The sequence below is a fragment of the Paenibacillus sp. KN14-4R genome (assembly GCF_052180255.1).
Lineage (GTDB): Bacteria > Bacillota > Bacilli > Paenibacillales > NBRC-103111 > Paenibacillus_AM.
The window spans coordinates 3,641,806-3,757,148 of record NZ_CP197466.1; the positions used below are offsets into that span (position 1 = coordinate 3,641,806).

Sequence of the window (115,343 nt, forward strand, 5' to 3'; positions counted from 1 at the left end):
CCATTGTTATTTTAGGAAAAGGAATCCCCATAATCTTCACAACTTGTTTCATTGCATAATGCTCCACCTTCAATTGAGATACCCCTAGATTACCACGAATAGATCGGCGGAACTACTATCTCTGCTGCGAATTCAGAATCGTCTCGATCTCCATCATCGTGTCTGTGGTGGAATCTTCAAGCTTTCCGTTATCCTCCGTGACAAGCCCGCCGCCAAGTCCCTCACTTATCATTCGATCCACATCCATAAAATATTTATCTCTGCCTTCGTGCCGTGAATCTGCGGATTGGGTATGTTCTTGTTTATCACTCATTAGATGGTTCCACCTTCCTATGCTGCCTGTAATCGGTTTGTTTATAAACGTTCCCCATTCCTCTTTCGTTCATACAACAGCTCATACTAACGCATACTACATACTGCAATTATGGATCCGTCTGATTCAACAGAAAGGAGCTGCCACATGCATACGGTATGGAAAGGTGCTATTTCTTTCGGTCTTGTTCACGTGCCTGTACGGATGTTCTCCGCTACAGAGGATAAAGATATCTCCATGCGTTATTTGCACAAAGTATGCAATACGCCGCTTACGTACGTTCGAAAGTGTCCGACCTGTGAGAAAGAAGTGGAATGGGCTGAAATTACGAAGGGTTATGAGTATGAACCTGGTCAATTCGTTTTATTCGAAAAAGATGAATTAACAAACCTCGCAGGTGAAGCATCCAAAGAAATCAAAATTTTGGATTTCGTCCAGTTGACGGATATTGATCCCATTTATTTTCAAAAAACATATTACTTATCTCCTGCCGAAACGGGAGCAAACGCCTACAATCTGCTGCTTGAATCGATGAAACAAACCGGTAAGATCGGTATTGCCAAAATCTCAATCCGTTCCAAAGGTTCACTCGCTGCGCTGCGCGTTATCGATAATTGTATCGCTATGGAAACTATTTTCTACCCAGATGAAATCCGATCCATCTCGCAAGTTCCAAATTTACCTGAACAAATCACGGTTAATGACAAAGAATTGACGATGGCCAAGATGCTAATCGAGCAGCTTACAACACCATTTGAACCTGAAAAGTATCAAGATGATTACCGCGCTGCCATGGTTGAAGCCATTGAACGTAAAGTGGCAGGTCAAGAAATTCAAGCTGCACCCACTGCACCGCAAACGAATGTTGTGGACCTCATGTCTGCTCTACAAGCAAGCATTGCTGCAATGAAGCCACCTACCGCGATGACACCTGCAGATACGGGCGGCGTAGAAGCACCTACGCGCAAACGTAAGCCTGCTAAAAAAACAACAGCAAAGAAAAAAGAAACGGTTTCCTAGATGAAATTGCCGACGAAACCAATGCCACCAATGCCCCCCATTCTCGTCTCCGAACTTCCGCAGACGGATGAATGGGGGTTTCAACTGAACGACAAAAAAGCATCAAAGGCAAAAGCCAGATGCAAGATTTCAACTTATTTATGCTCCCTTTGTAGTTCATTTCTTAGTGGTCTCTTAGGGCATGTTCAATTCGCTTATCCGGCACGAACCAGATCACGGCAACGAGCACGTAAAAGAAGCCGGATATCCAAGGACTTACATACGCTGTCAAGACCGCGAGCATGTATAGCAAAGGAGATAATTTCCCTTTCCAGTCTTTGCCCATCGCTACGACAATTGAGGAATCCCCGGAATGCTGGTTAATAATAGCACGTTGAAGCAGCCAGTACGAGAACGCCGCTAGCATTAGAATAATACCGTACAGCGCCGTTGGAGTGGCAGCAAAATGGCTTTCCCCCATCCAAGCTGTCGTGAACGGCACAAGGGATAACCAGAAGAGAAGCAGCAAGTTGAGCCACATCAACCCCCCGTTCATCGTTCGAATCATGTGCAGCAGATGATGATGATTATTCCAGTAGATGCCAATATATACGAAACTGAAGATGTAGCTAAGAATTTTCGGGCCAAGTTCGATTAGAGCATACCAATCATGGCCTTCCGGCACTTTAAATTCCAACACCATGATCGTAATGATAATCGCCAACACGCCATCGCTGAATGCTTCCATCCGATTCGCTTTCAGAGTGTTTCACCCTTTTCTCGCTTCGCGCTCTTTTCATCTATTCGACTCCTGTAACTTCGCATAAAACCCTTCATCCTGTCAAGGATAAAGAATTATTATCCTTTTACCAATAACCAAATGAGAATTTCGACGTCTGGAAGGAAAAGCCCAAGGTTTGCCCAACCATGAATGAAAGCAGGGCAGCCAAGACGAGAGAAAATATGAGTATCCATAAATGCTGAGAATGACTGGTTGGACACCGCCTCAATAATAGCCCCTAGCTGTTCAAGATGTCCCCTTTCGTTTTTTATCCCCAAAGAATAAATTTCATATCTCAATAAAAGTTCCTCGTGGCTTACAGCGTCTTCCGGACATAACCCTAACGATGTTGTTCGGGTTGATGATACGTGCTCTTGATTTTTTTGACCGACCGTACTAAAATCAAACCATTAGTACTAAAATTAAATCGGGAGGATAAAAAACCAAAATGAACAGCCAAAAAAAGTTGTCATTCATCGAAGAAGCAAGGCGAAACCAAATCATGACGTGCGCAATCGAGATTATTTCCTTGAGAGGTTATGCACAAGCCTCTTTGGCACAAATCGCCAAAGAGGCTGGGATCAGCAAAGGGGTGATTTCCTACCATTTCTCTAGCAAGGACGATCTGATCGAACAGATTGTGTCCGACTTATACGAATCCGGCTCTACATTCATGACACCTTATCTTGCGGCGCAGACGACAGCATTGGGTTGGATTAACACATATATCGAGAAGAATGTGTTGTTCATGAAATCGCATCGGAAGCATGTTATTGCCGTAACGGAGATTATATTTCATGCAAGGGACGAGGAGGGAAAGCCTCGCCATTTCAGGAGCATCGATACTGATGCGACAATCAATGTGCTTGTGAAGATGTTGCACCGGGGCACTATGGAAGGGGATTTCCGGGAATTTACCGATTTCTCCGCTCGTGTCTTGGCGGCCACGATCCGATCGGCCATTGATGGACTCAGCTTTCAGTTAGCAGTGAGCCTTGATCTTGACCTGGACGCTTATGCTAAAGAGCTCGTTACTATATTTCAAATGGCTGCACGCAAGGTTTGAACCGCTTTATCCATTACCATTAAGTAAAGGAGTTGGTGAGGTTGAATAAAACATTTGTGGTCGGTATCATCTTGATCCTGATTGGGATCTCGTGGGGTCTGCTATTGGACGGGATCGGAATGCGCGAGTGGTTATTGTTGCTGTCAGGAATCGTCCTAGGGATTATTGCGGGTCTCGTTCAACGCTGGGCAGTCGCCAGACAAAGACTCGGGCTCATCACACCGGGCAAGAAGAGACTATGGATTATCGGCGTCATCGTTGTGCTTGTCATTGTAAAAGTTGCCATAAACGTCTTCATCCCCTCTTATCTTGCGACGAGTAATAGCGGAATCTACCTGTCCATCGTCTACGCCATCGGGGGCCTCCTCCTCGGTCATGCATTGTATCTCAGATTCAAACCCATGCCTCAGCAAGCAAAGCTAGGGGCTAATCGAACGTGATTCGCATTTCCTTAGCGCGTAGCCTACTCACATATCAACCCCATACGCCGCAAGGAATTCCGCAAAAAACTTGCCTTTACTTATGATAAAGTTCACCGTATCACTGTTCATTCAATTGTAAAAAAGAAAAATTATGGGGACACTTAAAGTAAAAATATATAGTGAGGCTGGTCATGGATCTTAAACCGATTATTCCATTTGAACCAATCAGCTCAAATATCTCTCCTGTTGGAGACAAATGGATTGCCCAAATTAAATGGGATGGCGTAAGAATGTTACATTATTTTGATGGAAATAATACTCGTTTGTTTAATCGTAAAATGCATGAGAGAACACTTCAGTATCCCGAATTACTGGATACTGAAGCATTTTGTAAGGCGCAATCCGTTATTTTGGATGGGGAAATAATCGCATTCGACACTAACAAACCTTCATTTTATGAAATTATGAAACGTGATAGTTTAAAACAAACTCAGAAAATAAAATTGTCTATTAACAAAATCCCAGTTACATATATGATCTTTGATATTTTATTATATAACGGAAATTGGGTAATAAATAAAAGCCTAGAGCACCGTCAAAAACTACTCGAGAACATCATTGTTCCGAGAAATAATGTTCAGATTGTAAAGAATTTTAGTGATGGACAAATACTGTTTAACCTTATGGAAACACACCAAATGGAAGGTGTGATTTATAAAGACCTTACCAGTACCTACAGCACAAATGCAAAAGATGGACGATGGAGAAAACAAAAAATCATGATTGATCTTTTTGCTGTAGTGGGTGGGGTAACTTTTAGAGGCCAAGTTGTAAATTCATTATTGCTTGGTTTATTCGATGAGGAACGATTTATATATATTGGTCATGCGGGAACTGGTAAATTAAAACAAAAGGATTGGATAGGAATTACTAACTTAGCAAAAGAATTAGTTATAGACAAAATTCCTTTTGTTAATGAACCTGAACGTCATAAGGATGCAGTGTGGATAAAGCCCGAACTTTTGGTGAAAGTAGAATTCTTAGAATTCACTCCAAGGGGAACCATGAGACATCCGAGTATTCAAGCCATAGTAAATGTTGATAAATCCGAATGTACAGTTAATCAGCTTAAATAATGAATACAAATGTGTGTGTACATACGAATAATCGGAGGCAGGACCAATGGCTGTAGAAACAGGCACATTCGAAGTGGAAGGACATACGTTAACGCTCTCCAATCCTAATAAGTTGCTGTGGCCTGAGGCAGGCATTACCAAGCTTATTTACATGCAAAAACTCCTGGAACTTGCCCCCTATTTACTTCCCTACTGCCGCGATCGCTACTTAACGACCATCCGATTTCCACATGGAATTGCGGGTAAAAGCTTTTACCAGAAAAATGCCCCCGAACCCCTTCCTGATTTTGTCGAAACAGCAAGCCTACATGACATTAAATATGTCAATATGAACGCAATCCCAACACTATTGTGGCTTGGCAATTTGGCTTGTCTAGAGTTTCATCCTTCCTTCCATCATATTGGAACGCAAGCACCTGCCGAATGGATTATCGATCTAGATCCTTCGCTAGAAGACGAGCCGCGTATCATGGAAGCTGCCTCCTACGTAGGCCGCATCCTTCAATCCTTGAATATTGCCTCTGTTCCCAAGACTTCGGGCGCAACAGGGGTACAAATCTACATTCCGATTAAGCCGGGCTATACGTTCAATCAATTACGAACAATTGGTCATTTTATTGCCAAATATGCAGCAGAGCAATACCCCAATCTTTTTACCATAGAACGGTTGAAAAAACATCGCGAGAAGCGCATTTATGTCGATTATCTACAACATTGGATTGGTAAGACATTATCTGCTCCTTATACGCCGCGGGCAAAAAAATATGCGACAGTCTCGACGCCCCTTACTTGGAAGGAAGTTGACCAGAACTGTCAAATACGGGATTTCAATCTACTCACAATCGGCGAACGTGTACGCACGCATGGAGACTTGATTCAACAAGTACCCCCGCAAGATTTGGACACCATATTAACCCATTTGGTACGGTAGAAACATAAGCGACGCGCTTAAAGTAGCGGGGAAATCGTTCGCGCGATATTTTCTTTGCATTTTTCCCATTTGGAACGTTGCTTGAAGACTTCCAGCGACAGCTCATAACTATCTGCCATATCCTGTACAAAATCAACTTCCAAACGGGCAATCGTCTCACTATCATACATGACTGCATTCAGTTCAAAATTGCTGAACAAGCTGCGCATGTCCAGATTCGCCGTTCCGACCATACCTATCATATCGTCGATAATCATCACCTTGGCATGCATGAAACCTTTTTGATACTGATAAACGTGAATTCCTGCCTCCAACATATCCTCTATATAAGAAAGTGATGCATATTGCACAAGTTTGCTATCCGAAACCTCTGGAATGATAATTTTGACATCTATGCCGGCTTGCGCAGCTGCTTTCAACGCAACAGTTAAGGCTAGATCTGGTATAAAGTAGGGAGTTTCGATGTAAATCCGCTTTTCCGCAGCAAATATACCGCCATAATAGGATTGGTAAATGCTTTTACCTGCTCGATCTGGACCCGATGCGATCATTTGTACAACCGATCCTGAGTCATACTCTTCATTTTCCATATAATCAACAGCTTCAAGCTTCTTTCCACTTGCAAATAACCAATCTTCAAGAAAAACAGACTGCATATACCTCACCCCGGCACCTTTAACCATTAGATGCGTATCCCGCCAAAATCCCAGCCTCGGATCACTTCCCAAATACTCATCGCCAATGTTAATCCCACCAGTAAATCCAACCTTTCCATCAATAACGACCGTTTTACGATGGTTCCGATAGTTGAGGCGCTTATCAAAAAAAGAGACGATAACCGGCAAGAAGGAATAAACTTCGATTCCATTTTCTTTTAGCTGTTTTATATAGGAAGATGAGAGCTCATACGACCCCAGTCCGTCATACAATACGCGTACCTTGACACCTTCTTTGGCTTTATTAATCAAGGCATGCAAAAAACGCTGACCGGATTGATCATCTTTAATAATGTAAAATTGAAAATGAATGTGCTGCTTCGCTTTTGCAATTTCTGTCAGCAGCGCTTCATACGTTTCTTCAGCATTCGTGAGCACGCGAACCTGATTGCCTTTTGATGCTACGACAACAGGCATAGAAGCCGCATATTGCAGATACTTCGGATAGTCCCTTAAGCATTCCGCAAGTACTTGTACCGATTCTTCTACCGGCTGATTCTGCTCCCCAAGCCCCATCGCGCGGATTTTATGCGATATCCGACTTATTTTTTTACGATGATGATAATCTTTAGCTAAAAAATAATACATAAAGGCACCCAATGGTGGGAAAACAAACAGGATCACCATCCAAGCAACCACTTTGGACGGATGACGATATTGTCCAAGCAGGATGGTTGCCAGTTGTATAATAAAAAGCGAAAGAAAAATAACACACCAAAGCATCTCTATACACCTCCAAAAGCTTAGGTGATATAGTTTGCACTAGTTGCTCGGATGCTATGAAATATGCTACAACAAAAAGATACATAGAAATCAATTGACCATATGAATAGATAGGAGCTTTCGAGATGAGCGACCAAAATACGAAACAAATTATTTTATTCGACTTGGACGATACACTTGTCCATTGCAACCGATACTTTAATGTCGTCCTGGAGCAATTTGCAGACGAAATGTTAACTTATTTTAACGGACATGGATTAACGTCTGAGGAAATTTTAGAAAGACAAATCGAAATTGACTTGGCAGGCACAGCAAAACATGGATTTTTACCGGAAAAATTTCCCGACTCATTGACTGAGACTTACCACCATTATTGTGAACAATTTGGTTGCGAGCCGGATCAGCAAGAAATCGATTTCTTAGTTAAACTGGGGTTCAGCGCCTACTCATTTCCAATTGAGCCTTACCCTGATATGCATAAGACACTTCAGACTCTGCATGAAGCCGGTCACACTCTTTGTTTGTACACCGGCGGTGATGCTTCCATCCAAATGCGTAAAGTGGACGATACGAACATTCGCAAATACTTTGAAGATCGTATCTTCATTACCTTACACAAAAATACGGAATTCCTCCGTTATATTCTGGAGACGCAAGGCTTTGATCGCTCACACACATGGATGATCGGCAACTCCGTCCGTACGGACGTTATGCCTGCTCTAGATAATGGTATCCACGCCATTCAAATGATCCCTGAGATTGAATGGGCATACAATATCGTAGAAAATACAAGCACACCTAAAGGAGCCTTTTTCAAAGTCGATGCCTTAAAAGATATCCCTATTAAGATAAATGAATACTTACAAGCTAACGCACTGGTATAGGGTTAATATTCAGCATCTTCGTGATCTGATTATATTCCAGTGAGTATCGTTGACCATGGACAAGTCCAAATCTCCTCGCCCACTCTACATTCATGATAAATACTCCACTATCATCTAAAGCTGGTGAAATTCCAATCTTAAGGCACGGGCTGACAGTCCCCTTCTGGCTCTGCAGGACGACGTTCCCGCCGTCAGGTAAGCCAAGCTCTCCAGCAGCGTTGTATCCGAATAGAATTGGCCTCACTTTTCCCCTATACCTCAGAATGCGTTCTCGAAACAAGAACACTCCTTTACTTGAAGGAGTTCTTTTTATTTTTATCATTTTCTGGGTTTCATCATAATCAAGTGCGTATCGATAGCCGGATTTTAGCTTGAGTTGTTTTGAAACAATAGGAGAAATGCCTAATGAATGGTAAAAATATTCTCCTGTCGATTGTTCAACCTCCACCTGGAGGATCCGATTCAGATTACCATGCTGCAGCGTTATACTACTCCGATCAGGAATCGCACTAAGCGCTCCTTTTGCGGGATTTCCCAACGTCAATGACATTGTATCTTCTGTCCACTGTGGGAAAACAAAAAGATCTACTGCCCCTTTTACCAATTTACATCAACTCCGTCTTTTTGTGCTAGATTGGGATTCCTCCTGTCACTTCATAGAATATGAGATCTGTTCAAGCAGTGATTGTGCTTTAGGGGAGAAGGGAGAAAATTGGTCAAATCCATGCTATGATAGATCACGTTGTAAATTTATTTTGAGAGAAGGCGAACTCTTGGCTAAACTATATTTCAGATATGGCACCATGAATAGCGGCAAATCTATCGAAGTACTTCGAACTGCACATAATTATGAGGAACAAGGAAAAAAAGTACTCCTGTTCACTCCTTCTGTTGATGATCGCAGCGGAGTTGGGACAGTTGCTTCACGAATTGGTATGCAAAAGCAAGCCATTGTTGTCGATGATCTTATAGATATTCGGGCCATTGTACAAGAAGAAAAGCCCAATTGCATTATTGTGGATGAAGCTCAATTTTTGACAAAGGAACAAGTCAATCAATTCGTACTCATCGTTGATGAGTTAAATATACCGGTTATCGCTTATGGTTTGCGTGCCGATTTCTTAGGTGAACTTTTCGAGGGCAGTTATCAATTACTTGCGCTTGCAGATAAAATCGAAGAAATAAAAACCGTTTGCTGGTATTGTGACAGCAAAGCCACGATGAACATGCGTACGGAAGGTGGCAAACCTATTTTCCACGGAAATCAAATTCAGATCGGTGGGAATGAAGCTTACTTACCTGTCTGCCGTAAGTGCTATACATTCAGAAAAAAAGAACAAATCTCCATCTAAAACCGTTGGAAAACTCCGTAAAACCGAGAACGATGTCATGGAACGATGGTCTATAGAATACACTTTGAAGCAGGGGTTGTTTTTCTGGAGGGAAAGGAGCTTAAATGAAGTTCATTCTGGGTAAGAAAGAATTTACCCTAATGTTCATCCCAAGCGCCAACCGCCGCGTCGTTAAGTTCAAATTGCCGCAAAGTATGCTCATCATTGTCCCAACAGTCATTGTTCTCGCTTTAATCGGATTTTTCCTTACACTCTATTTGATGGACAATTCGTTTGCCCACACCAAGGAAACCCTCAATGAATCTCATCTGCAAGAAGCGCGCCTATTAAACGACCAAATTGCTACGAAATCAAGTGAACTTGAAAAGCTGCAAATTGATTTGGTCACCCTCTCCCAGCAAGCCAATCAATTCAAAAGCAAGCTGGAGGAAATTAAGAAGCTCAAGCATGTAATCACACTCATGTCTGATCCTTCTATATCCAATTCAACTATCTCCAGAACCCCCTCGGAACTTAGCCCTGCATCTGCTTATAAAGAGAATGTAGGCGGTTCAGATGAACCGTTTGACGGTGAAGAACTGGTCAAGCTAGCTTCCGTCACCAAGAATGACTTATCCGGGCTAGTCAGCGACATCAATGAATTGCTGACCACATTAACGGATTCCGAGCAAAAGTTGGTCAAGGCACAGCATATCCGTAATGTTACACCCACGATATGGCCGATTGATGCACGCCGGATCACTTCAAGTTTCGGTATTCGTCTAGACCCCTTCACAGAAAAGCCATCGATGCACACAGGGCTCGATATTGATGGTAAGCTAAACGACAACGTATACGCAGCCGCTGAAGGTACTGTCATTGATGTTGGCAAGCACCCGGACTTCGGTAATTACATCCTTATCGACCATTCTCTTGGCATTCAGACACAGTACATGCACTTGAACAAAGCACTTGTAAAATTAGGTGATAAAGTCACGAAAGGTAAGCTTATCGGACTTGTCGGATCAACGGGCCGTTCTACAGGTACTCATCTGCATTACGAAGTCATACGCAATGGAAAAAAAATCGATCCTACCCCATATCTCGTTTCATCGAGAAAGGAGGAATAAGGAATGCTGAGGAAAAAAAACCATTATTCGGTGGGCTCACCTGATACGATTATTGGTGAGAATATGATTTTTGAGGGAAAGATGATATCTGAAATGGCCATTCGCATCGAAGGGAACATTCAAGGTGAAATTGACTGTACGAATGATGTAACCATCGGTGAAAAAGGAGTCGTCCATGCTAACATTCAAGCACGTGCCATCATTATTGCGGGTAAGGTCAAAGGAGATATCATCGCCAAAGAAAAACTCATAATTATGAACGCAGGGGAACTAACAGGTAACGCCAACGTCCGATCGATCATCATCGAGGATGGTGGACTCTTCCATGGTTCTTGTATGATGCAGCCAGTTTCACATGAAGAACGCACCCATCCAAAGCTCATCAGTTCAAAAGGGAAAAACAGTCATACCAATACAGAAAGCAAAGCAGCTGGAGCAAATTAACCAAGCGTTCATGAATGACATAATAAAAAACCTGTGAGCCCAATGGTCACAGGTTTTTTTATTGATTCTATACTTATTTGCCAGCTTTGACTTCTTCCAGAATGGATAGATCAATGAATTTGCTCAAATCCAGTTGTTCTACCTTTAGTTCCTTAATATAGCCCGCTTCAATGGACACTTTCGCCATTTCCTCTAAAGCTGGACGTGAAACGTCAGTCGTCAAGTTCAAATGGGCTAAAGCTGCTTTAATCAGCTTGTTGTCCATCCCTTTACCACTAAGTTTTTTCAATTGATTGTTAATAAGCTCATATGATTTCTCTTCGTTCGTTTTAATAAACTGAATCGCTTCGTTATTCGCTTTTACAGCTCCCTTGGCTAAGTCACGGTGCTCTGCAAGGAACTTATCCGAAGCTACAAGGATCGTTAAGGGATAATTGCCGTTATTGGGTGGAATCTTATCCCAGCCTACCAATACCTTACCTACACCCTGCTCCTCAATTTGTGTACCCCAAGGCTCTGGAATGAGTGTTGCATCAACTTCTTTTTGACGTAAAGCAACGAGTGTCTCAGCAGGTGCACGCGCAATAATCTGAACACCCGATATGTCTGTCGTGACTTTAAGTCCTTCTTGTTTCAAGAGTAGACGAAGGGAAATCTCATTCGTGCTTCCTTTTGTCGGAATGGCAACTACTTTACCAACCAAATCTTTCACCGTGTTGATCCCAGATTCTTTCCCTACTGCGAGAACTGCACCACCATTGTTAGAACCGGAGATCACCTTGAAGTTTTTACTTTTTACATATTGATTCGTAGATGGACCTGGTCCTACAAATCCAAGATCAATTGCTCCTGTTGCAAGGGCCGTGGAGAACTCAGATCCGTTATCAAAAGACGTGACCTCGATTTTCACGTTATCTCCAAAATTCTTTTGAAAATAGCCGTTTTCTAAAGCCACATAACCCGCAGCGTGGGTCACATTTTTAAAAATACCAAGCTTTACAGTCACGGGTTCTTTGCTTACAGCAGTCTTTGGAGTTGCCTTGGCAGGCTCTGAAGCCGTTTCTTTCCCACATCCACTGATCAGCGCAGTAAGTACGAACAAGATGGCAAACAGCATGGATATTTTTTTCATAGTAATCTCCCCTTTTTCTTTATTTATTAGACACGGATGAAAGTCCGTAACGTACGAGCAGCTTATCTTCCAAGCGTTTGAAGCAAAAATGATCGGAAATCGTACCGATAACCGCAATAATGATAACAATGCATAACATTAAGGCTGTATCTCCAAGTCCCTTACCATCTTGCAGTAATTGACCCAGACCAACGCCCTTTGCTATCAGTTCACCCGCCACAAGTGCCCGCCACGCAAATGCCCATGCCACACGAACACCATTCATTAAATGCGGAAATGCCGCCGGTACATAAATTTGATAGAACATCTTGAACCCATTGCCTGTACCCATCGTCTGTGCTGCCTTTATATAAAGAGGTGGGATATTCTTTATCCCTGTACGCGCGGAGAGTGCCATTGTCCAAGTCGCACCAAGCGCTGTAATGAAAATAACCGAAACATCATTAAACCCGAACCAGATCATCGCAAAAGGGAGCCAAGCAATACTCGGAACCGTCTGCAAGGCTACAACAAGAAAGCCAAGCGTATCATCTAAGAAGCGATACCTCGCAAACAAAAACCCAAGCAACGTTCCTACCGAGATTGAGATGGCAAAAGCAATGATCAACCGCCGTACAGAGGCTATAGTTGCCTCCAACATTTGTCCTTCTGTAAATCCAAGATAGAACGCCTCAAAGGTCTGAAATAACGATGGGAACTTCCAACTTTCCCATCCGATCAACCTATATGCCGCCTCCCACGCTATCAGAAGTACGATCAGAAATATCCCCCGTCTTAATGCTATATTCATCGCCTGTTTCCTCCCTAACGACTTTTTCCAGTTCGTCTCGTAACGTCTCCAGAATCGCATTCTCCACATGATGGAGGACAGTATCCTTCTGACTCCGCGGTCTTGCCGCCTGCACTGCAAATTCCTTCTTGATCTTCCCAGGTCTTGTTGACATGACCACAACACGATCCGATAATATCACGGCTTCGCGAATGTTATGTGTAATGAACAATATTGTCTTCTGTGTTTGCAGCCAAATTTGTTCTAACTCTTTATGCAAAATAATTCTTGTCTGCTCATCCAATGACGCAAACGGCTCATCCATGAGCAAAATATCCGGATCCATGGCAAGCGCTCTGGCAATTGCCGCCCGCTGCTTCATCCCACCTGAAAGTTCATGCGGATACCGATCCGCAAACTTACTTAAGTGAACGGTGCGCATATGCTCAAGTGCGATCTCGTTACGTTCCTTCTTCGCAATGCCTTTTTGTTTCAAACCGAATGCGACGTTATCTTGAACAGTTAGCCAAGGAAAGAGAGCATGCTCTTGAAATACGACAACTCGATCTGAACCTGGTCCCGTTACTCGACTCCCACCCACTTCAATTAGACCGTCCTCGTGGGGTTCCAGACCTGCAACCAGATTTAAGATCGTCGATTTCCCGCATCCAGATGGACCCAGCAGCGATACGAACTCTCCCTTTGCAATATCAAGCGATACATTGTCTATCGCCGTAAACGGACGGCCATCGCGTTGTATGAATGTCTTATTCACGTTACGTATCCGGATCATCTTGATCTCCCCTTTATATCCATCAAAATTTACCATTTGATTATACCAACTTATTTTATCGGAATTATGGTATTTGTCAACAAAAAAATCATCGCCTCAGCGATGATTAGCATTTTTCTACGATATAATTGTTATTTGCTCTATAATACAATCTGCGTACAAGTCGTGTCCCTTTGCTGTCGGATGTACACCGTCATCTACACCTGCATTATCTAAATTTCGTAGCACACCTTCAGGGCCTGTCAGTGTACCTCCTGCTGCTAAGTATTCTGCCCACTTCCTCGCAATGTCTGCCAATGGTACATTTAATTCTACAGCCGTCTCTCGTATGATCTCACTGTATTCATCAAGCCATGCTTGCGCTCCCAACGGATGCTGATACCAGGCCTCTGGATGTCGATTATAATAATATTGAGTGGCGTCCCCCGTAATAATCGGAGAGATCGTACATAGAATCGGTGTGCAATCAATCTCACATAATTGACTTACCATCTGTCTTAGATTGTGCCTAAACGTAATCTTGTCCACGAGATGAGTATTCAGAGCGGTTGCATAATGATCATTCATCCCGAACTCAATAATCGTAAGATCTGGCTCTCTAACAATAACATCTGTCTGTATCCGTGCAAGGCCTTGCGTTGTGTTATTGCCCGGTACCCCTGCATTATAGGTCCCACAACCGAATCGCTGTCCCAGCTTGTACAAATACGTGTCTTCCACTGGTAAATAAACACCTGAAGTAATGCTGTCACCAAACCCAAGAATAAGCATTTGCTTCACCCCTCCATTTGATATAGCCGCGATTTGTAAGGCACACCGTCCCAGACAAGAGTGGATGGGACTTTACGACTTTTTACAGCAGGCTCTTCTAATAAAAGAAAGAAATTCTTTGTAGGCAAATTACCGAGATCATGTTTTACTGTGAGCAAATCCAAATACGGGCGCATATGATCCAAATTGTCGGATAGGTTGTCGCCTCCTTGGTGAAACGCGTAAAGCACACTTGCAACAGGTACCCGTGTTATTCGGTACTGATTGGCTACCCGCAAGAAAAAATCCCAATCCCAGTAATGGAATACCTCTTCGTCAAATTCACCAATGGTTTGATGAATGTCTTTACGATACAAGCACCCCGACGGAACAAACGTTGAAAACTTGCGCATTGCCACTAAATCATCATCATACGCAAACAATTGCCGTGATACGGGCACGCGTCCATTGTCACCCTGTACATAATGAACAATCTCAACATCTGAATAAGCCAGATCATAACCTTCCATAAGGGCATCCCGCATCCGCTGAACATGACCATCTGTCAGCAAATCATCATCATCACATAACATGATATATTCACCTTGCGCGCGCCGCACTCCTATGTTTCTCGCATGCACATGCTGTACATTCTGTTCCATGTCCACAATCTGAATATCCAACTCTGGGTATAAACTTCTGACCTGTTCAACAGAACCCCCACCATCATTAACAATAATCACTTCGAGCGGTGTGTAGCGTTGTCTGACTATTGATTCCACAAGCTCACCTAACACACGATGACGATTAAACGTCGGTATGACGATACTGATCAAAGGAGATTCCATCAACCTATCCACTTCCTTCATCCACCGTTTTAACTTATGGGATTCTCTATAGGAAGTACGATTTCAACTGTTGTCCCTTTATTTAGTTTACTACGAATTTCCAATTTTCCGCCATGGTATTCAATAATTTTGGCACAGACCATGAGCCCCAGCCCAGTACCCGTTTCTTTTGTAGTAAAAAAAGGTTCTCCGACCCGCCGCATCTCTTCTGGGGCGATGCCCACACCTTGATCAATAATGAAAATCCGCAAGGATCCTTTACTCATTTTCATGATGATTGTTAATAAGCCCCCACTTGGCATTGATTCCATTGCATTCTTAATCACATTCATAAAAACTTGCTTTAGCTGATTCGGCTCACAAAAGTTTTTTGAGACTCTTTTATCTAAGATGGTCTTTAACTCAATTCCCTTCTCCCTCATATCCTCACGAAATAAATCTAATGTACGTTCCATAATTTCTGGCACATGACTTTCAACCATTTGAGTATGTATAGGTTTTGCAAAAAACAAAAAATCACTTACTATATCATTGATTCTTTTCACTTCTGTCGAGATTAAATCCAAGTATTGTGTCTGATCTGGTTTCTTCTGCATGAGCTGCACAAATCCGGATATAACCGCAATTGGATTGCGAATCTCATGTGCTACACCTGCAGCAAGTTGGGATACGATAGTTAGTCTTTCTGAACTTTGTGCAAAAAACATCAATTCCATCAGGCGCTTAATTAATTGAATCAGCAGTACACATATAAATACAAAAAGCCCGAAAGTCGTTAGTGGCGGTAACATGTCCATCCACTTCCATACATTTTGTAAAATATCTAATGTTCCTGTTACACAAACAACAAGACCGCCAATCAGCAAAGATTTTGCTCCTTGTGTCCCCTGCTTCGCCTCCAAAAAAATGCGATGCAACAAGAGCATCATAGTCAGTATAATGATAATCTGATAAATAAATAATGCTTGGGGAATGGTGGTCAACCGACACACAATAAGTATCAACGAAAACCCTGCAAATACCAGATGTGCTTGCCATAAAAATCGAATAAATCGAATCGATCTAGTGATAAAAATTTGCTCAACTAACATCGTGACACCAGCGATTCCTAAGTACAGCGAAATTAATTCCAAGTACGTCCATAGTAACGGCGCATCATACAAGAGATTCGCTATCGTAGTCCGACAAAGAGAGTAGATCCCGAAAAATAAGGAGAAAAAGGTAAACGAGAAAAACAACTTTTGCTTGCGAAAATGAACATAGGCATACAAGAAAACAACAGCTGAAAGAATATAGAAAGAACCAAGTGCCAACTTATCTACATCCTGACGAAATGTATAAAGTAGAAAATCCGCCCTTGAGCCCACCATAGCTGTACCAATAATTCCGATATTATCAGAAGCTGAAAACACCCGAATATATAAATCCTCGCCCATTACCTCGGTTGGTAGTGTAACGATCCGTAGAGGTGTTCCTGGGTATTCCAATCGTTTTTTCGGATCCATTGTTCCATACGAATACAACTTCCCTTTTGACGTATACAGCTCATAATGCTCGTATATTTGAATCGATAGACTGGCATCCCGCCATGCGGCATCTGGTAGTTTTGTCCTAAGCCACAATTCATTTTGGCTATTGCGATCTTCTGGGTTTTTTGGTTCAACAATTGGGTTCCAATTATCATTGGGTACCTTTGTACTGGTGAACCATGCCGGCTTACCATTTCCTTCCTTTATCGCTTCCTCCCATCGATAGGCCCAGTCCTGAAGAGGGACAGGTTCTGTATCTGTATAGGTAAATGGTGCGATGTTTAAACCGATATCCAATGCGAGTAAGGAAAGAAATAAAATAATAAATGAAATTTTTGTAAAAATCTTCATATTACCCTCGCTTCGACATAAAGTTGCAACATCATACATTTTCCACACCCATCAGGCAATACCCTTCTCATAATACTTTCAAGTATCGGAAATATTAATTAAAGTTGTTCAGAAATAGGTGCTAGGGAGGATTTAGGTATGTCAAATTCTAAGCAAATGGACCCAATGTCTCATGAAAAAGTATCAACGGATGGCATATATGCAGATGAGGATGGTCATGAAGTTGCACTAAAAAGAGGGGACGAATTTCCTGCTGATCTCGTTCTGGGAGAAACAACTTGGGAACTGAAGGGCTTCTCCATGCAAGAAGGCGAGATTGATCACACGGGCAAAGATAACACATCACTCCGGAAGCACGTGGATCGCGGCGATAAGTAGTAAGGTTGAACAAAACCGAGTTCATCATGAACTCGGTTTTGTTTTGCTAACTTATGATATAGTGTTACTTGAAACGAAACATCCATGTTAGGAGAATAAAACATGAAACAAGATAAACGCATCGTTATCGTGAGCGGCGGGCAGCTAGGTCCTTGGGTGCTCCGACAAATCCATTCTGACGATATTCTCGTAGGTGCAGATCGCGGTGCATGGTTCCTCATCCAAAATGGGCTTCAACCTGATCTCTCACTTGGTGACTTCGATTCCGTCACTGTAGATGAACTAGAACAAATACGCCAGAACAGTAAACAATTCATGGATTGCGATCCCATTGATAAAGATTACACCGATACCGAGCTTGCACTCCGATGGGCACTGGAACAACAGCCGCAATCGATTGCTATGCTTGGCACCCTCGGCTCAAGGCTCGATCATTCATTAGCCAATATCCACCTCTTATACCCAGCCCTTGCTAGCGGCATTTCTTGTGTAATGATCGATGCTCATAATGAGATTAGGCTTATTAGAGAGCAGACACTTATCACCAAAGGACCTTATACTCACATTTCGCTCTTACCCTTATCCATGGAGGTTACCGGCATTACGTTAACTGGATTTCAGTACCCCTTAAACAATGCGACACTTCAGATCGGACAAAGCTTAGGAATTTCTAATGTGCTGTTAGAACAAACCGGCATTATTGATATCAAATCAGGGCATCTGCTCGTTATTCAAAGTAAAGACTAGGCTAAAGTCCTTCCAATTATACAAAAAATAAGCTGATCCAGTCATTTCACTAGATCAGCTTCTTACCTATCCATCTATATTTTCTTGACCATGATATATCTTGCTTACTGAGCTTGGGCATAACGACCTTCCTTTGCAAGCGATTGAATCATGGTTCCCAAGTAATATTCATATCCTGGTATAATTCCCAAACGGTTATTTGTCATGTGTATATGTGAGAACGCAATGGATGAAATCGTCTTAATAAACATTTTCCGATCAACGAATGTTTCTCCAAGATGCGGGTCCAGCAGATTCCCTTGTCTAGCTAGCTCTTCTAGGCTGCTCCGTGCATCATATAATTGTCCTACCCATTTTTGATAAAAAGATGATTTAGAAGGCTCCTCAGCAAGTGTAATCAACGTATGAATTCTGGACTCCAGCGTTTCTTTATGTTGAAGCGCTAAATTTTTTCGCTTTTCAAGTTCATCTTTGGATTCAATAAATTCACCCCAGAAGAGAGCATATTGTCCAAAATATTCACTTATGCGTTCAGGCTCCACTGCCATACAAAGGGCGGTAATGACCATTAAATCAAAAGCCATAATAATACGTTTTTCAAAATTGCCTACAGTCTCACGCAGCACATGTACGGTCATTTCACTCGACTGATGGAATAACTTTTCACTAATATCCATCGCAAGCTTACCACCATAACGCATGTATTCCGGCTCATAAGGCAATGTGATAATTTCTGTTTGCTCATTCCAAGGCGCTTTCTTCGGGTCTTTGGGTGGAAACATTTCTCTCATGAATTGATTCGCAACTTTACGAATCGTTGTCTCCACCTCTGGGCTCGCGTTTAGAAAACGCATGCGCGTATGCGGACCTCCTTCCCAATAACGAATATAGAACCACTCGTTACAATGACCTTGATCCTTCAATTCCTCAATAGCTGGAAATAACGCTTGATTAAGTAATGCTTCTTGTTGATCATGTTGGTGGCAAAAAATGTGCAGTGTTAACCATTCTCTCGTTTTGCCATTTATCATTATTCAAAGCCCCCTCACATCTTCTTATCCTGTTCTTTTTCCCTTATCTACATCGTAATTCATCTGACTCCCCTTTTCACCGAAAACAAGGCTTTTAATCACGACATTTTATTGCGGTGACCGTAAGGCAAAAACATCCATTACCGCAATAAACCGCAAAGTCAGTACCACATCACCGCAACTCATCTAACATAGCTAATCTTAAAAAATGGTATAAAAAAAACCTAGCAGAATAAATCAACTAGGTTCTTCCTTAAGCCAGTATTAAAGTGCAAATTCTTTTTCGTGAATTAATCCCAGACGTCTTCCTTCCATAATCGCCTCGGATCTGGATCTCACGCCTAACTTTTCAAAAATACGGGTCAAATTATACTCTACTGTACGCTGACTGGAATATAAGTTTGCTGCAATCTCCTTATTACTCTTGCCACGTGCCACTTCTTGCAAAATTGCTTGTTCTTTCTCGTTAATTGATACTTCCTCAAGCTTGGGACCTTCCGCCCGCGTCAATCTGACTTCATTTCTTCTCAGCTGCTTCAACAGGACAGATGGAATTATCGCATCCCCACGTAATGCACAACGAATACCCATAACAAGCTGCTCACGGGACGCCGCTTTGGAGATAAAGCCCGAAACTCCAGATTCCACAAGAATATTGAAATGCGAAGAAATATCAAAACCTGTATAAATAAGTACGATTGTATCTGAATCGATCGCCATCACACGCTTAGTCAACTCAAGCCCGCTAATAACAGGCATATTCAAATCAAAAAGCATAATATCAAATTTCTGTTCTTTTATAATTTCAAGGGCTTCCATCCCAGAGAACACGACTGAAACTTTAAGATCTTGTTCTTTTTCGATCATATTCTTCGTACCTTCACCTACAGATGGATGATCATCTACCAATAAAATATTAATCATGAAAAGCCCCCCTATCCAATATTACTTTCGATTGACGATAAATTACTTTGATAAGGTAAACTCACTCGAACTTCAAACCCCTCACCAAAAGAGGAATGGAACGATGTTGTTCCCTCCAACCCAGCAATTCGTTCACGAACGCCAGATAGTCCCATGTGTTTAAAAGAAGATTGAAGTTGACTTAGATCCATCCCTATTCCATTATCTCGATAAATATAAGTAATTGTCTCATCATCATGATGTAATTGAAGTTCTACTTTCGTCGCTCTAGCATGCTTCATCGTATTTCTTAATAATTCTTGAGTAATACGGTATAAAATCAGCACATATTCATCGTCTAACTCTAAATTAAAATCTTTGTGATCAAAATCAACCACATAGTTGGCATTAAGCTGGGCATAACTACATAAATTATCTACCGCTTCAACAACCCCTATTTCTTTCAAGAAAGGGGGTCTTAATTCATTACAAGTTTCTCGAATCTGATGAATTACATCTAGCAATCCTTCTTTAATTTCAACCATTCGTTCACGCATTTCTGGTGGTGTCTCCGACTCATCAAGCAGCGCCTCGAACTTACGATACCACAGCAATTGATCCTGCAGAGCAGAGTCATGTAAATCCGAAGCAAGTCGTCTTCGTTCCTGCTCCGATAAACGGAACAAGAGTCGTACGATCCAAGAAGGCGCTTTGTTATTGTTGTCGGTTTCAATATTAGAAATAATACCTTCAATTAACTCTAAATTCTCATAAACAATGCTGACATAATTCGATACCGTCTTCATCCATAACATTTCATCAACGTTATAGCCCATCCGGTTTTCCTTGCCATCCATCCACATCATGTAATTCGAATCTTGTCTTCTACCGATGATGCAGCATATTCCAGTACTTACTCGAATCACTTCACCAACTTCATTATGATGCGGTTCTTTTATTAATTCTTCCATGATTTGTTGACTAGGTGCACTGCCTACAACTCGGCGCAAAGTAAGCGTTTTGTCTTGCCTATTTTGCTCAAAAATAGCTACAGACTTTGTTGGCATGACATGCAGTACTTCTTTAATCAGTCTTTCTTCTAAATCTGAGGCTCGCATAATTTTAGAAATCTGCTGCGAGAATTGATTCAAACTAGCTTGAAAATTACGTTTTTCTTTAAACAGGAAACCAGTTAATTTAAAATCTAATGATTCTTTAAAATACAGCAGCATGATAATGCCCAAGTAGACGAGAATAAATGATTGTACCCATTGTAGTGGAACATTGTTGTTTTGCGTTTGTACAAACTTAACCCCAATGACGATTAACATCGCTGGAATCACAGCCAAGAAGCTGTAATATCTTAGCCGCCCGATAATAAAATCAATATCAAGCAAGCGATTCGAGACAATTAAATATACATATACAACTGGCAAAAATAGCAGACACATAGCTGCTAGATTGGCTGGAATCACTTCAATTCCAAATATCATCATCGGTAGTGCATATAAAACAATGAAAGGGAAAAACGAAACAGCATTACCGACAACTAAATACTTAAATAGCGGTCGATAAATCGTTCCGTGATATTTCACATATCGTGATATCAATATGTAAATTGCAATGATATTACCGATAGAAAAGGATACTAATGGCACTCGACTAAGAATAACAGCGGAAAGTCCAATATCAATAGCCGTATAATTTACTAGCAATGTTATTCCAAATATGAAACCGTTGATGCTATACAAAATAACTAACCAGCGCGATTTCAACATCTGAATCCCATATTCCTTAAAGTAACTATATAAAAAATGCAGGAAAAATATAGGAGATTGACTCAGGCAAATTCCGATGATCATTTGTGCATATATTATCCTTCTTGTTGCTGCTCCAGCTGACAAATAGGCTAACGCAATCGAAAGGAAAAATAATATTAGCATCTTTGATGCATGATCATTTTGTTTTTTGTAATATAAAATGATAGAAAAAAGAAACAATATAATAAATAAAGTTGCAGGTAAGATCGTTTGATCAATTGTAATCGGAGAACGTGTTCCCTCAGGAACAGCAAACATAATATGTTCCCCATTACGAATGACTTCAAAACTATTAACCTGCTCTAGCGAATTATACTTCAGAGGATAATGAAGTGATGGTTTCTGCCCATTGACTTGATTTAAAACATCTCCTAATTGAACACCGTTTTTACTACCCCAAGCCAACGGGTCAACCGTGCTAACTGTCCATTGACCGCTTTGGTTCTGATTCACATCTACCCCGATATATAATGATTGCAACTGTGAATGTACCAATTGAACAGCAATATATAAGGTAACAAGTAATACAAGTATCATTGAAAAATTGTATTTTCTAAGTTGTATCATTAAGCTCTCCCAATTATGTAATTAAGTGAAGCTTACCAATTCCAATAAGCTTTCATTGGCTCCACTTTCTGATTGTCTTTGTTTCCAATAACTTCGATAATAGCTCGATGTTGACTAGCAGACACACCAACCAAACAAGCTTGTCCATTCACAACTAATTTTGCTACATCTTGGTTGCCTACTAAATAATTCATAATATTCTTCAACATGTTCGAGCCACCTACTCTTTCAAATGTTTAATGATTTATCTTACAAAATCAATATATCACAGAAAAATAGGTCTCGCCTCGCTAACCATACTGCTAGAAACCGCAAACATTTTTGCGTGACCGCAACGAAATCCCGCAAAATATGATACAAAAGTTGCGGAATCTACAATAAGTATGGGTACAATCTCCCTCTCCATTCGTCATGAATCGGTAATTTGTCGATTAATGCTTGCACTTCAAACTGCTGCAAACGAACTAGGACTTCCGCATAATCAAGTGCACCAGATGTATGGATAAGGTCAATAATTTCTATTTTATATGTAAACATATCTTCTTTTTCACGCTTGTGATCATAGTACTCACGAATCACTTGAGCAAGTTCATGCTCATATTCCAGAACGTACAGGATTGGTAATGTCTTTTTGCGGTGCAGCAGATCATTACGTACATCCCACCGGATTATACCCTTCATATCATTACGCATTTGCGCTACGGTTCCAAGTCCCAAACCAATTTCTGCAACGCGTTCATGATGCTCTGGCGTGGCTAGAGCTGTGCCGACTAGACATGCGCAAGCTGCTAATGCACCCGATTTACCCCGGATCATCTCTAAGCATTCTTCTTCGCTTGATACCTGATCTTGCAGATCCATCTGTTGACCATTAACCGCCTTCATAATTCCTTGATTCAAATAGTTCACAGCACGTTCCCGTGCATCAAGAGGAAATGAACTATTTTGTAAAACAGCCATACTTAGTGATTGCAATCCGATCGCGACATTCAAGGCAATTGCTGGAGGAACATGAGCCCAAGGTACACTATCATTATCGCGATCCTGTACATCATCATACATATCCAGAGCAAGTATCATAAGTTCTACTGCTGCTGTGGCCTGTTCAATTTCAGGCGAAGTTCCACCAAACATCGTATAATGAAGTCGTGTCAATTCACCAAAAACAGTAGTCTCAGTGACCTTATACGATATAAATTGAAGTGCTAATCGCCTCAGTTCAGGTTCTGTAAAATAACGTTCTACTGCCGCATGCATCGTTTTTTCTAAAGAATGAATAAGATTCATATTCCACTTCCTTATTCAAGAATATGATTAATTTTACCATAAATAGATTACAGAAGCTTCTGACTATTAAAAAACAAAAAATGCAGTTGCCTTCCGAGGAAGGTAACTGCATTTCATGCGTGCGATGCGTAATTTAGTTATAAATTACAGCTTTACAACGTTCTCAGCTTGTGGTCCGCGGTTGCCTTGAACAACGTTGAACTCAACGCGTTGGCCTTCGTCCAAAGATTTGAAGCCGTCGCCTACGATTGCGGAGAAATGTACGAATACATCGTTTCCACCTTCAACTTCGATAAAACCAAAACCTTTTTCTGCGTTAAACCATTTTACTGTGCCTGTTTGCATTGTAAAACCTCCAATAATTGTTTTTAACATGTTAATCCTATTTACTGAGTAAATAAAGTATCACATATTCCAAAAGGTACCGTTTTGTCCAAAAGATAACCCTTTAGAATAGGCGATTTTCCAATCACTCAGGATGGTTTCATGATACCATGTAATTTTATAAAAAGCAATAGTAGGCAGGGGCTGATTTCGGGTTCGAAAAAGGAGGGTCGGAATATTCTATATATTCATAACTTGTCTTAATCAACCATTTTAAATGTACAATTCTCCATTCCGAACTACCCTTTCATGAGATCGTCAATCCTGCGCTATCAAAGGGATTGAGCAATTTATGATTCAAAATATTGCTGTAAAATATTTCACCAAAACTACAAAAATATTTGGTTTTATTTTCTAAATATAAAATTCAGAATTTTTAAAAAATATAAGCAAGAGAACCCAATTACGGTTATCTTTCCCCTATGCAAAATATCCTTTTTAAAACGGTTTCAAAGCAAGTGAACTTTACTCTTTTTTTGGAAAAAAATAAGAAGAGCAGACTGCTACTCCGCCTACGTTATAGCATGATTATTTATCTGGATATATATAACTGACTTCCCATTATTCAACCAAATGTCGCGCAATTGAGCTCCTATATCCTATGTCGCAATAGCGGATAAGGAACCGCAATCTAACGAACATACTCAGTAGATAAAACCATCCGAAATTCGAAGTCGTAAATACTAATATATTATTCGCTCTAATGTTATTGTTGCCAGCCATCCTAACATTATCCTGTGTTGAAAACACTTACATGAACCCACAAAAAAAGAACCCTCGTGAGTTCGCACTCACAAAGGCTCTATTCCGCTTTTTAAGCTTATTTAAAATGATCTACTTCGCTACAGTTTGAAGCGCTACTTCGATCATCTCATTGAATGTTGTCTGTCTTTCTTCTGATGTCGTTTCCTCACCTGTAATGATGTGATCACTAACCGTAAGAATGGTTAAAGCATTCACGCCAAAACGTGCTGCGATTGTGTAAAGGGCAGCAGCTTCCATCTCAACGGCAAACACGCCATGATTTGCGAGCTTTGTTACGATTTCTTTGTCATCATTATAGAAAACATCAGAAGATAATACGTTACCTACACGAATGTTCAAGCCTTTTGCAATACCTTGATCATATGCTTTGCGCATTAATTCAAAATTCGCAATCGGCGAGAAATCGTAGCCAGGGAATGCGTTGCGGTTCATAGATGAATTCGTACATGCAGCTTGTGCAATGAGAACATCACGTACACGAATATCTTTTTGAATCGCACCGCAAGTACCAACGCGAATCAAGTTCTTCACACCATAGCTATTGATTAGCTCATGAATGTAAATGGAAGCTGACGGCATACCCATGCCTGTTCCTTGTACGGAAACACGTTGACCTTGATAAGTCCCAGTGAAACCTAACATACCACGTACATTGTTATAGCAAGTTACGTCTTCCAAAAAAGTCTCCGCAATGTATTTCGCGCGAAGGGGATCACCTGGTAATAGAACGGATTCTGCGATATCTCCTGGTTTTGCTCCAATATGTATGCTCATTGTGCTACCTCCATTAGTGGGATTGTTATTAGATGTTGGTGTTATTCAGTAAATAGGCTATCCTGATCTTTAGGAACATTGTTTCCATGAATGAAATACTCCATTCGGCTAATATGACCAAGTGCTTCAGCGTCTGGTTTCCATACCCAATCTATAATTTCAGACTGAGAACGGTGTGCACGAAATGCAAGTAACTTGTTATATCGACCTGGCGTAATATCAATCGCCGTTACTTGGCTTGGATCAATCCCGTATTTCTCAGGATGCTTCATACTGTCACCGTACGAAATATAATATAAATGCATCGGTTTGTCGAGCTTTCCTCTACGAACAATACGTTCAAACCCCGCTTTACAGAACTTGCCGATTGCGCAGTGATCTGGATGCCCACCGAGCACTTCATGGAATGTTAAGACGACGTCCGGTCTAATCTCCTCGATAATCGCGGCAATTCGAACCTCCATGACATAAGGATCCTCGAATTCGACCGTTTTATCCAACACTTCCAGAAATTGAAGTCTGCTTATGCCTAATACACTGCAGGCTTCTTTCAGCTCAAGTTCTCTTGCGCTAGCGATTGTCTCTCGATTCAATACCGGCGGGTTACCGACCCTTCGACCCATTTCGCCGCGTGTTGCACAAACGAGTGAAATTTCTGCCCCTTCTTTTGCATACTTAGCAAGGGTTCCTCCACAGATGAAAGACTCATCATCCGGATGCGCCAGTACGAGTAAGATTTTACGTACCGTCATAGGTACTCACTCCTTTAGTAAAATGAAACGGTCTTAAGCTCAGTTCAAGCACAGTTGTAATCCGACCTTGATCATCATGCCCTGCAAGAAGCAATCTCTCTTCTGATTCGCTCACATAATGGGTCAAACCTTCCATGCGAATCCAGCCGTTATATGGAATTCGAATCGCAACCCGATAAGGGCCTTCACCTGCAATCATGCATTGTTCCACTTCCACGGATATGTTACGAAGAAATCCACCTGGAATCGCCTCCGCATGAACGTACACCTGCTGCCCAATAAAAGCTCTCAGTGCTTGACTCACAGTTGATTTGTGTATCGATTTCATGGGTTCATTCCTTTCTCGTTACTACTGGAAAATTCATTATTTATTATAGCATATGCAAAAACGAGATACCTATGGTACCTCGTTGTAAAAACTTCGATTAGAATACAAGCGCTAAGTCGCGGACTTTTTCTAAACCATCTTGCACTAAAGCTTCTGCTTTGTCTGGGTATTGGTTGTGACCTTGGATAATCACCTTTTGCAAATCTTGTATGCCAAACAAGGAGAATGAACGTGTCACTAAATTCACACACATTTCGTTTTGCGCATTGGAGTAATCTCCACCACTAGCGTTAAGAAGAGCTACTTTCTTGTCTTTTACAAGACCTACTGGGCCTTCAGCTGTGTAACCGAATGTGATTCCAGCTTGGTTCAAGTAGTCGATATAAGTGTGAAGAGGAGCTGGCATTGTAGCGTTCCAAAGTGGGAATGCAATCATCACTTTATCTGCAGCAAGGAATTGGTTCAAGTATTTGTTCACAATTTCAGTTGCTTGCTGCTCATCCGCTGTTAACTCATAGCCAGCACGAACTTTGTACATGCCGTTAATCATATCGTTACCGTAGTACGGAAGGTTTTCTGCGAATAAATCCAATTCTGTAATGTTATCGTTCGGGTGAGATTCGCGGTATTTCGTTACGAATGCATCATACATTTTTACAGAAACAGATTGCTCAATTGCACGAGGGTTAGCTTTAATTAATAATACGTTTGACATGTTGGTTAACACTCCAATATTTAAATTTTAGTTTACAAACTTAATAGTATATAAAGTATATTATATAATCTTCTACTCTTTGTCAATATAATTTACTAATTTTAAATTAGTACCTTTAAAAATATGGAAATTTATTAATTAATATCTTAAATTAAAGATATAAGGGTGTCAAGTATGTGTGTCGCATACATTGATTATTTTCCTTTATGTGTTAATTGCACTATACTTATGTCACAATGATTCCTGGCGGGAGGCTGGAGAAAAAATATGGTGAACAACCTATTTCGAGACATCATTAAAAAAAGAAATGATAAGGAAATTTACCACATCATTCGCAACCACACCCTCATTTCTAAGCTAGAGCTGCTGGAGCTTGCTAACCTGACAGGAAGCACGTTGACACGAACACTCGAAGATTTATGTATGCAGCAGCTTATTACAGAAGCTGGATTCGGTGAATCCACAGGTGGACGAAAGCCAATCCTGTATGCGATTAACCCTACTTTTGCCTACATTTTTGGTCTGGAAATATCTCGGACTTCCTCCATGCTCGTTTTGTATGATTTTGCTATGAATAAAATAGATGATGTGCACTGGAAAATGTCACATGAGACTACATCAGACGTTTTCTTAAAAGATGTCGTTCTAACCGTAAGAACGATGCTGGAAAAGCACCAAATTACGACTTCACAGGTGCTTGGACTAGGTATTGGTGCTGTTGGGCCGCTCGATCCAATAACCGGAACGATTCTATCACCTTTACACTTCCCTGCGACGGGTTGGAGCGATATTCATATTCGTGATGACTTGGAGCGTGAACTCAATCTCCTCGTGTTGTTAGACATCGGTGTAAACACTGCGATTATAGGAGAATATTGGTCAGAGGGCATTAAGAAGTATCCACTGATGCTCTATATTCATGCTGGGATTGGCGTGCGCTCTTCGATGTTATATCAAGGACACATTATGCCTGGAAATGCTGCCATGGAGCAATCAATTGGGCAGATGATCATTCAATCTGATGGTATTCGGCTAAGTGATACAGGGAACTATGGCAGCTTGGAATCGTATGTAACAATCCCTGCTTTATTAAATCGTGCTCAAACACTCTTAAGGCAAGGGCGAGCAAGCAGCTTGAAGATGATCCAGAAGGATATAGAGCAACTAACATTCTCGGATCTAAAAGAAGCACTGCAAGATCAAGATCCACTTGCAATTGAACTATTTACGCAATCCGCCTGTTACTTCGGAATTGGGCTTGCGAACATGATTAACCTGCTGCATCCCGATAAAATATTATTGGGCGGACCTTTAGTCAGCAGCGCCCCACTCTTCTACGAAGTCAGCACGCGGGTTGCATTGGAAAAGACATGTGGGTATCCCGATTATGAACCGGAATTTACTTTAGGTAATTTAGGGGAAGAAGCGATCACCTACGGTGCCGCGGTTATGGTGATGAATAAATTGACGGGAACTGGATAGTAAATAGATCTTAATAGGCAAGCCCAACGGAGGTTTTATGATGTCTCTTTTGTGGGAGTGCATGCAGTAAAAAGTGAGCGACGTCAGCGCGAGATATTTTCTGGCCTCCGATAGGTACGCCTTGTATCGTTGCACGGTATTTACCCGTAAGCGGTGTATCAATTAAATGTAGTGGACGTGCAATTGTCCAGTTTACATTGTTGGATTTGATAACTTCAACAGCTCGGCGATGATCAGCTAATACGTTACGCAAAAATATTTTGGAAGCCATTCCCACGATTCCCGGTATTTCATTGTAAATACCTGCCGCAGCTACATATAAAACGCGGTTCACTCCACTGCTGTTCATCCCCTCAACAATGTGACCTGCCATCTCTGTTAATACCGAAGTTCTACCCATTCCACGTGACCCCAGGCATGAAACAACGGCATCGTGATTTGCAATCGCCTCAGTTACAGCCTCTGGATCACAAGCATCTCCAACAATCACACGTAAATTAGGATCGGTCATATTGAAATTCGACAGCGTTCTTACAAATGCGGTCACTTGATGTCCTGATTCCAGCGCTTGCTGGACAAAATGTTGTCCCGTTCCTCCACTTGCACCAAACACAATGATGTTCATTGTATCCCTCCCCTTAGGCTTAGTTGGTTAAAACTTCTCTTGTACACAGTATTCTTTTACCATAAAGGAAATTACTTCCAAGGTCAATTTCGTTCGAGAATCGCATGGGTCAGTCTGCCTTGAAGTGCTAATCGAAGGATGCGATCTGTCAATGTTCCATAAGGATGGAAAATATTCTGCTTCTGTATCTTGTGTGTAAATAAGGCGTTCACATCGTAGATAGCTTGTGAGGCAAATTGGATATTCCTTAACAAAGACTCGATTTGCTTGATGATCACCCGCTGTTCGTCGAGTGGTGGGATTGGGATCGACAAGTTGGCGAGCGACATTTTCCGAATAGAGGGCACTGCACTTGCTTGGGAGAGTTCATAAAAATCAATTGTCATTGACCAATAATACACAAAACGATGATGGACGTAGGTTGGATTGCATGAAAAAGCCATGAGGTTATTATCGATACATGCAGGAGTACGGAGGAGTGCACGTCGGTTAAGCTTAATCGCTTCACCTATTTTGGCAAACAGAACAGCATGAGCAGGGACTAGGGGTACGCGCAGTTCGGCTCGGGCTTCCTCTGTGAGGGTATCTTTGGCAGTTGGTAAGAAGCCATCCCCACCCGCTTCACTAAGGCTTCCCACCTTATAGAAGGAAATACTACCTGTTGTATCTCCTTGAAAAGAACGTGGAAACGCGGAACCGTGGTGAAATGCACCCACATCTCCCCAAGATGCCAATCTCCAATGATCGGGAATGTGATGATTAGTATGCATATCGATGCTGCTCAAATACTGTGAAATAGTGCTCATTCGGAGAGCCGCTTGTTGCAGTTTATTTACCGCTTCTTCTGTCGTATTGATGAGTTGTGGGATGGGGTCTTGCGTTGGGGTTGATACGTTGTCTGTAAGTAGACCCAGATCTAAGCGGTTTCCTAAAGAACGAATGTCATCACGAGTGATGACCTGCCATCGCGCATCGATAATCTTTGAACGATCTGATGATGTATAAGCAGTAATAAATGGTTCGAAATGTGCTGCTGTCAGTGGTGTACGCTTCCCAAATCGCGGCATGTCCGATCTTAAATCGTAGAACCATACTTCCTTCGTATTCCCTGTGGTTTCAAGTCCTTGATTGAAAAAGAGGACATTCGTCTTCACACCCTGCGCATAGAAAATACCAGTAGGCAACCGCAGGATGGTATGAAGATTGCACTTATCCATCAGTTCTTCACGGATTCTTGTCCCTTCTCCATCTTGAAATAATACATGATCCGGTACCACTACCGCCGCACGAGCTGTCTTATTCAACTTCAGACTGTTCACGATTAATTGAAGGAATTGAAATGGTTTATTAGACGTTACATAACTTGAGTCAGTGCGAGGCATTTTTCCTCCCTTTTTCGTGCCAAAAGGGGGGTTGGTTAGAATGACATCATATTGTTGCTGGGACTTATTCTCGACTCGTGTAAGCGAATCACCTTGGGTAATGGGACCCTCAATTCCATGCAGCAGCGCATTCATCAGTGCCAGACGATGCGTTTCCTGCACAAGTTCACACCCTGAAAAAGCTTGATCCCGTTGAAACTCGATTTGCTGCTCACTTAAATCTTGGTAGCTGTCCGTCTGGCTTCTTACATAATTACTTGCCGCTACCATGAATCCAAAAGTACCTGCTGCAGGGTCATTGCAGGTTTCTCCCGGTCTTGGACTCACGAGCTTTACGATCACATCTATTAAAAGCCGTGGGGTAAAATATTGCCCTGCCCCGGACTTCTTTTCCCCTGCATTCTTCTCCAACAAGCCTTCGTACAGGTTTCCTAAACCTTCCTCATTCGCGCTATACCAATCAATGGCATCGATTGCACGGATCATTTGCTCCAAGTTGTTCGGACGATCGATACGAGTTGCTGCATGAGCATAAATTTGGCGTACATACTTACTAGCTACGGTAGATCCGAGATCGATAAGCAGGTTACGATAATGCTGCATCAACTCCGCTCCCTGAAGTGCAACAAGTGTATCCCATCGATAGGACTGCGGGATAAGAGCCTCTTTCCCTCTTTCCTTCAATAGCTTGAGAAATAATAAATAAGTAAGCTCCGTCACGTACTCATGATAGACAATCCCGTCATCTCGGAGCACATCGCATAGTCTCCATAACTTTCCCACGAACTCTTGCGTCTGCATCGGGTTAGGATCGTTCCTCTCGGCTAAGGATTATTGTTGCTCGTTACCTAGATAAATAGGGTCGATTGCTGTCTCTGTCACTAGTTGATCCGTGCATGTCAGAAGATAAGCCTTGGCTGCTTGTCTTGAACTTACGACTTGATGAATGTGATCATTCCGGTAATGTACAGCTACACCGTCATCCATGGCGATTCCGTTGCCAATTTTATTTTCCAAAAGCAATTGGTGATATCCGGGTCTTCGATCAGACTCCCCATCATAGTGAGGGCAACTGCTGCCTGATAGCAGACCTAAGCATCTTAAGCTCGTCAGCTCACCGGGTATAGAGTCCGTTACACCTTCTTCATACCAGCAAATGGAACCTGCACTAAGTCCTGCTAATATGACCCCGTTGTCCCAAGCATTTCGAATGATCTGATCCAGACCCCACTCTCTCCATAACACAAGCATATTCCTCGTATTCCCGCCACCAACATATAGAATATCCTGCTCTAGTATGTACGCTTCTAGATTTCTTGGATGTTTCTTAAACAAAGCAAGATGGGAAGGGACACAAGAATGCTGTTGAAAAGCTTGATAGAATCGCTCTATATAGCCTTCTGAATCTCCACTGGCAGTTGGGATAAAGCATACTTTCGGTTGAGTCGATTTCGCTTGTTTCAAAATATATTGATCCAGCAGAGGATTCTCGGGTTCCATTGAAAACCCTCCGCCACCCATGGCAATGATTTGTCTCAGTGGTATCAACTCCTTACCCTTCAATTTGAAAGATCGAATCAATAATAATCGGTAGATTCGCTCTGACAGACGCCGCTCCGAATACAGAGCGAGCATGCATACCCTTTTCCCCGAATACTTCAATCATCAACTCCGAGCAGCCGTCTAACACTTTGGCATGTTCTTCAAACAATGGGTCTGCATTCACAAATCCTTGAATCTTAACAACTTGTTTCACCTTATCTAGCGTTCCTAATGCTTCTTTTACAACAGCAAGAACTTCAATCCCTGCTAATCTTGCAAAATGATACCCTTGCTGCGTCGTGAATTCTTGACCAAGCTTGCCCTTTGGTTTTCCTTGCGGTCCTTTTCCCGAAACATACAAGAATCCATTTGCGATTACAAAGTTGGCATATTGGGCGGCCGGGCTGCTTGCTTCTGGAAGTTCAATTCCGAGTGTCACTAGTCTTTGATCAATAGATTGTGTCATATGGAGGACCTCCAACTATATTTTATTTAAATTATCTCGTCATTTCACCTTCGCAATCACACGTGCTACTGATGAATCTGCTCTTATGTGAAGGGGTAGCGCTATGATTTCAAACGACTCTGCATGCAGAAGTTGATCCAAATTCGTTAAGTTTTCAATGATTAGAACCCGATTGTGAAACAAGCATTTATGTACTTCAAAAGGGTACTTGTCGGGTGAAGGCATATCCATGCCCACCATCTTAACCTGCTTCCTAACTAACAATTCTGCAAATTCTACTGTCAAAACAGGATGCTCTGTAAAGTATGTATCTTGTCCAAAATATTGACTGTGGCCTGTATACAAAATCACGATTTGATGTGGTTTGATAAGTAAACGGGTATTCCGTTCTGGATTAGATGTGAGAGTTCAATTAACATGGGATGGTTCTCCTTTATTATTATCTAACCCTGTACATAAATCATAATCTCATCTGCTCGAATGATAATCTGATCTCCTACTTTCGCTTCTCCTTTGCCAAGGATAAATCCTCTTCGATTCTTGATCACTTCATAAAATAATTCAACACGATCACCTGGATAGGCGTTTCCTAAAACCTCAATTCCGTTCAATGAAGATAGAAACCCCAAGTTCCCTTCACTGCTCGTTGTCGTAAACGCACCTAACTGTGCCAGTGCTTCTACAATCATAGCGCTTGGCATACATGGATTTGCGTCTGTTATATACCACTCGTTGCGTGTTACATTCTTAAAACCTTTCGCCCACTTTCCCTGATCGATTTCGATCATTTGATCAATCATTAAAAATGGATAGCGATGTGGGATTATTTGCTGAATATCAGTCATGGATATACTCCTTAAAATGTGATTTTTATGAAAGAAAGACCAAGTGCTGCGAACACTTGGTCAGTACAATGGCTTGGATAGTATGTTGCTTTATTAGTCAGTGATGAACGCCCACCGAAGGTTCAATTGTATTTCTATTTTACCTGTTATTCCCTAATGGTACAAGCGCTCTCAATTGCACGAAACGAGGGATACCCCCATCCAATCATTTCTTCTTTCGCAACTCATCCATAATCTTCTTACCTGTAGGCGTCATAGCCAGTCCGCCTTTAGCCGTCTCCCGATGTTTCTCCGGCATGGACGTGCCAACTTCGTACATCACTTGGATAACTTCGTCGGATGGGATCACGCTGCGTACACCCGCAAGTGCCATATCTGCCGCCGCTAGTGCGGTAACAGCACCAAATCCATTTCGCACGATACAAGGAATTTCGACTAATCCACCAACCGGATCGCAGATTAGACCCAATGTATTTTTCAAAGCAAGCCCAACCGCATGAACGGCTTGTCTGGGTATACCCCCATGCAGTTCAACGAGTGCACCTGCTGCCATACCGATTGCCGAGCCGACTTCTGCCTGACAACCTCCCTCAGCACCGGATACGAAAGAATTATTCGCGATGATATAACCAATAGCTCCCGCACAGAATAAGCCTTTCACAAGTGCTTCATCACTCCATCCGAATCGTTCCTGTGAGCTGATGAACACACCGGGGATGATACCGCATGAACCTGCTGTTGGTGTTGCAATAATGCGTCCCATCGACGCATTCACTTCTGAAACTGCTAGTGCATAAGCCATCGCACGAGCGGCTTCACCGCCAAGCGCTGGTGTTCCACCATCTACAACCTTCATTACACGCTGGGCATCCAGTCCAGTTAGACCGCTTCTAGATTGTGTATTCTCTGTGAGCCCTTTATGAACTGCTTCCTTCATCACTTCATAATACTCCGACATCCGACTGATCTCTTCCTCAGCCGTACGACCAGATTCCGCCGCCTGATTCTCGATCATCACAGTTGAAATCGACTTGTTCTCAGCCTCACACAGCTGCAATAATTCATCTAAAGTCCTGAATTTCATACGTTACCTCGTTTGTTCAAATTCACTAGATGTACTTCTTTGACGCGTTCAAGCTGCGCAATATCTTGTAATAACTCCGCTGGGAGTTCGTGATCCATTTCAATCACCGTAAGTGCGTCTGCACTTCTTCCTTTGCGATCCAAAGATAGATGCCCTATATTAACTCCAGCACGCTGCAGCAGTGTAGTGAAACTGGCAAGCATACCTGGATAATCCTGATGCATAATGACAATCGTCGGATAATTACCTGTGAACCTTACTTCAAAGCCATTCACATTTTGCACTTCGATGTTTCCCCCGCCAATAGAGGAACCTTTCATCGTCGTTACATTCGTATCGCTATATAAAGTAATCGCCGCAGTGTTCGGATGCCCAAAGTGTCCATGTCCCATTCGAAAATTAACCTGAAGTCCCATCTTCTCAGCATCTTCTAGTGAGGTGACCATCTGCGGATTGTCCGTCTCATAATCCAGTATGCCACCGACAATAGCTAGATCGGTGCAATGCCCTTTATACGTTTCAGCAAAAGAACCATAAAAAGTGATGTCCACACGCTTCGGCTGTTCGCCTAACAACTGCCTTGCCGCTCGGCCTAGACGCGCTGCTCCTGCTGTATGTGAACTCGATGGACCTACCATAGACGGCCCAATTATTGAAAAAACATCTTTAAATCGCATGCTTGTTCCTCTTCCCCCGTGATGATCTTACCTTTTCATGCTACATCATATCTCAAATATGAATAAGCAGCAAAAAAATCGAACGAGCGATCTTCGGATTCTTTCTCGAAATCATGTATAGCCTGTTCACCCAGTGTTTAAAATAAACAATAAAAAAAGAGCTAACGGCTTATGACCCAAACAGGATCATGCCGTTAACTCTTCCTATCATTTAGCCAATAAACTCTTGTACCCACACACCTTGATAGTAAGCAACACCGATTGTTGTAAAGTTAGGGCTTAGAATGTTCTGTCTGTGCCCGCTGCTATTCATCCATGCTGTCATTACATCTTGTGGCGTACGTTGACCCTTCGCGATATTCTCACCCGCTGCGCGGTAAGAAATGTTATACTGTTTCATCATATCAAATGGCGAACCATAAGTTGGAGATTGGTGATCAAAGTAATTATTTTTCACCATATCCTTCGCTTTATCCATTGCCATGTTGTTTAACTTGGTATTATCCATCTTAACTGCAGAAAGTCCTGCTTTGGAACGTTCTTTATTGACAAGATCCACTACTTCTTGTGCAAATTTAGTAGCTTCGTCTGACACTGCTGGCTTCTCAGACGGTGCTGGAGTTGGCTTAGGTGTTGGTGTTGGTTTCGGCGTAGGCGTTGGATCCGGTGTTGGCTTTGATGTTACCGGCGGCGTTGGTGTAACGTTATCCGGCAATGTTGGCCATTGAATTTGTGAGTTTGATCCATCTACATTACCAGGTAGATTGCATCCTCCACCCATCGAAATGACTCCACCTTTTATTCCTTGTGAATATAACTTCATTAACTCGCTCAAATTGAAGTTACATGATTTGGCTAACTCGTTTGCCGAAATAGGGTTATTCTGCCCTACTACACATGCTGCTTGAGCTACATTCGCCATCCCTGCGGACGCTAGCAATGTCACTGCAAGAGTACCTGTTACGACTACTTTCTTAAAACTTTGTTTCATTTCTCTCTCTCCTTTTTGTCGCCTACGAGGTTAGCTGACGGGTTCGGATAAAAGAGTAACACCCGACCACTAAAAGTGGTTTCACCCCAAATGGCGGTTCCCCCGCACCCTTTTTGGGTTTCGGCTTATTTAACACTTTCAAAGTGTAACATGTATTATATCTGCCTTCATTCTCAAAATTGTGGTAGTATTACTTAATGAAGGTAATAAGACCAATTACCTGCAAACGATGACTTGTCTAGCAAAACGTCCTTTGCTAACGACGCATCGGTCTATAATCGATAATCCTGCTTGCATAATTGCATCATCCATTTGCTCAATTGTTATGATAACGACTTTACTTGCTAATGAGCGTATGCTTTTTAACAGCCCAGATCGTTCACAATCTGAGAGCACAGAGCATAGATTATAGGGCATATCGAGAATGGCGACATCATAGTGACCTGTTAATGTCGTCATATCTTGAATTTCTACGACCTGTGGCATGTTAAAATGTGCTAGATTGGCCCGTGCTCCTCGAATTGCAAGTGGATTTAAATCTGAGCCTACGATGGATATCCCCATCGAAAGGGCTTCGATGACAACTGTGCCGATTCCACAGCAAGGATCGATAACGGTAACTCCATCCGTGTGAGGTACTGCGATGTTGACAATAGCTCTTGCAACACGTGTACTAAGCGCAGTGGAGTAATTGTGCGGTTTTTTCGTATGACGCAGCCAAACCGCCTCATTTTTCCTATATTCTCCGAATAACCACCTACCGCCTGCGTGAATTATTCCAAATATCCGCTCAGGCTTTCGCATGTCTGCTTTACCATGTACACGTGACCCAATCTCACGTTCAATGGCACGCTCTTCGTCATACGTAATGGCATAATTGCTTTCGATGTATATAATTTTAAATGTCTTTCCACCAGTCTGTAGCGACTCAACTTGGTCAGCAATTTCTCGAATATTTTGACCGCCATAGCGTACAGCGAGCTCTAACTTAATAAAGGGACTCCGACTCGGATTTACCGCAAATGGACTCTCGATACAGGAATTGTGAGGAACATGTCCAAATAGAGTTTTCATCTCTAACATACATAAAGACATTTCATCCTCATGACAAGCATATGTATATAGATATGCCGGTAAATTGTGATTTAACAAGGATCTCCCGCCCTTCACCATTCTAGAAGAACTTATTGTACCATATTGCTAATATCCGCATAGATAAGTATTTTTTGTCACATATTAAAAGGGTTAAGGAGGGTTTTGTACATGTATTACTCAAAAAAGACAGTTGAACCCGTTGTTGAAGAAACCGCTATCTGGAAATGCAGTAATGAATCCTGTGTCTGCTGGATGAGAGAAAATTTTGCTTTTGAAGAAACACCTATTTGTCCCATCTGTCGTTCGATTATGGAGAAAAATAATAAAATGCTACCCACTCTTTACAACAACAATAACAGTCAAAAAGAAGTTAAATAGCAAGTACAAAACAAAGCAAAGGCACTTACCCAACTCGGGTAGTGCCTTTGTTTGTGTAGGTTGCTGCAGCCCACTTACTTCAACGTGCCTGCAGCTTCTTTTTTCTGACCAAAAATACTCTTGAGCATCGGAGGTGTAACGATTGTTGTAAGAATAACCACGATAATAATCGATGTAAAATATTTCTCATCGAGCAATTGTGACTCCAATCCAATCGCACCTAGAATCAATGCAACTTCACCGCGCGAAACCATCCCCGCTCCAATACCAAACGCCGATTTCCCTTTAAATCCAGTCAATCTGGCACCTAAACCAGAACCAATTAATTTCGTTGCAATTGCAACTAATGTTAACCCGATAATGAACCAAATCTGATCCAGAATACCGACGAAAGTAACGGATAAACCAATACTCACGAAGAACACCGGTACGAAGATGACATAAGCAATGGGTTCGATCTTGTGCTCCACTTCTTCTTTATATTTCGTCTGTGAAATCGCAATACCCGCCGCGAATGCGCCGATAATGCCAGCTACACCCATATATTCAGCAAAGTACGAGAAAGCAAAACAAATAATTAATCCTGCACTAATAATCGCTTCTGACACAGCCAGTGGCGCGAGTTTACGCATCACCCAAGGGACGATCTTCCAACCTGCAAGTATCACGACAACAAAGAAGAGCACCTTCTTGCCAAGCAGCAAACCTAGACTTACATCTTCTGTAGTAAGGAAACTCATCATAACAGCCAAAGAAACAACGACTAGAATATCATCAATAAGTGCCGCTCCAAGGATCGTTGTACTTTCTCTGCTTTTTAATTGACCCAGTTCTTTCAAGGTTTGAACCGAAATACTTACAGATGTAGCAGACAACATTAAACCTAAGAATAAAGAATGAGACTGTTCAAGCCCCATGAAATAACCTGTTAAAAACCCACCTACTAAGGGGAATATAATTCCGCCAACCGCAACGGCAAGCGAAGAATTTCGATTTTGATTCAGCGCTTTTAAGTCAGTCTCAAGTCCTGCGATGAACATCAACAGGAGAACACCAATTTCACTTAGGCTATCGATCATCTCTGTTTTTTGAATCCACCCCAGCAAAGCCGGACCAATAATAATACCAATTAGCAACTTACCCAATACTGCTGGCTGACCTAATCGGACGCTTATATCACCTGCAATTTTGGTAGCAAGCAGGATAATAAGCAATTGTAAGAATAACAGCATGCAATCGTTCCCTTCATCTTAAGTATAGTAATCCAAGGTGTTTACCTTAACTATTATAACAATTGACAGCAGTATCACCAAATTGTGACAACCCATAACACTTATCCCAATTCCTTCAGCTTATTCCTTATCGCTATGAAACCACATGAAAAAAGCTGCCTTTTCGGCAGCTTTCTCCTTGTTAACTTATGTTAATATGCCATGATTAATTCTGATCTACAACCGCTTGTTGACCTGTATGATTCTCAACCTGCGAAGCAGTTGGTTTCTCTTCCGCTCCAGGTTTACCTGGCATCTTACTTGATGTACGAAGCGGGATCTCTTTTAAGAACAACGCCAGTACCAAGGCAACACAAAGCACAATTGCTCCCGTTAAGAAAACAGTCGATAAAGACGAACTTAATGCATCGCGCAAGGAATCAATCATTTTTGTGAAAATAGGCTGCATCGCTGCAGGCATTTGATCATGAATGGCTGCCAATTTCGGTTGATCCAACAACATTTGCGGATTGTGAAATACCGATAATTTTTCTGCAATCGCGGGATCAAGTTTGGATAAATCCACCCCTTTTCCAGATTCGATTGCTGACTTCATGGACTTTGTAATGTTTGTAGACATAATCGTTCCCATCACAGCAATACCAATTGTACCGCCCAAGTTACGGAATAACTGAGAGGATGCCGTCACGACACCAAGCTTACTAGGTTCAACCGCGTTTTGCACGGCAAGTGAAAATACTGGCATACCCATACCAAGTCCCAAACCGAATACGATCATACTCACAACCGCCATTGTGATGCTATTCATGTATACCATGATGAGCATACCCGCGATCATAATTGGCATTCCAATTAACGCAAAGCGTTTATACTTACCTGTTTTACTAATCATTTGACCACTGAAAGCACTCATGAGCACCATACCAATGGACATTGGCATGGTAACATACCCGGAATAGGTTGGCGAGATGCCCATAACCCCTTGAACGAAGAAAGGAATATAAATCAGTGCGCCCATCATACCCGCGTTCATTAAGAAGCCGATCACATTTGAGATCGTAACAATCCCATTTTTAAATAAAGATAATGGTAGAACTGGTGTTTTCACTTTCGTTTCTACAAACATAAAGATAAGAAGCGATACAACTGCACTTATGAACAAACCAATTATTTGTGAAGAGTCCCAAGCATACTTCGATCCAGCCCACGAAAAGGCAAGCAATAAGGGTACGATCGTAGTCGTTAAGAATAAAGAACCCCAGTAGTCGATGGTCTCCGACTTTTTACGCTCCACTTTTGGGAATAATGTAAGTATCATAATGAATGCCACTATCCCAAGTGGAAGGAAAATCCAGAATACCCATTTCCAATCCATATGATCTACAATGTAACCACCGAGCGTCGGTCCGATTACACTGGAGAAACCAAATACAGCTGTCATGACACCCGTCCATTTACCACGTTCACGCGGTGAGAACAAGTCGCCTACTGCTGTAAATGAAGTTGCCATAATAATACCCGCGCCAATACCTTGAATACCGCGATACGTAATTAAGTAGAAAATATCCGGCGATGTACCCGACATAAATGCACCAATCATAAAGAAGATAATACCAGCAAGAATGAACGGTTTACGTCCATAAATATCCGATAACTTTCCGACTAATACCGTTGCAATCGTGGATGTCAGCATATAAATCGTGATAACCCACGTGTAATAGTCCATCCCGCCAAGCTTTGCAATAATACGTGGCAAAGCTGTACCAACGATGGTCTGGTTAATGGCCGAGAAGAATAATGCGGCCATGATAGCAATCATAATTGTTAACTTTCGCTTATGCGATAAATGCTCCATAATTTCTCTACTCCTTTTGATGTCTCTCTATATTTTTCAACGTTTGATTGAAGATACGTATCAAATGATCAATATCTTCTTTGGGTAATTCATCAAAAAACATAGCGATTGTTTCCCGCTGACCCTCATGGATTTGTTGAACAATTTCTTCACCTTGTGGCGTAATCGCAATGTAGACGACCCGGCGATCATCTTCATCTCTTGTACGCTCAACAAACCCCCTTGCAATTAATTTATCTGCAGCTCCGGTGATCGCACCAGATGTAATACATAGTGATTCAGCTAGCTCAGACACTTTTTGTTTACCTCTAGAACTCAGCTTGAACAACATTCGAAATTGGGAGAATGACAAGTTCCCAACCATACGTTTATTCCACTCTTTTGTCATACTTTTCAATACATTACGGAATAAATCTGAGAGCACAAAGTTGTCTTGTGTTTCGGGCACAGCAGATGACTCCTTTATCGTAAAATAGTTTAAAACTAAACTAATAATCGTTAAACTATTCAGTAGTATACATTCGTGAATCTATCTCGTCAAGACTTAAATCAATAACATCATTTATATTTTTTTAAAAACAAAGAAAAACAGTTAATTCGGGTTATCCCAAATTAACTGTTGTTTTAAACATTTTATGAGAAAAATTCAAAATACCCTTTTCCCTTTTCCTTCGCCCGGTAGAGCGCTGTGTCAGCATTCTTAATGAGTGCATCCGCATCATTGCCATCCGATGGAGCTCCTGCGATACCGATACTAACCCGAATTCCACTATCTTTCCCTTCAATGAGCAAGGGATCTGAAGTAAAGCTACTAATAATACGATCCGCAATACGAGCTACTGTATCTCGCTTCGGCATGTTCGTCAATAAAATGACAAATTCATCGCCACCAATACGAGCGACTAAATCCGTATCCCGAATATGTAATAGAAGACGAGCCGCTGCTGCCTTCAACATCTCATCACCTTGAATATGACCACACGAGTCATTTACCTTTTTAAATCCATCTAAATCTAAATAGAGTAACGCCAGCTCGGATGGATTGCCTTCTGGACTTGCCAACTCCTGATTAAGCCGCTCTTGGAATTTCAAACGATTCGGTAGATTCGTAAGTGGATCGTGAAAAGCAATATGTTTCATATAATTTTGCTCATACTTATTATCCGTAATATCAACAGCAACTCCATAGATGCTCGTTACTTGATCATTCGTTCGTACAGGTACCATGGACATATGCATAATTTTCTTTGTGTAAGGGCTCTCATAGATCGGTATTTCAAAATGCTGTGCAAACCCATTCATGACAAGTTCAATATAATTATAAACTTCTGTTAATTCATCTGATTTCATAACCATAGAAAACAGCAATGGATTGGCTTCATCCTGAAGATTAAACATGTTTTTAAACATTTGATTCGCAAAAATGATTGTCCCGTTCGAATCCAAAATGAACATTCCACATGAATCATCCATATAAATCAATTCATCATAAGTTTGATGAACATCCACACCCAAGCTGTCCAGCATCCGATTGGAAGTGATCCCAAGATACTTATAGGCTAGTTGCTTGGAGTAGAACGAATTTTCATGCCAAAATAATCGATATGTATGATCACAACCTATTTTTCTAGCTAAACGCTCAATTTGCATTTCCATAATCGGTCCATTGCAAAGAACAGCGCATTTCTTCACATAGTCCCGTAAAAAGATCATCAACTGTTCCAACAATACGTTAACTTCAGGTCGAAAAACGTAAGGCTTCCCATTCTTCATCATCATTCGATTATCAATGAGCAGCTTAATTGTGCCTTTTCTCATGCTAAGAACTTTCTCATGAACCATAGGAATGAACTCAGCCAGATCTTGAATTGTAAGGTCACCACGTATTTGCCATGATAGCACTTGACTGTCAATATCCGCGTCTAGGATAAATTTACTAGTCATCTTAGCTACCCCCTGATCTACCATAATATTCTATAAGTATAGTGCAAAACAGGACATCTGTCATGTATATTAACTTATTTTTATAGGTCAATAGAACTATTAGATAGCAAATGTGACAATAACGTGCTACTCACGACCTGCAAAAGACCTAGAAATTTGCTTCCGAAAAATCCGGTATGTTAGGCCCACATCCGCAAAGAATGCCATCATCGCAAGTGGACACAAGTGTAACCAGATGGGAGAAATCACTTGATAGATGGCTGCTACAATTGGATGCACCACGAAAAAAACGACAAGGGAAAGCAATACCCAGTACAAAGAAAACCGCATACAGACATGACCTTGCACTTGATAACGATACTCCGAGTAGTCCCACCATTTTTTATGAAATAGCTTGTGCAGCATGATCCCACTAACATATTCCACAGCAGATGGAACGAGGAAGCAGAGCAGTAGCAGGAAACTTAGATGGGGGTATTGATGAAGCAAGAACAGCACGATGACAGGTGCAATCCCATACATCGGTTTGAACGGCCCTTGTAAGAAGCCCTTCTTCCTGAACGTTCCTGTTGTTACTTTGCTGTGCGTATTTTCGAGCAACCACCCTCCGAAAGCATAGACGATAAAATAAAAAAGCGTCGAAGGCCATGTGAGACTTTCAACTGTCAAGGTGACCATGTGCGTCATTTCCTCTCGATGTAAAATCTGGAATGTGTTTTATAGTATGAGAAAAGACGCGTGGGGTTATTCATGGGAGCTGGTGCTACGAACGAAAGTATGTGCTTACGGGGGTGGGGAGCTGGTGCTACGGCGAAAGTATGTGGTTACGGAGTTGAGGAGCTGGCGCTACGGCGAAAGTATGTGCTTACGGTCGCTGTTGAACTTGTGTTCCTTGGATTAGGTTAGTATAGTTGGAACATAAGTTCAAAGGCGAGCACTTCGCTCCTCCAGCACATTCTTTCTCCTACGCTCCATCTCCCCTCTCTTCGATGTCTTACGATTGTGATAGTCGCATCCACGTAAGACGGAGGGACGACTAACTCCTGGAAAGCGAAGCGGCACGCCTTTGAAATTGTATTCCCACCTTCCAATCTCATCAGAGGAATACAATTTCAACAGCGTGTGGAAGGATTTAGTCGTCCCGCAGTCGCTACACAGACAAGCACGCAAAAAAAACGCCTTCCATTATAAATGGTAAGACGTTCTTCTAATTGATATGCAATTTGCAACTTACATCCCTATTGCTTTGCCATCAACCGCGAGCATCGCTTCTCCGATGATTTCGGATAACGTCGGGTGCGGATGGATCATTTTACCGACTTGAAGAGAAGTCGCTTGTAGGAATTGCGCTAGAGATGCTTCCGAAATATGTTCGGTTACATGCGGCCCAATCATATGCACGCCAAGAATATCATGTGTGTTCTTGTCTGTGATGACTTTGGCAAAACCGTCCGCTTCTCCATGAACAAGTGCTTTACCTAGTGCCTTGAACGAGATCTTCCCAGTCTGCACTTCATATCCTTGTGCGATTGCTTGCTCTTCTGTCCAGCCCACAGATGCAATTTCAGGACGCCCATATATACAACGTGGAATATTATGCAGCAATTGTCCTGCTTCATGTTCACCGTGGATGTGCTCAGCAGCGATGATCCCTTCATGACTTGCCACATGTGCCAACTGCAGTCCACCATTCACATCACCTATCGCATAAATATGCGGGATAGAAGTGAGCATGCATGGATCAACGGTAATCACGCCTTTTTCAACCTTAACGCCTATTTCTTCTAAACCAATCTGCTCAATGTTCGCTTGTCGACCAACACTGACTAGCGCTCGCTCAGCTTCTAGTTCTTTGATCGTGCCAAGATGCTCAACTTGCATGTGAACCGTGCTTGACTCTTCATTCACAGTAACCGTTTCCGCTAACAGCTTCGCACCTGTTAGAATCTGAACACCACGCTTAAGCAGAAGTCGGCGAAGTTCTTTGGATACATCCGCATCTTCTAATGGAACAAGACGATCTGCATACTCGACAATGGTCACTTTTACACCAAAATCACTCAGCATCGATGCCCATTCAATTCCAATCACACCACCGCCTACGATAAGGATAGAACGGGGGAGATTGTCCATTTCAAGCGCTTCATCACTCGTCATCACATATTGCCCGTCAATTGTCAGACCAGGTAGTGATCTCGGGCGCGATCCAGTTGCAATAATAAGATCTTTATAGCCAAGGACGACATCATCCGCATCTTGGGATTCTACAACAACTGCACCACTCATCGATGAATCGACTTGTTGGTTAGTCAGCTTTCCATGACCGATGATGACATCAACTTTATTCTTTTTCATTAAAAACTGTGTTCCGGAATGAAGTTGTTCAATAATTTTCTGTTTGCGTGCTTGTACGAGTGCAAAGTCCAATTGAAAATCATTCGCCACAATCCCAAAACTCTCGCTATGTTTGAAGTTTGTGTAGACTTCCGCGCTGCGTAAGAGCGATTTACTTGGAATACAACCTTTATGCAAACAAGTACCACCAAGGCGTTCCCGCTCTACAACAGCAACCGTCTTCCCAAGTTGGGATAGGCGTATAGCAGCCACATAACCACCAGGACCTCCACCAAGCACTACCGCATCATACGTTTTCATGCTGATCCTCCTACCGCCCTAGCTTTTTGTATTTTTTTGACGAAGCTCATACATAATTTTGCGACCCGTCGGCGTCTGTGCCAATCCGCCTTGTGCCGTTTCCCTATGCTTGCTTGGCATTGCGGTTCCGACCTCAAGCATCACATCAATAACCTCATCTGATGGAATCACGCTGCGAACACCTGCAAGTGCCATATCTGCTGCCGCTAAGGCATTGACTGCACCGAATCCGTTGCGTACGATACATGGAATTTCCACAAGTCCGCCAACTGGATCACAGATGAGCCCGAGTGTATTTTTAAGCGCAAGGCCGACTGCATGAATGGATTGTTCCACCGTTCCGCCACGAAGTTCAACCATCGCTCCTGCCGCCATTCCAATCGCAGAACCGATTTCAGCCTGACAACCGCCTTCTGCACCTGAAATAAATGAGTTATTCGCAATGACATAACCAATCGCACCCGCACAAAATAGGCCGTGAACGAGATGATCATCATCCCAGCCGAATCGCTCCTGCGCACTGACGAACATACCTGGAATAATGCCGCAAGAACCTGCTGTTGGTGTTGCAATAATCCGTCCCATTGAGGCATTTACCTCTGATACACCAAGTGCATAAGCCATCGCTCGACAAGCAATTTCACCACTGGCTGTTTCCGTCACGTTCATATAGGCAAGCACACGCTGCGCATCCCCACCTGTAAGTCCGCTTCGCGAAATCGTAGATTCCGTCAGCCCTTTATGAACAGCTTCCTTCATAATCTGGTAATACGCCGCCATTTGTGTGAATACTTCTTCCGGCGATTGACCAGACTCTGCAATCTGCTCATCCAACATAATCTGTGAAATCGTTTTCGATTCCACTCGGCATAACTCGTTTAACTCCGTAAGATTACGAAATCGCACTTACGTCTCAGCTCCTTCTAGTCAAATCAATGACCGAAACTTTCACAATGTTAGGCAAACGCTGAATCGTCTCTTGCACCTGATGCGTTATCGGTGTATCGAGTTCAATAACCGTCATAGCCTCACCATTCCTGCGTTTACGATCCACATCCATATAGCCAATGTTTAAACCAAAGACGCTTAACACATTTGTTATCTGTGCAATAACCCCTGTGGAGTCAACATGTATAATGACCAGAGTTGGAAACTCCCCCGTACACTGCACATCGAATCCATTCATCGCATGAACAACAATGTTCCCGCCACCAATGGAAGCACCGAGCACCTCAGCATACTTATCTCCTGCCCAAAGTTCTAGCTTAGCTGTGTTCGGATGCGGGCAATTACCGGTTGTTGGAACAAAACTCACTTCAACCCCAGCCTGCTCCGCCTCTTGAAAAGAGTTCCTTATTCGTGGATCATCCGTCTCATAATCGAGTAAACCACCGATCAAAGCCAGATCCGTGCCATGCCCTTGATACGTTTCGGCAAAAGAGCCATACAACAAGATTCGAACCCGCTCTGGCTGAACGCCTAATAACTGTCTAGCTACCCGACCAATACGAATCGCTCCTGCTGTATGCGAACTAGAAGGCCCAACCATGGCTGGACCTATAATGGAGAACACATTTTTAAAGCGCATGCGCTTTCCCTACTTCCTATTGGACTTCCCTATGAATGGCTTTGCTTAAGAGCCCCTTCAACTTGTTCATGGGCATGATACGAACTACGAACGAGCGGTCCTGATTCCACATGGGAGAAGCCGAGTTGCAATCCTTCCACTTTGAACTGCTTAAATTCATCAGGTGTGTAATACTTCTGAACTTTCAAATGCTTCTCGGTCGGCTGCAAATACTGTCCTATGGTCAGAATATTACATCCTGAAGCACGCAGGTCTCTCATGCTGTCAATCACTTCATCTGCACTTTCACCTAAACCGACCATTATGCCGGATTTCGTCATCTGTTCAGGTCGAATGTCCTTTGCGTTACGTAAAAATTGTAAGGAACGCTCATACTTCGCTTTTGCCCGAACTTGATCAGATAAGCGGCTCACCGTCTCTAGATTATGGTTCAGAATATCAGGCTTTGCTTCCAACACAATTTCAAGTAACTCTTTCTTCCCGCTAAAATCAGGTGTCAGTACTTCAATGCTCGTGAGTGGATTACGCGCTCTTACTGCCTCAATCGTTGCCTTGAACATGCCTGCCCCTTCATCACGTAGATCATCACGTGCAACCGATGTGATCACAACATGTTTAAGCCCCATTTCCTGCGTGGAAATGGCTACATGTTCGGGCTCTTCCAAATCAAGTTCAGTTGGCAATCCCGTTGTGACCGCACAGAATCGGCAAGCTCTCGTGCAAATTTTACCTAAAATCATAAAAGTTGCTGTTCGATTACTCCAACACTCATAAATGTTCGGACACTTTGCTTCCTCACATACCGTATGCAACTTACGTCCACGCATCATCGATTTGATGTCACTGAAGCTTTCGCTTGTGCGAAGCGATATTTTGAGCCAATCCGGCTTACGTTCTCTCGTCTGCTGCATCGGAAATTCCTCTCCTACTCTTCAGTGAAAGCTTTGTACTCATCACCTGTAAGTAGACCTGTTACTGCTGCCTCTGCTCCACCTTCAACTTCAACTTCAACCATCCAACCTTGTCCATACGGCTCGTTGTTAACCAGTTCAGGCTGATCAATTAGATCCGAGTTTACTTTCGTCACTGTTCCGGATACGGGTGAGAATACGTCAGATACCGTCTTAACGGACTCGATTGTTCCAAGGCTCTCTCCGTCTTTTACGTTCATGCCAACTTCAGGCAATTCTACGAATACAATGTCACCCAATTGGCTTTGTGCAAAATAGGAAATACCAATGCGGATTGTGTTCGCGTCTACGATTTCTGCCCACTCGTGATCTTTGCTGTACCATACGTTTTGTTTAATTTCGCTCATGATTGAATAACCTCACTTTTATAGTTTGTATGTTGGAAAAATGATTTATAGTGTGCACTGCTGGGTTCGAGCGTTAAAGGCGCTCAGGTGAAAAGGAATGCCTCTGGTCGCTGTTGAATCCGTGTCCCTTGATTAGGTTGATAAGGAGGGGACACGGATTCAAAGGCGAACACTTCGTTCCGCCGGCATTTCCTTTTCACCTTCGCTTACCATTGACGCCGGCAGCTACTTACTTACTAATGAGTGCCTTCAATGAATCCCTTCAATGATTCGCTCCAGCAGTTTTCTTTCTTGCCTTCGCTCACTTGCGAAGTCTGACCTTTTTTAAGGACGAGTGTGTTCAAAAAGTTAAAACGGAGGAGAAAAGATGCACTGGAGGAGCGCAGCGTTCGCCTTTGAAAGCATGAAATCCCCTTATCAACCTAATCAAAATTTCATGCTTTCAACAGCGACCTCAAAGGTTTTCCGAAGGAAAACTTGCTTCGAAAGCATATGCTAAGTGCTTCTTTTCTACGCAGTGGCCCAACTTTTTGAACACACGCACACGCTCTTAGTACTTAAACAGCGGAAAGCTAGAGCTGAGCTCCTTTACTTGCTTCGCTACATTTTCAGAAACTGCGGCATCGCCTTGGTGCTTTAGGGTTGTCGCGATAAGCTTCGCAAGTGTACGCATTTCAGGCTCACGCATGCCTCTTGTTGTTAATGCAGGTGTACCAATACGTACGCCGCTTGTGACAAATGGGCTTTGTGGATCACCAGGAATCGTATTTTTGTTAACGGTGATGCCTACATGTTCTAGCATGGCTTCGGCTTGTTTGCCCGTTAGTTCCCATGGGCGTGTATCGAGCAGCATCAGATGGTTATCTGTTCCGCCAGATACGATAGCTGCGCCTTCTTCGATCAATGATGCTGCAAGTAGGCTTGCATTGCGAACGACTTGCTCGGCATAAACTTTGAAGGATGGCTGCAAAGCTTCTTTGAACGAAACTGCTTTACCAGCGATGACATGCATCAGTGGGCCGCCTTGAATACCTGGGAAAATGGATTTATTCAAACCTTTGATCATATCGGCATCATTCGTAAGCAACAAGCCACCCCGAGGACCACGCAGTGTCTTATGGGTTGTACTTGTTACAACATCTGCGTACGGTACTGGTGATGGATGCAGCCCAGCAGCGACAAGTCCTGCAATATGCGCCATATCGACCATCAGCTTCGCGCCGATTTGATCTGCAATCTCTTTGAATTTAGCAAAATCAATTGTACGTGCATATGCACTTGCACCCGCAATGATGAGGGCTGGACGCTCTTTCTTTGCAAGCGCCTCCAATTGATCGTAGTCAATCCGATGTGTATCTTCACGTACACCATAAGATACAACATCAAACCATTTACCTGACATGCTGACCGGGCTACCATGCGTCAAGTGCCCACCCTCAGATAAATTCATGCCCATGATCTTGTCGCCCGGCTTCAACAGGTGGAACATAACCGCCATATTCGCTTGTGCGCCTGAGTGTGGCTGAACATTCGCATACCCTGCATGAAATAATTCTTTTGCACGCTCAATTGCAAGCGTCTCTACTTCATCCACGAACTCACAGCCGCCATAGTATCTTTTTCCTGGATACCCCTCAGCGTATTTGTTCGTCAGTTCGGATCCCATTGCTGTGAGTACATCCGGACTCACAATATTCTCCGATGCGATAAGTTCAAGCGTTGTTAATTGTCTGTTCTTTTCCTTGGATATGGCTTCAAAAATTTCTGAATCGTGTTCATACAGGCTCAAATGTGTATACCTCCAAAAGTGAATTTCTCTTCCGTATCACAAAAAAAGGACATAGAAAAGGTTAGATGCCTTTTCTCTGTCCTTGGTACCTGAGAGTTTAGAGCTTTAAACAACGCGAGCTGCGTTATGAAAAGAAACTTACCCCTTTGGTGGCTTTCGCACTCTCCAGAGTTGCGTCAAATGGCGGTACCTGCTACCTGAGAGATTTGTTCCCAGCGGGCCTGCTTGGAAACTTGCTCCTTCGGTGCCTTGACAGCATATCCTATCACTGTCATGGTCTCTCCCATCATTCTCATCCGCACGTATTACGTTATATAATGTAAGAATAGTTCCGTAAATAAGTGATGTCAAGATATAAAATCTAAATATTTTGACAAACAATCCTTGACAAATATAGTCAGCTCCGTTATTAATTTTAGTAACAACACTTACAATTACATAGGTGGATGAAGGTAATGGGAGAGATTACTAGCAACTAACGTAACGCCGAAGGAGTAAACCTACATCAGGTGAATCTCTCAGGCAAAAGGACCATTATCGGACACGTCTCTGGAGAGAACCCGTATTCAAACCGGGTCACCCAAGGGGAAACTAAAGCAAAGCGCAAATTGAAGTGACTTTAGGTAACTCTCAGGTACAAAGGACAGAGTGAAACAATTGCGAGATGCCCGGCATGTGCATCTCTATATGGTTTCGCATTGTCCTTTTTTGTTGTCTTTTTTACCCAATCAAAATGTTGAGGTGATTCGTTTGTCCGAATTAAAAAGAACGCCCCTGTTCCCCCTATATGCAGCGCATGAATCTGCACGCTGCATCGATTTTGGCGGATGGGAATTACCCGTTCATTTCTCCAGCATTCAAAAAGAGCACGATGCCGTCAGGCAGCAAGCAGGCTTATTCGATGTCTCCCACATGGGTGAAGTAATCGTAACTGGCCAATTCGCTGAGGCTTATCTGCAAAACTTAACGACGAACGACGTGTCCAAACTCAAAGACAATCAAGCGCAATACAGCTTAATGTGTTACCCCGACGGCGGTGTTGTCGATGACTTGCTCGTATATCGCTTGTCTGCTGACAAATTCATGCTCGTCATCAACGCATCGAATATTGAAAAAGATCTAGACTGGATGAACCAGCACTTGATCGGCGATGTTGTTTTGGAAAATATCTCTGATCAGACAGCACTTATCGCACTGCAAGGTCCGAATGCTGAGACCATCTTGTCGCAAGTTACATCGACGGATTTACAAGGAATTGCATCGTTCCATTTTGCCCCTGAAGCGATCGTTTGCGGAATAACAGCTCTTGTCTCACGCACTGGTTACACAGGCGAGGATGGTTTTGAAATCTATGTACCCGCACAAGATGCTGCTGTGATCTGGGAAGGTTTACTGCATGCCGGTCAAGAGCATGGACTTGTTCCTGCTGGCCTTGGCGCTCGGGATACTCTTCGTTTTGAAGCGAAACTCCCGCTTTATGGTCAAGAATTATCGGCAACGATCTCACCACTAGAAGCGAACATTGGATTTTTCGTGAAGCTGGATAAAGAAGCGTTCATCGGTCGAGATGCCCTACTAGAGCAAAAAACAAATGGTCCACGCCGTAAGCTCGTCGGTATCGAGATGATTGATCGTGGTATTCCACGTTCGCATTATCCGGTGTATGTAGACGGCCAATTGATTGGCGAAGTGACAACAGGTACACAATCACCAACACTCAAGCGCAATCTAGGTCTAGCTCTAATTCACACAGAATTCAGTAAAGTCGACACGGAAGTGTATGTCGAAATTCGAGATAAACAGCTCAAAGCCAAAGTTGTTCCTGCCCCTTTTTATAAGAAAAGCTCCACAAAGAAGCCATAAATCGAAGGAGATGACAGCATTGAAGCATCGTTATTTACCGATGACCGAGCAAGATCAAGCTGAGATGATGCAAACCATCGGCATCCAGTCCATGGAAGAGCTGTTCTCAGACATTCCGCAATCGGTGCGTTATCAAGGTACACTTGAGATGTCCGAAGCATTAGATGAGCATGCGCTTTTGCGCCACATGAGAGAATTAGCAGGTAAGAACGCAGATCTTGACCGTTATGCAAGCTTTCTAGGTGCAGGGATTTATGATCACCACCTGCCAGTCGTCATTAACCACGTCATTTCACGTTCTGAATTTTATACAGCTTACACGCCTTACCAACCGGAAATTAGCCAAGGCGAATTGCAAGCAATTTTCGAATTCCAATCCTATATCTGTGAACTAACAGGTATGGCAGTTGCAAACGCTAGTATGTACGACGGTGCCACTGCATTAGGTGAAGCGGGTGCACTCGCAAGTGGTGCAACGAAACGTACAGAACTTGTCGTATCCAAAACCATTCATCCGGAAGCAAGACAAATTCTACACACAATGGCGAAAGGCTTGAACTTAACAATTGTTGAAGTTGGTTATGAGAACGGTGTCACGAATCTCAGCGAGCTTACGGCTGCTGTATCCGATCAAACGGCTGCTATCATCGTCCAATCTCCGAACTTCTTTGGCTGTGTGGAAGATTTGAAAGCAATCGAACCTATCATTCATCAGGCAAAAGGATTGTTAGTCGTAGGTACGAATCCGATGTCCTTAGGCTTACTTGAAGCACCGGGTAAACTTGGTGCAGACATCGTGGTTGGTGATGCGCAACCATTGGGTATTCCATCTTCATTAGGCGGACCTACTTGTGGATTCTTCGCTGTATCAACGCCACTTATGCGACGTATGCCAGGACGGATTGTGGGTCAGACGGTTGACCGTGATGGCAAGCGTGGTTTTGCTTTAACGTTGCAAACACGTGAACAGCATATTCGTCGTGAAAAAGCGACTTCTAATATTTGTTCCAACCAAGCCCTATTAGCACTTTGTGCTTCTGTATACTTATCCACTTTAGGTAAAGCAGGCATTCAGGAAGTTGCGAACTTGAACTTACAAAAAGCACACTACGCTGCTGATTACATCGGAAAACGCTCTAACTTATCGCTCGCGTTCGCAGCACCATTTTTCAATGAATTCGTTGTGAAGCTGCCTGAGGGTGTGTCTGTTGCGAAGCTAAATGAAGAGCTATTGCAAGATGGCTTTATTGGCGGGTATGACCTTGGTAATGACTACCCCGAGCTTGCAGGCCATATGCTAGTTGCAGTTACCGAGCAAAGATCCAAACAGGAAATCGAGCGGTTCGCTCAGAGATTGGAGGCATCCCTATGAGCCAAGTATCGACAGAACAAACCACACAAAGTACGGATCAGCCTGTTGTGAAACATGATAAAGCGCTTATTTTTGAACTAAGTAAGCCGGGACGTGTGGGATACTCATTGCCTGCATGTGACGTTCCGCAAGTGGATCAGCAAGAACTAATTCCAACTCATATGCTGCGTGAAAAGGCTGCTGAACTTCCTGAAGTGTATGAAGTGGATGTGATTCGTCACTATACCGCTCTATCTCGTCGCAACTTCGGAATCGATAACGGCTTCTATCCGCTCGGATCTTGTACGATGAAATACAATCCGAAGATCAATGAAGATGTGGCACGTTATGCTGGATTTGCAAAAATTCACCCGTACCAGCCAGAATCTTCGATCCAAGGTGCATTGGAACTGTTATATACGCTGCAAAATGATCTAGCTGCACTCACAGGTATGGATAAAGTAACGTTGCAGCCTGCTGCTGGTGCGCATGGTGAATGGACGGGGCTGATGATGATTCGTGCTTACCACGAAAGCCGTGGTGACAAGCGCAGCAAAGTAATCGTACCGGATTCCTCGCACGGAACAAACCCTGCAAGTGCTACTGTGGCGGGACTTGAGACCGTGACAATCAAATCCAATGAAAGAGGCTTAGTCGATCTTGAAGCGCTGAAAGCTGCTGTTGGTGATGACACAGCTGCGCTCATGTTGACGAACCCGAATACACTTGGTTTGTTCGAAGAACAAATTGAAGACATTGCTCGCATCGTGCACGAAGCTGGCGGTCTCTTGTACTACGATGGAGCAAACTCTAATGCAATCATGGGCATCACGCGTCCTGGTGACATGGGCTTTGACGTCGTTCACTTGAACTTACACAAAACGATGAGTACGCCGCACGGTGGCGGTGGTCCAGGTGCTGGCCCTGTTGGTGTAAAAGCGAAGCTCATTCCATACTTGCCAAGACCAAGCGTAGAGCGTCATGAGGATGGTACGTATTACCTCGACTACAACAGACCCGAATCCATTGGTCGCGTTAAAGCGTTCTATGGTAACTTCGGTATCCTTGTTCGTGCATACACCTACATGCGCACATATGGACCTGAGGGTCTTCGCAGAGTTTCGGAGTGTGCCGTTCTCAATGCGAATTACATGATGAGACGCCTTGCGCCTTACTATGAAGTGCCATTCGAGCGTGTATGTAAACATGAATTCGTTATGTCAGGTAAGGGGTTAAAACAGTACGGCGTGCATACGCTTGATGTAGCCAAACGCCTACTCGACTTCGGTTACCACCCGCCTACCATCTACTTCCCACTTAACGTGGAAGAATGCATCATGATTGAGCCGACTGAAACAGAAAGCAAGGAAACGTTGGACGACTTCATCGATACGATGATTCAAATCGCACACGAAGCGCAGACCGATCCGGAATTGCTGCTCAATGCACCTTACAATACAGCAGTTAGACGTCTGGATGAAACGCAAGCGGCCCGTAAGCCGATATTGAATTGCAATTGTGGTTAAGAAATAGTCGTTGAAAAAGATAAGACCGCTGACCAAGTTACTTGTGGTAACTCGGGGAGCGGTCTTATTTTTAAGATACCTGAATTGAGTTTAGGTCACACTTTCAAAACTATTATCCGATCGTCATCTAATGTCATTTTAAAACTACTCAATATTTGAATTATTTTAGAAATCGAATCATCACTTAGATGACTCGTATCTATGTGAATATCACCCTGAATTTGTATTCTATTATACGGTCGGAGTTCTTTCTGAACAGAAACCGCTGTATCTCTGATTATAATTAAAGGTTCCGAACCTGCAAGTATCGGCTCAATCCGCTTAATTTGATATATTTTATCACTCTGGTTCTCGATTGTGATTGAATACTGAAGGGATTTGAACGGTTCATGATTCCCTCTTCTTTCTTCATTTCACACCACCGCCGTTGCCCCATCCCCTGTTAATCGCTGAGAGATAAACAACACAACAATGATTGTTACAATTTGCAACACGCCATACGCGCAGGCCGTTCCGAAATCAAAGGCATACATGCGTTGGTAGATTTCAACGGAGATCGGCACGGTTTTGCTTGTAAAAAGAAGAATCGAAGCGACGAACTCCCCAATGCCTTGAACGAATGCAAGCAAAGTTCCTGCCAAAATCCCGCTGAGAGCCATCGGAAACACGACACGCCTAAAGCTGTACCACCACGTCGCGCCTAAGTTGCGAGCCGCCTCCTCTGTAGAAGGGTCCATCTGCATCAGTGTAGCTGACGTTGATCGAAACACAAGCGGTAAATGCCGAACAAAATAAGCAATCGGAATGATCCACACTGTACCCACGAGTACTTGACCAAAGCTAAATACAGATGGTGAGTTAAAAGCCGCAATGAGATTGACCGCAACGACTGTACCTGGCAATGCCCATGGAATCATAATTAACGTCTCTAGAATAAATTTCCCTTTAAAATTTAACCTGACAATCGCATACGCTGCCGCCACGCCGAATGCAAGAATACCAAGTGTTGCGAGACCACTCATTTGTAAAGAGTTCACGATCGGTCGCCATGTCTTACTGTTCGTAAATAAATCAAGATAATGACTGAACGTATACTTTGGAGGCAAGATTTGCACGGTCCATGTGGCATCCACTGAAAAGGAAATGAGTGCGATCACCAGAATTGGCAGAATCAACACCAACACACCCACACAAGAGAGCACCATCACCCCATATTTCGCCCATGGCTGCTTCACTTCCGTCCGATGCACACCGACCCCTTTACCATTATTCTGGTAACTGCGACGCCCCTGATACCAACGCATCAACAGCAAGAACAGAATCGACACCACCGATAAAATCGCCGATTGTGCCGATGCCATCTCCAAACTTCCATTCGTCCGTGACAAATAAATTTGCATCGTCATCGTCCGCTGAATCCCAAATATAAGGGGTGCGGTGTAAGACGCCATCGAGATCATAAACACGAGTAAGGACGATGCCACCATTGCAGGAGTGAGCATCGGCAGAATGACACGGCGCCAAATCATGAGCCTCCCCGCTCCCAGACTTGCCGCAGCTTCTTCAAGCGATGGGTCCATCCCCTTGATCGCCGCCGAAGCGGTCATATAAAAGTATGTGTACATCGTAAACGTGTGAACGACAACGACACCCCAGATTCCTTTTAACGAAAATGGGACTTGATCAAGATGGAACAATGCCTTAAGCGCCCTTGGAATAATACCGCTTTCCGCGTATAGGAAGGAGAACGACAGGACGCCAATAAGCGGAGGCAGCGCCAGCGGGACGAGTATGAGAACTTTTAATATTTTGCGACCGGGAAAATGGTACCGCTCTAAGAGAAACGCCATCGTCACACCCACAATACCGCTCGTCACCACGCTTAGAAGGGAGATATAGACACTCGTCCACAGCGCCTCTAAATTCGAAGAATGCGTCAGATCAAAAAACTTCCGGTAATTTCCCCAATTAAACTCACCATTGACCCGAAAGCTGTCCATGAACGTCTGGTAGAACGGGTAAATGACATAGCCAAGCAAAATAAGGAACAAGGGGGCAATGAGGACATACACAAAATGACGCGATGACGTAATGGAAGACAGCGAACGTCGGCGATGCGTGTGAGGTGTTGGTTCTATTCTCATCATGGAATCCCTCGCTTATTCGATCAGATAAACGCTTTCCTTGGGTATGAAAAAGGTGACTTGCTCACCACGCTCGCGCAGCTGATGACCCAGATTCACGAACATCGCTTTGAGTAGAAGACCGTCCGCATCGGTTATGTATTGAACACTTACTCCTGTAAACTCGGAAACCTTGATGAGACTCGTGATGAAGCTTCCAGCCCTGTCCGTATGCTGCGCTTCAGCCTCCTTAATCGACTCCGGACGGAAGGATACCGCTATCGGAACACCAACACGTAGGTTGCAAGTTGGCGAAGTATGGGACGCTGATGCATGCAGCAAAATTGTTGGTGATACCCGCACATAAACATCATCACCCTCCATTCGCTCAATGATTCCCTCCCATAAATTCGTCTCCCCAATAAACGAACTCACGAACCGATTGACAGGCTGGTTATATATTTCCTGCGGTGTACCGATCTGCTGAACGACTCCACCTTGCATGACCATAATGCGATCCGACATCGACATGGCTTCTGCTTGATCATGTGTCACATACAGCGTCGTCACGCCGAGCTCCAATTGCAGCTTCTTAATCTCAAGCCTCGTCTCTTCCCGCAGCTTCGCATCCAAGTTCGACAACGGCTCATCGAGCAGGAGTAGGTCGGGCTGAATGACGAGTGCTCTTGCCAGTGCAACCCGCTGCTGCTGTCCGCCAGATAACTGATCTATTCGCCTGCTGCCATACGTTGTAAGATGCACTTGCGCGAGTGCGCGTTCTACTTTTTCTTGAATGACAGCCTTCGGCTGCTTTCGCGTCTGCAAGCCAAACGCAATATTCTCGAACACGGTCATATGTGGGAAAAGCGCATAATTCTGGAACACCATCCCTGTATTTCGCTTATTCGGCGGGAGATTCGTGACATCTTGCCCTCCGAATAGGATGCGCCCTGCGGATGGGTAATAAAACCCAGCAATCATGCGTAGAGTTGTTGTTTTGCCGCATCCGCTTGGGCCAAGCAGAGTAAAAAACTCACCTGAGCGGATCTCCACGTTCACATCGTTCACACCACTAACATTGCCGAACTGCTTGCTGATGCGTTCCAAAGTCACATCGATCATCAAATAGCCTCCTCTCCACCCACATCTAGACGTAAGTCATATTCAACAGGCGAAGTGCCCGTGAGCAGCTCCGCCTGATGTGATTTGCGTATTATTTTTTACCCTTACCTTTGATATTCTCGTTCCAGTAATCCATCCACTCTTTTTCCTTGGCGCTCATGACATTCCAGTCCAGATTAAGTGGCTTTAGCTCCAGTCCCTTCAGCCAAGCTGGCAAGGTGTCTTTGTTAATATCCTCACGGGTTGGAATTTGGAACAATTTCTCCGCCATTTCGGCGCGCAGCGTCGGTTCGAATAGGAAGTTATAGAATTTGATTGCGGCATCCTTGTTCTTCGTACCTTTTATGACACCAACACCATCGACAAGGATCGGTGCGCCGCTTTTTGGATAAACGAAATCAAACGGTTGTTTGAGATTTACTTTTTGCAGCATCACATCTTGTAAATTCCACAGCGTGAATAAGCCTTCCTGACGAGCAAGCTTAAGCTGCATTTGAGTTGGGTCAGCGGCATATTCTTTGGTGTTAGCGTCCAACTTTTTCAGCCAATCGTAGCCTTTTTGCGGGTTATCTGCACCTTGGCGGAAAATCATGGCCGAATAAATGGTCCGCATCGTACCCGAGGCAAGGACATCACGAATGATGATCTTGTCTTTGTATTTTGGATCCAGCACATCGTCCCAATCTTGCGGTGCGTCGGCTTTATTTTTAATTAAATCGGTATTGTACATAATGACTTCCGGCAGCAGCATTTCCCCATACCAACGATCCTTCGCGTCTTTGTATTGAGCTGGGATTTTATCACCGAAGCTTGGTTTCACACTTTCCAAGAGATTTTCATTGGCTGCCGTCATGAACGCGGATTGTGTACCGCCCCACCAGAAATCTCCACCTGGATTCGCCTTCTCCCCACGGACACGCTCCAAAATTTGCTGTGCCCCCATCATCATGATCTCAACCTCGATGTTCGGGTACTTCTCCTTGAACTTCGGTATGACGACATCCGTCACGTTATTATCTCGAGCGGTATAAATGACAAGCTTTTCTTTCCCTCCACCACTGCTGCATGCAGGTAAGACGATCATCAGGATCAACAGCAGCGCTGTGTACAAAGAACCTTTTTTCCACTTCACCTTAACCCCTCCCTTATCATGGACAGTACCCATTTATAAACTTGAAATAGGCATTTATACCATCATATTCAGGCTGAGTGTAACCAAGTCCGTAAAAGTTAAAAAAGAAACCTTGATGGGCGTGGGGGCCGGTCAAGGTGGGGAGACTTAGATATTATCCAATGTGGTAATTAAACATAAAACCTGCTTCATTAATAATCTTTTTTACGCTCCCTAAAAAATTAATGCAGCTTTGAGGTATATCATTCTTAAAATGTATAGCAATTTCAATAGCCTTTCCTTCAGCTTCTTTGTATGAAGTGATAATTTCACCGCTCTCGTTGAAACTTAAATATGAATTCAACTTTTCTTGAAGCAATACTAAGTGATGTTCCTCATTAGCCCAATCTTCACTATCAATTAGTGCTAAAGTAACATGATCATTTTCCTTATCAATACCAATCGCATCAACTGTATTAGTATCGTACAGACTCAAGATATTTCACCTCATTTTTTTCTAATGATATTAACTAGGGTTGGTGGGATTTGATACCCATTAATATAATATAAGGTAGTTTCCCTTTACCACGCACCACTTTGAGCAATTTCAGGGAAAACTTTCTTTTGATTTCGGGTGAGTGGAGCAGTTGGCGATGCTTTGCACTCAACACAATCAACCTTTCCAGTCTGCTTATTCTGCCCGATAATATCAATCCTTGTCTTGACTCCGCTTTGAGTTTTCACAGTAATCTGTTGTTGTACATTGTTATGCGTATTTGACATATTACTCAAAACTTCGCGTTCATAAGCATCACCAGCGGCTTTGTTCTTCTGTAAAGTATTACCCGTCCCCTTAGAAACTTCTAAGAACTAATGCTGCGAGTACACATAACCAAAATTATGCTTGCTCGGCGTTCTTACAAAATCATAGAGACTTAAACCTATAACTAAGATATCTTATAGAATTCTGTTGGATCATACCACCGATTTTTATTGTACTGCATACTTAACCTCCCGATTCATTCGGCACTGGGTGGGGACAAAAAGAAAGACCTTGAAGGCGTCATCCCCCAAGGTCGCAATATTAAACTTTACCTATAGTTATATCACCTTCATGGAAAAACTCAATTATTGTTCCATCTTCAGGTCTATATAACCATGTATCGAAACTGACAGCTAACACATCATCAAGTGAATTGAAAATACTATCCAAATTGGATTTAACTATCGGTAAACGTGCATTATCCCAAATGATGAGAAAATCACCTTCAATATTATTTACTCTATTTAATACATCAGATACTACTTTAATCGATTCTTTTTCCTCGACTTGGCTCCAATCAATTCTTCCATACGAGAACGAAAATACTTTTTTAAACCGATTAAATTCCTCTTGAGCTTCAATTTCATTCAAAATGATTGATGAACCATCTAGTGCTTCAATACACTCTTCAAATAATGTCATAGTTACTCTCCTTCTATTTATTCAACATATTTATATATGACTTAAATGTAGCTTCATTACCTTGAAACGGTATAACGTACTTTGAGGCATTTGCCCCTTCCCGTTTCTAAAATCCTCAACATTTATATGCATTCCTTTTGTCGGATCGTAATCCAATCTCCATCTGACTTTACCATCAAGTGATTCCCTACCAATGATTTTACCGTAACCTGCACTAGATTCTAACCGACCATAATAAGCCCTTGTATCTCCCATATCTCCAATAAGGCCGAATGCTTTATTTCTACCTTGTTCATATGTTTTAACACTAGGGAGGATTACTTCACCACATTTCGTATTATGCACCCAAATCCCAAGGTCACTAACAAAGTACGTATGGAAGTCATCAACCGTCATGTTGTAAACCGTGACGTGCTTATGTTCCTGTTCGATGCTGTCTATCTTGAGTGAATTCCCATCACTCTGAACAAGCAAATCACCAGGCTTGAGATCTTTGACAAACGTCCATCCTTTGTCCTTCACATAGAACGGATGGTTAAAGGTCGATTCAATCGTCTGACCGCCCACATGGATTTGGTAAATCTCATCCGTCTCGTGGTTGAACGTCGCCGTTACCTCTTTGTACGCTTCCTCACCTGTGGTTTCATCCTTAGAAAGAACCTTATCTCCGACTTGAATGTCTTCGATATTTTTCTCCCCTTCGTCTGTTAATACCTTATTCCCAGCTGTGAAACAGTTACATGGGTTATATTTCGTTGCTACTTTCCCTACCCTTTGAACTTTTTTTTCACCTGCTGCAGATTTAATAGCGAATTTTCCGAGGTCTCCTGACCATTTAACAATTGGAATATAGCTAGCAGCCGCAAACGCTTTATCCAACATTCCTGCATTTGGGTCTTTCAATGTACGAATGCCGTCTAAAGCTACCTCAGTACCCATTTGAAAGAGTTTCTTTCCAACATCTTTCCATGTTAACCGATCATCAAAGTTATAAAAACTATAATTGCTTCCGTCATCATCAGAATCGAGTACCATATGCCCTGTTGGGTCTTTTTTGATGAGTGGATTATTCTCAACGTACGTATAAAGATTCAAACTTAACGGTTTATCTCTCTGCCCATCATACGTATCCTCTTGGATAAAGCGACCTATACTTGGATCATACCACCGTGCTCGGAGGTATTGCAATTCGGTTGTTTCGTCGTAGTATTCGCCAGAATAGAGGAATATGTTGTCTACTTTATTCGCTAGATTATTACCTTCTGTTGGTAGAATCTTACCCCAAATATCATATTTGTATTCAGCTAGTTTATTACCTTGATCGTCTGTAATCGATACAACATCGCCATGTCCATTATGCAAATAATATTGCTTACTGCCCGCTTGATCGACTTTGGCTACTAATTGGTCTCCGCTACGAATGTAGCTGTATTGACTTATCTTGTCACCTTCGGTCTTTTCTTCGGCGATTATGTTCGCATCTGCATCATAATAATAGCGAGATACTCGCTTATCGCCTTCGTCTGCTTGATTCGACTCCGTTCGTTTCACCATGAGACCTTGACCGTTATAAACGTATGCGACTTGCTTCGCTTCCCCATTGTTCTTGGCGGGTGCTTTCACTTCAATAAGTTGATCTCGACTGTCATATTTATACTGATTCAGTGGAATCTGTGGAAGATTATCAGATTGCAGGGTTTCACGATTACCCCGATTGTTGTACTGGTATGCTTCCTTAAACATGCTGTTCGTCTGTACACGATGAAGCGGATCATAAGTTAAAGAGGATGTAACTTGGCTGTTCTCTTTTAACTTTGTGATATTCGCATAATCATCGTATTCGTAGCCGTAACTGCCCAGCGCTTGTCCCACATCTGTTTTGTGTGTAACATCCGATAACATACCTTCTGTGTAGACATGGTTGGTTACGATTTTCCCTGTGTTAAGATCGATACGGTCTAGATTGCCTGCTTTATACGTGTAGGAAGCATCCGGCTTCGTCAAGTCTTGTCCGACTTTGTCTAGACGACCAGCTTGATAGGCATAGTTAGTCATTTTGCCAAAAGGATCCGTCATGCGCGTCACTTGTCCAGCTTTATCATACTCATAGCTGAGCTGTTTACCATCTGGATAGCTGATCGCAAAGGGTAACTAGAGAATTTTTCTTCAGGTTCTATTCCTGTGATTCGTTCTAAGACAAGAAATCACCGGGGTAGAATAAGGGAGAAAGGAGCGTGAATGGGGATGATGTGGTTATTCTTCATAACTTAATCACCTTTCCAGCGTGGCTTTACTACATAATCGCTCGACTGCAGAAACATGATGCTTCGTATAATGAATTCATATTTAGTACAGCGCTGTTATTGTACTTAGTACTCAACCTGATCCAAGCGCAGTCATTTGAGCATAAAACACTATTCAGTCTTATCTTTATTGTCTTTTCTTTATTCGCCATCCCATTTCATATCTGGCTAATCATGAATGATCGTAAGGGAGCTCGCAAGAAAAATGAAAACTAGTTAGCTAATGTACGATTAAAACATTGAGAGCGCCTGAGCAACACCGTTAGTTCGGTTGCGTGGGCGCTTCTCGGTCATGGCTGCCCAGCAGGCTACCACAGGGTTTCTCTTCGTAAAGGCGTCGCCTTCCTCCACTTCGTTCCGGCCCTTCGGGTACAAAGAGCCTCGCACCCTGTGATATCCAGCCATTGCGCCATGTCCTAACCGCTTCCACTCCACCGAACTAACTCTGGGATGGGGAGTCAATGAGTCTATGTAATTGAATTTAATACTAACTCTTGCCATTGACCAGTTCCGACTATCTTTGAAGTTGTAAGAAAATCAATCTAATTAATTTTCATTAACATAATATTTCCTTAGCCTCATTCCCTCTCGCCCATATAATGAGCGGGGCGAGTTTCGAAAAGATAAGAAGTTTGTTATTGGTACAGTAATCATCGTTACAATAGTCAGTTATGTTGCGGATAAAGTGTAATTCTTTGTATAACCTCCCTTACTATAGTTGTCGCATTATCCATCTTGAAAATTGCGATTCATGTCCTACTCACCATCCCTATCGTTGCATAATAATCTACAGTTGCGCATGGATTTGAAAAAAACGTAAGAATACGAAGATAACAAAAAACAGGTCAATCATGGTAGCATCTGACCATAATCGACCTGTTCAATGTATCAGCATAGGTTATTTAGGGTATAAATTCAAGCATTGATGTACGTACTAACGAAATGAAGAAATCTTCATACGGGTATTACATGGGTTATATGTGTTATTTGTTGTATGATGGGTTCATTCGACACTGGGTAGCCACCACCAAAGAAAAACCTTGAAAGGCACGAAGCCTAACAAGGTTTCCAATGACTACTCGGAAAGTTCTGTAACATCACAATTTCTCAAAGTATGCTTTGTCATAATTTCAAATGCTTTTTCCGTAATAACTAGATAATTCTTTGGTGAAATACAAAAATCATGTCCTGACCAATCGAAAAATCGTTCAGCAGTAATGTTAACTATACCTTGTGGTATGAGTCTTTTGAAACTTGGCAACGTTCTGTTAGGATGTAACTCATTAAATTCCTCACTTGTTGAAACCTCTACATCCTCAAACATAATACCCGATAACTTATTCTCGTCTAACGAACGAGCTAGTGACTCGGTGACGATGAAACATGGGGAAGATTCCAATAGTTCATCTCCTAACCATCCTTCGAACTCATAATGTAAATATACTACACGATTGTTTTCATCGAAGGTTGTTCTTTCACCTAAACAACCTGCAACCTCAGGTTCAAGTAGTAACAGTTTCATTGTGCACCTCACATTTATTTAATCGGTGGATTGAACAAATGCCCATATTTACTATCAATTACTTTGGCTTGATGAGTAAGTCGTTCTTTGGTGGCATTTGGATATTCTTTATAGAACTTATTCCATTATTTTCTAATTTTTGAGAGGTGAATGTCACTATTTATTTCTTTAGGTATACCCCTCAAGTTATTATAACCATGCATTTCTGCTTCTGTAAATAAACCCTTATATTCAGGTTTCCTTAAGACTTGTTGTTCTATAGCGTGGTGAACAACCACTTCCTTTTCTAGTTCAGGATGCTTTTTAAAGAAAACCTCTTTATAGTCAATCTTACCCGTCCCCTTAAGAGCAAATTTTCCAAGGTCTCCTGTCCATCTAAAAATTGGAATATAACCAGCAACCGCTAATGTTTTATCCAACACTCCTGCATTTGGGTCGTTAAGTGTACGAATGCCGTCTAAAGCTACCTCAGTACCCATTTGAAAGAGTTTCTTTCCAACATCTTTCCATGTTAACCGATCATCAAAGTTATAAAAACTATAATTGCTTCCGTCATCATCAGAATCGAGTACCATATGCCCTGTTGGGTCTTTTTTGATGAGCGGATTATTCTCGACATACGTATACAAATTCAAACTCTGCGGTTTATCTATCTGCCCATCATACGTATCCTCTTGGATAAAGCGACCTACACTTGGATCATACCACCGTGCTCGGAGGTATTGTAATTCGGTTGTTTCGTCGTAGTATTCGCCAGAATAGAGGAATATATTGTCTACTTTATTCGCTAGATTATTACCTTCTGCTGGTAGAATCTTACCCCATATATCATATTTGTATTCAGCTAGCTTATTACCTTGATCGTCTGTAATCGATACAACATCGCCATGTCCGTTATGCAAATAATATTGCTTACTGCCCGCTTGATCGACTTTGGCTACTAATTGGCCTCTACTACGAATATAGCTGTATTGGCTTGTTGTATCACCTTCGGTCTTTTCTTCGGCGATAATGTTCGAATCTGCATCATAATAGTAACGAGATACTTTACGTGCACCATAGTCATCTTGATTTACTTCCGTCCGCTTCACCATCAAGCCGTTGCCATTATAGACATATTCAACTAACTTCGCCTTATCTGCATTCTTGGCAGGTACTTTTACTTCAATCAGTTGATCTCGACTGTCATACTTGTACTGATTCAGTGGGACCTGTGGAAGCTGATCGGATTGCAGCGTTTCACGATTACCTCGGTTGTTGTACTGATAGGTTTCTTTAAACATACTATTTGTTTGTACACGATGAAGTGGATCATAAGTTAACGTAGATGTAACTTGATTATTTTCTTTAAGATTTGTAATATTCGCATAATCATCGTATTCGTAGCCGTAACTGCCCAGCGATTGTCCCACATCTGTTTTGTGTGTAACATCCGATAACATACCTTCTGTATAGATATGATTGGTTACGATTTTTCCTGTGTTAAGATCGATACGGTCTAGATTGCCTGCCTTATACGTATAGGAAGCATCCGGCTTCGTTAAGTCTTGTCCAACTTTGTCCAGACGCCCTGCTTGATACGCATAGTTAGTTACTTTGCCAAAAGGATCGGTCATGCTCGTCACTTGTCCAGCTTCATCATATTCATAGCTGAGCTGCTTACCATCTGGATACGTGATGGATTTTAACAATCCAAGCTTCGCTTGATTTGTTGCTGCATAATCATACTGATACTTTGTCGTACCTGTATAGTCATTCATTGTTGTCATACGACCAGCTAGATCATAATCGAACGTGATTTCAGGATCGTATAGTCCGATTTCTCGATTCGTTGCGGTCTTCTTCTTTAGACGATTACGGCTGTCATATTCATAAGTGAAGGTGTTCCCTTTGCGATCAATTAGGGTTTTCTCATTACCTTCTTTATCGTATGCATGCAGTGTTTGGTTCTTATTCTCGTCTTTTTCAATTAACAAATTTCCAGATTGATCGTACACTTTCTCAATGAAATTCCCATCTGGATATGTTACTTGTTTGAGCAGATTGGTTTTCGTATATTTATAAGCTGTTTTCTCATTATTCGGTGTTGTAATTGCAGTGAGTCTACCTAGTGCATCATATTCCTTCGTCGTTTTGTTATATGACTCTTCAACGAACGCATAGTGTTCACGTGACTCTAGCATATGTCCTTCAAAGTCATAGCTGATCTTGGTTGGCAGCTTCTGTTTCTCTCCGCTGTTACCCCAGAACTCTTGTGAACGTAGAACTTCACCTTGAAGACCATATGTCTCCTTGAACAATCGACTATCTGTCGCTCGAATCGTTCGCGTATTTGCAATGGAATTGTAGGCAATGATCATATTATCTTGGGTTGGATACGTCGTTTGAACGAGACGATTGGACTCATCATAAAAGTGATGTGTGAGATTCCCTACAGCATCTTCTTCACGTACAACCCGACCGCTGTTATCATAGATGTAGTCCATCTTGCCATTATTATCGCCATACACTTGTCTCTTCCATCCATACACATTGAATGTATGTGTGGTTTGTACATTCGTTTCATCCGTATAGATAATCTTGTTGTTCACGTCGTCATAAGCTGCTGTAGAGGTAGATTTATCTGGATTCGTCACTTTAGTAAGACGACCTAATTTATCATACGTGTAGTTAGTTGTCTGACCGTTACCGTCTTTGACCCAATTAAGCAATCCGGTGCTTCGGTCATAGTCCATATAACGATACACTTTCTCCGACTTGAACGTAGGGTCCATCATATCGTTGGTTTGCTTCGTCATTAAAGCATGATAAGTGGCATCATACTCATAATCTTCAAAGATCTTACCACCATCACTCGTCGTTGTTTTTCGAGTAGGGTTACCATATTCATCCGAAATGAAAGCAACTTCGGACAGCATTGTTGTCCCTTGCGTGTTCTGTTCAGAAACGGTAATGCCCATCACATCTTTTTGCGCAGTGTACGTATACTCGGTTACGCGCTTTTTCCCGTCCCGATTCAGATCTTCCGACTTACTCTTCAAATTGTGTTGGTCATCGTAGGTATACACGATCTTCGCAGTTGTTGTATCCGCATTTACACGCTGATAATGTGTATCTACTTGACCATAGTCGTTGTAGAAAGTCGTTTGACGTTTTTCATCAGATTTGGAACCGCTTCTTTCGGTATAAGATACAATTGACTTCGGAATATCGATCCGTCGTTCTCTGAGCATGAAAGGCTGTCCCTACGATAATGCAGTTGCCGAAGCCACCTTCAAAATTTTAAAAACAGAACTTGTGAAACAGAAGACTTTTTATAGTCTAGAACATCTAAAGCTTAAGCTTGATGATTATATCAATTGGTTTAACCACCATCGTGTTCATGGAACTTTAAGTTACATAAGTCCAGTCGAGTTCAAGAAACGAGCTCTTAAAAAAGCAGTCTGAATTTGCGTTGACAATCCATTAATGTGTGTACAAACAAAATGGAGAAATATTTATACGGGTATTATATGGGCTAGATGTGCTATTCGTTGATTAATGGGTAATTCGGCACTGGATAGCCCCCCACCAAAAAAACCTTGAAAGGCACGAAGCCAATCAAGGTATATTATTTACATTACTCAATTTGAGTAGACCAACTATTATCTCCTTTTTTACTAACTAAGGCTACTTCATTGATAGAAAGCCATTCTAGTTTTCCAAGATGCTTTGCATAGGCGAACTCATCAGGTAATTCCGAAATTATCTTATTTCTATTGACCTCAGTACCGTCCTTTGCCTTAACAATTAGCACTATGTCCATACTCTTCACGTTATGTTGACATAGCACTTCCGCAATATATTTACCATCAGGGCTCTTAAGTGGTTTCTTCCAAACCCAATCATTTTTATACAGCTGCTCCTTAATTGATCTGTAGACTCTTTCGAATGGCTCAATAATCCATCCTTTGTACAATGCCACTATCCTAATCCCCTCCATAAGAATTTCCAGAGAAGCAATTTTCTTATTTTCGTCGTCACTTTCAAGAAATTCTCTATAAGAAAATGGCACTTGTACGGTACAAACACCTGAGAAATTCAGTATCCGTTCTTCTTTAATCTCCGATACACATTCGACAAGTACTTTCCAACAGTCCTCTGTCTTTAATTTGTTGAAGAGTCTTTCGAACATAGAAGTCATGCATCTTGTTTCTAATCTAATGGTACGACGCATTCCCTTCCAATTCATTTCATAATCAATTTTTGTAGCCTCTTGAAATAGACAACCTCGTTCCTCCATAATAGCTTGAACTCTCTTTATTTCAGCGAGATAAGGTAAATCTATATCAAACTCTTTTAAATCCAATTATCATCACCTCATTATTTTTCCCAAGGCCTTGGTCTCTTATGCCTACTCATTGAATTTCCTTCTTCCCAAAGGCGTTGTGAATTTTTTTCTTCCCACTCTAACCCTTCTTGACGATTAGCCATTTTAGTTTTTACTACTTCTGCGGCATACTTGTCATATCGTACTTCATTATTCCATCTATTAACTTGTGAGTTAGCTCTGGGTGAAGTACCATTTTTATTCAATGGCTGTCCGCTAATTCCAGTTTTTACCCTGTCACCTGTTCCTTTTTCGTAAATCTCATAACCATGTTGTGGCTTCGTACTCACTTTGCTGTTTCCGTTGACAACACCACTTACCGTACCCTTAGCACCACTCGTAAGAACCCCAGAAGTATTGATCTTTTCCCCTTGTTGTAGGGTCGTTAGTTTTTGTTGGATATAAGGTGTATTCAATATTGTAGGATTTTTACTTTGCCACTCTCTAATCGATACTGTTGGCTTCTGCTCAACCCAAGGCTGTTGAACAACAGGTTTATTAAAATATTTCTCTTCGATATACACCGTGGTAGCTATTAAGGCAGCCTCAACCGCTGCTACAGCATACGATGTTAACGGAATCAAAGCAAATGGATTGTAACCTGTAGGATCAGTATAAATAAGCGGATTATTCTCCGCGTAAGTGTAAAGATTCAACGACAACGGGTTATCATTCTGCCCCTCATACCTATCCTCTTGTATAAAGCGACCTATACTTGGATCATACCACCGTGCTCGAAGGTACTGCAATTCGGTTAATTCATCATAGTACTCACCGGAGTAGAAGAATATATTATCTACTTTATTCACTAGATTATTATCTTCTGCTGGTAGAATCTTACCCCATATATCATATTTATATTCAGCTAGCTTATTACCTTGATCGTCTGTAATCGATACAACATCGCCATGTCCATTATGCAAATAATATTGCTTACTGCCCGCTTGGTCGACTTTGGCTACTAATTGGCCTCCGCTACGAATGTAGCTATATTGGCTTGTTTTGTCACCTTCGGTCTTTTCTTCGGCGATAATGTTCGCATCTGCATCATAATAATAGCGAGATACTCGCTTATCGCCTTCGTCTACTTGGTTCGCTTCGGTGCGTTTTATCATGAGACCTTGACCGTTATAAACGTATGCGACTTGCTTCGCTTCCCCATTGTTCTTGGCGGGTGCTTTCACTTCAATAAGTTGATCTCGGCTGTCATATTTATACTGATTCAGTGGAATCTGTGGAAGCTGATCAGATTGCAGCGTTTCACGATTACCCCGATTGTTGTACTGGTATGCTTCCTTAAACATGCTGTTCGTCTGTACACGATGAAGCGAATCATAAGTTAAAGAGGATGTAACTTGGCTGTTCTCTTTTAGCTTTGTGATATTTGCATAATCATCGTATTCGTAGCCGTAACTGCCCAGCGCTTGTCCCACATCTGTTTTGTGTGTAACATCCGATAACATACCCTCTGTGTAGACATGGTTGGTTACGATTTTCCCTGTGTTAAGATCGATACGGTCTAGATTGCCTGCTTTATACGTGTAGGAAGCATCCGGATTCGTCAAGTCTTGTCCGACTTTGTCCAGACGACCTGCTTGATAGGCATAGTTGGTTACTTTGCCAAAAGGATCGGTCATGCTAGTCACTTGTCCAGCGATATCATATTCATAGCTGAGCTGCTTACCATCTGGATAGCTGATCGATTGCAGTAGTCCTAGCTTCGCTTGGCTGCCGCCTGTTGCATAATCATACTGATACTTTGTCGTACCTGTGTAGTCATTCGTTGTTATCATACGACCAGCTAGATCATAATCGAACGTGATCTCAGGATCGTACAATCCGATTTCTCGATTTGTTGCAGTCTTCTTCTTTAGACGATTACGGCTGTCATATTCGTACGTGAAGGTGTTCCCTTGGCGGTCAGTTAGGGTTTTCTGGTTGCCTTCTTTATCGTATGCATGCAGCGTTTGGTTCTTATTCTCGTCTTTTTCAATTAACAAATTTCCAGATTGATCGTACACTTTCTCAATGGAATTCCCGTCTGGATATGTTACTTGTTTGAGAAGAATCAAACCAGTCCCGAAATGACAATGCGAGTTAATTGTAGAAGTTTACCGTCACTCCATGATATTCAATAGCAACTTTATCAATAGAAAGTTGTATGTTCTCCATGCGTTTCCCCCACGGGCAAAACTTTTAACGGATTTGCCACTTGTATTATAGAAATCAGGGAGTGGGTGGCTAGCCTTACCACATGACCTACTCTTTAACTAAACTGGTCGTCACCAGACTGTCTTTCTGCTATAACCATCGGAGCATATTGCCAGATCGTTGCGGACGATTTTTAAATTCTTCATACTCTCAATAGTCGATGTATGTCTGATAATAGTTGCGGAAGCATTTTATCTGAAAATACTGCAAGAAAACGAAGATAAGGATTTCGGCATAAAACATGGAGGTAACTAGGGATTTCAGTACAACTGAGAAGGAGAGCAATACTACAAATGGGTTATAAAATTCAAACATGTATCTGTGCGTACACAATTTTAATGGAATTTTGGTACGGGACTGATAAGGGTAAAGTTCTTTAGTCACGTGCAATACGAGTCATTCGGCACTGGATAGGGGTAAAATAAAGACCTTGATGATCGTCGCCACCAAGGTCACTAAACTTATATTAATTAGTAGATACGTTTGTCTTAAGTCCTAAACTGGGACTTATTTTGATATAAACTACTCCCTGTTCATCTAAAAAGAAAGCCTTCCACTCATAATTCGCTTTTTGATCCAAATAAATCGAAATTTCAACAGAACCACTTCTTATTTCTGTTAAATTATTGAATAAAACATTCCCCCATTTCGAAATTATATTCTCTAATAGGTGATGATACTTTTCTTCACTATATCCTACAGTTATTTTTTGTATCTCCTTTCTCATTGATTCTAGTTCTAATTCTTCAAAATAAATTCCACTCGATAAAAACCAATGAAATACAATATCTGAATGATTAACATTAGTTATATATTCTTTATCATCTTCAAAGTCATAACCAAGTTCATTCCATAATTTCACTAAGCTAAACTTGGAAAAAATTATTTGTTTTATATCTCTATACTGCTCATTTACTGGTAATAAAATCAAATAATCTTCCATGTTTTTAATACAATACAGATACTCTACCCCTGATAAACCGAAGTTTAGCTTCAATTGAAGAATACCATCTATGGAAGTTACTAAACTATAAGCGTAACCCTCATAAATCATCTGTGAATCCACCTTTAAGGTTACTATTTTGTCTGTACCCTCTCCGGTTATTTCATAGGTTAAACCATCCATTCTATCCCTCCTTAATTTATGGAATTGCGTTCAATGAAGGAAGTCCATTCGCTTTTGAAAATCTCGCCCAGTCACTACTTGGAATAAATACCCTGTGGATGATTGAATTATCTGATGGTCTAACAGTCATATGGTAGACTCCATCTTTTCCGTTCATACTTCCAGTTAATAAATATTCTGCCCTTCCATCCTCACGCAATAAAGCAGGTTTCTGTGAAAGTATTTGTTTATCAAAAGATGTAGGGAAATTATGGGCTGTAGGATCTTTTTTCATTTTATCTAATACTGACTTGCTATACGAAGGGAGATTACAACCACTTACTACATCTTCAACTATTCCTACTCCCTTTTTAACTACTCTATTACCCATATTTGTTGCGCTTCCGATAAGCCTACCGGTGCCAAAAGTTGCTAGATTAAACCCAATTTCTCCATTTGCTGCCCAATATTCAGGTGAATTCATAGGTGCATTAGCAACAGTATAGAAAAGTTCTGTAAGCCCCATCGTCCAATAAGCAGCCGCTTTTCTTGGTGTTGAATTATATTCTTTCAGCACCTTCCAATTATTAGATATAGACTGCGTTATACCTGATTGCACATTATTAGTTCCGTCATCATCAGAATCGAATACCATATGCCCTGTTGGGTCTGTATATCTCAACGGATTATTTTTCGCATACGTATACAAATTCAAACTCAGCGGATTCGCTATTTCCCCTTTATACGTATCCTCGTTAATAAACCTTCCAATACTTGGATCATACCATCTTGCCCGGAGGTACTGCAATTCGGTTGTTTCGTCATAATATTCGCCAGAATAGAGGAATATGTTGTCTACTTTATTCGCTAGATTATTACCTTCTGCTGGTAGAATCTTACCCCATATATCATATTTGTATTCAGCTAGCTTATTACCTTGATCGTCTGTAATTGATACCACATCACCATGTCCGTTATGCAAGTAATATTGCTTACTGCCCGCTTGGTCGACTTTGGCTACTAATTGGCCTCTACTACGAATATAGCTATATTGGCTTGTTGTATCACCTTCGGTCTTTTCTTCGGCGATAATGTTCGAATCTGCATCATAATAATAGCGAGATACTCGCTTATCGCCTTCGTCTGCTTGGTTCGACTCCGTTCGTTTCACCATGAGACCTTGACCGTTATATACGTATGCGACTTGCTTCGCTTCCCCATTGTTCTTGGCGGGTGCTTTCACTTCAATAAGTTGATCTCGACTGTCATATTTATACTGATTCAGTGGAATCTGTGGAAGCTTATCGGATTGCAGGGTTTCACGATTACCCCGATTGTTGTACTGGTATGCTTCCTTAAACATGCTGTTCGTCTGTACACGATGAAGCGGATCATAAGTTAAAGAGGATGTAACTTCGCTGTTCTCTTTTAGCTTTGTGATATTTGCATAATCATCGTATTCGTAGCCGTAACTGCCCTGCGCTTGTCCCACATCTGTTTTGTGTGTAACATCCGATAACATACCTTCTGTGTAGACATGGTTGGTTATGATTTTTCCTGAGTTAAGATCGATACGGTCTAGATTGCCTGCTTTATACGTGTAGGACGCATCTGGCTTCGTCAAGTCTTGTCCGACTTTGTCCAGACGACCAGCTTGATAGGCATAGTTAGTCATTTTGCCAAAAGGATCCGTCATGTGCGTCACTTGTCCAGCGATATCATACTCATAGCTGAGCTGCTTACCATCTGGATAGCTGATCGATTGCAGTAGTCCTAGCTTCGCTTGGCTGCCGCCTGTTGCGACAATAAAATGGTCGTGCTATCCTGACGATTTGTTGTGAAATAATATTTGTCAGATGACCTTCTCACCCTTTATAGTGCAAGAAAATGAAGATAACAAAAAACAGGTTAATCATGGTGGTATCTGACCATAATCGACCTGTTATGTATCACGATAATGCGTTATTTAGGTTATACTTTTCTAGCATTAATGTGCGTACAAAGGAAATCAAGAAATTATTGTAGCGGTAGTACATGGTTTATTGGTTGAATGATGGGTTCATTCGGCACTGGGTAGCCCCATCAAAAAGAAAACCTTGAAAGGCACGTGGCCAATCAAGGTTTATAAAATTTATTCTTCACATACTTGAATAATTTCATTAGGTACTGATTCAAAAATCAATACCTCTGGCTTGGGATAAGGTTTCTTGGCATTATATTCTTCAAGAGTCATTAAACTTTCCCAATACAATTTAACCCAATGTTCGATACTTTCACCTGTATCAAAATTCAGCGCTTCCTCATCAGTGTCCTTCAAATCCTCATAAAAGGCTTGATCGTAGATAGATAGAGAAATTTCTCCATCAAACACTAAGATTTTGTTAGAAAACACAGGAAAACAAAAAGATTTAGTAAAACGACTAACAATATCTACCCCTATTGCCTTTCTAAAATCAACCCAGTCCAGAATATTAACAGGTCTAAGTTTTTCTGTCTCTTCAAGTTTTACCCTTCCACCATTACTATATCGGTTGTTTGATTTTGTCTTATAGTTTATACCGCCCGTCAAAATCTCTTCCTTGGAAACATAGTGTTCATGGTCTTCGGGTAAGTAAGAGTGATACAACAAGTTATTCATATTTGCACCCCTAGTCTATTTTCTTGGAACGTAAGGAAAATGTGAACTTCTAGTAGGGTCATTCAAGTTTTCAAACACCCTGTGACTTCCTGTTGGCGTATTAGGTGTACTGATATTACCGTCAAATTCTTTATTGTATTTGGTTATTCTTTGGGTGTTTGGATTATTTGGATTCGGCCAGTTTGAATAGGCTTTATCAGGGTTAGTCATTGTTTCTTGTCTTAATTTTCCTACGTCAACATCTTTTCCATATTGTGACCGATTTGGAGTCGATGTTCTACTTGGGTCAAACATGTGCTTTTCAGAGTGTGGGTTAACAAAGTCATTCGGATTACTCCCCCCACCGGGTTTAGTTGGTACAGCATTACCCTTGCTCTTAGCACCACTCGTAAGAACCCCAGAAGTATTGATCTTTTCCCCTTGTTGTGTGACCGTTAGTTTTTGTTGGATATAAGGTGTTTTCAATACTGTAGGATTTTTACTTTGCCACTCTCTAATCGATACTGTTGGCTTCTGCTCAACCCAAGGCTGTTGAACAACAGGTTTATTAAAATATTTCTCTTCGATATACACCGTGGTAGCTATTAAGGCAGTCTCAACCGCTGCTGCAGTTAACCTTGCTAACGAAAAAATAACAGCTGGATTGTAACCTGTAGGATCAGTATAACTAAGCGGATTATTCTCGACATACGTATACAAATTCAAACTCTGCGGATTATCATTCTGCCCCTCATACGTATCCTCTTGGATAAAGCGACCTACACTTGGATCATACCACCGTGCTCGGAGGTATTGCAATTCGGTTGTTTCGTCGTAATATTCGCCAGAATAGAAGAATATGTTGTCTACTTTATTCGTTAGATTATTACCATCTACTGGTAGAATCTTACCCCATATATCATATTTGTATTCAGCTAGTTTATTACCTTGATCGTCTGTAATCGATACGACATCGCCATGTCCGTTATGCAAGTAATATTGCTTAATACCTGCTTGATCAACTTTGGCTACTAATTGGCCTCCGCTACGAATGTAGCTGTATTGGCTTGTTGTATCACCTTCGGTCTTTTCTTCGGCGATTATGTTCGCATCTGCATCATAATAATAGCGAGATACTCGCTTATCGCCTTCGTCTACTTGGTTCGACTCAGTTCGTTTCACCATGAGACCTTGACCGTTATAAACGTATGCGACTTGCTTCGCTTCCCCATTGTTCTTGGCAGGTGCTTTCACTTCAATAAGTTGATCTCGACTGTCATACTTGTACTGATTTAGTGGGACCTGTGGAAGCTGATCGGATTGCAGTGTTTCACGATTACCTCGGTTGTTGTACTGGTACGCTTCCTTAAACATGCTGTTCGTCTGTACACGATGAAGCGGATCATAAGTTAAAGAGGATGTAACTTGGTTGTCCTCTTTTAGCTTTGTGATATTCGCATAATCATCGTATTCATAGCCATAACTGCCCAGCGATTGTCCCACATCTGTTTTGTGTGTAACATCCGATAACATGCCTTCTGTATAGACATGGTTGGTTACGATTTTTCCTGTGTTAAGATCGATACGGTCTAGATTGCCTGCTTTATACGTGTAGGAAGCATCCGGTTTCGTCAAGTCTTGTCCGACTTTGTCTAGACGCCCTGCTTGATACTCATAGTTAGTTACTTTGCCAAAAGGATCGGTCATGCGCGTCACTTGTCCAGCTTTATCATACTCATAGCTGAGCTGCTTATCATCTGGATAGCTGATCGATTTCAATAACCCTAGCTTCGCTTGGCTGCCGCCTGCTGCATAATCATACTGATACTTTGTCGTACCTGTGTAATCATTCATTGTTATCATACGACCAGCTAGATCATAATCGAACGTGATCTCAGGATCGTACAATCCGATTTCTCGATTGGTTGCAGTCTTCTTCTTTAGACGATTGCGGCTGTCATATTCGTAAGTGAAGGTGTTCCCTTTGCGGTCAGTTAGGGTTTTCTCATTACCTTCATTATCGTATGCATGTAGCGTTTGGTTCTTATTCTCATCCTTTTCAATTAACAAATTTCCAGATTGATCGTACACTTTCTCAATGAAATTCCCATCTGGATATGTTACTTGTTTAAGCAGATTGGTTTTCGTATATTTATAAGCTGTTTTCTCATTATTCGGTGTTGTAATTGCAGTTAGTCTACCTAGTGCATCATATTCCTGCGTTGTTTTGTTATACGATTCTTCAACGAACGCGTAGTGTTCACGCGACTCTAGCATACGTCCTTCAAAGTCATAGATGTACTTGGTCGGCAGCTTCTGCTTCTCGCCACTATTACCCCAGAACTCTTGTGAACGCAGAACTTCACCTTGAAGACCATATGTCTCCTTGAACAATCGACTATCTGTCGCTCGAATCGTTCGCGTATTTGCAATGGAATTGTAGGCAATGATCATATTATCTTGGGTTGGATACGTCGTTTGAACGAGACGATTGGACTCATCATAAAAGTGATGTGTGAGATTCCCTACAGCATCTTCTTCACGTACAACCCGACCGCTGTTATCATAGATGTAGTCCATCTTGCCATTATTATTATCACCATACACTTGTCTCTTCCATCCATACACATTGAATGTATGTGTGGTTTGTACATTCGTTTCATCCGTATAGATAATCTTGTTGTTCACGTCGTCATAAGCTGCTGTAGAGGTAGATTTATCTGGATTCGTCACTTTAGTAAGACGACCTAATTTATCATACGTGTAGTTAGTTGTCTGACCGTTACCGTCTTTGACCCAATTAAGCAATCCGGTGCTTCGGTCATAGTCCATATAACGATACACTTTCTCCGACTTGAACGTAGGGTCCATCATATCGTTGGTTTGCTTCGTCATTAAAGCATGATAAGTGGCATCATACTCATAATCTTCAAAGATCTTACCACCATCACTCGTCGTTGTTTTTCGAGTAGGGTTACCATATTCATCCGAAATAAAAGCAACTTCGGACAGCATTGTTGTCCCTTGCGTGTTCTGTTCAGAAACGGTAATGCCCATCACATCTTTTTGCGCAGTGTACGTATACTCGGTTACGCGCTTTTTCCCGTCCCGATTCAGATCTTCCGACTTACTCTTCAAATTGTGTTGGTCATCGTAGGTATACACGGCTTTCGCAGTTGTTGTATCCGCATTCACGCGCTGATAATGTGTATCCACTTGACCATAGTCATTGTAGAAAGTCGCTTGACGATTTTCATCAGACTTTGAACCGCTTTTTTCGGTATAAGACACAATTGACTTCGGAATATCGATCCGCTTTTCAATAAGCGGTGTAAACTCTGTAATATCTTTCTCCGCATTCAGAAGATTCTTCGTTACCTTCTTCGTGTAATATCGAACAGGCGTATCAATCTTCGGATCAACTTTTATATACTCCCGGTCCATATCATATACAGTGGTAATCTTATCATTAGCGATTTGTTCCGTTACTTTCGTCTGGAATGTTGCATTCTTGTCATATGCGACCGCCATGTCACCCACATAGGCGAATTGTCGAAGATTTATCATTGTCGCATCAGATGGGTCGGGTTTAATCGGGCCATCCCAACGCTGATCAAACCGATATACTTCATTGACAGCATTATCTGCGATAAAACGTTTTACTGGATTGTTCTCATATTGCAATACAGTTCGTGCTTGAGATGGATGATTGATAGCTGTGATTAAATAGTACGAATTTAGCTTAGAAGGCGTCGTACCATTAAGATTAAAGGAGGCACCACGAGTTAATGAATCGTATGTCGTAATTCTTCCTTCTGGGTCTGTTTCTTGGTACATATATTCCACGATCTTGTTATTGTTCTCATAGTTTGCTTTGTTCGATTTCAGAAGCGTAATGGTCTTAACCCCATAATTGAGCTCCAACGTTACTTTCGTACTCGAATAAGTGATCGTAATGACATTACCAGCGCTATCCATGATGTTCGTCAATACTTCCCCGTACTCAGCTTGATACAGGTATTTAAACTGAATTTTATTCTTATCTCCATGTAGATCACGCATCTCAATAAGCTGACCATTCGCACTAAAATATTGCTTCACACCAGAAACGACATTGGTCAGGCTATATGCGCTAGTCTTACCATTGGAAGTAACGGATGTGTCCTTTGTTAGTACTAAATCCTTCCATGGATATCCAATCAATTGCAAATTGGCATCAATCTCATAGACACCACCACTTGCGGTATGCAGATATTTTTTCTCTAAAGTACCGATTTTCTTCGTTTCGATAGAGGCTACATTGAATCTCCAACCTATTCCGATTGGGAAAATCTTATTGTAATAAGGAGTATCTACCTTATTAGCCCCAGAATATGGATCAATATCCATGGCACTTAGTTGGGCCTCAGCACTGTTGTACGTACGTGTAAGTGTAAAGCCCATGCCGCCACGACCTGGCAAGGTAAGATCGGATCTTTCGATCGTTGCACTACCGTCTAGGGTAGATATTTTCTCACCAGACATGTCGATGTTATAAGGGGATTGATCGCTTTTGATATTGATGTTATTGATTTTCTCCACAATACCATCTGGAATTATTTCAGCAGCTAATGCTTGTAGTAAAAGAGGCTTCTTATTGGCATTGTTGAAAGCTTGCTCAAACGTCACCTGATCTTTCGCCAATTCTTGCTTTTCTTGCTCCGTGAGTGGTGGACGCTCATCAATATTGTGTTGTCCTGTCTCAAATTTCTTCTCTTGAGGTACTTTAACATTCGAACCAACGATCCCATCCCAAGAATCACCATGATTCGTAATGGATGGAATTGGTTTTGCTTTGGGGATGTCGATCGTTTCTGCTGCTTGTGCAACGGAAATCGACTGAACTGGAATGGTGGAGAGGAATAAAATAATCGCTAGAAGACTTGCCAAACTCTTTTTCATAAAAATATATAGACTCCCTTGTTGTTATTTCATCTCGATGCTAAGCAAATTATTGTTCGAGTCATATTGATAATTAGCAGTCTTCCCATCAGGAAACTGAATCTTCGATAGCTTACCGCTAGAATCATAGCTATACACAGCTTTACCTGATACATTAGCTGCAGCAGCAACTATTGGTGATTCGGCAGCCTTCTGGTTAGAAGGTTCTGATATTTCAGGCTCTCCTTGATCCTCAGGCAACTTAGTCGGCTCTGGACTTGGAGACTGTGTTGGCTTAGGTGATTCTGTCGTATTGGAAAAGTCTGATTTCTCTTCCGTGCTTGCTAGTGCTTGCGGGAGTGTTGCGAGCGCACATAAAATCAACAGTGCTGCCACAATCCTTTTCTTTCCGAATGTTAACTTCATCTTGCTGTATTCCCTCCAAATATAGTATTTCCCTTTCATAACAAACTGTAATTATACAGAAAAGGAAAATATAGTATAGTTGAACTATTTGGATTTAAAACCAAATTCATACATTTACTTACAGTGAAGGTAATAACAAAAAACGTCCCTGACTCTTCGATCAATGGGCGTTTCCTACAAACTCCAACACTTCCTCTGCACATTCAAACTTAACCATAAGTTTAAGATTTAGGCGTTCTATTGTTGATTTCATTGGTCTCACTCCCATCTTGTTTTACTATTTATAGCAAAGTTGTCATACGTCTAGTTGCTTCATTCCTTAAAATTACACTTGTAATAGTTAGCTCATTCCTTTATTATTACATTTGTAATAGTTAATGAATCGAAAGGCGGCTATCTCTATGAACCCTATTCCCAAAATCTCTGAATCTGAATGGGAGATCATGAAAATCATTTGGAAAACAAGCCCGATCACGGCAGAACAGATTCTACTTCAGTTGTCGTCTTCGACCGAATGGAGCGATCAAACGGTACGTACATTCATTAATCGGCTTATGAAAAAGAAAGCTGTCGGATTCGAGCGGCAAGGTAGAAGCTATCTGTACTACCCGCTCGTTTCGGAGAAAGAATGCGTGAAATCGGAGAGTCAATCTTTTTTAAAAAGGGTATTTGGCGGAGCAGCCGACATCATGGTTACCAATTTCCTTGAAGATGCCAATCTTTCCGAACATGAGATCGAGCAGCTAGAGAAGATTTTACAGGACAAGAAGAATAAAGATTCGAGGTCATCCTGATGGATACACTTGTAGAGATTTTCAAGTGGTTTATCGAGAGTACACTAGCTGTTAGTGCAGTGATCCTGCTCGTTCTGGTCATTCAGAAATTATTCAAACGCCACATAAGTGCTCGCTTGCAGCATGCTTTATGGATGATTGTGTTAATCCGATTACTACTTCCAGTTTTTCCAGATAGTTCGGTAAGTTTGTTTAATGTGATGCACTTAAGCTCATCTGGGCAACAAATGAATTCAACCTTATTTTCCACGATTAAGCATGAAAAACAAATCTCAGCCGAACCAGCACATATTGAGCAGCCATACGACCCACACACAAGTGAAACGAATAGTTCCTTACATAGCGAAATCCAATCTCCTTCGTCCGAAGTAATTGCAACGACAACGAACATGAGTAACTGGGCAGTCAACTTGCTCCCATTAAGCCTTCAAATTGTATCAATCCTATGGGCTTCCGGTACAGTCTTATTCCTACTCTATCTGCTTTACTTCATGTTCCGAATGCATACCATGCGCAGCTCCTTACAGCTCGTGACAGATGCACGCCTATTCACAATAATGAACGATTGTCGCAGTCAGTTCGGCATTCGCAAGTCCATTCCGATTTATACTGGTCATCATCGTCATAGTCCCTATATATCGGGTATCTTCAAACCTTGGATCTATATTCCAACAAGTATGATCGATGAAATGAGCAATTCACAGCTATCCCATATTCTCTCGCATGAACTGGCTCACTATAAGCGTCGTGATATGCTGTGGAACATGCTTGCAAGCATTGCGGTATCGTTACACTGGATCAACCCTCTCGTCTGGATCGCTGTGAAAAAGATGAAATCAGACCGGGAACTTGCTTGCGATGCTTATGTCCTAGAGAAGCTTGGTGAAGACGAGTCTAGTTCATATGGCATGACACTTCTAGCTTGCATCCGCTATTATTCTTCAACTAGCAGACAGCCGAACTTACTGTATTTCAAAGGGTTAAATCCTAATCACCATACCGTGAGGAGAATTCATATGATCCAATCATTTAAGAAAGGTTCCTATAAGCTATCTGTGTTCGCCCTGCTTACCGTCATGCTCTTCGCAATGATCACACTTACCAACGCCATCCAGCCTGCTCAGGCAAAAGCGCAAGATCGGATGCTGTTCGATTCCAGTTTTCTATTCTATAACAACTTAGAAAAAGCCGTTAAGATGGCAGATTTCACATTTAAAGTCCCCTCCGAACTCCCTGCGGGATTTCAGTTTGGCAGCATAAGCTTTGAGCCAAATCTCAAGCCAAATGACAAAAGAACAAAGGTAACGATAGATTTTGTGCAATATACAGATAGAACCCACACAGGCATGTTTCAACTTACAGCAGATAGTCAAGGAAAAGGTTTAGAAGCGTCTTATGAAGAACTTAGTGCCAAAGAAAAACAAAGGGACATGAAAGTTCAGAGAGAGACTATTAAGCTAGATAAAGTCGAAGCCTTGAAATTAACCATCAGTTCGGAATATTTTCATTACTACTCCTACATCTGGCAAGATCAGAACGTACAGTATCAAATAACTTACGCGTATCCACTTACAGACCGCCAACTGGAGCAGATTATAAGTTCCATGCATGTACCCGATCAGACGATGCTCAAGAGCTATGTGAACCTTGACTTACTAAACGCACCCATCTTCGATACTGACGATGCACGCAAAGCTGCCAATACAATTGGCTTCCAGCCTAAGTTTCCTCTACAACTAGGATCATTCCATGCCACTTCAGCAGATGTCACACACAAGATTAATTTCTCTCATCCCGATGACAATGTTGATTATTTTACAAAGCTGCTAAGCATCTTGTTCACGCAAGAGCGTACTGACAAGTCGAACAAGAATCAGTTTGAATTTAAACAAATCCAGAATAAGAACCTATACGAAACAATCCGAATGAATGGAACCGTTAGTTATACAAGAATTGACAATAAACCAAATCCTGTCGCTGTCAGCCCTGCTACAATCGCAGGTCAAGAAATTCTCGTTACCGCGCCATATACACTCGACGGTCCATTAAGCACAGAATCAGCAACCAAATATGTCAGCTATTTCTGGGTCCAAAGCGGCATCTGTTTCCAAGCCACATTCCACACCACCGCTTCCGACCAGCAAGCAATCGTGTCTATGCTCATCAACGCACCTTTTACAGACATGAACAACCTATAACCCCTTCCTACGGCCCCCGCTTCCGCTAAGCATATTCGGTCGTCCCGAAGTACATAAAAAGCCTTCGCTTTAATCAGCGAAGGCTTTTAGTAAAATCTACATTCGTTAACTCACTCCGGATCAACTGGCCCCGCATCATGATACCCTTATACCCCTTCAACAAACTCCAACAATTCCCCATTCGGCCCTTCGTAAAATGAGATCCTCCAACCGTTCTCCAGATTGTAAGGTCCCTCACAAGGCAGCATATTTCGACTTTGGAGAATATCCATCTGTCCTTGTAAATCATGTACAGCAAACGCAAGATGCGTAGACCGATGTTGAATCTTCGCTGTAATGGCAGGCTGTACTAACTCTAACCGAAATTCACCTAATGTTAGGAACGCAATTCGTTCCCCCATCGCCTCTAGCTGACTTTCCACGATAAACCCGAGCATTTCTCTATAAAAAGTGATCGATCGATCCAGATTCGACACTTCAATCGATGCATGATGGAATTGCATAAGCTGCTCCTCCTCACAGGATCAAATTCATATCTCCAAATTCGTGCCACAAATATTGCTGCTCAACGGCTTCCCAGTAAGCTTCTTGCAGCCAATCTTCGCGAATAAAAGCGGATAGCAGATCCAAATGACTTGCTTCTGGTTCGTGAAATCCAGTTAGGAGTCCATCTGCGACTTGAAGCGGAAATTGAGCATCAATGTGCAAATGAGTCCAACCCGATTGAGCCGAAGCTGCGAATCGCTGCGCACCTTGCAAACCTCCTACTCCCATCGCCGTCTCCAAGCATCTGACTGTCGTTGTCCCAACTGCGATAACGCGCCCGCCTTCGGCCTTCGTCTGCTGAATCAGCTCTACTGTTTCCTGTGGAATCATATATTGTTCATAGTTCTCCTCTGGCGTAAGGCTCCATTCGTCGTTAAGTAAGTAACTAAGTCCAGTATGCAGCTGAATGTAGGCGAGTCGAACGCCTTTCTTTTGCAAGCGAAATAATAATTCCCAGCTAAACGCCCTGCCCGCAGATGGCATTTCAACAGAACCTGGAGCGGTGGCAAACACCGTCTGGTAATAGCTCATTTCCCAAGGTTCGGTAATGTACTCATAACGGATTGGCTGACCTAAGGCGTATAGGAAGTCGTTAAGCTCAGCACCCTTTTTATTAAATTTCAGCGTGTACAGTGGTTTATTGGGATGTGCGCGGACGATATTGGCGTATAGATTGGATGCGAATACAAGCTTTTCTCCGAATTGGAGTTGGACAAACGTAGGTGGCTGCTCCACATGAGGTACAAGGTCGATCACAAGCGCATCCCACACCTGATCATTGACTCGCCTTGCGAGCCGAACTTCAAGCTGCTGCTTGACTACACCATTGGGTAACTGATGCTCCACTTTGAAAACAGCAGGAATCGTACGGCTTGAATTGAGAATGAGTAAATCCCCTTTGTGCAAAAACTGATCCAGCTGATTGAACTGTGCATGCGTCGTGCGACCTGTCTCCCGGTCTAGCATCATTAACCTCACATAATCCCTGCGAAGCCCACGCCGCTCGGCAGGTGCGGTCGCATTCAACTCATCTGGAAGGTGGAACGATACGGAAGCTGCTCCCATCGGCTAACGCCCTCTTTCTTCAAGAAATTGTCTAGCCTCGAATCTCTGACCATTGATCGCACTTGATTCATCTGATGCCAGATACAAGAACACATCCACCACATCTTCGGGTTCTGCAAGCTCATAATCGCAATCTGGAACAGCAAGTGCATGCATCTGTGTATTCATTTCACTCGGGTCCACCATATTCACACGCACTCCCGCTTCCCCCACTTCATCTGCGAACGTCTGCGTCATGCCCTCAACGCCAAATTTCGAAATGCCATATGCCCCCCAACCCGCATATCCCGTATTTCCCGCCTCGGAAGTGACATTAATAACCGAACCTTTACGTCTCTGCAGCATTCCTGGCAGTACCCGCTTGGTCATGAGAAAAGGACCTATGGTGTTTACCCGAATGACCTCTGCAAAATCCTCTTCTGGATAATCGAGCAAGTATGGAATCGGACTAGGTCCGATTATGGAAGCATTATTAATCAATACATCGATTTGTCCAAAATGAGCTTCTGTCGTCGATACGAATCGCTCGATATCACTTGGCTTGGCTGCATCTGCACGAATCGCCAATATCTCTGCCCCTAAACGCTCTGCTTCTTGTGCCACTTGTTGCAGTTCCTCTTGTCCTCTCGCACAGATGGCAAGCTTCGCTCCACCTTGCGCAAACGCTAATGTTAAGGCTCTGCCTAGCCCCCGAGATGCTCCTGTTATCATGACGACCTGATTTGTATGTGTACCCATTTTGTAATAGCCTCCTTTAGTATTGTTCATTTTTTTATACTTAATATATATTTATGTATATTATGTATTATAAGTACCAAAAACAAATGCTGTCAAACTATTTTTTTTGAATTCTGACAATAATGAACGCCAAAAAGAGCTGATGCATCCATAACGGACCTATCAGCTCTTCCTCTTTTTCAAATATGATCTTATTCGATTGCCTTGTCTTACTGTGCTTCAGATACAACTGTAAAACGTTCTTTCATATGCTGCGGATTCTCAATTTCATCCAAGAGTGCAATCGCATAGTCAGCATAGCTCACATAGCTGTCGCCTTTTGCATTCACGATCAGGTTATCTTGCCCTTTCACATACGAGCCTGTTCGCACACCCTCTGGATTGAAGAATGCCGCTGGGCTGATAAATGTCCAATTCAAATCACTTGTGTTTTGCAAGTCTGCCAGGTTCTTTCCTTGGTTCGTTGCAGTTGCCAAGTATTCTGCTGGGAACTCAGGTGTGTCCATTACACGAATGGTCTTCGCTTCATCCACAAACAAGCTGCCTGCGCCGCCAACGACGATCAGTCTTGTATCGATTCCTTTTAAAGCTTCAATTAATACGCGACCTGCTTCTACATGCAGGTGCTCTTGACCAGGAGCTGCGCCGAATGCATTCACGACAACGTCGAATGATTGAAGATCTTCCTTACGAAGATCGAATACTTCTTTCTCAAGTACGGCTGCGGATGGATTCGCCAATTTGGCTGCATGACGCACGATTGCTGTAACCTCATGCCCTCTATCGATTGCTTCTTTCACAATAACGCTGCCTGCTTTTCCTGTTGCTCCGATTACACCAATTTTCATGTTTATACCCTCCAGTAATTTATTTGATAAAATATTTAGTTGCAACCATTATAGTTACAACGATGTCAAAAAAATTTATTCTCTAATTTACTTATCTCGATGTAACTATTATAGTTACAACTAAAGATCATTGTCAACTCTTTTTCATAAAAAAAAAAAAAAAAGCCTCAGCGAAGCATGTCGCTCAGACCTCTTATCACTTAATGTCGTGAAGCTATTTCGTCCAATTCTCTTGGATGAATTCATCTCTGCCCGATTGCTTCCGATCTTCTTTATAGTGAGCTGGATTTTTCTTATGATAGTCCTGATGATAATCCTCTGCTGGATAAAATACGCCCGCAGGTTCAATCTCGGTTACAATCGGCTTGTTGAATCGACCGCTAGCTTCAAGCTGACGCTTGGATGCTTCAGCAAGTGCTTGCTGTTTGGTATTGTAATAGTAAATACCTGTCCGGTACTGGCTGCCGCGGTCTTGGAACTGACCTCCAGCATCCGTAGGGTCAATCTGCGGCCAGAACAGTTCTAGTAATTTCTCGTACGGGAACACCTCAGGATCGAATGTGATTTGCACCACTTCGGCATGTCCTGTCGTTCCTGTCTTCACTTCTTTATAAGTAGGATTCTCCAGACTGCCTCCAGAATAACCCGACACAATGCCGCCAATACCTGGAAGCTCTTCAAAAGGCGTCACCATACACCAGAAACAACCGCCCGCGAACATGGCAAGTTCCAACTCATGCTTATCCTTATTAACCATATGAAATTCCCCCTTCCACGGTTAGTGATGAACCGGACACTTAAGCGGTATTGGTTTCGGCTGCGTAGATGTATACGGTACATCCTGCTTTAAGTAATTCGGCTTCACCAGTTCGTTGTTATAATGTTTATGAAAAATATGTGTCGTTGCTGGTGAAACCGGCGGAATTAGCCATGTCCAATCCCCCGTCAGCTCTCGCCCCTTCGCTTCTTCCGCTTGTTCGAAACGATTGAACTGATCCGCTGCTGTATGGTGATCAACAATGCTGACCCCTGCTTTTTTAAAAGAATGCAGTACCGCGATATTAAGCTCAATTAGCGCCTTATCTTTCCATAAAGATGTATTTGTCGAAGTGTTTAACGACATTAATGATGCGATGCGCGGCAGCATGTTATATCTCTGTTCATCTGCAAAGTTACGCGCACCAATCTCTGTCTCCATGTACCATCCGTTAAAAGGTGCAGCTGTATAACGAATGCCGCCAATCTCAAGGCACATATCCGAAACAAAAGGGACAGCATACCATTGCAGGTGTAAATCAGCGAACCATTCATACTCCGGATGCTCAATCGGTACTCGCAGAACCGCTTCCTCTGGAATGGGGAACCACTTCGGTGGTTGATCTCCAATACGGATGACGAGCGGCAGGATATCGTAATGCGTGCCCGCCCCCTTCCAGCCCAGCTCCTGACAGATGGATGTTAATTCGATGGAAATCGGGTCTCCTACAATTCCATGCTCAGTCGCATATCCAGCATAACGAACCAATTGATGATTCCAGATTCGCACCTCACGTCCACTTTCTTCTGGTCTGAATACAGTAATGGAAGGTCTTATCTTCCCTGCGTTCGTCGCATATTCGATATGATCCACGATGGCCTGCGCTATCTCATCTTCCTGCTTAAGTCCTCTTGCATCGAACACTTGAAGTGACTGCCAGAATAAACGCCCGATACAACGATTGCTGTTGCGCCAAGCCATCTTAGCTCCATGTTCGAGTTCTTCGGATGTATGTGTATAGGTTCCATTTTCTTCAATTTGCTGTTTAATTTCTACAAGTCTGCGGTTAATTGCATCGGAAGACATGTCTAGTTCTTCGTAACAAGTGACGATAAACGCTGCTGCCTCCTTGTAAAGCTGCTCATGATGGTTCATGGGGTCCTCTTTTCTATATATCTAAATATATCCAGGTGATTATAACTATTATAACTATTATTCTATTATATTCGAAAAATAAGAGATCAGCATACACTCACGTATCTTGACAATCGGAATAGGCTGTAACTATAATGGTTCCAACAAGGAGTGTGACAGATGAAAATCAGCAGTCGCTTTACCGTAGCCGTTCATATCTTGTCCTTACTAGCGACGCAAGGGTCCACACTTTCGACTTCCGAATGGATTGCCGGCAGTGTCAACACCAATCCCGTTGTCATTCGTCGTATAACAAGTTCCCTTAAAAAAGCAGGATTCGTTCAAGTTCGTGCAGGAACTGGGGGCGCTTATTTACTTAAAAGCTTAACCGACATCACGCTGCTTGATGTATACCGCGCTGTTGAAGTTGTAGAGGACGGCGAGCTCTTCCAATTCCATGAAAATCCGAATCCCAGCTGCCCAATTGGTGCTAATATTCAGTCCGTACTGGAAATTATTTTACATCGTGCCCAAGCCGCCATGGAATCCATCCTCGCTGAAATCACGATGGATGATGTCGTAGCCGATTTCCAAACCAAGATCAATTCCTAACACACCGAAAGCCAATAAAATCATTATACAATACAAAAACATCGACCAATTAGTCGATGTTTTCCTATTTTCCAATTATTTTTTTACGAGTTTGGCCATATCGTTAATAATGACTTCCGACACGTTGCCTGGCTTCATGTATTCTGCACCTGTTGAAAGCTCTTCTACCTCAACTAACGTATGATTGACTTTCGGATAGGAATGGTAAGTTACATTGCTGCGGTTAGACAATTCCTTCTTCCATCCTTCCAGATGGTGTGGGAGCACCTGCCAGTCGTTCTCACCTTGCATAATATGTAACGGTGTCTTTTGTCCCTTCGCGATAGCCGCTCCTGAATAATTGCGGAAATCGTAGAACCAGTATGGATCACCTAACAGGAAGCCCTGTGGCAGATTGCTCGTCGAATAGGCAGGATTTTTAATGAGGCTCACTTGTTGTTTAATCATAGCTAACTGCTGCTCCAACCGATCTGTCGGCTGACCCTGCTTCTTCATTGTCTCCAACATGTGTTCATTCTGCTCAATTAATATATCCTCGAAGGATCCTGAAGGACCTGCAAGAATAAATGCACTTGCAATATCTTGGTTCTTATCTGCTTCGATAATACGTGGGATCAACATACCGCCTTGACTGTGACCTGCCACCACAATACGTTTCGGATCAATACCATCGAGTTTTTTCACTAATTGAACAGCCCGAGTCGCATCATCAACGGTCTCTTCTTTTACCGTATACTTACCAAGCCCCACTGCCGATACCTGAAGGGTATGCTCTCTTGTCACCTTCTCATAACGAAGCACTGCAATCCCTTGTTTAGCAAGCCCAACTGCTAGATCGCGGAACGTCTTCACACTTCCAATCGATTCATCCCGATCATTCGGTCCTGAACCATGAACCAAAATAACAACCGGTACATTCTTCTTATCGACCGGCATCGTTAATGTACCCGGAAGTGCAAAATCCCCTTCTCCGACCACAACTTCTTTTTCCGTATACAGTTTCGAATCATCGTATGACGGCTTTTGGTACAGCCCCATGTCAGGTGAAGGCGCTAGAAATAAATCATCCACAAGTCCTTTTTGATCCAATCGAATCGTCATTTGAAAAGGCATATTCTGCGCTTTGTATGTCACCATTACATTCTCATGGACTGCATTTTTATTTGTACTAACGCTGATCTGCTCGCCGATCTCCCCAAACATCGACTGATAGATTTGCCCAACACTTGCGAGCTGAGCCTGCGGTATACTTGCTTTCAGCTTATCATTCATTAGCGCTGACGCACCTGCAACATCGGAGTGTATTAGAGCATGCACAAAGCTGCTTGCCGTTGATACCACATCGCCAGATGCGATGACTACCTTGCCAGCTTGCGAGTCCCAGCCAATCTTGCTTTCTAATGCGGTTTGCAGGAAAGATAGCGGCACTTGCACTCTATCATTCTTGAACTCTACTTTTACACCTAGATCAACTGCTTTGCCATTTTGAGAAACTACGCTTTCTCCGACTTGAAAAATAAGCTGTGTCTGCCCTTTCGAAACCGTAACACATTGCGCTACTTCATCCCACTTCACACTCGCGCCAATCGTTTCGCTTACTGTTCGCACTGGAACAAGTCGATTATCAACTGAAACGGAAATCGGCTGTGTAGATTTAGTCCCAGACTCAACTCCAGCAGCCGATGCCAATGGCGTTAATAATAATGTTGCGGATAATGATGCCACTACGACCTTATGCTGCATGTTAAATTTCTTTTTCATAAGATTCACCTCATCAAATATTATAGTAAATATTGGTATTTGTTTATTATAGCACATATATAACAGTTAGCAAGACTGAGTTTAACAATTCGTTAAATCGTTGGAGGAAACGTCATCATCTGCTAAGGCATCTACCCGATTGATCCTTGCTTCATTTTTTTAGGCCAGTTCCTTCAAATACCCATCCTCAATCTGCAGCCTGCGATCCGCCACTTGTGCCACGTGATCATTGTGGGTGACTACAACAAGTGTTTTCCCCAGCTCTTTATTGACTTTGAGTAAGAGGCTAAGTATTTCCTGCTCGGTCGATGTATCTAGATTTCCTGTCGGTTCGTCCGCTAAGATTAGATTGGGATTCGTAACCAATGCTCTTGCAATGGAAACGCGCTGCTGTTGACCGCCACTTAGTTCATGCGTCAGATGATTTATTCGATCCCCAAGTCCCACTTGTTCCAGTATTTCTTTGGCCCTTACTTGTCTAAGCTTCTTCTTCACACCTGCGTAGAAGAGCGGTTCTTCCACATTATTCACAGCGTTCATGTTCGCGAACAGATGAAACTGTTGGAATACAAACCCCACTTGATTACGTCTATATAAAGATAGTTCATTCTCTTTCATTCCTGTAAGTTCGCTACCATGGACTGCAATCGTTCCCGTTGAAGGCTTCAAGAATCCGCCGAGAATGTTCAACAGTGTACTTTTCCCTGAGCCTGATCTGCCTTGGATCGCAATGAATTCACCTTCATTTACGGTTAAATTCACATCGGACAGCACCTGCAGTTTATTATCCTTGGATGCAAAATAATGATTTAACTCCTTAATCTGTATCATATCGGACTACCCCCGTTTCATTAATGACGCGTAAGATTTAACCACACTGCTGCGAGCAGGAATGAAGCTTGCTAGGAAACCTAGCATGAGCATCCCCACTGTAACCCCTGCAAAAATTTGCATTGGAATATCCAGAACGTACTCAATTGTACTGCGATCCAAATCGAAGGATTGATAATACGCTGGATCGATTGAACCGGTTTGAATAAGGTTATTCAGTACACCTAGTCCAACACTTGCAAGCAGGAAACCAATCCCCAACGCCAAGATGACGAGAATCATACCTTCCAGCACAAAGCCTACAATAATTTGCAAGTAACTGCCTCCAAGCGCTTTACGTAAGCCAATATCCCGACTACGCTCTTGAATGGAGCTATGAAAAGTATTCGTGAAGCTAAGGATGGCGATTAAGAGGATGATGGACATGATGACAATAATTTTTGTAATAAATGCCTTTCTTCCATCCATATTGAACTTTAACATATCAATTGGATTGAAAGGTGCGTATTTCTTTGCTTTTAACTGATTCACAACTTGGTCTACATCGGCTATTGATTTGGGCTTTACGATGACCGTATCATATGAACTGGCTACACTTAAATCTACGATTTTATTCTTCTCTTTCGCAGGGATCAATATAACATTCCCCTTAATTCCTAGCATTTCCGGTTTTAGTTGCCCTGTAATAGGGAAAGAGGAATTCTTCGGTACGTTCCCCATGGCCTCTTCAAAAAATTTGTGCTCTATACTTAAATTTAAAGTTTGTCCAACCAACGGAATCGAAGATTTATCATCCTTAGATAACAGAATATCTTGATACTGCTTGATTAGCTTTCCCGTTGAAGTTTCCAGTGTTTCTAGCGGACCAGGCTTCTGAACACCAAAGCTTTTTTGATACTGATCCAAACTCATCATATTTGTACTAAAATTGGACGGTATAATCGCGCCTGATTCTCCATCCATTGTCTGCTTCATCAATTTAGTATCAGTAAAGAATGAACTTGATATAGGATCATAGTAAGCAACCATTACAGGGAGCACTTCCATATCACCAATATTAAAATGCGTCCAAGGATATCCAAATGTTTTATAGGCAATAACGTGCTCCACACCATCCATTGCCTTGATCTCTTTTACTTTATCCTCATTAAACGTCCCACTTACATGAATCATTTGTAATCGTTGGGTTGCTTCCAGATTATCTTGTTCAAAGACAGTATCTATTCGCACAAGTATGGTAAATAGTGTTGTCAATAACACGACCATAACCGTCATACCGACTAGCGCAATCACATTGCGACCTTTAAAACGGCGTAATTCTCGAATCGAACGAAGTAAGTAAGAATGAAGCATGCTAGCTGTCCCCCCTTGCTAACCCAAGTGAAAGCTGAGTGCGAGATGCACGATGAATCAATAGAAATGCAAGAAGCAGTACGATTAATGGTATGCTAACGAGAACAAGCACTGTTAATGAACCAGACAAATACATGCTCATGTTAAGTGATAACAATTGATTCAAATTCGTATTTAACAATAGAAGCGTCAATAACAGCCCCAGTAAAGAACCAAGAACAGCAATCATACACATCTCAATTGAAAATAAGCCAATTAGCTGAGATCTTGTCAACCCTAATGCCCGTTGTAGGATGAATTCGTAAACTTTACTTGAGATCACTAGATAACAAATGACAATAAGACTGACCACCGAAATTATTACGGCAATTATAAGCGCAATCTTATAGATCCAGTTCTGCACTTTACTTGAAGTTAAAATTTTGGACATTAAACCGTCCATTTGAAGTGTTTTTCCCGCTAAGAAACCCAATTGATCAGCTTGCGTAATAACTTGATTCGTCGCAGTAACATCGGTTGCTTGTACTGCCATTTTCCCACTTAGCTTTGACATCTGGCTCGTAAAATCCAGCTTCCGTAAGCTTGCCTTAATGCCTAACGGAAGCCACACATCACCTTGTGTTTGACTACCTATCTTGGGATCGAATACACCAATAACTTTTAGAGGTACTGAGTATGTATCAAGAATGTTGCGCTCAGTTACCCAATCCAGCGCATATACGAATGAGACCGACTGACCGATCAATTCTTCCTCTTTTACCCGATCCCCTTTGCCTGCTATTAACTCTTTTCTCAACGACTCAGAGATTATCACATCCTGCCCCTGCAGCACCTTCTCTTGCTCTGTAAACTTACTTAGCAAGTCTTGGGAAATAATAATTTCATTCGGATCACCAGAGAAATATTTGCCGGCTACGATTTTTTGATCCAAGCCATACTCTTTCGCTGCTGCAACATCAAGCATAATCGGACTCATCTCGATATTGAGTTTGCTCTTCCATGACATCCATGGAATCAGGAATTTGAAATACCATAAGTTATAAGATAAATCTTCGTAATAATAAGCTTTGCTCACCGCACTTGAGGATTGAAACTCCTTTATTAACTCTGGTGTCACGACTTGATCTACGGTCTTCGGTGCGATATCCACTTGCTTGTAATTCACATTCTTAGTTTCCATTTCACTAATCGTATGCTTGTCCACGGCAGAAGTAGTTGTCACGATCGACAACAAGCTTAAGATGCAGAATGTCGCGAGTGCAATTCCAATCATCATCGTCAAGAGTCGCTTCGGGTACCGAAGTGCATTCCTATAGGCATAGGAGATATATTCCCATCTCATGGCTTACTCACCCCCACTGGGATCGATAACATTGTTTGAAATAAATCTCCTTTGTATATACCATCTTTCTGAAAAATAAGCTTCCCTTCTTCGTTATAAGCAAAGACTAATGGTGACATAACGATTTCTATTCCCAACTTATGATACTGTTCATTCATCTTTCTATTAGAAGCTACATGAATCGTACCATCATTCAGTTTGATCATCTTCATCACTTCTTCACTTCGATCTTGAGTACCGCTCCCCCTCCAGAGATAAACAAGCCTCATCCCTCTCTTTGCAAATTGTTCATGTGCAGCCTGCAGTGTTTCATACATCGTCGGAGATCCTTTCAAGTAGGAATCTACCAAGAAAACCGTTGCCTTCGCATCTTTCATCTGAAGCTTGCCTTTCTTTCCATCCAGACTCACATACGGCAGCTCGGTGAGCTTGTCCGCTAACTTCGTTTCACTAGGGGGCAGATATAACGTAGGTGCTGACGGACTAAACCATTGTACGTACACCAAATAACCTAGACAAATCAGTAAGGCCGGGAACACGTATTTCAGGACTCTTCTCATATTTCACTCCTTATTATAAAATATTGAATTCATAATATTTCTTTTAGTTCCAATATTTATCATATCATCCTATTATTTTTGCGCAATCGAACTTGCAAAATATGTTGAATCATGCCTTTTTTTACAGAAAAAAACACTCGATCCTACGACCGAGTGTCCAATTACTTCTTCAACAACATTTGACCAATCATAGGTCTGGCTATCGGCCATATCGTTTTAACCAGTCCGTAGCCGACACGAATATTAGGAATAATGCGGCCAATGCTTCCGAATAATCCACCAGCCGGTGCAGCTGCAGGTGCTGCTACTGCCCCTCCTACTGCTCCACCTTTGGCACCACCTAATAGACCTCCTGGGCCTCCGCCTTGTCCACCGCCCATCAGTCCACCAAGTGAACCCAAACCACCTAATCCGCCAAGATTACCCAGCGCTCCTAACGAGCCTAGCCCACCTGCGCCTCCAGCATTTCCTCCACCGCCGAGCATACTGCCGAGCGCTCCTAAACCTCCTAGATTACCAAGTGCGCCTAATCCTCCACCAGGGCCTTTCCCACCCCCACCGAGCATACCGCCCAGCGCTCCTAAACCACCTAGATTACCAAGTGCGCCTAACCCTCCACCTTTTCCGCCTCCACCGAGTAATCCGCCTAGACCGCCGCCGCCAAACAATCCCGACCCACCAAGACTCATTAACATTCCTAAGAGCCCAGATACATGTGCCTTTTCTTTCCCTTTAACAGATCGTTTTGGGAGTTTCTTTTTACCTTTGGCTCCATGTAGGATCATTTCACCATTCTTCACAGCTGTGACTTTCCCGATATAATAGCTGCCATCCTTGAGCTCTACACATACATGCTGACCGATCAGCGCTTTGACTTTACGTGCATTAATCGCTCGAGCTACGGCCATCTTGGCCACCTCCATATTTAGAATATTTCATCACTCTACGGTACATCGTCTTATCTTTAAGATGCTTAAAGATGATCGTCCCTGGACGCGTATTCACTTCAATAATCCACGGTTTATAATCTGCACTAAGTCCAATATCCACCCCATACGCTGCAACAGAAGGATAACCCTCATTCATATAGACCGCGACTTCCCAACCTAACTTTTCTAAATTCTCTATAAAAGAGTACCGTTCACTTCGTGCATAGTACGGAGACAACAACTTGCTTAGTGGATACACTTTTCCACCATTCATAAAATTTGTAATGACTTTACCTTTTTTCGCAAGTCGACCCAATATGCCCGTAGTGACCCACTCACCGAACTTATTTTTTTGAACCATGATTCGGATGTCAAAAGGACGCTTTTTATACGTGAGCAGCTTTAGCCCCTTCTGAACCACATACGACTTACGGCCCTGCACCTTTAACATGTAAGCGTACATATGTTCAAATGAATCGAAGGTAAATACCGTACCATCGCTATGAATGGTCTGATAGCGTGTCGGACTCAGCTTATTGATCTTCACCACACCAAATCCACCAAACCCAGTATTAGACTTTGCAAAGATTGATTTACTTTCTTCGAATAGCAGCTTTATGTTTTCGTCAGTCATTTCGTACGTAGGCGGCAAATAACGCTTAAAATCGTCATTTTGCATCAGAAACTCATACTTGCCTAACTTCGTATTAGGATATATCATGTTAACCATTCCTTTCATCCATAGTCTATGCATCTATGAAATCACCGGAGTGGACAACTATCATGATAGGAATAAAATCCGCCATATTTATATATAGTTACTCATCATACAGGAGGTTTTAACTATGAAAAGAATTTGTGTATATGCAGGATCGAACGTCGGGAACTCGCCCGAATACGCTGAAAAAGCCAAACAATTAGGAGAAGAACTTGCTTCACGAGGAATCGAGCTTGTATACGGAGGTTCCAAAATCGGACTCATGGGCATTCTAGCCGATGCCGTATTAGCAAATGGAGGCAAAGCGATTGGAATTATGCCTAAGGGTCTTTTTCGCGGAGAGATGGTCCATACCGGTTTAAGTGAATTTCATGAGGTTGGTAATATGCACGAGCGCAAAGCGCTAATGGCTGAGATGTCCGATGCATTCATCGCACTACCTGGTGGAATTGGGACATTCGAGGAATTGTTCGAGATGCTGAGTTGGTCACAATTAGGCATCCACCAAAAACCAGTTGGACTCCTAAATGTGAATCAGTTCTATGAACCTTTTTACCAAATGGTTGATCATGCGATCACCGCCGGATTCGCTCGTGAGTCCAATAAGCAGCTGTTCGTCATGGACGACGAGCCAACTCCATTAGTTGAAGCTATGGTGGGCTACACACGACCTGAAATGGAAAATAAATGGAAGCAATTATCTGAATAAACGGAAGGTGGGGGATGCAATTGCGTACATGGGGTAAAACGATTGCCTTTTTAATTGGAACAGCAATACTGACACATTTCATTCCATTCTCGTCTTTTTTTAAAAATGTAGATACGCTAATTCATGAATCAGGTCATGCTTTGATGACCCTATTGCTATCCGGGAATGTGCAGTACATTCATCTGTTCTCCGATCACAGTGGGGTTACCTTGTCTACCGTCTCCGGTTCGTGGCGATTCATCCCCATCTCACTTGCAGGCTATATCATCTCTGCGCTGTTCACCGTGCTGCTGTTTTATCTATACAAGACGAATCGACAGAAGCAAGGGCTGCTTATACTTACAATCCTAACGACCCTTGCCTTACTGCTATTCGTCCGTAATGGCTTCGGTGTGATTTGGTGTATCGGATTTATCGTGCTGAATATCGCCACTTATCTATGCACTTGGCCGTGGCTGCGCAATGCTTATTACGCCCTGATTGCTTTTATTTGCTTAGTGGAGTCTGTTGTGGGACCTGTCTATCTACTCTGTCAATCCGTCGTACAACCCGCACGAGCAGGCGATGCCACGAATCTAGCTGAAGCGACATTCCTTCCTGCTTTCGTGTGGTCCCTATTATTTACTGTAGTTGCGCTATGGTGCGCAAGCCACTCCATTCGATTATTTTTACAACAATCTAAATCTCAGGCTTCGTGATTATAATACACTTTGTAGTAGTGCATCTTCTTCTCTTCATCGTAGCCTTTCTCCAGATAATCGAAATTGTCATTTTTCACTTTGATCTCAATGTCAGTATCCAGCCGTATGTCGTTCTTAAACTCCCGCTTTACTTTTTTCAAAGCCGCATGGGAGATCGGGAACTGAGATACGGTTGGCAGTTCATTCATTTCCTCGTAAGTCTCTTTATACGTCTTGAAAATTTGAATATGCTCCGGCGCTTGAAGCACCTTCTCTGTGAATTCTTCTTCTACATATTCATCATGTTGGGCAAAATACTGGATCGTCTGATTAATGAACATCAGCTTATCCTTCTTATCTGTCTGCTCCGACGTCGCAACAATGACATCATCATAAAAGTTCGAGCACATGCGCACATACTGATCCGTTAGGAAATGCTCATCTTCCAGTAAATTGACGCGTAAGAAATCATCCTTCCAATACGCAGCTTCTTCATTGCCTTTCTTAACCGAGTCCACAATACTGACCGCAAAGCCCTCATTGGCCTTAAAGTTAAAGATTAGACAACCCTTGTCCAGTTTCTTAATATTAATGCCTTGCTCGGATTGTACATCAAACAGTGAACCTTCCATTTCATCCACTCTTAAATATACATCTTTATTCTCTGATTTAAATATTCCAAGGGCATTCACAGGGAAATCCTTATATAAAATATTACCGAAATGCACAATATACAGCTCACCAGGTTTAATCTGTGGATGCGTGGATTGCTCATATAAATGACGCAACAAATGAACCGATTGCTCATGAAAGGAAGATCGATCATTAAAAATCTTGTTCGTATACGTATACACTTCGTTCAAGTTCAAATCTGCTTCATGACTGAATTTATAGAACGTCTCGAACTTAAAGCTGTTTAAAAAATATTTCAACAAAACTTGATGAATGTCGTCATTGGGCACCTCATACACATCCTTGGAGATAACCACACCTTCATCTTTAACCTTGTTCCCTACCTTATGAATCACGATATCCTGAATTTGTACTTTAGATAAATCGATCATGCACACAAGCCTACTCTCTTAAATGAAGTCTTTCTATTGTATCTAAAAAACGCAGTTTATGAAAAGGTGTTTTGTGGAACCCCATTAAAAAAAACCCTGATGCATGCATCAGAGCTTCCATTATGTATCCAGCGATATTATTTATCGCTTTTTTTTGCGTGTGAACCGTCGCAGTTGCCGTTCTCATTTTGTGTGTTACCGCATGCGCATTGTTTAGCCATAGTGAACACCTCCGCTCAGTATTATAAGATCGTTAAATACAATATAATACATGAACTAACTTTTGTAAAGTGGATTACATAAAATTAGTAAATGAGGATGATTCTCTTTCTCAATACGACTATTGATGCTAACGTTAATCGTTATATCCACGCTCACCGTAGGGTTGAAGCTCTTTCAGCCATTTTTCCTTCAGCTTCTTCAACTCATCTTTCTCGTCAAAATAGCCCTCTGTCTTCTTCTTCAATACTTCCAGCACCTCAAGCTTAAAGGCATCTTTGCCGAACTCCGTAAATTCGGACTGAAGCTTCTTATTCGGATGTGTACCCATTTCAAGTGTAAATTGCTGTCCGTTCATCCGCTTCAAATTGTTCATTGCCTCCACTAACACTTTGTCATTACGTATATTCGTAATCTTGAACACGCCAGCTTCGGTTTTAATTTCTTTCGCTATTTGTTTCAATTCTTCTCTACGATTCAAGATGGTCCCTCCTAAATATATAGACATAAATAATTATTGTTTACTATTTAATAAACATTTTATGATTTCGTTTATTAAAAGTCAATACCCGAAATCATTCGACAATTACAGAAGAATCCATAAGTAGAACGCACAAAAAAACCGCCCTTAGCAGCGCTAAGAGCGGTTCTTCTATAGTAACTGTAAAATTACAGTTTTACTACGTTTTCAGCTTGTGGTCCACGGTTGCCTTCAACGATGTTGAACTCAACGCGTTGGCCTTCGTCCAAAGACTTGAAGCCGTCGCCTACGATTGCGGAGAAATGTACGAATACATCGTTTCCACCTTCAACTTCGATAAAACCAAAACCTTTTTCTGCGTTAAACCATTTTACTGTACCTTGTTCCATTTTTGTTACCTCCAAAAGTTTATTAACATGATCCTTTTAAAAAAAATAAAACTCACACATTGGAAAAAGAGTCATTGTACAAATGATTCTTTTTCCAATACGTAAGTTCTGGTTTAAAATACATTTGATTTCAATTAATTACATTGTAGCATAGGTTAATCCAATACGCAATTCATTGTAAATATTTACATATATAAGGCACAATACCGAGCATTCGTTTGTGCCTTTTGCAACATTTAATGCCAGCCCCAGAAGAAGCCATCTCTTTCCCAAGCCGCTCTACCACCGTGCATTTTCTTGAAAATCTTCTTTACTTCCTTATCAATAGCTTGATTGCCATTGTCATTCACATAAATAAACGATTCGCCGAAATTCGTTATGATATAGTTCACAGCGTCCGTTTGATATAGGATACCCGCTGACTTTACTTGCTCTAACATCCACTGTGCTACATCATTTGCTGCGTATGCCATCCGTATCACTCCATTAATAGTAATAGAAGTAATGGTATCACAAGTGCATGAAAAACCCCAACTTTTAAATCAATTTTTACTTTCACTTCATTTCAGATTAAGGTTCATCTTGTATATTATAAAAAGTGAAACGACTTGCATTATCCTACGTAGTAGATTATATGCACGAAATACATGGAAAAGAGGAATGTACATATGCATCCGAAACAGTTTATTATGGTCGGCACAATGGCATTCGCCATTACAATTGGTTTTACATTTTGGAAAGAGGACAATCAGGTTCATGCAGCTAGCATCCAGCTTGTTAAAGTGGACACGCAAACAACCGACAAACAAGAAGAGTTAACATCAGTCTCTCCATATACAGATCTTAACAATAACGAGTCATTCAAGATGACGCTTGGCGCATCATCTGATGAAGACATCTATGACGCACTTTATGACGGGAAGACGTTAGCCGATATTGCGGCAGGGAATAACCAAGATGTCCAGAGCATCATTAACTTGCAAGTTGCCGAGATGACCGCGCAATTAGATGAACGTCTTGCCAGCGGCAGCATTACGCCAACTGTGTATCACGCTCAAAAGTCCGAGCTATCATCCATCATTACAGATAGTGTGTATGGTCATAAGTAGCTACGGTTACTGCTGCATAAAGAAAAAAGAAAAGCCACTGCTCCAAAGTCCATTTCTGTTGGACTTATCGAGCAGTGGCTTTTTATTTGTTATGGATTCAATTATTTACTCATAATCACAGATTGCGTAACCATCGATCTCACCATAAAGAATATTCCGCAACCCAATAATAATCCCATTCCAATCAAAACATAAGCAGCAACTGCTTGCTCCTGTCCACTTGCGAGATGTGTCCCAACGTAAGACTCCAGCAATGCCGACACAAAGAAAAAAACAGCTAGCATAAGCGAGTTTTTAACTTTCGTACGTAAAATTTCAATTGATTTCGTATGTAAGGCTCTGGTCCACATTAGGAATCCCCCTGCAAGTTATAATTTTGTCTGAATTATTACACTTATTAAATTATCACAAATATTATAAAAATAACAGTATTATTTATCAAAAATTCGCCACATCTTCTCGTCTTTATTGTGACAAATGGAACAAAGTCTTGACTTATTCAAAATGGAGGAAATAAAAAAGGAATGTTTCTTAGGTCTAAAATCTACCTTAGAAACATTCCTTTAGGGGCTATAAATGTTCGACTTCCACGGATAGGACATGTTCAATTTGCTTGATATCATAATAAATTTCCGTGGTGTAACGGTTTTTGGGAACCGTAAGGGTCATTACAATTAGCTGCGTGTTCTCGTCTAAATCTCTTATTTTCAAATCACGAATCTTGTAGTCGCCCTTATTTTCCTGCCCGCTTTGATTCTTTTGTTCGATGCGCTTAATCAGATTGGTCATCTTCGTGTTCGACTCTACCCTGATCTTGATGGCAACCTCTTCCCGATTCAGCTTCTTAGGTCCTAGCAGCTTGATGAGAAATGGAACAAAGTTAACAGCCAAAATGATCAGAATCACACCGCACACCGCTTCTAGATAAAATCCAGCGCCAATTGTAATACCTAATGCAGACGCTGACCAAATGAGTGCGGCAGAGGTAAGTCCAGATATGACGTCATTATTTTTCCGCAAAATAACACCGGCTCCGATAAAACCGACTCCGCTCACAATCTGTGCCGCAAGTCGCATGGGGTCCATATTCGGATGGTTGGTGCCAGCAAATTTACTGAATGCCTCAATGGATACAATTGTTAGTAAACAGCTCGCAATACAGATCACCATGCTCGGTCTGAGTCCTAACTGCTTCTGTTTAATCTGTCGATCAATGCCGATCAATAGACCGCATAACAAAGCCAGACATAATTTCAACATCATTTCAAGAGATGTCATGTTCATCACTTCTTTTGTAGGAAATATTCGTTCTGCCTATTCTAGTCCTCGCACTCGGAGATGTCAACTTGTCAAAATTGAAGCTAGAGCAATCCCATTTGCCTTGCCTTCTCAACGGCTTCTACAAAAATCGGTAGTTATTATTATGAAGAGTCAAAGTTAGAATCACTTGGTAAAAATACATTTTCCCCATTAAAATATGCATATAATACATATAAGCTCAGATAGTTCTCAATTCACATATATAACCAGGAGGTAATTCCAATTGAATAATTACAAAAAGTATTACACATTCTTATCACTATTAGTAATTATTGTATTAGGCACTTGGTATACTTTCAGCAAAACGCCAAACTCGAAAAAAATTGTCATTGCTTACAATGGAGATACTTATAAAACCATAAATCCTGATTACAAAAAAAATATCAAAATTGAACTTGATGGAAACTATGATAAAAAAACAGAAAAATACATAGGAAAACTAGCGATAAATGAAAAAAAATATAATTATTGCATGTTATCATCTGGATTTGGAGTCATTTGCTATGATCAAAATATAAGAATACGTTTAGGGCAAATATATGCAGATAGTAGTTTTAATCGTTTTACAATAGAAATTGAGGACTATCAAACCATACTTGATCTCACGAAGGAATTGAATCAACAGAAAGAAAACCTCATTATAAGTTATCCCTCGAATAGTAGAGATCAAACTATGATTTTATATAATTCCCTTCAAAATGATTATTATGATAAAGTCGAGAAAAGCAGCAAATAATGATCACGCAAAAAAGACCCAACCCCCTCATCAAGAGGAGATTAGGTCTTCCTATCATTATGATTTACATCCTGATTACGATAGCAGTGAAATGTTTAATTCTGCAGTAGAAGGCAATGTTGTATCACCGATAACACCAATACCAATGGAACTTATCTGTGCTTTTTGCAATGCCTCAATTCCTGCTTCTGCATCTTCAATGCCAACCGCTTCACTCGCTTTAACACCCAGTCCTTGAATGGCATCTAGGAAAATATCTGGTGCTGGCTTGCCGTTGACGATATGATTCACATCCACGATATATTCGAAATAATCGAGAATGCCAAGCTTCTCCAGAATCATCGGTGCATTCTTGGATGCAGAGCCTATCGCCATCTTAATCGATGCTGCTTTTAGTTCTTGAAGGAACGCTTCGATACCTGGTAGCAGATCCGCTGCAGTTACATCTTCAATAAGAACTTTATACTCTTCGTTCTTTTCATTGGCTAATCGTTCGATCTCTTCAGGCGAATAAGCATCCAGCTTATTGCCATGAGCGAGTATTCGCTTGAGTGAATCGATACGAGAGACGCCTTTGAGCTGTTCATTGAACGATTCATCGATCTGAATACCGAGCTTATCAGCCATATTTTTCCATGCAAGGTAGTGGTACTTTGCCGTGTCTGTAATGACACCATCTAAATCAAATACGACAGCTTTCGTTGTTCGCATGCGTTATACCTCCAGATACACGACTGCTTCATAAGGTCTTAATTGCAATTGTTCTGGCGCGGCAGCACTATCTTCATAATTGCTTAGTAGCTGCGTCCAATTTGCACCTTGTACATGCTCAGGTAGATCAACCGATGGCGTATTGCCATAGAAGTTCGCTACTACAAGTAGACGTTTGCCTTCATATTCGCGTGTATATGCGAAAATTTCTGGGTGATCTTCAAGAATCAGCGCATATTTGCCATGAACAACGATTGGAACTTGTTTGCGCAGTTGAATTAATTTCTGATAGTGATAGAAAACAGAATTCGGATCTTGCAGCGCCGCACTTACGTTGATTTCCTCATAACTCGGATTCACCTTAAGCCAAGGTGTACCTGACGTAAAGCCAGCGTGTTCACTCGCATCCCATTGCATCGGTGTACGAGCGTTATCCCGTCCTTTGTAATGAACAGCCTTCAAGAATTGCTCGTGTGTGAGCGTGCCATTCTCCTGCACAAGCTCGCGATATGCATTACGAATCTCGATATCGTCATATTCTTCAATGGCATACGCGCAGTTCACCATACCAATCTCTTCCCCTTGGTAGATATAAGGCGTGCCCTTCAAGAAGTGTAGAACGGTACCTAGCATCTTCGCACTTACAACACGGTGCTCCCCATCATTACCCCAGCGGGATACGATACGCGGCTGATCATGATTGTTCCAGTACAAGCTGTTCCAACCACCAACTTCAAGCTCTGTCTGCCACTTTGTCAGATTCGCTTTTAGCTCTACCAGGTTCATATCTCTCATCGCCCACTTGCCGTTCGGCGTTCCTTGCTCAGTATCCAGATCCATATGCTCGAACGTGAAAATCATATTCAGCTCGTTGCGCGATGGTTCTGTGAACAGTTTCGCTTCACTTGGGGATGATCCTGGTGCTTCACCTACGGTCATGCAATCGAATTTCGACAGCACTTCGCGGTTCATATCTTGCAAAAATTCATGCAAACGCGGACCGTTTGTATGGTATTTGCCGATCAGGTATTTATGACCTTCGACTTTGTCATAATCCGGATAGTCCTGGAACTTGGAGATGGAACTGATAACATCCAGTCGCCAGCCGTCCACCCCTTTTTCCATCCAGAATGTCATGAGATCCCATACATCCTTGCGGAGTTGTTCATTTTCCCAGTTCAAATCCGGTTGTCTCTTGGAGAAATAATGTAAGAAATACTGCTCCGTCTCTTCATCATACTGCCAAGCGGAACCGCTGAAGTAGGAACCCCAGTTGTTCGGCTCTGATCCGTCTTCCTTACCGTCTTTCCAAATATAATAGTCCCGATACGGGTTGTCTTTACTCTTGCGACTCTCAACAAACCACTGATGCTCATCTGAAGTATGATTCACAACAAGGTCCATGACGATCTTAATGCCGCGTTTATGCGCTTCATCGATCATTGCGAACATATCTTCATTCGTCCCGAACTGCTCATACACACGCTTATAATCGCGGATATCATACCCGTTATCATCTTGCGGGGAGTCAAATACTGGACTTAGCCAGATGACGTCGATGCCGAGTTCTTTGAGATAATCCAATTTCTCAATGATGCCAGGGATATCCCCCATGCCATCACCGTTGGAGTCGTTAAAACTTCTTGGATAAATTTGATAGACGACTGAGCTTTTCCACCAATCTTTCATATGTGTTACCTCCTAAATGGTAGTGATGTAAAAAGAGGTCACTACAGATAAAGAGAGTGTTTCCGGTCGCTGTTGAACTCGTAAATTTTGAATTGACTATGTGGTATATTTACGATTTCAAAGGCGAACGCTAACGCTCCTCCAACACTCTCTTTCTCTTCCGTTTACTTTTTAATAACTTCTTCAATTAGTTCGATTTCACAATTTCTTTCTCTAGCAGGACACTTTCGTCCATCAAATTCAAGGTTAGAGCTTCACCACGAAGCAATTCTAAGCGCGTCTCGGTTTGGGAGACGGTTACTTTTAGCAAGCGATCGCGGTAATTGATCTTGAATGAATATTTATCCCAGCCTTTTGGTAAAAGCGGCTTAAAGGACAACGTTTCATTGCTTGTGCGCATACCTGCAAATCCTTGTACGATTGCAAGCCAGCTGCCTGTCATCGAAGTGATGTGCAGACCGTCTTCCGTGTCATTGTTATAGTTATCTAGATCTAATCTAGCTGTACGTTTATACATCTCTACGGCTTTCTCTTCCATGCCAAGCTCAGCAGCTAGTACGGAGTGAATACATGGAGAAAGACTCGATTCGTGAACCGTCATTGGCTCATAGAACGCAAAGTTTTTGCGTTTTTGTTCCAGGCTGAACTGCTCACCGAAGAAGTATATCCCTTGCAATACATCGGCCTGCTTAATGAAGCATGAACGTAGGATGCGATCCCAAGACCATTTTTGATTCAATGGACGCTGCTCCGGAGCAAGCTCGCTAACTGGCATCAGATCTTTATCCAAGAACGTGTCATGCTGCACGAAAACATCTAATTCCTCATCATATGGCAGATACATTTTCTCCGTAATCGACTGCCACTTCACTTGTTCGGATTCCGTAACCTGAAGGGTGTCCAGATGCTTGACTGCTCCTGCCGCACGAAGATCTTCAATCACCTTCAATGTGTAGGACAAGCACCATTTAGCCATAAAGTTAGTGTACCAGTTGTTGTTCACATTGTTCTCATACTCATTCGGTCCTGTTACACCATGAATCATGAACATTTGCTTACGCTTGGAGAAATGTACGCGATCCGCCCAGAAGCGTGCGACGCCAACAAGAACTTCAATACCGAACTGTTCAAGGTATGATTTATCCCCTGTATAATTCACATAGTTATGAATCGCATAAACCATTGCAGCATTACGATGAATCTCTTCAAATGTGATCTCCCACTCGTTATGGCACTCTACACCTGTGAATGTAACCATCGGATATAGTGCACCTTGCAAGCCTTGTTGTCTTGCATTGTGATATGCGCCTTCGAGCTGGTTATAGCGATAAAGGAGTAGATTACGAGTCACTTCTTTACCTGCTACAGATAAGTAAAGTGGAACTGCATAAGCTTCTGTATCCCAGTAAGTCGCTCCGCCGTATTTTTCACCTGTAAAGCCTTTAGGACCAATATTGAGTCTAGAGTCTTCACCATAGTAGGTCGAGAACAATTGGAACAAGTTATAACGAATCCCTTGCTGCGCTTCTTCGTCACCTACGATTTCAACGTCAGAGATTTCCCATCTTTCCAACCATTTTTCAACATGCGCTTGCTTGAGTGACTCATACCCTGCTTGAACGGCTTGATCAAGAATATGCTGAGATCCCTTAAGTACTTCACTTTCTGCATAATCACGAGATGAAGTTACGCTAATATATTTATGAATACCGACTGTTTCGCCTTCGTTTGCTTGCATACGAACAGAGTTAGCTACGAACATTCCGCGCTCAGTAGCAGCGATTTCAGCTTCTTTCGTTGGAGCAACATGCATGCTTGCAGCAACTGTAAACTGCGGTGTTCCGAATGGATTTGCTTTGGTTTTCGTTACCAAAGATCCACCAAACAACTGCGACGAACGTTCGATCTCCGACCAGAAAGTCTCTTCATAGTTGGAATCTTCGTTATGCACATTTCCATCTAAGTATGGTGTAAATGTAACTTCACCAGCATAGTTCAGCGGTGTTGCCGTATAGGAGATCGCACAAATTTCTTTACGTTCCACGCTTAGGAAGCGCTCAACTTTAATTAGCGTCTCTTTCTTACCTTTTACCACAATAAATTGTCTGCTAAGAATGCCAGTCTGCATATCAAGCTCCAGGTGGAAGTCGCGGACTTCATCTACATGAAGATCCACTTCTCCCCCGTCTACTTGCACCCCAATGCCGATAAAGTTAAGTGAGTTAATTACTTTACCAAAATACTCGGGATAGCCGTTCTTCCACCAGCCCACCTTCGTCTTATCGGGGAACCATACACCCGCGATGTAACTTCCTTGATGGGAATCACCTGAATACGTTTCTTCAAAGTTCCCGCGCATTCCCATATAACCGTTACCGATCGACGTTAAACTTTCTGCAAGTCTGCGATTTTTCTTATGGAGCGTGCTTGTCGATAGCTTAAAACTATTAATATCAAACAATCGCTTCTCGTTCATCCTAAATTCCTCCTACTTCACCGATCCTTGAGTAATGCCTTGAATAATTTGCCGTTGCGCAAAGAAGTACAAAATAATAATTGGAATAATCCCTAGTGTTAGACCTGCAAGCGCTAAGTGCCATTGCTTCGTATATTCACCAAAGAAATAGAACATTTTGAGAGGGATTGTTTGTTTTCCTTCTTGATTTATGACTAAAGACGGCAATAGATAGTCATTCCAGATCCAGATCGTATTCAAAATACCAACTGTAACCGTAATCGGCTTCAGGATTGGGAACACAATTTTCCAGAATGTTTGAAAACTATTGCAACCGTCAATTTTGGCAGCTTCATCTAATGTGATTGGAATCGAGCTCAATGAACCATGGTAGAGGAATATGGACAAGCTTGATCCAAATCCAAGGTACATGACAATGATACCGACTCTATTCAACATTTCTACTTTACCAAACAACGTAATAAGTGGAATCATTACGGATTGGAATGGAATCAACATTGCCGCGACAAACACTAAGAAAATAACGCCGCTAAGCTTTGTCTTCGTTCTAGATAAGGCATAAGCAGACATCGAAGCAAATACGACGATAAACAATACCCCAACTACTGTAATTAATACCGAGTTTAAGAAAGTGTGCCAAAAATCGAGCTGTTGAGCCGCTTTCGTATAGTTATCAAATGTCCAAACTTGCGGTAATCCAAGTGTATCTGTAAAAATTTCTTTCTTGGTCTTAAGTGAATTCACAATCATTAAATAGAAAGGTGATAACCAAAGTAACCCGAGTAAAATTCCTAGAATCTCAATTAATAAATGTTGTTTCCTTTTCATTACAACTCCACCTCACGCTTCTTGTTGTAATAAACCTGAGTCAGGGCAATCGCTGCAACAATTAGGAAGAAGATAATCGCTTTTGCTTGCGAATAAGCCATTTGATTTTCCCCAAACGCGGATTTAAAAATGTTCATCGCAACCATTTGAGTTGAGTTGTAAGGTCCCCCGCCTGTTAAAGACAAGTTCTGATCATATAATTTGAACGAGTTAGATAAAGTTAAGAACAAGCTGACTGTAAACGCAGGTGCAACGAGCGGGAATGTGATCGCTTTGAATCTCTGGAACGCATTCGCTCCATCAATTTCAGCTGCTTCAATTAGATCCTGCGGTACATTTTCCAAGTAAGCGACATAAATAACCATGATGTAACCGGCCATTTGCCAGCTCATGAGAATAACGAGTCCCCAGAAACTTGTTGTCGGTGTGGATAACCAACCCTGCAAAGACTCTATACCAAGCGCACTACCTACAGCGCTGAAAACTTTAATGAAGATGAACTGCCAGATAAAACCTAGAATGAGCCCACCAATTAAGTTTGGCATGAAAAATACAGTTCTTAAAATATTCTTGGATTTGATCTTTGAAGTTACGATTAGGGCTAAGCCAAGACCAATGATATTAATAAAAAAGATGGAGGCAAGTGAAAACTTCGTCGTGAACCATAATGAATTTAGGAATACTTTATCATGTAATAATTTGGCATAATTCCCAAGCCCTACGAATTCAGTCGACTCAATACCGTTCCAGTTTGTAAAGGAATAGTACAACCCAAATAGTAACGGAACGATAACAACAATGAATAATGCAGCCATCGTTGGGGCTAGGAATAGCCAGAACGCAAGGCTATTTTTGTTGCTTTTCATAAAATATCCTCCTTCATCGAGTCATAAATAAAGTGGCTTACAAAGCCACTTTATTTACTACCTCTGTCGCTTTATCTAGCTGCTTTCCAAGTATTCTTCGCATTTTGAATGAGTTGATCCCAAGTCAATTTACCACTTACGTATTGCTGAATATCTGCACCTAGCTTGTCCATACCCCATGCACTTGGGTAACCCATGAATACCCAACCAATTGTTTTACCTTCTTGTGCATATTTGTAGATTTCTTTGGAGATTGGATCGGAAATTTTAGCTGTGTCATAACCATCGTAAGCTGGAATGAATTTGAAATCTTCAAGTACAGTTTTCTTACCAGCATCAGAAGTGTACAACCAGTCTAAGAATGCTTTACTTTCTTTCTTCACTGCATCGCTCTTCTTGTCATTCACAGCCCAGTACATAGGAACGCCAACTGGAATGCTGTCTTCTTTGTATCCTTCAACTGGAAGTGGCAAGATGCCTACATTGTTTGCAGCGAACTCCTTATCGATACCTTGAATGGAACCATATACCCAGTTCCCTTGTTGAATGAATGCCACTTTACCATTGGAGAACAGTTCTTCTACTTGTTTGGAGTAGTCCAAGCTCACTGTTGGTTGAACGGAATATTTTTGTTGTAAATCAAGAACTTTCTTGAAAGCATCTTGATATTTGAATTGAATTTCTTTGGCTTGGTACGTTTTGGATACATCGCCATCAAACTCAGCTGCTAAGAACGGATTGGATAGGTGTAAACCAGTTACCCAAGTTTCTTTTGCAGGGAATGCTGTAACGGAATCAAGACCCAATTCTTTTTTCTTGGAATCAATCAATACCGCTGCATCTTCTAGAGCTTTATAGGACTTGATTGTGCTAGGATCAATGCCTGCTTTTTTGAAAACTTCTTTATTGTAAAGGAATCCATATCCTTCTTGTGCAAAAGGAAGGCCATATACTTTATTATCAACGGATACACCTGTCAGTGTTCCTTTTAATGCTTTCTTAGAAGCTTCGGTATCGGATAGATCAGCGAGCTTAGCTTTCCAGTCCGCAACGTCTTGTGGTCCACCTACGTTAAAGATTGCTGGTTCAGCGCCCGAAGCGAACTTCGATTTCAGTGCAGCACCATAATCATCGCCGCCACCTACAGTACTGATGTTGATTTTCACGTTTGGATGCAAATTCTCGTAGTCTTTAACTACTTTCTCGAATTGATCCTTAAATTCTACCTTAAATTGAAACACATCAATTACCGTTTGTTCTGCTGATGCCTTTTCCCCATCCTTACTGGTACAACCTGCTAAAGCCCCTACTACAAGTGCACTTGCTGCTAATACCGCAATCCCTTTTTTCATTTCTTTGACCTCCTCTAGTTGCGTAAATATCTATAAACACTGTTTAACAGTATTTATCATGGTTGTGGAAAATCTCTTTTGACCAACTTGTGATCAACAATGACTTTATGTTCGACTTGTTTATTATTCATCACATCGATCAGCATCTGACATGCGCGGGAGCCAATCTCTTCTGCGTGAATCTCAATACTGGAGATACATAGGCTCGCATTAACGAAATAAGAGCTATTGTTAAATCCAGCGATTCTCACATCTCTTGGAACTTGAATACCCATACCCGATAATTGTTCGATAACAAAGCCACCGACTTGATCATCCAGCACAATAAGAGCGTCAGGCTTATCCTGTGAGGAAAACATACTCTTTAAACAAATCGAATTTTCCGTATACAGACTGTCTGTTAGAATGAAAGCTTCATTAATAGGTAGCTGATGCTCCTTAAGTGCTTTCTTATAGCCATTCAAACGATTCACCGTCACGACAGATTTTGTCGTTCCACCTATAAAACCAATTCTTCGCTTTCCATTAGCGATTAAATAAGAAGTTAAATCTTTGGATGCTTGAAAGTTATCGTTATCGACACTGTAAACACCCGTTTCATCTTCGTAACTACCGATTAACACGTACGGGAAGTGGGTTTTGCGTAAATACTCAATCCCTTCATCCTTTACCTTCGAACGCATGAGGATAATCCCATCAACCTTCTTGCCATTGATGTATCGACCGATAGCATCCACTTCAGATACTTTATTGGTAGATATTAGAATATCGTAACCGCTTTCACTGGCTATCGTACATATTCCCCGAAGAGACTCTTGAAAGAAAGAACCTGCATAAAAAGCCTCCGCATTCTGAATCGGCATCACGATCCCGATCGTCTTGGTCGATTTATTCGCCAAACTTCTTGCTACTTCGTTCGGGTGATAGCCTAATTCTTTAATGATTTGATAAATCTTATCTTTCGTCTTCTGACTAATTCGCGGGTGATCCGAGAGTACTCGAGATACCGTGGATTTTGAAACCCCAGCGAGTTCAGCGATCGTCGAAAGGGTCGTATTTTTCGGCTCGATGCGAAGCGCCTCCTCTTCCAAGTTATTCTAACTTCGAGTTTGTGCAACCGGTTGTTCTTTGTTGCGCAACCGTTTGCATAGTATTGTGCAACCGGTTGAACTAATTGTAGCACTCCACTTTTTAAAAGTAAATAGGAAGCGTATTCATAGGATACTGGTAAAATAATACTGGTACTTTAACAAAAAAAACGCCCTCAAATGAAGGGCGAGCTCATCATCTATTTTACCAACCAAAATCAATGGTCTTACCCGTCTCTGCATAGGTCTTGATGTTGCTGAGGATCATCCACCAGCTTTTCTCGGTATTTTCGAAGGAAGGGTGATTCTCTGTGAATTGATCGTTAATCAGGGTGAACTTGGTACAGCTCCCCACTTCCTCAAGTGTCATTGTAATCCGCGACTCTAATTCTGCATGATTCGGGTAATATGACGGTCCAGGATGCTCAACACAACTGAACAACTTATTCGGCTCAAATGCCAAAATCGTCCCGTAGACATGAACTGTCTGATCTCCATCATTACCTGGGCCTACATATTGATAAGGCGCACCTGCTTCAAATGTAGATTCCAGATCGCATCCAAAAAAGAGTTTACGCGTTCCTTCCGGTGTAACGAGCGCATCCCATACGACTTCTGGTTTGGCATTGATATAAAATTCATATTTCAAGTTCATTTCTTTCATGTCCTCGGCTCCTTCGATATTCAAATACATGATTGTGATGTGCTACTATTAGTTTATCTTCCATTTTTATTGGAGTCTTGTAAAAACGCGACAACGTTTCATCTTTTCAATCGAATAGGAGGAACTAATCATGAATCCAACTTTCCCTATGCCGAGTATGGGCATCCTTAACCTGCAAACGAGTACACAAAAATTCTCACTCACGCGTCATGCTCCATCTGAGGATTTAAGTCCTTTCGTCAAGCATTATTGGATCGTGAAATGGGATTTACGAGGACAAGAACCCTATCTCCAATATTCCGTGCCAAATCCTTGTGTGAATCTCATATTTGAGCCCCATCATTCTGCTTTTTATGGCCTTGCTAAACAAAAAAACGCAAAGCTTCTCCAAGGAAAAGCAAGCGCATTCGGCGTGAAGTTTAAACCCGGAGGCTTTTATCCTTTTGTAAAATGGCCTGTCTCCCGTCTAACGAATCGTTCAATCATGCTAACAGATGTGTTTCATGTGGATGCTGCTAAATTTGAAGCGACTCTCTTTTCCCAGGAATCTGATCATGCTCAGATCAACCTTGTCGAAGATTTACTCCGCCGTCACCTTCCGCACCCTGATCCCACAACCGCTATGATTGATAAAATGGTAGAACGAATTCATGAAGATCTGGACATCACAAAAGTAGACCAGCTATGCGAACTTTTTCAAATGAACAAGAGATCACTTCAGCGCATTTTTAACCAATATGTGGGTGTAAGTCCGAAATGGGTCATCAAGCTGTATCGCTTGCAAAATGCGGCAGAATCGATAGATCGCAGCTCCCGTCCCGATTTCCTCCAGCTCGCAACCGAACTTGGCTATTACGATCAATCGCATTTCATTAAGGACTTTAAGTCCATTGTCGGCCAGACGCCAGATGCCTATACGAAGCACTAAGCCAGGCAATTATTACTTCAACACTTTGCGAACGGCATGCTCAACACGGTCTTTGGAAAGCGGCTTCACCAAAAAATCCATTGCACCGCTGTAAATTGCGTCAATAAGCATGTCTTTTTGTCCCATTGCTGTGCACATAATAACCTTTGCCTCAGGATGGCTGCGCTTAATCTCTTTTAACGCTGAAATTCCATCCATATCAGGCATTGTAATGTCCATTGTCACAAGATCGGGCTTTAACTTGTCATATAAATTCACAGCTTCCTTCCCATTGCGGGCTTCAGCTACAACGTTCATACCCATACCTTCCAATATATCGCGCATGACCATCCGCATGAATGCGGTATCGTCTACTACCATGACTGCAGCCATTTATGTTCAACTCCCTTTTTCAATCCAATTGCATACCCTCATTAAAACAAATGCTTCTGAACAAAAAATGAACAAAAAAAGCAACTACCCAAAATTTCAGGTAGATGCCTATGCATAAGAGGACAATTTCCAATTGTCATACCAAGCGATCGTCTTCTGGCTTGGCGTAACATCTAGTTCATTTAGGACTAAGACTAGACGTTCGTACTGCTCTTCGACTGCTGCTTTGTCCTCTAATTGATCATAAACTCTCATCAGTTCCAGATAACATGTTTCCTCATAAGGGTCCTGCTGCTGCACGCGCAGATACACCATCATCGACTCGTTCAAGAACTCTTGCTCCAAATAATATTCACCAAGCAAATAGGCATGCTGTATCCACAGCTTTCTTAAACGCTGCCTCTCATGTTCCGCCCATAAATAATCGCAGTCGGATAAATAATCACCCGAATACATCTCTAGCAGCCTTTGATACGCATGGATATTATCGCTTGTTACTCCATCCAACTGCTTCAGTGCCTGTTCCCACTCTTCGGTATCGAGCCGTACACGAGCTGCATCAAGTACGTATCCTTCCTTCATGCTCAGACTGTGAATATGTATATCCACACCGATTCGCTTCAAAGCTTGTCTGACCTGATAAATAGTCGTATATAGGTGCGTTGTTGCTTTGGGAATGTCATAATCCGGCCAGAGTAATTCAAATAAGACATCTTTACGCACAAGTTGACCTCGGTGATGGAGCATATAAGCGAATAGCTCCTGAGCTTTAGCTGTACGCCATTTAAGAATTACTGGTTCATGTCCTGACATTTCAATTTGCATCGTGTGCAAACATTTAAGTAGGATCGAGTGTGGAGCAACTTCTTGTACTTCCGGATTATTAAGTATACTCATCTTCAGACGTTCTACGGTTCTTGTCAGCCGATCCCTTCGAATAGGCTTTAACACGTAATCGAGCGCATACAGATCAAAAGCTTGAACTGCATACTCGT

At 42.1% G+C, this 115,343-nt stretch carries 113 protein-coding genes, 2 pseudogenes and 3 riboswitches (2 of these 118 only partly in view); of the genes and pseudogenes, 27 read left to right on the top strand and 88 right to left on the bottom strand.

What is annotated here, in order from left to right; all coding sequences use genetic code 11:
• On the bottom strand, positions 1-52 hold the 5' portion of the coding sequence (locus tag ACSBOP_RS17955; RefSeq protein ID WP_442601874.1) for a WecB/TagA/CpsF family glycosyltransferase. Its footprint begins 695 nt before the window's first position; the window shows 52 of its 747 coding nt (coding positions 1-52); it begins with the start codon at positions 50-52; its stop codon lies off the left edge, out of view.
• Positions 53-115: 63 nt separating this feature from the next.
• Positions 116-313 (bottom strand): hypothetical protein, encoded by a 198-nt coding sequence (locus ACSBOP_RS17960; RefSeq protein WP_442601875.1) that lies wholly within the window; start codon positions 311-313, stop codon positions 116-118.
• Between the two features lie 147 nt (positions 314-460).
• Here ACSBOP_RS17960 and ku point away from each other — a divergent pair, with 147 nt between their 5' ends.
• Complete coding sequence (gene ku / locus ACSBOP_RS17965) at positions 461-1,333, top strand: non-homologous end joining protein Ku (protein ID WP_442601876.1); 873 nt, start codon at positions 461-463, stop codon at positions 1,331-1,333.
• 163 nt (positions 1,334-1,496) lie between these two features.
• On the opposite strand, the gene ACSBOP_RS17970 is transcribed toward ku, so the two are convergent.
• Both ACSBOP_RS17970 and ACSBOP_RS17975 read right to left on the bottom strand, forming a co-directional pair.
• Positions 1,497-2,075, bottom strand: coding sequence for a TMEM175 family protein (locus ACSBOP_RS17970; protein ID WP_442604523.1), 579 nt, complete (start codon positions 2,073-2,075; stop codon positions 1,497-1,499).
• Between the two features lie 95 nt (positions 2,076-2,170).
• Positions 2,171-2,392 carry a hypothetical protein gene (locus ACSBOP_RS17975; RefSeq protein WP_442601877.1) on the bottom strand — a complete coding sequence of 74 codons (222 nt, stop codon included), beginning with the start codon at positions 2,390-2,392 and terminating at the stop codon, positions 2,171-2,173.
• 149 nt (positions 2,393-2,541) lie between these two features.
• On the opposite strand from ACSBOP_RS17975, the gene ACSBOP_RS17980 reads away from it, so the two are divergent.
• The 4 genes from ACSBOP_RS17980 to ligD all read left to right on the top strand — a co-directional run bounded on the left by ACSBOP_RS17980 (position 2,542) and on the right by ligD (position 5,648).
• Positions 2,542-3,159 (top strand): TetR/AcrR family transcriptional regulator, encoded by a 618-nt coding sequence (locus ACSBOP_RS17980; RefSeq protein ID WP_442601878.1) that lies wholly within the window; start codon positions 2,542-2,544, stop codon positions 3,157-3,159.
• Between the two features lie 35 nt (positions 3,160-3,194).
• Positions 3,195-3,599 (top strand): hypothetical protein, encoded by a 405-nt coding sequence (locus ACSBOP_RS17985; RefSeq protein ID WP_442601879.1) that lies wholly within the window; start codon positions 3,195-3,197, stop codon positions 3,597-3,599.
• 173 nt (positions 3,600-3,772) lie between these two features.
• A complete protein-coding gene (locus ACSBOP_RS17990; protein WP_442601880.1) occupies positions 3,773-4,717 on the top strand; it encodes an ATP-dependent DNA ligase in 945 nt (314 codons plus the stop codon).
• A gap of 46 nt (positions 4,718-4,763) precedes the next feature.
• The gene (gene ligD / locus ACSBOP_RS17995) at positions 4,764-5,648 is read left to right on the top strand and encodes a non-homologous end-joining DNA ligase (RefSeq protein WP_442601881.1); all 885 of its coding nucleotides are present in this window, start codon (positions 4,764-4,766) and stop codon (positions 5,646-5,648) included.
• A gap of 17 nt (positions 5,649-5,665) precedes the next feature.
• Here ligD and cls read toward each other — a convergent pair whose 3' ends face one another.
• Positions 5,666-7,087 (bottom strand): cardiolipin synthase, encoded by a 1,422-nt coding sequence (cls, locus tag ACSBOP_RS18000; RefSeq protein ID WP_442601882.1) that lies wholly within the window; start codon positions 7,085-7,087, stop codon positions 5,666-5,668.
• A gap of 125 nt (positions 7,088-7,212) precedes the next feature.
• On the opposite strand from cls, the gene ACSBOP_RS18005 reads away from it, so the two are divergent.
• On the top strand, positions 7,213-7,971 hold the full coding sequence (locus tag ACSBOP_RS18005; RefSeq protein ID WP_442601883.1) for an HAD family hydrolase: 759 nt from the start codon (positions 7,213-7,215) through the stop codon (positions 7,969-7,971).
• On the opposite strand, the gene ACSBOP_RS18010 is transcribed toward ACSBOP_RS18005, so the two are convergent.
• Positions 7,955-8,575, bottom strand: a complete 621-nt coding sequence (locus tag ACSBOP_RS18010) for a hypothetical protein (protein WP_442601884.1) — start codon at positions 8,573-8,575, stop codon at positions 7,955-7,957. The two genes, ACSBOP_RS18005 and ACSBOP_RS18010, sit on opposite strands and share 17 nt — an antisense overlap.
• Positions 8,576-8,744: 169 nt before the next feature.
• Between ACSBOP_RS18010 and ACSBOP_RS18015 the strand changes: the two genes are divergently transcribed.
• The 3 genes from ACSBOP_RS18015 (at position 8,745) to ACSBOP_RS18025 (ending at position 10,876) form a co-directional block, all read left to right on the top strand.
• On the top strand, positions 8,745-9,323 hold the full coding sequence (locus ACSBOP_RS18015; protein ID WP_442601885.1) for a thymidine kinase: 579 nt from the start codon (positions 8,745-8,747) through the stop codon (positions 9,321-9,323).
• Between the two features lie 104 nt (positions 9,324-9,427).
• Complete coding sequence (locus ACSBOP_RS18020) at positions 9,428-10,432, top strand: M23 family metallopeptidase (RefSeq protein ID WP_442601886.1); 1,005 nt, start codon at positions 9,428-9,430, stop codon at positions 10,430-10,432.
• A gap of 3 nt (positions 10,433-10,435) precedes the next feature.
• Positions 10,436-10,876, top strand: coding sequence for a bactofilin family protein (locus ACSBOP_RS18025; RefSeq protein WP_442601887.1), 441 nt, complete (start codon positions 10,436-10,438; stop codon positions 10,874-10,876).
• Positions 10,877-10,949: 73 nt separating this feature from the next.
• Here the strand turns inward: ACSBOP_RS18025 and ACSBOP_RS18030 are convergent, their stop codons facing one another.
• The 6 genes from ACSBOP_RS18030 to ACSBOP_RS18055 all read right to left on the bottom strand — a co-directional run bounded on the left by ACSBOP_RS18030 (position 10,950) and on the right by ACSBOP_RS18055 (position 17,048).
• Positions 10,950-12,008 (bottom strand): ABC transporter substrate-binding protein, encoded by a 1,059-nt coding sequence (locus ACSBOP_RS18030; RefSeq protein WP_442601888.1) that lies wholly within the window; start codon positions 12,006-12,008, stop codon positions 10,950-10,952.
• A 19-nt stretch (positions 12,009-12,027) separates the two neighbouring features.
• Positions 12,028-12,798 carry an ABC transporter permease gene (locus tag ACSBOP_RS18035; RefSeq protein WP_442601889.1) on the bottom strand — a complete coding sequence of 257 codons (771 nt, stop codon included), beginning with the start codon at positions 12,796-12,798 and terminating at the stop codon, positions 12,028-12,030.
• Positions 12,731-13,570 (bottom strand): ABC transporter ATP-binding protein, encoded by an 840-nt coding sequence (locus ACSBOP_RS18040; RefSeq protein WP_442601890.1) that lies wholly within the window; start codon positions 13,568-13,570, stop codon positions 12,731-12,733. Before ACSBOP_RS18040 ends, ACSBOP_RS18035 begins: the two co-directional genes overlap by 68 nt.
• Positions 13,571-13,687: 117 nt before the next feature.
• Positions 13,688-14,341 carry an SGNH/GDSL hydrolase family protein gene (locus tag ACSBOP_RS18045; protein WP_442601891.1) on the bottom strand — a complete coding sequence of 218 codons (654 nt, stop codon included), beginning with the start codon at positions 14,339-14,341 and terminating at the stop codon, positions 13,688-13,690.
• 5 nt (positions 14,342-14,346) lie between these two features.
• A complete protein-coding gene (locus ACSBOP_RS18050; protein ID WP_442604524.1) occupies positions 14,347-15,168 on the bottom strand; it encodes a glycosyltransferase family 2 protein in 822 nt (273 codons plus the stop codon).
• Positions 15,169-15,197: 29 nt separating this feature from the next.
• Positions 15,198-17,048, bottom strand: a complete 1,851-nt coding sequence (locus ACSBOP_RS18055; protein ID WP_442601892.1) for an ATP-binding protein — start codon at positions 17,046-17,048, stop codon at positions 15,198-15,200.
• Between the two features lie 138 nt (positions 17,049-17,186).
• Between ACSBOP_RS18055 and ACSBOP_RS18060 the strand changes: the two genes are divergently transcribed.
• Together ACSBOP_RS18060 and ACSBOP_RS18065 are read left to right on the top strand one after the other, a co-directional pair.
• Entirely contained in the window at positions 17,187-17,426 is a 240-nt protein-coding gene (locus tag ACSBOP_RS18060) for a hypothetical protein (RefSeq protein ID WP_442601893.1), read from the top strand.
• A 102-nt stretch (positions 17,427-17,528) separates the two neighbouring features.
• Positions 17,529-18,173 carry a thiamine diphosphokinase gene (locus ACSBOP_RS18065; RefSeq protein ID WP_442601894.1) on the top strand — a complete coding sequence of 215 codons (645 nt, stop codon included), beginning with the start codon at positions 17,529-17,531 and terminating at the stop codon, positions 18,171-18,173.
• A 104-nt stretch (positions 18,174-18,277) separates the two neighbouring features.
• Here ACSBOP_RS18065 and ACSBOP_RS18070 read toward each other — a convergent pair whose 3' ends face one another.
• The 10 genes from ACSBOP_RS18070 to ACSBOP_RS18115 form a co-directional block, all read right to left on the bottom strand.
• Positions 18,278-19,204: a thiopeptide-type bacteriocin biosynthesis protein gene (locus tag ACSBOP_RS18070; RefSeq protein WP_442601895.1), complete on the bottom strand. Its 927-nt coding sequence runs from the start codon at positions 19,202-19,204 to the stop codon at positions 18,278-18,280.
• Positions 19,205-19,468: 264 nt separating this feature from the next.
• The gene (locus ACSBOP_RS18075) at positions 19,469-20,128 is read right to left on the bottom strand and encodes a response regulator transcription factor (RefSeq protein ID WP_442601896.1); all 660 of its coding nucleotides are present in this window, start codon (positions 20,126-20,128) and stop codon (positions 19,469-19,471) included.
• An 11-nt stretch (positions 20,129-20,139) separates the two neighbouring features.
• Positions 20,140-22,494, bottom strand: a complete 2,355-nt coding sequence (locus ACSBOP_RS18080; RefSeq protein WP_442601897.1) for an ATP-binding protein — start codon at positions 22,492-22,494, stop codon at positions 20,140-20,142.
• A gap of 32 nt (positions 22,495-22,526) precedes the next feature.
• On the bottom strand, positions 22,527-22,703 hold the full coding sequence (comX, locus tag ACSBOP_RS18085) for a competence pheromone ComX (protein ID WP_442601898.1): 177 nt from the start codon (positions 22,701-22,703) through the stop codon (positions 22,527-22,529).
• A 163-nt stretch (positions 22,704-22,866) separates the two neighbouring features.
• Positions 22,867-23,781 (bottom strand): polyprenyl synthetase family protein, encoded by a 915-nt coding sequence (locus ACSBOP_RS18090; RefSeq protein ID WP_442601899.1) that lies wholly within the window; start codon positions 23,779-23,781, stop codon positions 22,867-22,869.
• A 144-nt stretch (positions 23,782-23,925) separates the two neighbouring features.
• On the bottom strand, positions 23,926-24,126 hold the full coding sequence (locus tag ACSBOP_RS18095; protein WP_040951936.1) for a cold-shock protein: 201 nt from the start codon (positions 24,124-24,126) through the stop codon (positions 23,926-23,928).
• A gap of 873 nt (positions 24,127-24,999) precedes the next feature.
• Complete coding sequence (deoD, locus tag ACSBOP_RS18100) at positions 25,000-25,704, bottom strand: purine-nucleoside phosphorylase (protein WP_442601900.1); 705 nt, start codon at positions 25,702-25,704, stop codon at positions 25,000-25,002.
• A 41-nt stretch (positions 25,705-25,745) separates the two neighbouring features.
• Positions 25,746-26,456, bottom strand: a complete 711-nt coding sequence (locus ACSBOP_RS18105) for a PIG-L family deacetylase (protein ID WP_442601901.1) — start codon at positions 26,454-26,456, stop codon at positions 25,746-25,748.
• Positions 26,443-26,784: a DUF1806 family protein gene (locus ACSBOP_RS18110; protein WP_442601902.1), complete on the bottom strand. Its 342-nt coding sequence runs from the start codon at positions 26,782-26,784 to the stop codon at positions 26,443-26,445. Before ACSBOP_RS18110 ends, ACSBOP_RS18105 begins: the two co-directional genes overlap by 14 nt.
• A 97-nt stretch (positions 26,785-26,881) precedes the next feature.
• Positions 26,882-27,499: an FMN-dependent NADH-azoreductase gene (locus ACSBOP_RS18115; protein WP_442601903.1), complete on the bottom strand. Its 618-nt coding sequence runs from the start codon at positions 27,497-27,499 to the stop codon at positions 26,882-26,884.
• Between the two features lie 267 nt (positions 27,500-27,766).
• On the opposite strand from ACSBOP_RS18115, the gene ACSBOP_RS18120 reads away from it, so the two are divergent.
• Positions 27,767-28,981 carry an ROK family protein gene (locus ACSBOP_RS18120; protein ID WP_442601904.1) on the top strand — a complete coding sequence of 405 codons (1,215 nt, stop codon included), beginning with the start codon at positions 27,767-27,769 and terminating at the stop codon, positions 28,979-28,981.
• Positions 28,982-28,991: 10 nt separating this feature from the next.
• On the opposite strand, the gene ACSBOP_RS18125 is transcribed toward ACSBOP_RS18120, so the two are convergent.
• The 11 genes and pseudogenes from ACSBOP_RS18125 to ACSBOP_RS18175 form a co-directional block, all read right to left on the bottom strand.
• Positions 28,992-29,606 carry an NAD(P)-dependent oxidoreductase gene (locus tag ACSBOP_RS18125; protein WP_442601905.1) on the bottom strand — a complete coding sequence of 205 codons (615 nt, stop codon included), beginning with the start codon at positions 29,604-29,606 and terminating at the stop codon, positions 28,992-28,994.
• Positions 29,607-29,689: 83 nt separating this feature from the next.
• The gene (locus tag ACSBOP_RS18130) at positions 29,690-30,376 is read right to left on the bottom strand and encodes a restriction endonuclease subunit S (protein WP_442604525.1); all 687 of its coding nucleotides are present in this window, start codon (positions 30,374-30,376) and stop codon (positions 29,690-29,692) included.
• Positions 30,362-31,789 (bottom strand): annotated as a pseudogene (locus ACSBOP_RS18135) (HsdM family class I SAM-dependent methyltransferase); the annotation flags it as partial. The gene ACSBOP_RS18130 and the pseudogene ACSBOP_RS18135, both read right to left, overlap by 15 nt.
• A 30-nt stretch (positions 31,790-31,819) precedes the next feature.
• Positions 31,820-32,527 carry a Type 1 glutamine amidotransferase-like domain-containing protein gene (locus tag ACSBOP_RS18140; RefSeq protein WP_442604526.1) on the bottom strand — a complete coding sequence of 236 codons (708 nt, stop codon included), beginning with the start codon at positions 32,525-32,527 and terminating at the stop codon, positions 31,820-31,822.
• A 13-nt stretch (positions 32,528-32,540) separates the two neighbouring features.
• Entirely contained in the window at positions 32,541-32,996 is a 456-nt protein-coding gene (locus ACSBOP_RS18145) for a RidA family protein (RefSeq protein ID WP_442601906.1), read from the bottom strand.
• 39 nt (positions 32,997-33,035) lie between these two features.
• The gene (locus ACSBOP_RS18150) at positions 33,036-33,347 is read right to left on the bottom strand and encodes a cyclase family protein (protein WP_442601907.1); all 312 of its coding nucleotides are present in this window, start codon (positions 33,345-33,347) and stop codon (positions 33,036-33,038) included.
• 92 nt (positions 33,348-33,439) lie between these two features.
• Positions 33,440-33,841 (bottom strand): beta-hydroxyacyl-ACP dehydratase, encoded by a 402-nt coding sequence (locus ACSBOP_RS18155; RefSeq protein ID WP_442601908.1) that lies wholly within the window; start codon positions 33,839-33,841, stop codon positions 33,440-33,442.
• Between the two features lie 205 nt (positions 33,842-34,046).
• Positions 34,047-34,925, bottom strand: coding sequence for an L-serine ammonia-lyase, iron-sulfur-dependent, subunit alpha (gene sdaAA, locus ACSBOP_RS18160; protein ID WP_442601909.1), 879 nt, complete (start codon positions 34,923-34,925; stop codon positions 34,047-34,049).
• A complete protein-coding gene (gene sdaAB, locus ACSBOP_RS18165; protein ID WP_442601910.1) occupies positions 34,922-35,602 on the bottom strand; it encodes an L-serine ammonia-lyase, iron-sulfur-dependent subunit beta in 681 nt (226 codons plus the stop codon). Before sdaAB (ACSBOP_RS18165) ends, sdaAA (ACSBOP_RS18160) begins: the two co-directional genes overlap by 4 nt.
• A gap of 211 nt (positions 35,603-35,813) precedes the next feature.
• Complete coding sequence (locus ACSBOP_RS18170) at positions 35,814-36,593, bottom strand: CAP domain-containing protein (protein WP_442601911.1); 780 nt, start codon at positions 36,591-36,593, stop codon at positions 35,814-35,816.
• A gap of 4 nt (positions 36,594-36,597) precedes the next feature.
• A riboswitch (cyclic di-AMP (ydaO/yuaA leader) is annotated at positions 36,598-36,729 on the bottom strand.
• An 80-nt stretch (positions 36,730-36,809) separates the two neighbouring features.
• The gene (locus tag ACSBOP_RS18175; RefSeq protein WP_442601912.1) at positions 36,810-37,688 is read right to left on the bottom strand and encodes a TRM11 family SAM-dependent methyltransferase; all 879 of its coding nucleotides are present in this window, start codon (positions 37,686-37,688) and stop codon (positions 36,810-36,812) included.
• Between the two features lie 168 nt (positions 37,689-37,856).
• On the opposite strand from ACSBOP_RS18175, the gene ACSBOP_RS18180 reads away from it, so the two are divergent.
• Positions 37,857-38,066: a cold-shock protein gene (locus tag ACSBOP_RS18180; RefSeq protein ID WP_442601913.1), complete on the top strand. Its 210-nt coding sequence runs from the start codon at positions 37,857-37,859 to the stop codon at positions 38,064-38,066.
• 74 nt (positions 38,067-38,140) lie between these two features.
• Here ACSBOP_RS18180 and ACSBOP_RS18185 read toward each other — a convergent pair whose 3' ends face one another.
• From ACSBOP_RS18185 to ACSBOP_RS18205, 5 genes are all read right to left on the bottom strand, one after another.
• Entirely contained in the window at positions 38,141-39,298 is a 1,158-nt protein-coding gene (locus tag ACSBOP_RS18185; protein ID WP_442601914.1) for a cation:proton antiporter, read from the bottom strand.
• Between the two features lie 205 nt (positions 39,299-39,503).
• A complete protein-coding gene (locus tag ACSBOP_RS18190) occupies positions 39,504-41,153 on the bottom strand; it encodes an MDR family MFS transporter (protein WP_442601915.1) in 1,650 nt (549 codons plus the stop codon).
• 7 nt (positions 41,154-41,160) lie between these two features.
• Positions 41,161-41,601, bottom strand: a complete 441-nt coding sequence (locus ACSBOP_RS18195) for a MarR family winged helix-turn-helix transcriptional regulator (RefSeq protein WP_442601916.1) — start codon at positions 41,599-41,601, stop codon at positions 41,161-41,163.
• A 185-nt stretch (positions 41,602-41,786) separates the two neighbouring features.
• Positions 41,787-43,097 carry a diguanylate cyclase domain-containing protein gene (locus tag ACSBOP_RS18200; protein ID WP_442601917.1) on the bottom strand — a complete coding sequence of 437 codons (1,311 nt, stop codon included), beginning with the start codon at positions 43,095-43,097 and terminating at the stop codon, positions 41,787-41,789.
• A 126-nt stretch (positions 43,098-43,223) separates the two neighbouring features.
• Positions 43,224-43,697 (bottom strand): putative ABC transporter permease, encoded by a 474-nt coding sequence (locus ACSBOP_RS18205; protein ID WP_442601918.1) that lies wholly within the window; start codon positions 43,695-43,697, stop codon positions 43,224-43,226.
• A 138-nt stretch (positions 43,698-43,835) separates the two neighbouring features.
• Between ACSBOP_RS18205 and ACSBOP_RS18210 the strand changes: the two genes are divergently transcribed.
• Positions 43,836-44,003 (top strand): hypothetical protein, encoded by a 168-nt coding sequence (locus ACSBOP_RS18210; protein ID WP_442601919.1) that lies wholly within the window; start codon positions 43,836-43,838, stop codon positions 44,001-44,003.
• 324 nt (positions 44,004-44,327) lie between these two features.
• Here the strand turns inward: ACSBOP_RS18210 and lpdA are convergent, their stop codons facing one another.
• The 6 genes from lpdA to glyA all read right to left on the bottom strand — a co-directional run bounded on the left by lpdA (position 44,328) and on the right by glyA (position 50,447).
• Entirely contained in the window at positions 44,328-45,752 is a 1,425-nt protein-coding gene (gene lpdA, locus ACSBOP_RS18215; protein ID WP_442601920.1) for a dihydrolipoyl dehydrogenase, read from the bottom strand.
• 18 nt (positions 45,753-45,770) lie between these two features.
• Positions 45,771-46,658 carry an L-serine ammonia-lyase, iron-sulfur-dependent, subunit alpha gene (gene sdaAA, locus ACSBOP_RS18220; RefSeq protein ID WP_442601921.1) on the bottom strand — a complete coding sequence of 296 codons (888 nt, stop codon included), beginning with the start codon at positions 46,656-46,658 and terminating at the stop codon, positions 45,771-45,773.
• Positions 46,659-46,665: 7 nt separating this feature from the next.
• A complete protein-coding gene (sdaAB, locus tag ACSBOP_RS18225) occupies positions 46,666-47,340 on the bottom strand; it encodes an L-serine ammonia-lyase, iron-sulfur-dependent subunit beta (protein ID WP_442601922.1) in 675 nt (224 codons plus the stop codon).
• Between the two features lie 29 nt (positions 47,341-47,369).
• On the bottom strand, positions 47,370-48,251 hold the full coding sequence (gene lipA / locus ACSBOP_RS18230; RefSeq protein ID WP_442601923.1) for a lipoyl synthase: 882 nt from the start codon (positions 48,249-48,251) through the stop codon (positions 47,370-47,372).
• A gap of 14 nt (positions 48,252-48,265) precedes the next feature.
• Positions 48,266-48,658, bottom strand: coding sequence for a glycine cleavage system protein GcvH (gcvH, locus tag ACSBOP_RS18235; RefSeq protein ID WP_442601924.1), 393 nt, complete (start codon positions 48,656-48,658; stop codon positions 48,266-48,268).
• Between the two features lie 550 nt (positions 48,659-49,208).
• Positions 49,209-50,447 (bottom strand): serine hydroxymethyltransferase, encoded by a 1,239-nt coding sequence (glyA, locus tag ACSBOP_RS18240; protein ID WP_442601925.1) that lies wholly within the window; start codon positions 50,445-50,447, stop codon positions 49,209-49,211.
• A 174-nt stretch (positions 50,448-50,621) separates the two neighbouring features.
• A riboswitch (glycine riboswitch) is annotated at positions 50,622-50,743 on the bottom strand.
• A gap of 150 nt (positions 50,744-50,893) precedes the next feature.
• Positions 50,894-50,991, top strand: a riboswitch (glycine riboswitch).
• A gap of 206 nt (positions 50,992-51,197) precedes the next feature.
• Between glyA and gcvT the strand changes: the two genes are divergently transcribed.
• The 3 genes from gcvT to gcvPB are packed head-to-tail and all read left to right on the top strand — an operon-like array spanning position 51,198 to position 55,187.
• Complete coding sequence (gcvT, locus tag ACSBOP_RS18245; RefSeq protein WP_442601926.1) at positions 51,198-52,310, top strand: glycine cleavage system aminomethyltransferase GcvT; 1,113 nt, start codon at positions 51,198-51,200, stop codon at positions 52,308-52,310.
• 19 nt (positions 52,311-52,329) lie between these two features.
• Positions 52,330-53,682, top strand: a complete 1,353-nt coding sequence (gcvPA, locus tag ACSBOP_RS18250; protein WP_442601927.1) for an aminomethyl-transferring glycine dehydrogenase subunit GcvPA — start codon at positions 52,330-52,332, stop codon at positions 53,680-53,682.
• Positions 53,679-55,187 (top strand): aminomethyl-transferring glycine dehydrogenase subunit GcvPB, encoded by a 1,509-nt coding sequence (gene gcvPB, locus ACSBOP_RS18255; RefSeq protein WP_442601928.1) that lies wholly within the window; start codon positions 53,679-53,681, stop codon positions 55,185-55,187. The genes gcvPA and gcvPB overlap by 4 nt, the downstream gene beginning before the upstream one ends.
• Before the next feature lie 413 nt (positions 55,188-55,600).
• On the opposite strand, the gene ACSBOP_RS18260 is transcribed toward gcvPB, so the two are convergent.
• From ACSBOP_RS18260 to ACSBOP_RS18285, 6 genes are all read right to left on the bottom strand, one after another.
• A complete protein-coding gene (locus ACSBOP_RS18260; RefSeq protein ID WP_442604527.1) occupies positions 55,601-57,331 on the bottom strand; it encodes an ABC transporter permease in 1,731 nt (576 codons plus the stop codon).
• Positions 57,332-57,346: 15 nt separating this feature from the next.
• Positions 57,347-58,432 (bottom strand): ABC transporter ATP-binding protein, encoded by a 1,086-nt coding sequence (locus ACSBOP_RS18265; protein WP_442601929.1) that lies wholly within the window; start codon positions 58,430-58,432, stop codon positions 57,347-57,349.
• Between the two features lie 91 nt (positions 58,433-58,523).
• Complete coding sequence (locus tag ACSBOP_RS18270; protein WP_442604528.1) at positions 58,524-59,516, bottom strand: extracellular solute-binding protein; 993 nt, start codon at positions 59,514-59,516, stop codon at positions 58,524-58,526.
• 202 nt (positions 59,517-59,718) lie between these two features.
• Complete coding sequence (locus ACSBOP_RS18275; RefSeq protein ID WP_442601930.1) at positions 59,719-60,039, bottom strand: DUF6572 domain-containing protein; 321 nt, start codon at positions 60,037-60,039, stop codon at positions 59,719-59,721.
• A 588-nt stretch (positions 60,040-60,627) separates the two neighbouring features.
• Positions 60,628-61,008 carry a CDI toxin immunity protein gene (locus ACSBOP_RS18280; RefSeq protein ID WP_442601931.1) on the bottom strand — a complete coding sequence of 127 codons (381 nt, stop codon included), beginning with the start codon at positions 61,006-61,008 and terminating at the stop codon, positions 60,628-60,630.
• 30 nt (positions 61,009-61,038) lie between these two features.
• Positions 61,039-63,084 carry a polymorphic toxin-type HINT domain-containing protein gene (locus ACSBOP_RS18285; protein ID WP_442601932.1) on the bottom strand — a complete coding sequence of 682 codons (2,046 nt, stop codon included), beginning with the start codon at positions 63,082-63,084 and terminating at the stop codon, positions 61,039-61,041.
• A gap of 158 nt (positions 63,085-63,242) precedes the next feature.
• Here ACSBOP_RS18285 and ACSBOP_RS18290 point away from each other — a divergent pair, with 158 nt between their 5' ends.
• The gene (locus tag ACSBOP_RS18290) at positions 63,243-63,527 is read left to right on the top strand and encodes a hypothetical protein (RefSeq protein ID WP_442601933.1); all 285 of its coding nucleotides are present in this window, start codon (positions 63,243-63,245) and stop codon (positions 63,525-63,527) included.
• A gap of 859 nt (positions 63,528-64,386) precedes the next feature.
• Here the strand turns inward: ACSBOP_RS18290 and ACSBOP_RS18295 are convergent.
• Together ACSBOP_RS18295 and ACSBOP_RS18300 are read right to left on the bottom strand one after the other, a co-directional pair.
• Positions 64,387-64,833, bottom strand: a complete 447-nt coding sequence (locus ACSBOP_RS18295; protein ID WP_442601934.1) for a hypothetical protein — start codon at positions 64,831-64,833, stop codon at positions 64,387-64,389.
• 125 nt (positions 64,834-64,958) lie between these two features.
• On the bottom strand, positions 64,959-68,066 hold the full coding sequence (locus ACSBOP_RS18300; protein ID WP_442601935.1) for an RHS repeat domain-containing protein: 3,108 nt from the start codon (positions 68,064-68,066) through the stop codon (positions 64,959-64,961).
• Here ACSBOP_RS18300 and ACSBOP_RS18305 point away from each other — a divergent pair.
• Positions 68,047-68,280 (top strand): annotated as a pseudogene (locus ACSBOP_RS18305) (IS3 family transposase); the annotation flags it as partial. The gene ACSBOP_RS18300 and the pseudogene ACSBOP_RS18305 overlap by 20 nt on opposite strands.
• A gap of 172 nt (positions 68,281-68,452) precedes the next feature.
• Here ACSBOP_RS18305 and ACSBOP_RS18310 read toward each other — a convergent pair.
• The 7 genes from ACSBOP_RS18310 to ACSBOP_RS18340 all read right to left on the bottom strand — a co-directional run bounded on the left by ACSBOP_RS18310 (position 68,453) and on the right by ACSBOP_RS18340 (position 80,481).
• On the bottom strand, positions 68,453-69,181 hold the full coding sequence (locus ACSBOP_RS18310) for a hypothetical protein (protein WP_442601936.1): 729 nt from the start codon (positions 69,179-69,181) through the stop codon (positions 68,453-68,455).
• A gap of 14 nt (positions 69,182-69,195) precedes the next feature.
• Positions 69,196-71,274 carry an RHS repeat-associated core domain-containing protein gene (locus tag ACSBOP_RS18315; RefSeq protein WP_442601937.1) on the bottom strand — a complete coding sequence of 693 codons (2,079 nt, stop codon included), beginning with the start codon at positions 71,272-71,274 and terminating at the stop codon, positions 69,196-69,198.
• A gap of 605 nt (positions 71,275-71,879) precedes the next feature.
• Positions 71,880-72,539, bottom strand: a complete 660-nt coding sequence (locus ACSBOP_RS18320; RefSeq protein ID WP_442601938.1) for a hypothetical protein — start codon at positions 72,537-72,539, stop codon at positions 71,880-71,882.
• Positions 72,540-72,555: 16 nt separating this feature from the next.
• Positions 72,556-74,214, bottom strand: a complete 1,659-nt coding sequence (locus ACSBOP_RS18325; protein WP_442601939.1) for an RHS repeat domain-containing protein — start codon at positions 74,212-74,214, stop codon at positions 72,556-72,558.
• 435 nt (positions 74,215-74,649) lie between these two features.
• Positions 74,650-75,156, bottom strand: coding sequence for a DNA polymerase III (locus tag ACSBOP_RS18330; protein WP_442601940.1), 507 nt, complete (start codon positions 75,154-75,156; stop codon positions 74,650-74,652).
• Positions 75,157-75,171: 15 nt separating this feature from the next.
• Positions 75,172-80,076 (bottom strand): RHS repeat domain-containing protein, encoded by a 4,905-nt coding sequence (locus ACSBOP_RS18335; protein ID WP_442601941.1) that lies wholly within the window; start codon positions 80,074-80,076, stop codon positions 75,172-75,174.
• A gap of 24 nt (positions 80,077-80,100) precedes the next feature.
• Complete coding sequence (locus ACSBOP_RS18340; RefSeq protein ID WP_442601942.1) at positions 80,101-80,481, bottom strand: hypothetical protein; 381 nt, start codon at positions 80,479-80,481, stop codon at positions 80,101-80,103.
• A 401-nt stretch (positions 80,482-80,882) separates the two neighbouring features.
• On the opposite strand from ACSBOP_RS18340, the gene ACSBOP_RS18345 reads away from it, so the two are divergent.
• A complete protein-coding gene (locus tag ACSBOP_RS18345) occupies positions 80,883-81,275 on the top strand; it encodes a BlaI/MecI/CopY family transcriptional regulator (RefSeq protein WP_442601943.1) in 393 nt (130 codons plus the stop codon).
• Positions 81,275-83,473, top strand: coding sequence for a M56 family metallopeptidase (locus ACSBOP_RS18350; RefSeq protein ID WP_442601944.1), 2,199 nt, complete (start codon positions 81,275-81,277; stop codon positions 83,471-83,473). The genes ACSBOP_RS18345 and ACSBOP_RS18350 overlap by 1 nt, the downstream gene beginning before the upstream one ends.
• 146 nt (positions 83,474-83,619) lie before the next feature.
• On the opposite strand, the gene ACSBOP_RS18355 is transcribed toward ACSBOP_RS18350, so the two are convergent.
• From ACSBOP_RS18355 to ACSBOP_RS18380, 6 genes are all read right to left on the bottom strand, one after another.
• A complete protein-coding gene (locus ACSBOP_RS18355) occupies positions 83,620-83,976 on the bottom strand; it encodes a VOC family protein (protein ID WP_442601945.1) in 357 nt (118 codons plus the stop codon).
• A 13-nt stretch (positions 83,977-83,989) separates the two neighbouring features.
• Positions 83,990-85,084, bottom strand: coding sequence for an S-adenosylmethionine:tRNA ribosyltransferase-isomerase (locus tag ACSBOP_RS18360; RefSeq protein WP_442601946.1), 1,095 nt, complete (start codon positions 85,082-85,084; stop codon positions 83,990-83,992).
• A 3-nt stretch (positions 85,085-85,087) separates the two neighbouring features.
• A complete protein-coding gene (locus ACSBOP_RS18365) occupies positions 85,088-85,822 on the bottom strand; it encodes an SDR family NAD(P)-dependent oxidoreductase (protein WP_442601947.1) in 735 nt (244 codons plus the stop codon).
• Between the two features lie 209 nt (positions 85,823-86,031).
• Positions 86,032-86,670, bottom strand: a complete 639-nt coding sequence (locus ACSBOP_RS18370) for an NAD(P)-dependent oxidoreductase (RefSeq protein WP_442601948.1) — start codon at positions 86,668-86,670, stop codon at positions 86,032-86,034.
• 214 nt (positions 86,671-86,884) lie between these two features.
• Positions 86,885-87,403 (bottom strand): peptide-methionine (S)-S-oxide reductase MsrA, encoded by a 519-nt coding sequence (gene msrA, locus ACSBOP_RS18375; protein ID WP_442604529.1) that lies wholly within the window; start codon positions 87,401-87,403, stop codon positions 86,885-86,887.
• A gap of 45 nt (positions 87,404-87,448) precedes the next feature.
• Positions 87,449-88,582 (bottom strand): nitric oxide synthase oxygenase, encoded by a 1,134-nt coding sequence (locus ACSBOP_RS18380; RefSeq protein WP_442601949.1) that lies wholly within the window; start codon positions 88,580-88,582, stop codon positions 87,449-87,451.
• 159 nt (positions 88,583-88,741) lie between these two features.
• On the opposite strand from ACSBOP_RS18380, the gene ACSBOP_RS18385 reads away from it, so the two are divergent.
• Positions 88,742-89,173 (top strand): Rrf2 family transcriptional regulator, encoded by a 432-nt coding sequence (locus ACSBOP_RS18385; RefSeq protein WP_442601950.1) that lies wholly within the window; start codon positions 88,742-88,744, stop codon positions 89,171-89,173.
• Between the two features lie 75 nt (positions 89,174-89,248).
• Here ACSBOP_RS18385 and ACSBOP_RS18390 read toward each other — a convergent pair whose 3' ends face one another.
• The 7 genes from ACSBOP_RS18390 to ACSBOP_RS18420 form a co-directional block, all read right to left on the bottom strand.
• Positions 89,249-90,934 (bottom strand): alpha/beta hydrolase family protein, encoded by a 1,686-nt coding sequence (locus ACSBOP_RS18390; protein WP_442601951.1) that lies wholly within the window; start codon positions 90,932-90,934, stop codon positions 89,249-89,251.
• Positions 90,935-91,093: 159 nt separating this feature from the next.
• A complete protein-coding gene (locus ACSBOP_RS18395) occupies positions 91,094-91,765 on the bottom strand; it encodes an ABC transporter ATP-binding protein (protein ID WP_442601952.1) in 672 nt (223 codons plus the stop codon).
• Positions 91,766-91,771: 6 nt separating this feature from the next.
• Positions 91,772-93,118 (bottom strand): ABC transporter permease, encoded by a 1,347-nt coding sequence (locus tag ACSBOP_RS18400; RefSeq protein WP_442601953.1) that lies wholly within the window; start codon positions 93,116-93,118, stop codon positions 91,772-91,774.
• A 1-nt stretch (position 93,119) separates the two neighbouring features.
• Positions 93,120-94,460: an ABC transporter permease gene (locus ACSBOP_RS18405; RefSeq protein WP_442601954.1), complete on the bottom strand. Its 1,341-nt coding sequence runs from the start codon at positions 94,458-94,460 to the stop codon at positions 93,120-93,122.
• A complete protein-coding gene (locus tag ACSBOP_RS18410; RefSeq protein ID WP_442601955.1) occupies positions 94,457-95,020 on the bottom strand; it encodes a hypothetical protein in 564 nt (187 codons plus the stop codon). The genes ACSBOP_RS18405 and ACSBOP_RS18410 overlap by 4 nt, the downstream gene beginning before the upstream one ends.
• Positions 95,021-95,181: 161 nt before the next feature.
• Positions 95,182-95,928: a hypothetical protein gene (locus tag ACSBOP_RS18415; RefSeq protein ID WP_442601956.1), complete on the bottom strand. Its 747-nt coding sequence runs from the start codon at positions 95,926-95,928 to the stop codon at positions 95,182-95,184.
• The gene (locus ACSBOP_RS18420) at positions 95,906-96,670 is read right to left on the bottom strand and encodes a YheC/YheD family protein (RefSeq protein ID WP_442601957.1); all 765 of its coding nucleotides are present in this window, start codon (positions 96,668-96,670) and stop codon (positions 95,906-95,908) included. The genes ACSBOP_RS18415 and ACSBOP_RS18420 overlap by 23 nt, the downstream gene beginning before the upstream one ends.
• Positions 96,671-96,794: 124 nt before the next feature.
• Between ACSBOP_RS18420 and ACSBOP_RS18425 the strand changes: the two genes are divergently transcribed.
• Both ACSBOP_RS18425 and ACSBOP_RS18430 read left to right on the top strand, forming a co-directional pair.
• Positions 96,795-97,376 carry a TIGR00730 family Rossman fold protein gene (locus ACSBOP_RS18425; RefSeq protein WP_442601958.1) on the top strand — a complete coding sequence of 194 codons (582 nt, stop codon included), beginning with the start codon at positions 96,795-96,797 and terminating at the stop codon, positions 97,374-97,376.
• 14 nt (positions 97,377-97,390) lie between these two features.
• Positions 97,391-98,074: a M50 family metallopeptidase gene (locus ACSBOP_RS18430; protein WP_442601959.1), complete on the top strand. Its 684-nt coding sequence runs from the start codon at positions 97,391-97,393 to the stop codon at positions 98,072-98,074.
• On the opposite strand, the gene ACSBOP_RS18435 is transcribed toward ACSBOP_RS18430, so the two are convergent.
• The 4 genes from ACSBOP_RS18435 to ACSBOP_RS18450 all read right to left on the bottom strand — a co-directional run bounded on the left by ACSBOP_RS18435 (position 98,062) and on the right by ACSBOP_RS18450 (position 100,682).
• The gene (locus ACSBOP_RS18435; protein WP_442601960.1) at positions 98,062-99,120 is read right to left on the bottom strand and encodes a nucleoid-associated protein; all 1,059 of its coding nucleotides are present in this window, start codon (positions 99,118-99,120) and stop codon (positions 98,062-98,064) included. The genes ACSBOP_RS18430 and ACSBOP_RS18435 overlap by 13 nt on opposite strands.
• A gap of 355 nt (positions 99,121-99,475) precedes the next feature.
• A complete protein-coding gene (locus tag ACSBOP_RS18440) occupies positions 99,476-99,820 on the bottom strand; it encodes a GIY-YIG nuclease family protein (protein ID WP_442601961.1) in 345 nt (114 codons plus the stop codon).
• Positions 99,821-100,008: 188 nt separating this feature from the next.
• Positions 100,009-100,209, bottom strand: a complete 201-nt coding sequence (gene cspD, locus ACSBOP_RS18445) for a cold-shock protein CspD (RefSeq protein WP_442601962.1) — start codon at positions 100,207-100,209, stop codon at positions 100,009-100,011.
• A 236-nt stretch (positions 100,210-100,445) separates the two neighbouring features.
• Positions 100,446-100,682, bottom strand: a complete 237-nt coding sequence (locus ACSBOP_RS18450) for a DUF6953 family protein (RefSeq protein ID WP_442601963.1) — start codon at positions 100,680-100,682, stop codon at positions 100,446-100,448.
• A 195-nt stretch (positions 100,683-100,877) separates the two neighbouring features.
• Between ACSBOP_RS18450 and ACSBOP_RS18455 the strand changes: the two genes are divergently transcribed.
• Complete coding sequence (locus ACSBOP_RS18455; RefSeq protein ID WP_442601964.1) at positions 100,878-101,318, top strand: hypothetical protein; 441 nt, start codon at positions 100,878-100,880, stop codon at positions 101,316-101,318.
• A gap of 101 nt (positions 101,319-101,419) precedes the next feature.
• Here the strand turns inward: ACSBOP_RS18455 and ACSBOP_RS18460 are convergent, their stop codons facing one another.
• Positions 101,420-101,668 (bottom strand): hypothetical protein, encoded by a 249-nt coding sequence (locus ACSBOP_RS18460; RefSeq protein ID WP_442601965.1) that lies wholly within the window; start codon positions 101,666-101,668, stop codon positions 101,420-101,422.
• A gap of 220 nt (positions 101,669-101,888) precedes the next feature.
• On the bottom strand, positions 101,889-102,602 hold the full coding sequence (locus ACSBOP_RS18465; RefSeq protein ID WP_442601966.1) for an MgtC/SapB family protein: 714 nt from the start codon (positions 102,600-102,602) through the stop codon (positions 101,889-101,891).
• Positions 102,603-102,861: 259 nt separating this feature from the next.
• On the opposite strand from ACSBOP_RS18465, the gene ACSBOP_RS18470 reads away from it, so the two are divergent.
• On the top strand, positions 102,862-103,374 hold the full coding sequence (locus ACSBOP_RS18470; RefSeq protein WP_442601967.1) for a hypothetical protein: 513 nt from the start codon (positions 102,862-102,864) through the stop codon (positions 103,372-103,374).
• A 75-nt stretch (positions 103,375-103,449) separates the two neighbouring features.
• Here the strand turns inward: ACSBOP_RS18470 and pgmB are convergent, their stop codons facing one another.
• From pgmB to ACSBOP_RS18510, 8 genes are all read right to left on the bottom strand, one after another.
• Entirely contained in the window at positions 103,450-104,085 is a 636-nt protein-coding gene (gene pgmB, locus ACSBOP_RS18475) for a beta-phosphoglucomutase (protein ID WP_442601968.1), read from the bottom strand.
• 3 nt (positions 104,086-104,088) lie between these two features.
• Positions 104,089-105,774, bottom strand: a complete 1,686-nt coding sequence (locus ACSBOP_RS18480) for a glycoside hydrolase family 13 protein (RefSeq protein WP_442601969.1) — start codon at positions 105,772-105,774, stop codon at positions 104,089-104,091.
• A gap of 187 nt (positions 105,775-105,961) precedes the next feature.
• Positions 105,962-108,250 (bottom strand): glycoside hydrolase family 65 protein, encoded by a 2,289-nt coding sequence (locus ACSBOP_RS18485; RefSeq protein WP_442601970.1) that lies wholly within the window; start codon positions 108,248-108,250, stop codon positions 105,962-105,964.
• A gap of 12 nt (positions 108,251-108,262) precedes the next feature.
• Positions 108,263-109,078, bottom strand: coding sequence for a carbohydrate ABC transporter permease (locus ACSBOP_RS18490; protein ID WP_442601971.1), 816 nt, complete (start codon positions 109,076-109,078; stop codon positions 108,263-108,265).
• Positions 109,078-109,944 (bottom strand): carbohydrate ABC transporter permease, encoded by an 867-nt coding sequence (locus tag ACSBOP_RS18495; protein ID WP_442601972.1) that lies wholly within the window; start codon positions 109,942-109,944, stop codon positions 109,078-109,080. The genes ACSBOP_RS18490 and ACSBOP_RS18495 overlap by 1 nt, the downstream gene beginning before the upstream one ends.
• Before the next feature lie 71 nt (positions 109,945-110,015).
• Complete coding sequence (locus tag ACSBOP_RS18500) at positions 110,016-111,296, bottom strand: ABC transporter substrate-binding protein (protein ID WP_442601973.1); 1,281 nt, start codon at positions 111,294-111,296, stop codon at positions 110,016-110,018.
• Between the two features lie 56 nt (positions 111,297-111,352).
• Complete coding sequence (locus ACSBOP_RS18505; protein ID WP_442601974.1) at positions 111,353-112,387, bottom strand: LacI family DNA-binding transcriptional regulator; 1,035 nt, start codon at positions 112,385-112,387, stop codon at positions 111,353-111,355.
• 202 nt (positions 112,388-112,589) lie between these two features.
• On the bottom strand, positions 112,590-113,048 hold the full coding sequence (locus ACSBOP_RS18510; protein WP_442601975.1) for an SRPBCC family protein: 459 nt from the start codon (positions 113,046-113,048) through the stop codon (positions 112,590-112,592).
• A gap of 130 nt (positions 113,049-113,178) precedes the next feature.
• Here ACSBOP_RS18510 and ACSBOP_RS18515 point away from each other — a divergent pair, with 130 nt between their 5' ends.
• Positions 113,179-113,976, top strand: coding sequence for an AraC family transcriptional regulator (locus tag ACSBOP_RS18515; protein WP_442601976.1), 798 nt, complete (start codon positions 113,179-113,181; stop codon positions 113,974-113,976).
• 12 nt (positions 113,977-113,988) lie between these two features.
• Here the strand turns inward: ACSBOP_RS18515 and ACSBOP_RS18520 are convergent, their stop codons facing one another.
• Positions 113,989-114,348: a response regulator gene (locus ACSBOP_RS18520; RefSeq protein ID WP_442601977.1), complete on the bottom strand. Its 360-nt coding sequence runs from the start codon at positions 114,346-114,348 to the stop codon at positions 113,989-113,991.
• A gap of 108 nt (positions 114,349-114,456) precedes the next feature.
• Positions 114,457-115,343, bottom strand: the 3' portion of a protein-coding gene (locus ACSBOP_RS18525) for a response regulator (protein ID WP_442601978.1). The gene runs 253 nt beyond the window's last position; only the last 887 of its 1,140 coding nucleotides appear in the window; its start codon lies beyond the right edge, outside the window; it ends in the stop codon at positions 114,457-114,459.

What these genes read in the sequence shown, in the direction of transcription:
- ACSBOP_RS17960 (WP_442601875.1), bottom strand. Translation starts at nt 313, where the DNA reads ATGAGTGATAAACAAGAACATACCCAATCCGCAGATTCACGGCACGAA.
- ku (WP_442601876.1), top strand. Translation starts at nt 461, where the DNA reads ATGCATACGGTATGGAAAGGTGCTATTTCTTTCGGTCTTGTTCACGTG.
- ACSBOP_RS17980 (WP_442601878.1), top strand. Translation starts at nt 2,542, where the DNA reads ATGAACAGCCAAAAAAAGTTGTCATTCATCGAAGAAGCAAGGCGAAAC.
- ACSBOP_RS17990 (WP_442601880.1), top strand. Translation starts at nt 3,773, where the DNA reads ATGGATCTTAAACCGATTATTCCATTTGAACCAATCAGCTCAAATATC.
- ligD (WP_442601881.1), top strand. Translation starts at nt 4,764, where the DNA reads ATGGCTGTAGAAACAGGCACATTCGAAGTGGAAGGACATACGTTAACG.
- cls (WP_442601882.1), bottom strand. Translation starts at nt 7,087, where the DNA reads ATGCTTTGGTGTGTTATTTTTCTTTCGCTTTTTATTATACAACTGGCA.
- ACSBOP_RS18005 (WP_442601883.1), top strand. Translation starts at nt 7,213, where the DNA reads ATGAGCGACCAAAATACGAAACAAATTATTTTATTCGACTTGGACGAT.
- ACSBOP_RS18020 (WP_442601886.1), top strand. Translation starts at nt 9,428, where the DNA reads ATGAAGTTCATTCTGGGTAAGAAAGAATTTACCCTAATGTTCATCCCA.
- ACSBOP_RS18025 (WP_442601887.1), top strand. Translation starts at nt 10,436, where the DNA reads ATGCTGAGGAAAAAAAACCATTATTCGGTGGGCTCACCTGATACGATT.
- ACSBOP_RS18030 (WP_442601888.1), bottom strand. Translation starts at nt 12,008, where the DNA reads ATGAAAAAAATATCCATGCTGTTTGCCATCTTGTTCGTACTTACTGCG.
- ACSBOP_RS18035 (WP_442601889.1), bottom strand. Translation starts at nt 12,798, where the DNA reads ATGAATATAGCATTAAGACGGGGGATATTTCTGATCGTACTTCTGATA.
- ACSBOP_RS18040 (WP_442601890.1), bottom strand. Translation starts at nt 13,570, where the DNA reads ATGATCCGGATACGTAACGTGAATAAGACATTCATACAACGCGATGGC.
- ACSBOP_RS18045 (WP_442601891.1), bottom strand. Translation starts at nt 14,341, where the DNA reads ATGCTTATTCTTGGGTTTGGTGACAGCATTACTTCAGGTGTTTATTTA.
- ACSBOP_RS18050 (WP_442604524.1), bottom strand. Translation starts at nt 15,168, where the DNA reads ATGGAATCTCCTTTGATCAGTATCGTCATACCGACGTTTAATCGTCAT.
- ACSBOP_RS18055 (WP_442601892.1), bottom strand. Translation starts at nt 17,048, where the DNA reads ATGAAGATTTTTACAAAAATTTCATTTATTATTTTATTTCTTTCCTTA.
- ACSBOP_RS18060 (WP_442601893.1), top strand. Translation starts at nt 17,187, where the DNA reads ATGTCAAATTCTAAGCAAATGGACCCAATGTCTCATGAAAAAGTATCA.
- ACSBOP_RS18065 (WP_442601894.1), top strand. Translation starts at nt 17,529, where the DNA reads ATGAAACAAGATAAACGCATCGTTATCGTGAGCGGCGGGCAGCTAGGT.
- ACSBOP_RS18070 (WP_442601895.1), bottom strand. Translation starts at nt 19,204, where the DNA reads ATGATAAATGGCAAAACGAGAGAATGGTTAACACTGCACATTTTTTGC.
- ACSBOP_RS18075 (WP_442601896.1), bottom strand. Translation starts at nt 20,128, where the DNA reads ATGATTAATATTTTATTGGTAGATGATCATCCATCTGTAGGTGAAGGT.
- ACSBOP_RS18080 (WP_442601897.1), bottom strand. Translation starts at nt 22,494, where the DNA reads ATGATACAACTTAGAAAATACAATTTTTCAATGATACTTGTATTACTT.
- comX (WP_442601898.1), bottom strand. Translation starts at nt 22,703, where the DNA reads ATGTTGAAGAATATTATGAATTATTTAGTAGGCAACCAAGATGTAGCA.
- ACSBOP_RS18090 (WP_442601899.1), bottom strand. Translation starts at nt 23,781, where the DNA reads ATGAATCTTATTCATTCTTTAGAAAAAACGATGCATGCGGCAGTAGAA.
- ACSBOP_RS18095 (WP_040951936.1), bottom strand. Translation starts at nt 24,126, where the DNA reads ATGCAAACAGGCACAGTAAAATGGTTTAACGCAGAAAAAGGTTTTGGT.
- deoD (WP_442601900.1), bottom strand. Translation starts at nt 25,704, where the DNA reads ATGAGCATACATATTGGAGCAAAACCAGGAGATATCGCAGAATCCGTT.
- ACSBOP_RS18105 (WP_442601901.1), bottom strand. Translation starts at nt 26,456, where the DNA reads ATGACGGTACGTAAAATCTTACTCGTACTGGCGCATCCGGATGATGAG.
- ACSBOP_RS18110 (WP_442601902.1), bottom strand. Translation starts at nt 26,784, where the DNA reads ATGAAATCGATACACAAATCAACTGTGAGTCAAGCACTGAGAGCTTTT.
- ACSBOP_RS18115 (WP_442601903.1), bottom strand. Translation starts at nt 27,499, where the DNA reads ATGTCAAACGTATTATTAATTAAAGCTAACCCTCGTGCAATTGAGCAA.
- ACSBOP_RS18120 (WP_442601904.1), top strand. Translation starts at nt 27,767, where the DNA reads ATGGTGAACAACCTATTTCGAGACATCATTAAAAAAAGAAATGATAAG.
- ACSBOP_RS18125 (WP_442601905.1), bottom strand. Translation starts at nt 29,606, where the DNA reads ATGAACATCATTGTGTTTGGTGCAAGTGGAGGAACGGGACAACATTTT.
- ACSBOP_RS18130 (WP_442604525.1), bottom strand. Translation starts at nt 30,376, where the DNA reads ATGCATACTAATCATCACATTCCCGATCATTGGAGATTGGCATCTTGG.
- ACSBOP_RS18145 (WP_442601906.1), bottom strand. Translation starts at nt 32,996, where the DNA reads ATGACACAATCTATTGATCAAAGACTAGTGACACTCGGAATTGAACTT.
- ACSBOP_RS18155 (WP_442601908.1), bottom strand. Translation starts at nt 33,841, where the DNA reads ATGACTGATATTCAGCAAATAATCCCACATCGCTATCCATTTTTAATG.
- sdaAA (WP_442601909.1), bottom strand. Translation starts at nt 34,925, where the DNA reads ATGAAATTCAGGACTTTAGATGAATTATTGCAGCTGTGTGAGGCTGAG.
- sdaAB (WP_442601910.1), bottom strand. Translation starts at nt 35,602, where the DNA reads ATGCGATTTAAAGATGTTTTTTCAATAATTGGGCCGTCTATGGTAGGT.
- ACSBOP_RS18170 (WP_442601911.1), bottom strand. Translation starts at nt 36,593, where the DNA reads ATGAAACAAAGTTTTAAGAAAGTAGTCGTAACAGGTACTCTTGCAGTG.
- ACSBOP_RS18175 (WP_442601912.1), bottom strand. Translation starts at nt 37,688, where the DNA reads ATGTCTTTATGTATGTTAGAGATGAAAACTCTATTTGGACATGTTCCT.
- ACSBOP_RS18180 (WP_442601913.1), top strand. Translation starts at nt 37,857, where the DNA reads ATGTATTACTCAAAAAAGACAGTTGAACCCGTTGTTGAAGAAACCGCT.
- ACSBOP_RS18185 (WP_442601914.1), bottom strand. Translation starts at nt 39,298, where the DNA reads ATGCTGTTATTCTTACAATTGCTTATTATCCTGCTTGCTACCAAAATT.
- ACSBOP_RS18190 (WP_442601915.1), bottom strand. Translation starts at nt 41,153, where the DNA reads ATGGAGCATTTATCGCATAAGCGAAAGTTAACAATTATGATTGCTATC.
- ACSBOP_RS18200 (WP_442601917.1), bottom strand. Translation starts at nt 43,097, where the DNA reads ATGACTAGTAAATTTATCCTAGACGCGGATATTGACAGTCAAGTGCTA.
- lpdA (WP_442601920.1), bottom strand. Translation starts at nt 45,752, where the DNA reads ATGAAAACGTATGATGCGGTAGTGCTTGGTGGAGGTCCTGGTGGTTAT.
- sdaAB (WP_442601922.1), bottom strand. Translation starts at nt 47,340, where the DNA reads ATGCGCTTTAAAAATGTGTTCTCCATTATAGGTCCAGCCATGGTTGGG.
- lipA (WP_442601923.1), bottom strand. Translation starts at nt 48,251, where the DNA reads ATGCAGCAGACGAGAGAACGTAAGCCGGATTGGCTCAAAATATCGCTT.
- gcvH (WP_442601924.1), bottom strand. Translation starts at nt 48,658, where the DNA reads ATGAGCGAAATTAAACAAAACGTATGGTACAGCAAAGATCACGAGTGG.
- gcvPB (WP_442601928.1), top strand. Translation starts at nt 53,679, where the DNA reads ATGAGCCAAGTATCGACAGAACAAACCACACAAAGTACGGATCAGCCT.
- ACSBOP_RS18260 (WP_442604527.1), bottom strand. Translation starts at nt 57,331, where the DNA reads ATGAGAATAGAACCAACACCTCACACGCATCGCCGACGTTCGCTGTCT.
- ACSBOP_RS18265 (WP_442601929.1), bottom strand. Translation starts at nt 58,432, where the DNA reads ATGATCGATGTGACTTTGGAACGCATCAGCAAGCAGTTCGGCAATGTT.
- ACSBOP_RS18270 (WP_442604528.1), bottom strand. Translation starts at nt 59,516, where the DNA reads ATGATCGTCTTACCTGCATGCAGCAGTGGTGGAGGGAAAGAAAAGCTT.
- ACSBOP_RS18280 (WP_442601931.1), bottom strand. Translation starts at nt 61,008, where the DNA reads ATGACATTATTTGAAGAGTGTATTGAAGCACTAGATGGTTCATCAATC.
- ACSBOP_RS18285 (WP_442601932.1), bottom strand. Translation starts at nt 63,084, where the DNA reads ATGACGGATCCTTTTGGCAAAATGACTAACTATGCCTATCAAGCTGGT.
- ACSBOP_RS18295 (WP_442601934.1), bottom strand. Translation starts at nt 64,833, where the DNA reads ATGAAACTGTTACTACTTGAACCTGAGGTTGCAGGTTGTTTAGGTGAA.
- ACSBOP_RS18300 (WP_442601935.1), bottom strand. Translation starts at nt 68,066, where the DNA reads ATGCTCAGAGAACGACGGATCGATATTCCGAAGTCAATTGTATCTTAT.
- ACSBOP_RS18320 (WP_442601938.1), bottom strand. Translation starts at nt 72,539, where the DNA reads ATGGATGGTTTAACCTATGAAATAACCGGAGAGGGTACAGACAAAATA.
- ACSBOP_RS18325 (WP_442601939.1), bottom strand. Translation starts at nt 74,214, where the DNA reads ATGACGGATCCTTTTGGCAAAATGACTAACTATGCCTATCAAGCTGGT.
- ACSBOP_RS18330 (WP_442601940.1), bottom strand. Translation starts at nt 75,156, where the DNA reads ATGAATAACTTGTTGTATCACTCTTACTTACCCGAAGACCATGAACAC.
- ACSBOP_RS18335 (WP_442601941.1), bottom strand. Translation starts at nt 80,076, where the DNA reads ATGAAAAAGAGTTTGGCAAGTCTTCTAGCGATTATTTTATTCCTCTCC.
- ACSBOP_RS18340 (WP_442601942.1), bottom strand. Translation starts at nt 80,481, where the DNA reads ATGAAGTTAACATTCGGAAAGAAAAGGATTGTGGCAGCACTGTTGATT.
- ACSBOP_RS18345 (WP_442601943.1), top strand. Translation starts at nt 80,883, where the DNA reads ATGAACCCTATTCCCAAAATCTCTGAATCTGAATGGGAGATCATGAAA.
- ACSBOP_RS18350 (WP_442601944.1), top strand. Translation starts at nt 81,275, where the DNA reads ATGGATACACTTGTAGAGATTTTCAAGTGGTTTATCGAGAGTACACTA.
- ACSBOP_RS18355 (WP_442601945.1), bottom strand. Translation starts at nt 83,976, where the DNA reads ATGCAATTCCATCATGCATCGATTGAAGTGTCGAATCTGGATCGATCG.
- ACSBOP_RS18360 (WP_442601946.1), bottom strand. Translation starts at nt 85,084, where the DNA reads ATGGGAGCAGCTTCCGTATCGTTCCACCTTCCAGATGAGTTGAATGCG.
- ACSBOP_RS18365 (WP_442601947.1), bottom strand. Translation starts at nt 85,822, where the DNA reads ATGGGTACACATACAAATCAGGTCGTCATGATAACAGGAGCATCTCGG.
- ACSBOP_RS18370 (WP_442601948.1), bottom strand. Translation starts at nt 86,670, where the DNA reads ATGAAAATTGGTGTAATCGGAGCAACAGGAAAAGCAGGCAGCGTTATT.
- ACSBOP_RS18380 (WP_442601949.1), bottom strand. Translation starts at nt 88,582, where the DNA reads ATGAACCATCATGAGCAGCTTTACAAGGAGGCAGCAGCGTTTATCGTC.
- ACSBOP_RS18385 (WP_442601950.1), top strand. Translation starts at nt 88,742, where the DNA reads ATGAAAATCAGCAGTCGCTTTACCGTAGCCGTTCATATCTTGTCCTTA.
- ACSBOP_RS18390 (WP_442601951.1), bottom strand. Translation starts at nt 90,934, where the DNA reads ATGAAAAAGAAATTTAACATGCAGCATAAGGTCGTAGTGGCATCATTA.
- ACSBOP_RS18395 (WP_442601952.1), bottom strand. Translation starts at nt 91,765, where the DNA reads ATGATACAGATTAAGGAGTTAAATCATTATTTTGCATCCAAGGATAAT.
- ACSBOP_RS18400 (WP_442601953.1), bottom strand. Translation starts at nt 93,118, where the DNA reads ATGCTTCATTCTTACTTACTTCGTTCGATTCGAGAATTACGCCGTTTT.
- ACSBOP_RS18405 (WP_442601954.1), bottom strand. Translation starts at nt 94,460, where the DNA reads ATGAGATGGGAATATATCTCCTATGCCTATAGGAATGCACTTCGGTAC.
- ACSBOP_RS18410 (WP_442601955.1), bottom strand. Translation starts at nt 95,020, where the DNA reads ATGAGAAGAGTCCTGAAATACGTGTTCCCGGCCTTACTGATTTGTCTA.
- ACSBOP_RS18415 (WP_442601956.1), bottom strand. Translation starts at nt 95,928, where the DNA reads ATGGCCGTAGCTCGAGCGATTAATGCACGTAAAGTCAAAGCGCTGATC.
- ACSBOP_RS18420 (WP_442601957.1), bottom strand. Translation starts at nt 96,670, where the DNA reads ATGATATATCCTAATACGAAGTTAGGCAAGTATGAGTTTCTGATGCAA.
- ACSBOP_RS18425 (WP_442601958.1), top strand. Translation starts at nt 96,795, where the DNA reads ATGAAAAGAATTTGTGTATATGCAGGATCGAACGTCGGGAACTCGCCC.
- ACSBOP_RS18430 (WP_442601959.1), top strand. Translation starts at nt 97,391, where the DNA reads ATGCAATTGCGTACATGGGGTAAAACGATTGCCTTTTTAATTGGAACA.
- ACSBOP_RS18435 (WP_442601960.1), bottom strand. Translation starts at nt 99,120, where the DNA reads ATGATCGATTTATCTAAAGTACAAATTCAGGATATCGTGATTCATAAG.
- cspD (WP_442601962.1), bottom strand. Translation starts at nt 100,209, where the DNA reads ATGGAACAAGGTACAGTAAAATGGTTTAACGCAGAAAAAGGTTTTGGT.
- ACSBOP_RS18450 (WP_442601963.1), bottom strand. Translation starts at nt 100,682, where the DNA reads ATGGCATACGCAGCAAATGATGTAGCACAGTGGATGTTAGAGCAAGTA.
- ACSBOP_RS18455 (WP_442601964.1), top strand. Translation starts at nt 100,878, where the DNA reads ATGCATCCGAAACAGTTTATTATGGTCGGCACAATGGCATTCGCCATT.
- ACSBOP_RS18460 (WP_442601965.1), bottom strand. Translation starts at nt 101,668, where the DNA reads ATGTGGACCAGAGCCTTACATACGAAATCAATTGAAATTTTACGTACG.
- ACSBOP_RS18465 (WP_442601966.1), bottom strand. Translation starts at nt 102,602, where the DNA reads ATGAACATGACATCTCTTGAAATGATGTTGAAATTATGTCTGGCTTTG.
- pgmB (WP_442601968.1), bottom strand. Translation starts at nt 104,085, where the DNA reads ATGCGAACAACGAAAGCTGTCGTATTTGATTTAGATGGTGTCATTACA.
- ACSBOP_RS18480 (WP_442601969.1), bottom strand. Translation starts at nt 105,774, where the DNA reads ATGAAAGATTGGTGGAAAAGCTCAGTCGTCTATCAAATTTATCCAAGA.
- ACSBOP_RS18485 (WP_442601970.1), bottom strand. Translation starts at nt 108,250, where the DNA reads ATGAACGAGAAGCGATTGTTTGATATTAATAGTTTTAAGCTATCGACA.
- ACSBOP_RS18490 (WP_442601971.1), bottom strand. Translation starts at nt 109,078, where the DNA reads ATGAAAAGGAAACAACATTTATTAATTGAGATTCTAGGAATTTTACTC.
- ACSBOP_RS18495 (WP_442601972.1), bottom strand. Translation starts at nt 109,944, where the DNA reads ATGAAAAGCAACAAAAATAGCCTTGCGTTCTGGCTATTCCTAGCCCCA.
- ACSBOP_RS18500 (WP_442601973.1), bottom strand. Translation starts at nt 111,296, where the DNA reads ATGAAAAAAGGGATTGCGGTATTAGCAGCAAGTGCACTTGTAGTAGGG.
- ACSBOP_RS18510 (WP_442601975.1), bottom strand. Translation starts at nt 113,048, where the DNA reads ATGAAAGAAATGAACTTGAAATATGAATTTTATATCAATGCCAAACCA.
- ACSBOP_RS18515 (WP_442601976.1), top strand. Translation starts at nt 113,179, where the DNA reads ATGAATCCAACTTTCCCTATGCCGAGTATGGGCATCCTTAACCTGCAA.
- ACSBOP_RS18520 (WP_442601977.1), bottom strand. Translation starts at nt 114,348, where the DNA reads ATGGCTGCAGTCATGGTAGTAGACGATACCGCATTCATGCGGATGGTC.